Source organism: uncultured Psychroserpens sp. (genome assembly GCF_947500255.1).
GTDB lineage: Bacteria > Bacteroidota > Bacteroidia > Flavobacteriales > Flavobacteriaceae > Psychroserpens.
This window is the reverse complement of the sequence record NZ_CANMRL010000001.1, coordinates 1,384,116-1,499,458: the sequence shown is the minus strand read 5'-3', so window position 1 is coordinate 1,499,458 and position 115,343 is coordinate 1,384,116. Positions and strand designations below refer to the sequence as shown.

Below are 115,343 nucleotides of genomic sequence, written 5' to 3'. Positions count from 1 at the left end.
TTTAGGTGGAGCTATTATTCCTCCTGTACAAGGGAAACTGGCTGATGTATTTACAATTCAATCCTCTTATTGGATAGCTGTAGCCTGTTTTGCGTACCTTTTATTTTATGCATTTAGAACAAAAACTGTACTTGATAAACAAGGTGTAGAATATTAATAAACTAAATTATGAAACGAAGACACTTTATTAAAAATGCCTCATTAACAGGCGTTGGGTTGGCAGTTGGAAGTACACTTGTTGGTTGTGCTGAAAAAACTTCCGAAGAGAAAAAAGCTACTGCTGCGACTTCTTCAACTCATTCTAAAGCAACATTACCATTAGTTATTGCTACATGGCATGTCATTGATGCTACTGCAAAAGCTATGGAAGTATTACAAGCTGGAGGCAACGCTTTAGATGCCGTAGAACAGGGTTGTATGGTTGAAGAAGCAAATGAAAAAGGGCAATCTGTTGGTAAAGGTGGTTTACCCGATCGCGATGGCAATGTCACATTAGATGCTTGTATTATGGACAAACATGGTAATTGTGGTTCGGTAGTGTATCTTCAAAGCATCACGCATGCCGTTTCTGTTGCAAGAAAAGTTATGGAAGATACACCTCATGTCATGCTTGCTGGTGAAGGTGCTAAGCAATTTGCAGTATCAAAAGGTTTCGAACCGGAAGATTTACTTACTGAAGCGTCTAAAGACGCTTGGGAAAAATGGAAAGTAGAAGCCAAATACAAACCTATAATTAATATTGAAAATCATGATACCATTGGGATGTTAGCCATTGATAAAAATGGTGATATTTCTGGCGCTTGTACCACGAGTGGTTTAGCTTATAAAATGGGTGGTCGTGTTGGTGATTCACCTATTATTGGTTCGGGTTTATTTGTAGACAATGAAATTGGAGCTTGTGTAGCTACTGGTCTTGGTGAAGAAGTGGTAAAAACTGTTGGTAGTTTTTTGGTTGTAGAATTGATGCGGCAAGGGAAATCACCTCAAGAAGCCTGCGAAGAAGCCATTAGTAGAATTGTGAATAAACCCAACAGCAACTATAAAGATTTTCAAGTTGGATATATTGCTGTTAATAAAAAAGGTGAGACTGGAAGTTATTCAATACACCAGTGGTTTAGTATGACTAAATTTCAAAATGGTGTGAATGAACAGATTCAATCGGATTACTTTAATAAAGCTTAAAACCACTTTATAGCTGCGTTTGTAATTTTTTCTTTTAACTTATTATAAGGTGGAAATAACAAGTATAACGGCCCTATAGTATGCCTTTTCAAAACAGAACGCGCGTTAGTGAATTCTTGAAAACCAAAAAAGCCATGCGCCTTGCCAATACCACTATTGTTTGAGCCTCCAAATGGTAAATGATGATTTGAATATTGAAGTGCATTACTATTAATACATGTACTACCTGCTCGTGTAGAATGTATTATTCTATTAATGACTTTTTTACTCCTTGCGTAAATATAAAGTGCTAGCGGTTTTTCTTTTGAATTGATATAATCAATAACCTCATCAATTGTTTTATACGTTTTTATTGGCAGTATTGGGCCAAAAATTTCTTCGGTTAACAATGTCGCTTCTTCAGGTAAGTTTGATATTAATGTTGGCGCAATGTAATTTGAAGCCTCATCATAATCACCTCCTAACTCAATCGTAGCTTTGTGTTCTTTGGCATTTTCAATGCTAGCTACAAGTCGGTTAAAATGTTTCTCATTGACAACTCGACTATACGACTCTGAAGTTTTAGGGTTTTCAGAGTAATACTCTAGAGCTTTAGCTTTGAATGCTTCAATAAATTCATCTTTAATAGATTCATGTATAAATACATAATCTGGAGCGATACAGGTTTGCCCATTATTTAAATACTTACCCCAAACTATGTTCTTAATCGCAGCTTTTAGATTTACCGACTCATGAATAATCGTCGGTGACTTTCCTCCTAATTCTAAAGTTACAGAAGATAAATGCTTAGAAGCTGCAGACATGATAATCTTACCTACAGTAGGAGATCCAGTGAAAAATATATGATTAAAAGGTAATTTCAATAACTCTTGAGCAACTTCTACTTCACCTTCAACCAACGCCACTTCATTTTCATTAAATACATCTTTAACAATTTTAGCCATCACAGCAGATGTATTTGGTGTCATTTCAGATGGTTTTAAAATCACAGTGTTTCCAGCAGCTATTGCAGATACTAAAGGTCCAAATGTAAGATTCACAGGATAATTCCATGGTGAAATAATTAAACACACACCTTTAGGTTCATACCTAATATAAGATGACGTCCCTAATAAAGTTAAAGGTGTACTTACCCTTTGATCACTTAACCATGATCTTAAATTAGCAATGGTATATTTGATTTCCTTGACTACTAAATAAATTTCTGTAAGGCCAGTTTCTACTTTTGGTTTTTTGAAATCTTGATAAAGGGCCTCTTCAATAGTGCTTTTATAGGTACGTTCAAGTGCAAATTTTAAAGCCTTCAGTTTTTTAATACGAGCTTTATAAGTTGTATTTCCTATATGATATTGATTCGTTTTTTGTGTTTCAAACAGTTCAAAATACTTATTATCTGAATAATTTGCCATTTAATCCTTAACGTTTTTATTGGGCTGCGAGCCGTTTTTGTGCATTTCATCGATGTTTTTTGCGAACAAGTTCATCTCAACTAAAAATCATCCGTTTTATCTAAAATATTCATAATCACTCAAATTGTTGCGTTTCTTTGAACCGAGTTTAAAACAAAAAACCCTCGACGATTATGAAAAAAGTATTAACCATATTAGCCTTTGCAATGTTGCCTCTACTTTCAGTAGGACAGGATACTAATGTAGATATCAAAAATAATGATACTGTAGAAACTGTAGTCGAAAATAAGAGTAAAACTCAAAAAATAAAAAAAGAAACTACATCTTCTTCTGCTGCTAAAGCTCAAGTTTTGAAAATAAACAGAAAGAAGAGTTCAGATATTATTAGCATTAGAGCTTACAGAAAGAGTTTACAGATTAAAGTAAAAACGGTAAAGCTTTGCTAATTAGTTTTAAAAATAGATTCAAAAAATCCGAAACATATGTTTCGGATTTTTTTATACCTCAATTTAAAAGTAAACTCTAAGCAAAGTTTAATTCTCCTTTTGCCTCTTGCTCTTTAAATTGCTTTACTAATTCTAACGCATCAGGAATCACATCACTACACAATATAATCAGCGATCCTTTAACTGCATTTTTTACTGCATGTGTAATCGCTTCTTTTTCTGAAGGAATAATTGTTGTTTTCTTATTTGGATCTTTCATCTTGATACCATCATTAAGCATATTGATGAGTTCTTCTTCTGTTTTTCCTCTCAAACGCTTATCTTGACGAATAATAATTTCATCAAACATTTCAGCTGCAATGGCTCCCATTTCATTATTATCCTCAACACGTCTATCTCCAATTCCTGCAATGATTCCAACCTTTACGGTAGCCTCTAATTCATCGGTGAATTTTTGAAGCGCTCTCATACCTGCAGGATTATGTGCATAATCTAAAAGAATTGTAAAATCATTAAACTCAAATAGATTTAAACGCCCTGGTGTTTGCGAAGCCGAAGGAATAAATGTTTCTAATGCGGCTTTCATATCTTCAATACTAATCCCTTGAACATGAGCTGCAAGAACAGCTCCAAGTACATTTTGAATCATAAATTTTGCTTTGCCTCCATAAGTTAATGGAATATGCTCTGCTTTCATTAAGCGCATTTTCCATTCACCCCTACATATCGTCACAAAACCATTTTCGTATACTGCTGTAATCCCATTAAGGCGTTGTAATGCTTTTACTCTAGGATTATTCTCATCCATTGAGAATAGCGCTACATTACAGTCTACATTACGACGCATATCATATACCAAATCATCATCAGCATTTAATATAGCATAACCGTCTGGTAATACTGTTTCTGGAACTACAGCTTTTACTTTAGCTAATTGTTCTATAGTATGAATTCCTTTTAACCCCAAATGATCTGCAGCTACATTAGTTACTACAGCAACATCACATTTTTTAAATCCTAATCCTGCACGCAATAAACCGCCTCTTGCACATTCTAAAACAGCAAAGTTGACTGTAGGATCTTTGAGCACAAACTCAGCACTTGCAGGTCCTGTGCAATCTCCCGTCATTAATAATCTGTTCTGGATATACACACCATCACTAGTTGTATAACCGACTCTATAACCTTTCATTTTTGCAATATGAGCAATGAGTCTTGTAGTGGTAGTTTTGCCGTTGGTTCCTGATGTAGCAATAATAGGAATACGTCCTGTATCTCCTTTCTGAGGAAATAATTTATCAATTACTGGTGCAGCCACATTACGTGGTAATCCAGTTGTTGGTGCTAAGTGCATTCTAAATCCTGGCCCAGCATTTACTTCGAGAACAGCCCCTCCAGTTTCAGATAATGGTTTAGAAATATCTGTAGTCATAATATCAATTCCACAAATATCCAGATCAATAATTTTGGAAATACGTTCAGCCATAGATACGTTTGCAGGATGGACAATATCTGTCACATCCTCTGCTGTTCCTCCAGTACTTAAATTAGCGGTGTCTTTTAAAACAAGTTTTTCGCCATCAGCAATTACAGAATCTAAAGTATAACCTGCATCCTTAATAATTGTTTTAGTTAATTCATTAACTGAAATTTGTGTTAATACTTTTTCATGACCATATCCACGACGCGGATCTTTATTAACCTCATCAATCAATTCTTGAACTGTAGATTTTCCATCACCTACGACATGAGCAGGTGAGCGCAATGCTGCCGCAACTAGTTGATTATTTATAACTAACAATCTGTAATCTTCACCAACAATAAATTTCTCTACAATAATAGCACCACTTCGTGAACTGTCTTTTGCATGTCTAAACGCAACTAATGCGTCGTCATAATTTTGAATATCGACCGTTATCCCACGTCCGTGATTTCCATCAATTGGTTTAATCACTAAAGGGTAACCCACATAACGACAAGCTTCTTCTAAACTTCGTTCGCGACGAATAATATCACCACGAGGCACTTCAACTTCGGCTTGTTCTAATAAGTACTTTGTATCTTCTTTATCACAAGCGAGTTCAACACCAATACTACTAGTTTCACTAGTTACTGTAGCCTGTATTCGTTTTTGATTAGCGCCATATCCTAGTTGACATAATGAGTATTTATTTAATCTAATCCATGGAATACCTCGAGCCTCGGCTTCTTCAACTATAGATCCTGTACTAGGCCCTAAGCGATCTGCCTCTCGTAATTCTCGCATTTCTTGAATGTCTTCTGATAAGTCATAGGCTTCACCACTTATCAAAGCTTCGCATATTCTTACTGATGCTTTTGCTGCATAACGACCAACTGATTCTTCCATATAGGCAAATACAACATTGTAAACACCTTCTTCACCATAACCTCTTGTTCTTCCAAAACCAACATCCATACCTGCTAGCGTTTGTATTTCTAGGGCAATATGTTCTATAATATGTCCCATCCAGGTTCCTTCTTCTACACGTTGAAAAAATCCTCCAGGCTCACCTACAGAACAACGATGCTCATACATACCAGGAAACATAGCTTTAAGACGATCATAAAATCCATCAACTTTATTAGATGGTAACTCCTCCATTTCTTGAAGGTCTAAAACCATAACAATTAATTTGTGTCGTCTAATAGACCAATAATTTGGTCCTCGCATTGCATTTATACTACGTATATCCATTTGGTTGATTTTTTAAGTGAAAGATTATAAATATAACATTTTTCAATAAAAAAATTAGTTTATTTTTGCCCAATATTCAATCTACAGGAAGATTTTTATGCAGAAGATAAAAGGAACTCTTATTCCTATTGGAGGAAATGAAGACAAAGGTCTAGAAAACAACGAAATGTATACTCTAGAATTTATCGACGAAGGTATTTTATACCATGTCGTTAAAGAAGCTGGTGGTATTGATGCCAATATCGTAGTTATTCCTACGGCTTCAAGTATTCCTCAAGAAGTTGGTGACAATTATTTATCGGCGTTCAAAACTTTGGGTTGTAAGAACGTAAGTGTTCTGGATATTAGAAGTAAGGAGGATTCTGAAAAACAAGAATCTATAGATCTTATTACATCTGCTAAATGTATCATGTTCTCTGGCGGGAACCAATCTAAAATCACCGATAAAATTGGAGGTACAGCTATTCATGATATTCTCTTGGATCGTTACATCAACGAAACAGGTTTCGTAATAGCAGGAACTAGTGCAGGAGCAATGGTCATGGCTAAAGAAATGATTGCAGGTGGAAGCGCTTCTGAAGCGTTTATAAAAGGCGCAGTAAATATGTATAAAGGCTTGAGCTTGATTCCTAGTTTGATCATCGACACACATTTTATTAGACGCGGACGTTTTGGAAGACAAAGTGAAGCTATTGCTAAATTTCCAAGTTTAGTTGGTTTAGGGCTTGCAGAAGATACAGGTCTTATTATAAAAAATGGAAACGATTGCACTATTATTGGTTCAGGAATGGTTATCGTTTTTGACGGAAGTCAACTCACGCACAACAATGAAAAAGTACTACAAGAAGGCACTCCAATGACTATGGCCAACCTCACAGTTCACGTGCTTTCAAATGGTGATCAATACGATATTAAAAATAGAAAAGTAACTGTTCTTCCTATTGAAGCGCCTTTTATCTAATTTTTTAAAACGTAATATGAATCTCTATCTCAATAGAATCTCCAATTAGAGCATTCATTGATCCAAAATCCAAATTAAAGTCTTTCCTGCTAATTCTAGTCGTTATATCTATTTGATCATCCAAAATTTCATAGGGCATTTCAATACTTCTCTTTTCATTTTTAATCGTCAATTCGCCGGCAATCATTTTTGAAGCCTTATCAACATTACTGGATTGAAAGTGTAGTATTGGATAGGTCTTTTCATCAAGATACGGTTCACTCAACAAAATTTTATCTCTTGCTTTTTCATTGGTATTAATACTCTTAACATATACATTCCCTTTTAACATGAATACGTTTCCATTGTTACGAATTATCTCTCCATCAAATTCAGTAAAAACGCCATTTACCGTTAAAACGCCTAGATGAGACACCTTGAATTCGACCCTTGCTTTTTGGGAATCAATTTTATATGTTTTAGTCTGAGCAAAAGATAGTTGTCCAATTAATGTAGATACAATAATGGCTAGGCTAAATGCTTTCATACTACTCAGCAATAGCTAGAATCATAAGTGTAATTTTTATATCGTTACTAACAAGACTAGTACCATTAGGTAGCTTCCTGTCAAATGTAATTCCATAATCCTGTCTGTTGATGGTTATAGAAGCATTAAAGGCTATAGATTGTTTTCCTGTTGGTAGATCAACTAATGGTCCTTTAATTGTAAAAGGCAATTCAATTGAATTAGTCACCCCATGAATTGTGAGATCACCAACTAAATAATCACTATTGTTTTTTGATATTATTTTTGTTCCCTTAAAGGAAATTTCTGGGTAGGTTTCGGCATCGAGAAACGCTTTACTTTTTACGGCATTTTCTCCTCCAACATTATTAGCATCATAGCTATCTACAGCAATTGTTGCACGAGCAGTTGTTTTAGAACTATTCTCTTTGTCATAGGTAATTGTGCCTTCAACTTTTTTAAATCGGCCCGACACATCAACAACACCAAATCGTTCAACATTAACTTGCACAGTGCTATGACCTTCGTCAATACTATAAGTTTGGGCATTTAATTCATAAATACATAAAAGTGAAATTGTAAAAAAAGTAAATAGAGTTCTCATAAATTATAGGTTTTAGAATTAAAACTATAATAGTAGCATTATCGACTCATAATCACGACAACTTTTATAAAGGTTGCTTTATTTTAAGAAAAAATTAATACCGTAGAGTATCCCTGTATTTTGAAGGTGTCATACTTTCAAATTTTTTGAAGGCATTTACAAAAGATGTTTTATTGTTGAATCCAGATTCAAATGCAACTTTTAGCAACGTATATTCTGTGTGATTTAAAATTAGTGTTTTAGCTTCATTGATACGATGCTCATTGATAAAATCAAAAAACGACATGCCGTAATGCTGATTGATAATCTGAGATAAATGATGCTTACTAATAGATAACCGTTCTGCCAGGTGGTTTAATCTTAAGGCAGGATTTAAATACACCTTTTCTTTAGTGATTAACTGGTCTAACTTGACTGTATATTTTGGAATTTCATCTGCATTTAAGGAGCTTCCTGAGTACTTATCATTAGGTTCAACATGCTTCCATTCGGTACGCATAAATTTAAAACTGATGAAATAGAAAAGTACACCAATAGGTAACACATAAATATAATCAAGATGTCTTCTGTATATATCTGTAACCAATAAGATGTACAAGAAAACAGCTGAAAATGTAAGGATGATAAGCAAAACAAGATTGAAATATTTAAGCCATTTTGTTTTAGTATCAATACTAGAATATTCGGCCTTTAAACCTTTAGAATATGTCTTAACAATGTTCAGATTTCTAATTAAAAAGCTTCCTAAATGAACAAACTGTAGAATAAAAACAAACGAATACATCCATTGAAACGTCGTTAGTACTTTTTTACGATGATCAAATACCGACAGCATCCCATAATTTATTTGTCGGTCATTTAAACCTTTGTAAGCTATAAAGGGAATAATAATTACAAAAATTAGAAATGGTAAAAAGTGAAGCCAATGCCATTTTGAAAATTTCCATTGTGAATCGGTTATGGATTTAAAATAAAAATAAGTTAGTGGCCCAAGTAAAAACCATGATCCGTAACGCGTCCCATAAAATAGATTGAATCCAATATCGATTTTGTTTCTTATTGTAAAAAATTCAACCAAAAACCAAATAAGAACTAAGATGGTCAGCATCAAATAAATACTTCCACGCTTTTGGCGTTTATCTTTAGACGCCATTAAAATAGAAAATAGAAATAGTCCCTGAAATACAATTATAATGATTCCTATAGACCAAATATCAAGCTGCATTAATTCTAATTTAGTTCGTATTTTATTTAAAACTCACGAACTAAATTAAGCAATTCTAGATGACTTTAAGAGCCTATTATTTGTAAATAGCAATAACTTCCTTTCCTTCTGAAGTTTTACTAGCACGATACATTCCTTCTGTATTAAAAGGCATAGCAATATTACCCTTAGAATCAACAGCTATCAAACCACCATCACCTTTAATATCAAAAACACGCTTGTGTATGACTTCAGACGATGCGTCTTTTAAACTCATGTCTTTATGTTCCATTAAGCAAGACACATCATAGGCTACAACTCCACGAATAAAAAATTCACCACTTCCAGTACACGACACAGCGCATGTTTCGTTATTTGCATAATTGCCAGCACCAATCATAGGGCTATCACCAACCCGTCCCCATTTTTTATTAGTCATACCGCCAGTAGAGGTTGCAGCTGCAATATTTCCGTTTTGATCGCAAGCCACAGCGCCAACTGTTCCAAATTTCCCATCCTTTTTAACACTGTGATCTAACTGAAAGTTCTCACTATCCTTAATGCCTTGCCATTGCTGATAACGTACCTCATCATAAAAATAAGAAGGAGGTTCAATATCATAATTATTCTGCTTGGCAAATTGCATAGCGCCTTCACCTGCCAAAAACACGTGGTAACTTTTATCCATAACATCTCGTGCTAATGATACTGGGTTTTTAATTCCAGTAACTAAAGACACTGCTCCAGCATTTAATGTTTTTCCATCCATAATACTCGCATCCATTTCATGCGTCCCCTCTGCAGTAAACACAGACCCTTTTCCTGCATTAAACAATGGAGTGTCCTCTAGGGATTTAACAGCAACCTCAACAGCATCAACAGCAGTTCCTCCTTCATTTAAAACGTCATAACCCTTATTTAGAGCGATTTGTAAAGCCTTTTTATATTGTGCTTCCAGTTCTTGAGTCATGAGTCCTTTTACCAAAGTTCCAGCGCCTCCATGAATGGCTATTGAGAAATTTTTCATCGTATTATTTTTTACTGCGGAAAATTACAAATTGTAGTTCAATTTGTTCCATATAAACGCATAAGTTTTTGTAGCTTTATAAACTTCAAAATACAAACCAATGTCAGATCAAAAACGACTATTTCTAGTTGATGCTTATGCACTAATTTTCCGTGGATATTACGCGTTTATAAAAAACCCAAGAATCAATTCAAAAGGCGAAGACACTTCAGCCATCATGGGTTTTATGAATTCACTACTTGATGTCATAAAGCGAGAGCGACCAGACCATTTAGCCGTTTGTTTTGATAAAGGCGGAAGTGCAGACCGTGTGGAAATGTATGAAGCCTACAAGGCTAATCGTGATGAAACGCCTGAAGGGATTAAAACGGCTGTTCCATATATCTACGAGATTCTTAAAGCCATGCATATTCCAATTATGGTTAAAGAAGGTTATGAAGCCGATGATGTGATTGGAACCTTATCTCGTCAAGCTGAAAAAGAAGGTTATAAAACATATATGGTGACTCCTGACAAAGATTTTGCGCAATTGGTTACCGATAATATTTTTATGTACAGACCTGTTTTTGGAGGTGGTTATGAAACTTGGGGCATTCCTGAAGTTCAGAAAAAATTTGAAGTAGAGAGTCCGATGCAAGTCATCGATTTTCTAGGCATGATGGGTGACGCTTCCGATAATATTCCAGGACTTCCTGGTGTTGGTGAAAAAACGGCTAAGAAATTTATCAATCAGTTTGGTAGTATGGAAGGGCTGCTCGCTAATACAGATCAGCTCAAAGGCAAAATGAAGGAGAAAGTGGAAGCTAATGGTGAATTGGGTTTATTATCAAAGAAACTAGCCACTATTATGCTTGATGTCCCAGTAGAATTCAACGCTAAGGACTTTGAGCTCGATCATCCAGATATTGAAAAAGTAAAAGAGATATTTCAGAATCTAGAATTTAGAAGATTAACCGATAATTTCCTAAAAACATTTTCTGCGGAAGCCACTGCTCCTCCAACAGAAACAACAGCTCAAAAAGAAGCGCCTAAAGCAACTCCTAAAACAAAATCTTCTGCTGGTGCTGGACAGTTTTCATTGTTTGGTGGAGATGATGCTGATACCACTGAAACAGTTTCAGAATACACACGAAAGACTGCTGAAACCACGTCGCATTTTTATCAAAGTATCGCTCCAGGAATGGCCACCAAATTGTTTGTCAATAATTTATTAAATCAATCTTCTGTATGTTTCGATACCGAAACGACCGGACTTAATCCCTTAACGGCAGAACTGGTTGGCATCGCCTTTTCATGGGAAGCAGGTAAAGGATTTTATGTCCCATTTCCGGAGGAAAAAGAACAGGCTCAAGAACTCATAGAAGTGTTACGTCCATTTTTTGAAAATGAACATATCGAAAAAATCGGTCAGAATTTAAAATATGATATTAAAGTCTTGGCCAAATACAATATTGAGGTTAAAGGAAAACTCTTTGACACCATGTTAGCGCATTACCTCATCAATCCTGATATGCGACATAACATGGATGTGTTAGCCGAAACTTATCTTAACTACACGCCTATTTCCATTACCGAATTGATTGGTAAGAAAGGAAAAAATCAATTGTCGATGCGAGAAGTGCCGCTAGATAAGCAGACAGAATACGCTGTAGAAGATGCAGACATTACTTTACAACTTAAAGAGCATTTCGAAAAAGAATTAGGTGAAGCCAACACACAAAAACTATTTGATGAGATCGAAGTTCCACTACTACGTGTACTCGCAGCAATGGAATTGGAAGGCATTAATCTAGATAAAGCCTTTCTAAATTCATTATCAGAAGAATTGAATAACGATATTGCGACACTCGAAAAGAAAATATACGATGCCGCTGGAGAAGAGTTCAATATTGCGTCACCAAAGCAATTAGGTGTTATTTTATTTGAAAAGATGAAACTGGTTGATAAACCTAAAAAAACGAAGACTGGTCAATATTCTACAGCTGAAGATGTGTTAAGTTACCTCGCCAAAGACCATGAGATCATTCAAAATATTTTAGATTTTAGAGGTCTATCAAAACTCAAAAGCACTTATGTTGATGCCTTACCACTTCAAGTTGATGAAGCTACTGGTCATGTGCATACCGATTATATGCAAACCGTTGCTGCTACTGGACGTTTGAGTAGTAACAACCCGAACTTACAGAACATTCCTATTCGTACCGAACGTGGTCGTCAAGTGCGAAAAGCTTTTGTTCCAAGAGATGAAGACCACACCTTACTTGCTGCCGATTATTCGCAAATAGAACTGCGTATCATTGCAGCATTAAGTCAGGAGGCAACCATGATAGAAGCCTTTAAAAATGGTGAGGATATTCATGCATCTACGGCTTCCAAGGTATTTAATGTACCTATTTCGGAAGTGACACGCGAGCAACGTAGCAATGCAAAAACGGTGAACTTCGGAATTATTTATGGTGTGTCTGCTTTTGGATTGAGTAATCAAACCAATCTCTCACGAAGTGAATCTAAAGAGCTTATCGACACCTATTACGCGACCTATCCAAAATTGCGTGCTTATATGAGTGAGCAAGTGGGTTTTGCAAGAGACAATGGTTATGTACAAACCGTTTTAGGACGTCGACGTTATTTAAAAGATATCAACTCGCGCAATGCTGTGGTTCGTGGCGCAGCCGAACGTAATGCAGTAAATGCACCAATTCAAGGAAGTGCAGCCGATATCATTAAAATTGCCATGATCAAGATTCATGAGAAGCTACAAGCCAGTGATTACAAATCAAAGATGCTTTTACAAGTGCATGATGAATTGGTATTTGATGTTTACAAACCGGAACTCGACGCCATGAAATCACTTATCAAAACGGAAATGGAAAACGCCTATAAACTCGAAGTTCCACTTGATGTCGATTTAGATATTGGTGATAATTGGTTGGAGGCGCATTAAATTAGCAATTACCTCCTCCGCTTCTTCTTCCCCTTATACTTCACCTTATTTTTCCGCTGGTTAAAAGGCACCGCATCATTAAAGGTGTTTTTAGCTTCACCTTTAGGTTTATTTTTACGCCATTTCTCGTCCTTTTTTGGTAGTAGAACATCCAATAAATCTTGACGACCGAGTTTATTTAAGGTCTTTCTAATCCAGGCTTTGTTTTCATCTTTATACCAAAAGAAAAAACGATGTTGTTCATCTTTTTCTTTACGAGTTTTTGGCGTGTTGACCTTTTTTAAGGTATATGGATGATATCCACTATAGTAGATGACAGTTGCAACCGTCATAGGTGTAGGTGTAAAGCCTTGTACTTGCTCTAACTGGAAACCCATATCTTTAGTTTCGGCAGCGAGATTCGCCATATCTTCGGCTTCACATGCTGGATGATTGGAGATAAAATAAGGTATCAACTGTAGTTTTAAACCTTTCTTGATGTTGATTTTATCAAAACGTTCCTTAAACTTATGGAAGTACTTAAAAGACGGTTTCCGCATCAATTTCAACACCGGATCACTCGTATGTTCTGGCGCTACTTTTAGTCGGCCAGACACGTGCTTGGTCATCACTTCTTCGGTGTAATCGTCGAGCTCTTTCGGATCTGCATTCTTATTGAATTCTGGCACTAGCATATCGTGACGAATTCCAGAACCTATAAATGACTTTTTTACTTTTGGATGACTATCAACTGCTTGATATAAATCGGTTAACGGTTTGTGTGAGGTATCCAAATTACTGCAAATCACTGGCGAAATACAACTAGGTGCCACACATTTGTCGCATATAGACTGTATTTTACCTTTCATCTTGTACATATTGGCACTCGGACCACCAATGTCGCTCAAATAGCCTTTAAAATCTGGCATATTAGCAACCGTATCCACTTCTCTTAATACCGATTCCTGACTTCGAGAGGCAATAAACTTTCCTTGATGCGCCGAAATGGTACAAAAACTACAACCACCAAAACAACCACGATGGATGTTGATGGAAAACTTGATCATTTCATACGCAGGAATTGGTCCGCGCTTTTTATATTTTGGATGTGGTAATCGTGTATAAGGCAACTCAAAAGACGCATCAATTTCGTCTTCGGTCATGGTTGGATATGGCGGATTAATCATCAAAGTCCTATCACCAACCTTTTGAAAAATACGTCGCGCTGCTAACTTATTCGATTCTTGCTCTATGATTTTAAAATTGGATGCATATTGTTTCTTGTCATTTAAACAAATTTCATGCGATGCGATTTCAACATCCTCCCAATTACTATTCTTCGGGATCTTAGCATCTTTATTTAAAAGTACTGCCGTTTGCTTAACCGTTGTGATACTTGAAAACGGAACACCTTTCTGCATTAAGCGCACCACTTCTCGCAATGGTTGTTCGCCCATGCCATACACCAATAAATCGGCTTTAGAACTTTCTAAAATCGTTGGCATTAGTGTATCGCTCCAATAGTCGTAATGAGTAACACGACGTAGTGATGCTTCAATGCCTCCAATTAATACTGGTACATCTGGCCATTTCTCTTTTAGAATTTTAGAATAGACAGTGGTCGCATAATCAGGTCGAAATCCTATATCGCCATTTGGCGTGTATGCATCTTTATCACGACGTTTTTTATTGGCGTTATAATTACTAATCATGGGATCCATACAACCACCTGTAACACCGAAAAACAATTTTGGCGCTCCAAGTTTTGTAAAATCCTGAAGATTATCCGTCACACTAGGCTGTGGCACAATCGCCACACGCAATCCGAAACTTTCAAGTAAACGTCCAATAACAGCAGGACCAAAGGTTGGGTGGTCTACATAGGCATCTCCACTAAACAAAATAACATCTAGTTCATCCCAGCCTCGTATCTTAACCTCTTTGTTTGTGGTAGGCAACCAACTTGAAAGTCTTAATTCACTCATCCTTTTGCAAAAGTAATTAAAAATTACTGCGTCGATGTTAGAATTATAGATATAACGGTTTAAAATAGTATTCTAAACCACTACAATACAAATCGGTATGTAGCCTTAATCAAGAATGTGTTTTCGGGTTTTTGGTTAAAAATTTGGTTGTCAATAATAGCTCCAAAATCATTATTCACATCACCTAGACCAGTAATTCCTTGAGACCATACTAAGAATACTTCTGATCCTGGAATGTATTCCCAACGCACCACAAGGTTTGATCTAAACTGTACGAAAGCAAAGTCAGGGTTTCCAAAACTATAATCTGATGTTCCATTTACATCTTCATCCACAACGTATGAACCGTTTTCTTCTGAAATTTGATTAGCATCATACCACGTAACACGGTCGTTAATGTTTTCTGCAGTAGGATTGTTTACAAAATTAAAGTTAGAATACTTCGCCTTGAATATAAAAGGCTGTCCATAATATTGAATGGTCAAATTAGGATTGATATTATAGTTGACTCTCAAGGTAGCACTCAAACTTTCGTTATCAATTTCACCTAAGATATAACGAGGAGTTCCGTTAAAATTAGATTCGGTAACATATTGGGTTCTATTTGGATTTTCTTCGTACTCAAAATTTAAAGACATACTCAATGAATTTAAAGGTTGGTATCTAAATCTTAATTCATAACGATCTAATGAAAAATTGTTTTGCTTTGCTCTTGAGTTCACATAACCTATAGTTGTACTTAGTTTCTTGCGTTGATCGGTTCCTATGAACATATACCAAAAATTCTCTTCGTTCCATCTCCATCTCGGACCTCCTCGCAATACAGTATTACTATATATTCTAGGTTTGTGTGCGGCTCCAAAATCGGCAAACCAGTTATTTATGAAATTAATATTTCCACTCATTTCATACTGAATCCTATTATAATTCCCTTCAAAATCATATTGCGTAAATTGTTCTAAACCAATATTTGCTCTCCTAAACCAACTTGTAGGCTTATTAAATAAACGCCTCACATTAGCATATTGAGAAATAATATCTGCCTGTCTTAAAAATCCAATATCATTAAGTTCTAATTCTGGAGATTTCCAATTTCCGCCAATAGTATATCGCCATTTATCACTACCACGTTGACCAAATTCCAGTCGTCCACCCGAACCAGTTAATGAGGTTTTATTAGGATCGACATCTACATGACTGGCATCAGTTCGTTGAAATAAATGTGTTAATGAGGTTTGTGTGTTGGTAATGGCTTCCTTACTTCCATTAACAGTACTTAATGTGAGATTCCCTTGAATGTAATACCTACGGTTTTTCCAGTTATGTCTAAAATCGACACCACCAGTATAAGCGCTCTTTCTTAGGAAATCTAAATTCCCTTCCAATTTTCTATTGGTAGATGTTACAATGGCACCTATGTACGAGTTACGATCATTAAAATCTTTCTGTGCTCTTGCCACCAAATAATTAGTAAACGGCTCAACGAGTTCTTCTCGTCGTTCACCAACTTCAGGTAAGCTATTGATCACATCTTCACGCTCATCTAATTCAATCTCAGCATATTCTTTAGCTGTAATACTTTCTAAAAGTCCGATAGCCCAACCATTTTTTGTTTTACCACTAAATTTTGCTGCACCAAGTATAGTAGTGAAATTTGGTATGTCCTCATATTCACCCAAACTGCCATCGGCTGTTGTAAAGCCTTGAGGTGTTCTACCAATACGTCTTGAGAAGAACACATTATCTCTTCCGCCTCCCACTCTAAAGTCAAAGACATTTTTATTCTCTACAAAAAATGGTCGTCGTTCCTGAAAGAAAATCTCAAAACCATCCAATGCAATTGCTCCTGGATCGGCATCTACTTGTCCGAAATCTGGATTAATCGTCACATCAACTGTGAGGTCATTTGTAATTCCAATTTTGGCATCCAATCCTCCAGTAAGTTTGGTATCATTTCCATCTCTAAATGGGTTTCCTGCTTCGGCTTGATAGGTATCTAATTGTGCGACAGTATAGGGTTGAATTTCTAATTGTTTTTGAGGCTTTAATCCAACAAGTCCGCGTAACTCACCAAACTCACTTACCCATCCTGGTGGATTTGCAGGTAAAGGTTGCCATGTTGATCGCTCTTCATTATTAAAATAGCGTCGTGTTGATTGTAAACCCCAAACTTGATCTTCGAGGTCTCCAAAACGTAACTGACTTAACGGAATTCGCATTTCGGCAGTCCAACCATCATCATTAATTTTTGTATCAGCATACCAAATTGGATTCCAACTGCCATCAAAATTTCCGTTATCAGATATAAATTCATCGCCTTTTACTCCAGATGCTGAAATGGTAAACGAAAATCCCGTTCGGTCATCATTATAGCTTCCAAGATTGATTTCAACCCAATCTCCAGGAAAGTCATCTCGTCTTCCCATACGTTTTTCTATGGTCGAAGGATCTGCTTGATAACATTTGAAAGCGACATATAAGTTTTTGTCGTCATACACAATTTTCATTTTGGTTTGTTCGGAAGGAGGTGTACCTACATCTGGCTGGAATTCTACGTAATCAGATGTCCACTCCACAATATCCCAAGCGGCTTCGTCAAGAATACCATCAATAGTTGGAGCCTTTAGGTCTTTAATGGGTGAAGTTGTGTATACTCTTTTTGGAATTGATGATTCATTTTGTGCAAAAACAGTAAATGAACTGCATAGGAATACTGCAGTAATTAGTGAATAGATTTTCATTGATTTGATTGATTAGTCTTCGTTGTAAAGACTTCAATTTAAAGTCTTTGTTACATAAAATCATCATGTTTGAGAAAATTTTAACGAATGGCTTCGTTATCAATCTCATACAAAAGGAAAATTATTTTGGACACAACTTAAAATATTGGCTAAATAGGATTTGGTAATCAAATATTTAATCGTAAATTTGCAAACTCTTTTTTAAGAGAGGAATGTTTAATAACAAAATTAATAAGTGTGGACACATTAAGCTACAAAACGATTTCAGCAAACAAAGCTACTGTTAATAAAGAGTGGGTTTTAGTTGATGCTGAGAATCAAACGCTAGGTCGTTTAGCTTCTAAAGTAGCAATACTTTTAAGAGGTAAACACAAGCCTAACTTCACACCACATGTTGATTGTGGAGATAACGTTATTGTTATCAATGCAGAAAAAATCAACTTATCAGGAAACAAGTGGAATGACAAAACGTACATTCGTCACACAGGGTATCCAGGTGGTCAAAGAAGTTTAACTGCGAATGAATTGTTTGGAAAAGATCCTGCAAGAATCGTAGAAAAATCAGTAAAAGGAATGCTCCCTAAAAACAAATTAGGTGCAGATTTATTCCGTAATTTAAATGTTGTTGTAGGTTCTGAGCACAAACATGAAGCTCAAAAACCAAAAGCAATCGACTTAAACAAAGTTAACTAATGGAAGTAATTCACAAAATTGGCCGTAGAAAGACGGCTGTTGCTCGTGTGTACGTTGCCAAAGGAAAAGGTAACATCACGGTGAACAAAAAAGACATGGCGGTTTATTTTCCTACTGCAACATTGCAGTATAAGGTAAACCAACCTTTAGCTATGACTAACAATGATGGCAACTTTGATATTACAGTAAACGTTTACGGTGGAGGTATTACAGGCCAAGCCGAAGCGATCCGTTTGGCATTATCTCGCGCTATGTGCGAACTTGATGCAGAAAACAGACTAATATTAAAGCCAGAAGGATTATTAACTAGAGACCCTCGTATGGTTGAACGTAAAAAATTCGGTCAGAAGAAAGCAAGGAAAAAATTCCAATTCTCGAAACGTTAATCCTATCCTTTTTTATTATTCTGAATTTTCTTCGGAATATAAAAAAATCAAAGCTGTTCTGATTAACCATCAGAACAGCTTTAAATTAAAACCGCTGAATTTCCATTCGGCAACAATTAAAAAAATCCTGAAACGAGTTCAGGTACAGTTTAGCATCTAAATGGTCAAGGCGAGCGTAAGCAACCACTCGATCATTGCTAATTTAACAGAACGTAAACTATTACAAAATGGAAAAAGTAGAAGTAAAAGACTTACTTGAAGCAGGTGTACACTTTGGTCACTTGACAAGAAAATGGGATCCAAACATGGCTCCTTACATTTATATGGAACGTAACGGTATCCATATCATTAACCTTTACAAAACAGCAGCAAAAATTCAAGAAACTTCTGAAGCGCTTCACAAGATTGCAGCTTCTGGAAAGAAGATCTTATTTGTTGCTACAAAAAAACAAGCAAAAGACATCGTTGCTGAAAAAGCTGGCGCTGTAAACATGCCTTACATCACTGAAAGATGGCCAGGTGGAATGTTAACTAACTTTGTTACGATTAGAAAAGCTGTTAAGAAAATGGCTATGATTGATCGTATGAAGAAAGATGGAACATTTAACTCTTTATCTAAGAAAGAACGTTTACAAGTAGATCGTCAAAGAGCTAAATTAGAAAAGAACTTAGGATCTATTTCTGATATGACACGTTTACCTGGTGCACTTTTTGTAGTAGATATCAAACGTGAGCACATCGCCATTAAAGAAGCACAGAAATTAAACATTCCAATCTTCGCAATGGTAGATACAAACTCAGATCCTCGTGAAGTAGATTATTTAATTCCTGCTAACGACGATGCGTCTAAGTCAATTAACAAGATCTTATCAGTAGTAACATCGGCAGTTGCAGATGGATTAGCTGAAAGAAAATCAGAAAAAGCTGAAAGAGATGCTAAAAGTGAAAAATCACCAGCAGCAAAAAAAGAAGTGAAAACTGAAGCAAAAGCTGAGAAAAAAGCTGAAGTAGTTGCACCAGTTGCCACTAACGAAGAAGAATAAATAAACAATTACACAATATAATTAAGTCGTTTAATTGTTTTCATCACGAAATATAAATTAAACGACTTTTTTAAATTTTTATAAACAATGGAAAATACTGTAAAAATTACAGCCGCAGAAGTAAATAAATTAAGACAAGCCACAGGAGCTGGTATGATGGATTGTAAAAAAGCCTTAGTTGAAGCTGGAGGCGATTTCGACAAAGCCATTGAAGTACTTCGTAAAAAAGGACAAAAAGTTGCAGAAAAAAGAGCTGATAGAGATTCATCTGAAGGTGCTGCAATCGCAAAAATTAATGCAGATAACACGTCTGGTGTTGCTATTGTATTAGGATGTGAAACTGATTTCGTTGGGAAAAATGAAAACTTCGTAGCATTAGCTAATCAATTTGCAGAAATTGCATTAAACTATAACACTAAGGAAGAATTCTTAGCTGCCGATTTTGGTGGAATGACTGTTGCTGAAAAGTTAACAGAACAAACAGGAGTTATTGGTGAAAAATTAGACATCACTTCTTTTGAAAAATTAGATGCACCTTACGTTGGACAATATGTTCATATCAATAAAATTGCTGCATTAGTAGGATTATCTGCAAACGTGGATAACGCTGAAGTTTTAGTAAAAGACCTTGCTATGCAAGTCGCTTCTATGGGAGCTACAACATTATCTTATAGAGATTTTGATCCAGCATACGTTGCTTCTGAAACAGAAGCAAGAATTGCTGTAATCGAAAAAGATAATATCGAATTAGGACGTTTAGGTAAGACCTTAAAGAATGTACCACAGTACATCTCAATGGCACAATTAACTCCTGAAGTATTAGCTCAAGCTGAAGAAGCTGCTAAAGCCGAATTAAAAGCTGAAGGTAAGCCAGAACAAATCTGGGATAGAATTTTACCAGGTAAAATGGAGCGTTTCATTTCTGATAATACAACTTTAGATCAAGAACAATGTTTATTAGATCAAAAGTTCATTAAAGATGAAAAGAAAACTGTCGCTCAGTATGTTGAATCTTATGGTGACGTTACTGTTACTGGGTTTAAACGTGCTACAGTAGGATAATAATCTATTTTATTCTCAATATAAAACGAAGCCTCTCATTAATTTGAGAGGTTTTTTTATTTATAAGAAAGTGTCATATATCCAGAGTTTATAAGTTTAGTATCAGAATAAACACTGATTTTATACTTACCCGATTTGTAAAATGAATTGGAGAAATGTGTTATAGATGAACTGCTGTTAACTTCAGTGACATTAAAGGTTTTAACTTGTTTATAATTGCCATTTTCATCCATTAAATCTACATAGACTTTCATTCTGTCTGTTCCTAGTTTATAAGGCTTATTTTCAACATATATCCAAATTACTCCTCCCAAAGACTTGTCTATTGTAAAACTAGAGTATCGTTTAGAGGCATCTGGTATTAGGTTATTATTCTTTTTTGCAGAAACATTTGAGAAAAACACCTTAGAACTTAAATAAGACACATAATTAGAAGGTGGTTTCTTTAGGTCATTCTCCTTTTTAACTCGTAAAGCTATTGCCGCATTAATCTGTGCTTTGGTTTTTGTTAATTGTTTATCCCCTTTAATTGTATTTATTGATGATGAACGATTAGGTAATGTTAACCCATCTGCAATTAATTTTGTGTGAGCTTTATTATCAATAGCAGAAATATAGTACATTCCATTAATACCACCTACAAGTCCAATTCCTGTTTTATTTCCTTTAGCTGTCGCAATTCCAATAACTTTATTATTCTCATCAAAAACAGGCCCTCCGCTATTTCCAGGGTGAATTTCAGCATCAGTTTTAATATACCCATAATCAGAATTAAACACAAAATCATTACCACTCATAATACCAACACTTAGGGTGCTTAAATCTCTTAACATTAGATCTGCTGAGCCTTGAAATTGTGCTGGATATCCAAACACACATAATTTTTCTCCTTGTGATACCGTATCAGAATTTCCAACAGGAAGCTTGGTAAAATTCATGCTTACTGGATTATCATTTAAATCACTAACTATTTTTAATAGTGCGCCATCAAAAGCACCTGCTCCTATTGAAACAACCTTAGCTTTATATAATTTATAGTCGTTTTCACTCTTCCCATTAAACACCTGAATTACAGGAACTGTATGTCCAACTCGATAAACTTTAACTAAATTCTTATCATTTACAATGTCTTCAGAATATACATCAATTTTAGATTTTTTGGTTTTACCAACATTATAGTCGTAGTCTAAATAACCTTTAACAGCTGTTTCCACTACATGCTTATTAGTAAAAACATAACCGTCTTTGGTCACGATAAAACCAGAACCTCTACTTAAATAACCTTTACCAGGCTTTTCTTTTTCTAATTCTGGATCAAGCATAATTATTTTCACAACGCCTTTGTAATATTCGGCGGCAATAAGTTTAGTGTCCAATCCTTTAGGTGCAGGTTCTCTACATGAAAAAATTAAAACAAAGGAGAAAAGTAAAAGAAACACTCTATTTTTCATAATAGCTGGTATAGAATACTTTATAAAAAAACGAAAATTATTTATGTTACGAAAATTAAATTGCTCATAATCAATACAAAATTACTGTCTTTTCATAAGTTCATAAAAGTAATTGTCATTTTCACAGGTATTTTTTTATATCCCAATTCTACTTTTCTAAATTACAATAATGATTATATTTGCTAAACTTTCAATATAAGAAATGAAATACAAAAGAATCCTACTTAAATTATCTGGTGAAGCTCTAATGGGTTCTCGTCAATATGGAATTGATCCAGAACGTCTGGGAGAATATGCTAAAGATATTAAAGAAATTACCGATCTTGGCGTTGAAGTAGCCATTGTAATCGGTGGTGGAAATATTTTTAGGGGTGTAGCTGGTGCGATGAATGGAATGGATCGTGTTCAAGGTGACCATATGGGAATGCTCGCAACCGTAATTAACGGCTTAGCTTTGCAAAATGCTTTAGAAGATGCTGGTGTAAAAACCCGTTTACAAACTGCGATTAAAATTAATGAAGTAGCAGAACCCTTTATTAGAAGAAAAGCAATGAGTCATCTTAATAAAGGTCGTGTAGTTATTTTTGGTGGAGGAACTGGAAATCCTTATTTTACTACAGATTCTGCAGCGGTTTTAAGAGCTATTGAAATTGAAGCAGATGTTATTTTAAAAGGAACACGTGTTGATGGTATCTATAATGATGACCCAGAGAAAAATGCAGATGCTATCAAATTTGATCATATTACATTTGATGATGTGCTACGTCAAGGACTAAAAGTCATGGATACGACAGCATTCACATTGAGTCAGGAAAATAAACTTCCAATTATCGTTTTTGATATGAACAAAAAAGGGAATTTATTGAAAGTAGTATCCGGAGAAAATATAGGAACTAAAGTTAATTTATAATGTTTGGCTTATTTTTTGGTAAGCATTTTACGAATTAAAGTTTTTAAACTATGAACGAAGACATAAAATTTATATTAGATACAGCTCAAGAAGCTATGGATGCTGCAATAAAGCACCTTGAAAAGCAATTTGTAAATATTCGAGCTGGTAAAGCTAGTCCATCGATGTTGGGAAGTGTAATGGTAGACTATTACGGCACTCAAACACCTTTAAATCAAGTAGCCAACGTCAATACACCTGATGGTAGAACTATTACAGTTCAACCTTGGGAAAAAAGCATGCTTCAAGAGATTGAACGTGGCATCATGGTTGCAAATTTAGGGTTTAACCCGATGAGTAATGGTGAATCAATAATAATCAATGTTCCTCCTTTAACAGAAGAGCGTAGACGTGACTTGTCCAAGCAGGCAAAAGCGGAAGCTGAAGATGCAAAAGTTGGTGTTAGAAATGCACGTAAAGATGCAAACAATGAAATTAAGGATCTTGATGTCTCAGAAGATCAGCAAAAAAATGCTGAAATTGACATACAACAAATGACAGACAAGTACGTTAAGAAAATAGACGATACTTTTGATGTCAAAGATAATGAAATCATGACAGTATAACATTCAAAAAAGCGACTAACACAACGTCGCTTTTTTTATTAATCCTAAACATATTAACGATTACATGCATAAGACTTTTTGCCTAATTTTTGTTACGCTATTTACTTGTGCATTACATTCACAAAATCCGACATCTGATAACGATTCTACAAAAGTTAAAAACGACTCTATAAACAAAAGGGAATTTCTAAAACAATTAGGTAACGGCTTTTTTCCTACTAAATTTCTAAATATAGACTTAAAATACTTGATAAAATTTAATCAGTATGAAGGATTTAGAACGGGACTTGGCGGTGAGACTAATGACGGGTTTTCTGAAAAATATCGCATCAATAGTTATGTGGTTTATGGCTTTAGAGATCATCGATTTAAATATAAAATTGGTGGAGGCTTTAGGGCAAATAAAGATACAGACACATGGATAAATATATCCTATACTGATGATTTACAGGAAACAGGTAGCTCAACATTTTTAACAGACAAGCGCTTTTTTTCGTTTTTCGAGCCACGATTATTAAACATTGATCTTTTCCATAAACACATTACAAAAGCTGTTGGTATTGAACATCAATTTTCAAATCATTTGTTATCTGAAGCTGAATTTTCCATAAGTAAGATCAATCCAACATATAATTATTTTTATACCATTGATGACACCTCTTATGAAACCTTTGACCTAAGTACTGCAAAAGTATCTTTGCAATGGAGTCCTTTTAGTAATTTTGAACTCAACGATGGTCAAGTCAAAGAAACCAAAAGTGGTTATCCTAAATTCTCATTGCAATTGACACAAGGTTTTAGAAATGTTTTAAAAGGTGACTTTAATTTTTTCAAAACTGACTTTAGAACTGTACATCGATTTATATTTAATGACAAAGTTTTTACCGAAGCCATTTTAACTTCTGGTCTAGCCTTAGGAAATACGCCCTTAACACATCTATACCACGCCTATCCTAATAACATTACCAAAGAGACTGTTTTACAACGTTTTTCTGTAGCAGGAATCAACAGTTTTGAAACCATGTATTTTAACGAATTCTTTTCTGATCGTTTTACAACATTACAACTCAAACACTTTGTGAGACCTTTTAAAATTACAGAACGCTACAGACCGCAACTTGTCCTTATTTCCAGATTTGCTATTGGTGATATGAGTAATATTGAACGTCATGAAAGTATAGAATTTAACACCCTGTCTAAGGGGTATTCTGAAGCTGGCATTGAGCTAAACAAACTTCTTTTTGGTTTCGGACTAAGTTTTGCCTATCGTTATGGTGGTTATCACCTGCCGTCATGGGCCGATAATTTTGCGGCCAAGTTTACCTTTAACGTGAGTCTATAGCTCAATTAGTACGCTCTTCGACAGTATAACTAAGGACCTGATATCCTATTTCGCCTGTTTTAGAAATGGCTTCAATAATAATTTGAAAGGTTCCTATATTATCCGAATGATAATAACTGATATTTTGTACACCTTTATCATCTATTATTAACTGTGGTTCCCAGAAGATAGTAGACCGAAAATCAGGAACAGACAAATCATAAACATGATTAGAATCGTGTTTAGGTACATAAAATTCTTTTTCAATAGAAAACACAGGTATCATATTTAACTCTAATTTCTCTTCTGAAGCTCTAATAGCACCAAATATACCTTTGCCAGAACGTGTATAAATAGATATAATACTGCCCTCTAAACGACCGTGTGGTGGAGGCGCAGACATAACAATGCTGTATAGCTTTTTTAATTTTCTTGGGTTATCAATAACCTCTACACTCGTAATCTCATCTACCAACAAATATTGAAGCAATGGCATATTGACTTCGGTCACTGGCTCTCCATCTACAACAAATAAGGTTGTATGACCTCTTCCTCCTTTAGCTGTTTTCGCACTAAGACCTCCTGTAACACCTCTAGTGATAATAATCTTATCTCTGAAACTACTACTAAAAAGCACGCTGAAAAGCCCTGTTGATAGTTCGCTTTCTGCTGCTCTTAAATCTTTACCATCAATTACTGCATTTGGCTTTCCATAATTGTCAGCCATCTTTTTTCTAAGAGGTGTCATCTTATAACCATTAATGACAATTTCATCTAACTTGGTTGTACCAAACGTATTAAAGTAGTATTCCTCCTGTATGTTTTTAAATGCTCTATTTTTTTCTACAATTTTTTGCACTAAACTATCCTTAACTCCGCTTATCGTATTTAAAACAAAATCAATCGGAAGTTCTGTTTTCTTATTTAAAGTTACATTATAATCATTCTTATCTGTTTTTGTATTATCAAGAGCTTGAATTACAATTTCCTGTTCCTGTCCGTATATATCATTTAGTTGAAACTCAAAACTTCCAGGAGCTACAACATCTGTTGTATAAACCGAGCGCTGCGTATCGAAAGTCATTAACATCAATTCTATAGGATTGTTTTTATTTTTGGGGTTTTTGGGTGTTACAATTCCAGAAACATTCAAGTTTTTTTCGAGTTTATAATTCAATTTTCTTATAGGATCATGGTATTTGTATCTGCGCCAACCCTGAGTTAACATCAAAAAATCAATATCTTCAATGTGTCCATCCTGAAAATAGAACCTTGGATTTTCTATAGGGCCTTTCAAATCAGAACTCAACAAAAAATAAGATTGTATATTTTGATGATTACTATCAAGGTTTTCTTTATTTAATACTAACACCGAAGCATTAGCACTAACTGGAATTTTATCTGGCATTTGAGTTGAAATGCTTAAATCTATTTTATCTCTTTGGTATCTATTTTTTTGGTCAAATGTCGAATTAACCATTAACCGTTTACTTACATCATGATTGAAAAACAAACGTTCTGCCACAGGTACATTGGTGTTATCGAATAATGTAAAAGCAATAATTCCTTCAGGAAATAATTTCTTTGGAAACACATAAATAAAACTGCCATTAATTAAAGTAGCCTCTTGTTTCAAATATTCAAACCCACGAGACATTCCTTTCAAAACTATTGAATTATTACCCTTAATGTTAGTTTTAGCAGCCACATAGATTTTATCTTTTTTAGAAATAACATTTATCAAATAACCTGATTGTACTACTTGCGGTAAATAATATATGTTCTCTGAAGTATTATAATCGGACTTGAGTTGCACCTTATATCGTGCAGAGCTATATGCGTCTTCTAATATAAAACTTCCCATACCCAAAGTGTTACTCTTAAACGATGTTATAATTTCATTTGTTTCATTCAAAACATATCCTTCAACAAAAACACCTCGACCATCTGCTCCAACTGCTTTGAAACCCACTCTATTAGACAAACCACTTATAAGATTTCCACTTTCAGGAAAAAATTGTAAATCTATATAGTCTAATTGTGGCGAAAACGACGTTGAATATGAACGCTCATTATCGGTTAAAAAACTTAATTCAACACGTTTAGATTGATTAGAAATCTCATATTCTAAAACATAACTATCCTCTTTTCCTCTATTCGAAATAAGCGTATCTATTTGATCATCTTGTGTAACAAAAACCATTAAACTTTTTTTATGATCTGGGTCAATTAGTTTTGGATATAAATTGGCTTTAAACCGCTGAGCAATTGCATTACTATCTACTCGTCTAATATTTTGAATTGGCTTATGATACTTGTCGTTTTTGTTTTCAGAAAATATTTGAATTTCCTTTTCAAAGATAAAATCCGAATTGAAATTTTTATTCCATTCGGTATAAGCTCTAATCAAGTACATTCCTGGTTCATAGCTTCTATCTAATTCAAAATGACCATTTCCAATACCATCTTTGATTTTAATGAGTTTTGAATTAACAATATGTTGTTTTGAATCTATTAAGTCTACGTATAAAATACCACTAGAATAAGCCGTCTGATGAGTTCCAGCGTTAATAAGAATAGCTTTAAACCATATGGTTTTGTCAGTTGTGTAAACGGTATTATCAAACTGTAAGTACACCTTTTCAGCCAACGAATTATGCATGTATGATTTACTAGTTTGCGCCAACAAATTGGTTGTGAGCAACAGCAAAAACAACACTAAAACCCGCAATTTAAAAACGTAAATTCTATACAATTCAATTTTTATTTCAAGTTATATATATTTCCACTATTATTCAAATATCGAAATGTTAAATCAAGAATACTATTTATAGATGTTTTCAAAAAAAATAGACGTGTTAATAAATCTTATTTTTTACACACAATCACTTGCTTTTTCCTAACTTTGCGCTTCTTTTACAAGGCACATGTTTAAATTGTTTACTAAGAATTTTTGGGAAGTTGTTGCGCGACTTATTTTGCGCAATAAAATTGGTATTCTTATTGCCATTATTTTAGCAACCCTTTTCTTTAGCTCTCAGTGGAATAACATGCGTTTTACTTACACTGAGGCCAACTTACTTCCAGACGACGACGACATTAATGTTACCTACAACAAATTTCTTGAGATCTTTGGAGAAGAGGGCAACCTCATTGTGCTTGGTGTCAAAGACTCCACATTATTTACAGTTGACAAACTAAATGCTTGGAACCAACTCTCAGAAGATTTTAAAGCCTATGATGAAGTTGAAACAGTAGTTTCTATAAATGATTTACAAAAACTAGTCAAAAATGACAATGCCGAAAAATTTGATCTAGTTCCATTTATCAAAGATTCTGTTTCATCTCAAGAGCAAATCAAAACCCTGCAAGATGAACTATTTAAGAAATATCCTTTCTATGATAATTTCTTATTCAATACCGAAACTGGTACTATTAGAACCGCAATCTATCTTAAAAAAGAGATTGTAAATACGGCAGCTAGAAAAGATTTTATCATGCTAACGCTTGATAAAAAAATTAAAGCCTTTAAAGATGCCAATGATTTAGATGTCAGAATTTCTGGTATGCCATACATACGTACACTTAATTCTCAAAATATCGTCGATGAAATAGGTCTATTTATAGGTTTGGCTTTGGGTGTCACATCTCTAATTTTCTTTTTCTTCTTTAGATCATTTAGAGCAACCTTTATCTCATTAATCGTGGTTTGTGTTGGTGTGATGTGGACCTTCGGAATTTTAGGATTGCTAAATTATGAAATTACGGTTCTTACCGCTTTAATTCCACCACTAATTATTGTTATTGGAATACCTAATTGTATTTTCCTTATCAACAAATATCAGCACGAAGTAAAACTTCATGGTAATAAAGTTAAGTCATTACAACGTGTAATTACCAAAATTGGAAATGCGACCTTGATGACCAATGTGACTACAGCGTCTGGTTTTGCTACTTTTATTTTAACCGAAAGCAAACTTTTAAAAGAATTTGGTATTGTTGCGTCTCTAAGTATTCTTGCCATTTTCATTCTTTGTCTATTAGTTATTCCAATTATTTACACCTTTTTACCTTATCCTAAAGACCGACACTTAGAACATTTAAACAAACGTTGGATAGGTGGTTTTGTAAATTGGATCGAGCGTATGGTGAGAGAACAGAAGATTGCTATTTACGTAACCTCATTAGTGCTTATTATTGCAAGTATTATTGGAATTTATAAAATTGAAATCTCAGGAAGCCTTATAGAAGACATGCCAAAAGAGAAAGCCTTTTTTAAAGATATTCGATTCTTTGAAGAGGAATTTGATGGCATTATGCCTCTCGAGATTATGATTGACACCAAACGCAAAAAAGGTGTCATGAAATTGAGTACACTAAAAAAAATGGAGAAGTTAGAGGATCTTATCGATGAAATCCCCGAACTGTCTCGCCCGATTTCTGTGGTAAGTTTGGTAAAATATAGTAAGCAAGCGTATTACAATGGTAATCCTAAATATTACCAATTACCCACCAGCCAAGAAAATAGTTTTATCCTGTCTTATGCAAAAAACTCGTCTTCAGATGTTGATCTGTTAAAAAACTTTGTAGATAGTACTGGACAATATGCACGCATCACTACGTTTATGAAGGACATTGGTACGGATAAAATGGAACGTATTCAAGAAGACCTTCAGACTAAAATTGATAAAACATTTCAACCAAAAGATCGCTACGACGTCATCATGACAGGGAAAGCACTTGTCTTTCAGAAAGGCACAAAATACCTCGTAAAAAACTTAGCCATTTCATTATCGCTAGCAATTTTATTGATCTCTATATTCATGGCCTACATGTTTAGATCTGTTAGGATGATTATAGTTTCGCTAATCCCTAATGTATTACCACTCGTAATTACAGCAGGGCTTATGGGCTATTTAGGTGTTCCTATTAAACCATCAACAATTTTAGTATTTAGTATTGCATTCGGAATTTCGGTAGATGATACTATTCACTTTTTGGCAAAATATAGACAAGAGCTGCAAGCGAACCATTGGAAAATACGTAAATCTGTTTATAGAGCATTACGAGAAACTGGTGTGAGTATGTTCTACACGTCAATCGTTTTGTTTTTTGGATTCATTGTATTTACAACATCAAGTTTTGGAGGAACAGTTGCTTTAGGTGCATTAGTCTCAGCAACTTTACTATTTGCTATGTTGTCTAATTTACTCCTACTTCCATCGTTACTGTTGTCACTAGAACGAAGTATTGCTAATAAGGAAGTCATGCGTGAACCTTCTATAAATATTATTCCAGAGGAAGACGATACTTCTGAAGAAAATTAAACCGATAACATTTATATTTGCATAAAATTTCAAAATAATGAACTATACCGTTTCACAACTATTAACACAAGATATTACATTTCAGCCTATAGAAATAAAAGGTTGGGTAAGAGCCTTTAGAGCCAATCGTTTTATTGCTCTAAATGATGGGTCGACGATAAATAATATACAGTGTGTTGTTGATTTTGAAAATACAGATGAAGACTTATTAAAGCGTATCACAACTGGTGCCGCTGTGCATATTAAAGGAGATTTGGTAGAAAGTCAAGGAAAAGGGCAAAAAGTAGAAATACAAGTGTCGTCTATTGAAATTCTTGGTGATTCAGATCCTGAAGCCTATCCAATTCAGCCTAAAAAACACACCTTTGAGTTCTTACGTAAGAACGCACATTTACGTACAAGAACAAATACGTTTAGTGCTGTGATGCGTTTACGTTCTTCGTTGTCTTTTGCGATTCACAAGTATTTTACTGACAATGGGTTTTACCATGTACATACACCAATTATTACAGGAAGTGATGCTGAAGGTGCAGGTGAAATGTTTAGAGTAACAAATTTAGACGCAAAAAACCCACCTCTTAATGATGATAGCTCAATTAATTATAAAGAAGATTTCTTCGGAAAAGAGACGAACTTAACGGTTTCTGGGCAGTTAGAAGCTGAAACGTATGCGATGTCTCTTGGAAAAGTATATACATTTGGCCCAACATTTAGAGCTGAAAACTCAAATACTTCGCGTCATTTAGCCGAATTTTGGATGGTAGAACCTGAAGTTGCTTTTATGGATTTGGCTGGTAATATGGACTTAGCCGAAGACTTTATGAAATCTGTACTGGGCTACGCTTTAGAACACAATCGTGAAGATTTAGAATTTTTAGAACAACGCCTATTAACTGAAGAGAAATCTAAGCCACAAGCTGAACGTTCTGAAATGAGCTTGATTGAAAAAATCAAATTTGTGGTAGACAACAACTTTAAAAGAGTAAGTTATACTGAAGCCATTGACATTTTAAGAAACAGTAAACCAAATAAGAAAAAGAAATTCAAATATATTATTGAAGAATGGGGAGCAGACTTACAAAGTGAGCATGAGCGTTTCTTAGTAGAAAAGCATTTCAAATGTCCAGTAATTTTATTTGATTATCCAGCAAATATTAAAGCGTTTTATATGCGTTTAAATGAAGACGGAAAAACTGTTCGTGCTATGGATGTTTTATTCCCAGGTATTGGAGAAATGGCTGGAGGGTCACAACGTGAGGAACGCCTAGAGGTATTAAAAGAAAAGATGAAAGCACTTGATATCCCTGAAGAAGAATTGTGGTGGTACTTAGATCTTCGTAAATATGGAACTGCAGTGCATTCTGGGTTTGGTTTAGGGTTTGAACGTTTAGTAATGTTCGCTACTGGTATGGGTAACATACGTGATGTGATTCCTTATCCAAGAACACCACAAAATGCAGAATTTTAATTTAAGACATTTCATATAGACATATACAAAGGACCTATTCGATTTAAAATCTAGTAGGTCTTTTAAATTATTATAAAAGGGCATTGTTTTTGCAAGCAGTTATCAATAGTTTTTTTAACTTTACTTTGTACCAAATTTAGATTATGCTCAAACAATATTTACAGTTTAAATTATCTCAAAAGTTGTCACCGCAACAAATTCAACTCATGAAGTTGATACAGCTACCTACGCAAGCATTTGAGCAACGCATAAAACAAGAACTGGAAGAAAATCCTGCTTTAGATACAGGAAAAGACACCAAAGACGAGGATAAATTTGATGAGTTTGATAACTCAGCTGATGAATACGATGATAATGAGACTATTAATACTGAAGACATTAATATTGATGAATACTTGAGTGATGATGATATCCCTGAATATCGCACACAAGCCAACAATTATAGTGCTGATGACGAAGAAAAGAATGTACCGTATGCAGCTGGGACATCGTTTACACAGCATTTAAGAAATCAGTTAAACACCTTCAGGCTTAGTGATGAAGAGCGAGAAATTGCCGAGTTTTTAGTTGGTAGTGTTGATGAAAGTGGTTATATCCGTCGGTCGTTGAGTGATATTATGGATGACTTGGCCTTTACTCAAAATGTGTTTACTACTGAAGAGACGATTGAAAAAGTACTCCTTAAAGTACATCAATTAGATCCAGCTGGTGTTGGTGCAAGAAACCTTCAGGAGTGCTTAAGTATTCAATTGCATAGAAAGGAGAAACATCCAGATGTCGAATTAGCCATTGATGTTATTGATAAAGCCTTTGATCAATTTACAAAAAAGCACTATAAAAAGTTACTTCAAAAATTTGATATTACTGAGGTTCAACTCAGAGATGCTATTGAAGAAATAGAGCGTCTCAACCCAAAACCTGGAGGCTCTTATGCTGGAAACAATAAAATGGTGGAGCATGTGGTTCCAGATTTTGCCATAAAAATTGTAGACGGCGCATTAGAACTTACACTCAACGGAAGAAACGCTCCTGAACTTCATGTATCACGTGAATATAGTGATATGATGAAAGGTTACAAGGCTACCAAAGATAAGAGCAAATCTCAAAAAGACGCCGTCATGTTTATTAAGCAGAAGTTAGATGCTGCCAAATGGTTTATAGAAGCCATTAAACAGCGTCAACAGACACTTTTTGTGACCATGAGTGCCATTATGCATTATCAAAAGGAATACTTTCTTACAGGTGATGAACGTAAGTTAAAACCAATGATCTTAAAAGACATTGCAGATGAAATTGATATGGATGTGTCTACCGTGTCTCGTGTTGCTAATAGTAAATATGTAGACACGCCTTATGGTACAAAACTTATTAAAGAATTCTTTAGTGAATCGATGACTAATGATCAAGGTGAAGAGGTATCAACTCGTGAAATCAAAAAAATACTGGAAACGGTTATAGAAGAAGAGGATAAAAAGAAACCACTAACTGACGAAAAACTTGCAACAATACTCAAAGAAAAAGGCTATCCTATAGCACGTAGAACCGTTGCTAAATATCGTGAGCAACTGGATATTCCTGTAGCGCGATTACGAAAGAAGATCTAATTATTACAATTTTCACAATATGTAGATTTTAAAAAAGCATCATCCATAAGCTGAAATGTAACTCCATCTTTACCTACTGCATCAAATAATTTGCAAAATCTAGATTTATTTAAATTAACAGCGTTAAGCATTATCGTTCTATAGTTTTCAGTTTGGGTCAAATCTGAATTTGTGAGTGTTAAATTCAAGTAATAGAACAATAAATCTTCATCAACATCAATTTGATTAACTTTAGAACTTAACAAATTGGCTGCTTTATCAACATTAGCATAATAGGCAAGAAACTGAGCTAAACTAAAATAGTCAACATTTGATAATGGGACTTTTTTATAATTTTGATAAATATAGTTTACTGATATATCTTTGTTAGTATAATCTTGTTTTTTCATGAATTGCTCACTTTTGATAATGTGATAATTCACTAACATTTTATCGATTAATACTTGCTCAACACCATACCTTTTAAGTCCGTTAATTTCCTTTTTCAGTTGATCAGTATTCACAGGCTCAAAATTATAGCGCCAAATTTTAATTTTTATAGCGATAAGGTTATAATTAACTCTCGGGTTTTCAGGTTCTAGTTTTTTAAGTGCTTCCAGTTCATTTCTTACAATGATTATTTGTTGCTCATTTAGCTGATACTTTATAGCACTATTGTTGTTTAAGACATTCACAAATTTCATTTGTCGAGGAATATTCATGGTCTTCAAAATATCTGGAGAAACCTCTTTGTTTTTTAATTTTTCGAAAATTGAATTTTGAATTACCGTTGCTTCGTCTAAGTTATCATTTGTAATTGAAGCATTAAACAAATCAACTAAAGCCGTTTCAGACAAGGTCTTGTATTTATCTTTTTTCTCCAACTCTAATGTAACTACAGCTTTTCTATGGTTTTTTAGGTAAGGCTCCATTTCTTTAGAAAATGCACCAACTAACTTTGCTTTAAGTTGAGCCTTGCTCAAACTTTTTAGATTATCGTATTTGGTATTCGCAATATCATTTAAAAATTCCACCCAATTTTCAGAAGATGAAATTGTAGTTTCAATAGTAGGTTTTTGATATGATTGTAAGGCTTTGGCAATACTATTTGCTCTTTGCTCTTGCAATTCTATATTGCGTTCTAACCTTCCTTCAATAGATGAATAAGCATTAATATTTATAGTTTTAATATTAAAATCTGTAAGATTTAGAGAATCATACAAAGGCTTAATATCCTCTGGAGGGTATTCCGTTTTATTTTTTTCAAAAGGAATTTTAAAGCGTAAGGTTTTATACTTTATCTTAAATGCATCTTGTGCTTTAGATGAAACTCCTTGATTATTATAACTTATGTTATCTAGATACATTCCCATATCTAACAAATCCCAGTTATAAGCTTTAAGGTTATAAATAATGTAATACATGCATAGCCTCTTATTTCCAAGAAATAAGATGTTATATTCTAATTCTTTATCTAATAAATGGGCTGGTATATTACCAACTCTTACTCTAAATATATCTCCTTTTTGTTTGAGACCAGACTTCAATCGTTTGGCATAAACTGGTCGTAACAGCGCCCCTTTTATTTGTTGGTCTATTGTTTCTTCATCACAATTATAATAATCTTTGGCAACAACATCTATAGCAATCCCATCATTTACTCCTTTAAACAATTGATTAAACCAAGGCTTATTATTAGTTTCAAAAAACAAATAGTTTCTTTCTCGCTTAATTGAAAATTTCACTTCTTTGGGCTTTTGTCTAAACGCTGTATAGCACTGCTGACAAACCTCATCCATTTCAGTTTGTGTTTTAGGAAATACAACATCATAAGTTGTTTGGGCAGTGCACCAATACATACTTAAGGCAAAAAGAACATTTATATACATGTGTTTTTTCATGGTAAACTAGTTAAATATGCTTCTTCAATGAATTAAAGTGGCTCTACCATATTGAACTTTCCTATATTTATAGACTCTATATATTTTTTCTAAAAAAATTTTGACTAAAGAAATTTCATTCTCGTTTTGAAAGTCTTTTTAATTTTTAAAACAACATCTATAGGTAAAACACTCATTTTATTTATAACTTTAGAAATTCCAAACTAATCATTAGAAAGGTATATTTACAAAATGTAAGAATGGCTCTTCCTCAATTTTGTAAGTTCCATTAAAAGCATTATATCGTCTTGTAAAATCATTTAAAATTTCTTGAAAAAACTTTTTTTGAGAATCTTTAATTAACTCCTTTTCTAAAAAAAAACTTATCAATTCTTTTGGTTTATCAGAGATCTTTTCAAGAGAAACATAACTTTTTATAAACCAATCTTGTAATTCTCTAGGATGCTTTTCTTCAATAAATTGGGAAGTTAAATATATACTGTAAAAAATTAAACTAATATCCTTTTTCTGCATAGCCAATAAAACTAAGTCGTTAAAATCGATATTATTTTCGAAAGTATAATGCAAAAAATAATATCTTAAATAATTTACATATTTATATTTAGGATTTTCTGAAGAAAACCCTTTTGTCAAACAAGAGTTTAAGTCTACATTTAGATGTTTGCTTTCGAAACTCTTAAATGACTCATACTTTGTCAACCTTTCTTTATTTTTTTCTATAAGCTTTAATTTTAGATTTTCCATATCTATTCTAATTAAGGTAAATACCATTGTTTGGTTATAACATCATAGACGTAACCCGCATTTTCAAGGTGTTCAATCTCCTTGCCAAAGAAGCTTAAAACTCCTTGACTTGTTAATTCACTTTCTGGTATGACATCTCCAATAGAATTTACAAATTGACCATTTGTATTTACTTTAAATTTATTAATATTCTCTAATGGATTAGAAATTACTCTAATATCATCTCCTCTTACAATAGCATCATCTAACCATTGTTGATTAACCAACCACTGTTGAGCTTCTGTCATTCCACTTCCATCAAAACTTAATGCATTAATCCCTCCAACATTCTCTCCAGATTTTGATAATCCTGAGTTAATAACTTTACTCGTTCCTCCTCCATCAACATTATCAACCCACTTGCCTATAACAGTAGTTGTCTTATTAGGTTTAGTTACAATATCACCTCCAAAACCAGTATATTTAAATGTAAGGATATTATTGTAAATTCTTGCAATCAAATTATCTGCATCATCTAAAATTTTCACTGTATCTCCTTCTAAAACCGTTTTAAGTCCAGCGGTTAATCCTCTTCTAATCTCCGCCAAGTATTTATAGGCTAGCTTAAAAATTTTAAATGATTTATAAATAGCTTTCCCTGCTTTAGCAATGGTTTTTAAAATTACACCTCCAAAAGCATCAATTACTAAACCAGCTATTCCTGCTGTAACCAACCAATAATCTCCTTCATCAAGACCTCCAACAACATCAACAATACTACTACCTGGTATAAGTGCTAACCCAATTTCTACTAAAAATTGCCCCATAATCTCAGCCATTGCAGTCCATTCTTCTGCATTTTGAGGCCAACTAGATTGAGATAATGATTTAACCTCGGGCAAGATAGTTGTTTCTGTAATATTTATTTCAACCTGGTCTATAACATGTTGAGGCATTATGTATTGTAACTCATTAATATCACTTATTCCTTCTATAGCACTAGCATAATTAATTAGTTGATTATAAGCAGCCTTTGTTTTTTGACCCATAATATCTAAGTCTTCTGCCGATAAACTTTCATTATTTGCTGCAGTATCTAAAGCTTCATTAAACTCAACAAATGGAGAGTTCTCATCTCCGCCAGTAAGTGTTAGAAAATATAAACCAACTGCTTTAATTCGTGCTCGCTTAATGTCTATAGGTTCAATTTCAGCAACAGGACTTTGAACTATAGAGCCTAAAGCAATTAAAGCTGCTTCCGTTGGGTTCTGTAACGGTTTTATTTTTACAGGAAAGGTATTACCATCTAAATCACCTAAACCTGTTCCGCTACCATCACTCACATCACCTCCATTATTTCCAGTTCCCGTCCCTGTTCCATTTGAACCAGGCGTTACAGTTCCATGATTAACCGCTACATTTGGAGAAACAAAAATGCCTCCCGAAGTCGAGTCACCTGCTTCAAATCCTTCTGGACAATCTCCATAAGTTACATTAATGATTAATTGATTACCTCCAACTTCACATATCATTAATCCCGGTGTATCTGGATTTGGTGTTTGCGTGTCTGCAGGACTATGATTATTATTAGCACTACATTCCCATTGCCAAGTAATAGATGTGACACAAGTAAATACTAATGAATTTCTAGATAGTGCATTTGTCATATCTTCGAGAGAAAAAATATCATTATCCATCATATGCATTGTGCCTTTAAATGGTTGTGACATATCTAGAAGCCAATCTAAACTAGGTGTATACTTTATGATATTTGATTTTACAATACCATCACTGTTATTTACATGAAAAACCAAATTATAAAATTCATTATTTTCGGTTTCTGTATCAATTTTTAAAATATAGGATGTTATATAATCATATTCAATCATTGTAATATCATCAGTAATAATTTGAGCTTCACAATTATTACTAATTCTATTTAAAGCATTGTCATTGGTATCAAAAAATCTATTATAGGCTTTATAAGTATCTGTATATCCAATTTTATCATATAATTCGCCCAGTGAAATTGATTTAACCCTACTTTCTACTTTCGTTTCATTATAATGAACAATTTCTTCTTTTTCACAACTAGTAAAAAATACGATTGATGTAAAAGCAATTAATCTTGTCAATGTTTTTAGATGTCTCTTCATTTGTTTTGATTTGGTTTTTAAAATGTATAGCCCTATAGGTTTATAGTATAATAAAATTTGAAGATAAATGTATTATTTTAGGATTTTTCCCACAATAACTTAATGTTAAATTTTAGCCTTTTTAGATATATTTTCTAACTTTGATTCTGGTAGTTGGTCATCTAAAAAGTTTGTATTCTTAGTTGATTAAATACTTGGTGTTTTTAAAACATTATGACACACCAATATTGACATTAAAACAGAATCAATAATTATAGATTAACTAACTTGGACCAACTCCTCAAAAGCATATCATATATTTTTCACCCATTATTAATGCCATTGCTTGGTGTGGTCTTTTATTTTTCAAAAACACCCCGTTTTGTACCAATGCCATTAATGAAAGCCAAAGTGTTTTCAATAACAATTCTCACCATTATATTACCTATTCTATTGTTTTATCTTTTAAAAACACTCAATAAAGTAGAATCATTTCACCTAGAAAAAGTTTCAGAGCGACGACTACCTTTACTTATTAATAGCTTTATAGTCATACTTATTTTAGCTCGTGTATTACCTGTTAACGAGCTTCCTGAATTGTATTTCTTTTTCATTGGAATTCTTATTTCGACAATAACATGCTTTACGCTCGTACTCGCAAAGTTTAAAGCGAGTATACACATGATAGCATCAGCTGGGTTTTTTATGTTTGCTGTGGCTATTGCTATTCATTTCAAAATAAATATTAATGGTACTATTGCATTGATGTGTGTGATCTTAGGTGCCATTGCAACCTCGCGTTTACACTTGAAGGCACATACTCCTGTAGAATTAGCTGTAGGTTTTTTTGTAGGTCTATTGCCGCAATTGATCTTGTTAAACTACTGGATGTAATTGTTATAGAATATAAAAAATCAACCCTATTTTAACGACATTCATATCTATAGACTGATTAGTAGTGCTAAGCTTCGCATTAGAATCGAATATGGAATTAAGTGCATAATAGAAATGAAAACTCACATTTGAATATCCTGCACTTAAGGTCAATCCATATTGAAGCTTATTAAAATCATCGATATTAGATAATTTAATATCATTGGGACTCCCATCAAATTTTGATGAATTATACAGGACATAACCCAATTTGATTCCCGTATATATTCTCCAGAAATCATAGTCGGTAGACGTTGATGTTCGCCATCTAAATTCAATTGGCATTTCTAATAAGTAGGTAGTGAACTTATTCTTACTAAATGTTGTATCGTCATCTAAGATAGTGTAGTTAGTAACTCCATTGTCTTCGGAAATTAATAAGGTTTGATTATAGGAGTTCGTTGACAAACCCAATCCTACACCTATAGCAATATTTCGTTTTGTATTGATAGGCATATCTCTAATAAACCCAAAATGAAAACCACTTGAAAAACCACTTTGAGACACGCCGTCTAATTTTCTACCAAGAAGGTTATAGGTAACTGAGAGATAAAACTGATCTTCTCTATAGTTTTCATCAACAATAGAATCTGATTTTTTTTCTGTTTCAAGCGCATTTTGAGCTTCAAGAATTTGAATGCCCATTAGTGCAATTATTACATATAAAACATATTTCATAGTACAAATATAACTCAATAGTGATTAAAAAATTTTGAGTGTGTAGAATAAAAAAAGCACCCAAATTGGATGCTTTTATTTTATTGTTGATTCAAGATATTAATTATCTAATGCACTACCAGAACCTGTTGCATAATTAATCTTTAAAGCATTAACTTCTCTAAGTTCTTGTTTGATATCACTAACAATACCCATGTTAGCTTCACTATCAACTTTTAACGATACGGTTAAGAAATCTCTTAACTCTTCTCGTATAGATAGTCTTTCTGAATTAATAAAAGATTCTATTTCACTAATTTCTGCAAACTTATCATTAAGTTGAAGTCGTGCTTCTTTACCATATCGATCTTCAAATGCTTGTGTAGGCTTACCTGCATAGATGTAACTAATTGGGTATTTCTTCTCTAGCTTTTCTACTTGATCTGCCAATGGTAATTTGTTTTCAATAAGTAACGTATCTTCTCTCATAACCGTTACAACCATGAAGAAAAATAACAACATAAAAACAATATCTGGTAAAGATGCTGTATTTACAGCTGGTAAAGCATCGTCTTTTTTATTTTTAAATTTAGACATTTTCTTGTGTTTTATTTAGTGTAAACTTCAGAGAGCTTTTCAGGATACTCGTTTCTTATCTGGTCAATAACTTCTTTCAATTTATCCTTGTTTCCAATGAACTTAGCATCTTTAAAGTTCTTTTCCATCTTTACAAAGTCCATCTCTGGAAATCCTTTTCTTGCTCCAATTAATAGTGCTCTTCTGTTACGTAACTCATTATAAGCCGCTACCAATTCATTTTGAACTGAGATATACGTTTTATAAGAAGTTTCTCTCTCATTCTTTAATGAAATAATGGCCTTATCTGGATTATCCGATGACGCAGCATCTTTCTTTCCATTACAATAATCACAAGAACCATCACCTCCATTGTCTAAAAACTCAATAGCTGCTGCTCTTAAATCTTCAAGTTCCATTAGTTCATCTTCGACTAATAATTGATCTTTACCATTAATTAAAACAGTAAATATATTTTTTTGCTTGATAATAACATCTTCATCGTTTTCTTCAATTGGAGGAAGTTTACGATTAATTCCTGAATCTTTAGGAATTGTAGTCGTTACCAAGAAAAATATAAGAAGTAAGAATGCAATATCTGCCATAGATCCTGCATTAACTTCTGGTGCTGATCGTTTTGCCATAATTTAATTTATTTACTTAGCATCTTTTTAACTCCGAAAAACAACATTAAACCTGCTGCTAACAAAATTAAAATATAGAATGCCTTAATTCCTGCTTCAATCATTTGAGATCCAGATGCAGATAACATTTTACCATCATTCAATGGTGTTTCTACTCCTGAAGATGCAAACCATGCAACTGCTAAAACAGCTACAAAGACACCTACTGACATTAATGCCTTTTTAAGTTTATCAGGATTGCTTACTAAATTAGCTAAACTAAATACCACTGCGGATACTGTAGCAATACCTAAAACCACATAGGCTAAGTTTGCAAACCAACCTAAAACGGCTTGGTTCTCTTCCACTGTTTCAATAGCTTCATCTCCTAACATCATAATTCTTACTAAAAAGAATACTGCAATTAGACCGATTACCAAAGCAACAATTTTGATTATTTTTTGAATATTCATGTTATGTTTGATTTAATAATTGGTTTCTTATTTCTTATGTCTTACTAATAAATCCATTAGTGAGATAGATGCATCTTCCATATCGTTAACGATGCTGTCAATTTTTGATATAATGTAATTGTAAAAGATTTGTAATATAATAGCAACAATTAGACCAAATACTGTTGTTAATAAGGCTACTTTAATACCACCTGCTACTAACGAAGGGTTCATGTCACCTGCAGCTTCAATTTTATCAAAGGCATCAATCATACCAAGTACTGTACCCATGAAACCAAGCATTGGTGCTAATGCGATAAATAATGATATCCAAGATACATTCTTTTCTAATTGTCCCATTTGAACACCACCATAAGCTACTACTGCTTTTTCAGCGGCATCGAGATCTTCATCTGCTCTATCTAATCCTTGATAAAAGATAGATGCAACAGGTCCTTTTGTGTTTCTACAAACTTCTTTTGCTGCTTCTATTCCTCCTGAGTTAAGAGCGTCCTCAACATTAGCAGTTAATTTCTTTGAATTTGTTGTTGCAAGATTTAAATAGATAATTCTTTCAATAGCAATAGCCAATCCTAGAATTAAACATAGCAATACAATTCCCATAAAAAATGGACCACCTTCAATAAAACGTTCTTTTACTTGTTGCGTAAAAGATTTTTCTTCGTCAGCTGTTGCTGGTGTTTCGTCTTGTTGAAATGATGTGGTAACTGCAGTAGTTGCAGCTTCTACTGTATAAGCATTTGTACTTGCATTAACAGTACTGAAAGCCATGATACATGCTATGGCTAAGATAGAAAATAGTCTTTTCATCGTTCTTGTTCTTAATTTTATTAGTTAAAGTGTTAAAGATATAAAAAAATTGTAATTAAAAAATAAAAATCCCAATTGAGTAGTGAGGTTTAACGTTGTTTAACTCAATTTGAAATCTTTACGATGACGAATTTAAATAAAATGTTTTGTTTTTCTTGTTATGATCCTAAAAAAACTTGTAAAATTAACGCATTGAAGACGTTTTAAGTCTGAAAATTCGCTCATATCAAATTTAGAATTGGCGTATATCTTCCTTATTAGTATTGGACACTAAACTAGATTTAGCGACACTGATCCCTAAAGATCATATTGGCAATACACTATAATAGCAAACTTACGTTTGCTCATGAAAACACCTTAGAGAATTTACTGAAGCTAGCTTCGACAACACATCATGGATTAGCTGCGCTGATCCCAAAAAGCTATGCTGGCAATACACAATAATAGCAAACTTACGTTTGCTCATGAAAACACCTTAGAGAATTTACTGAAGCTAGCTTCGACAAATTCTCTAAGGTGTTTTCATGTATTCGCAGAGAGGAAGGGATTCGAACCCTCGATACCCTTTTGGAGTATACACACTTTCCAGGCGTGCGCCTTCGACCACTCGGCCACCTCTCTAATTGTTAACTCATTTCGCCGCGTAAAGAGGTTTCAAAAATAGTTTTAAATGTTTTAATAGACACATTTTCTCCTAACATAAACATCAATTTAGCTAAAGCCGCTTCGGTAGTAATATCCTTTCCTGAAATAACGCCTATAGATTTTAATTGTGTACTCGTTTCATATTGTCCCATTAAAACACTCCCTCCAGAACATTGAGTCACATTAATAATTGGGATATTTCTCTTAATAGTTTGCTTTAATAGATCTATAAACCAAACCTCTGTAGTTGTATTTCCAGCACCATAGGTTTCCAATACTATACCCTTAACAGCTGTGCTATCAAAAAGTGGTCTTAAAATAGTTTCTGAAATTCCCGGAAATAATTTTACTAATAAAATGTTAGTTTCGAATCGTTTGTGTACGACAAGTTTTTTTCGTGTATTGGGCTTAAATAAATCATCATACTCTACATTTAAATGTACGCCCGATTCTGCTAAATGCGGATAATTTAAAGATTCAAATGCTTCAAAATGTTCTGCATTGATTTTTGTAGTTCTATTTCCGCGATATAATTTATATTCGAAATATAAACCAACTTCTCTTATCACTGGTTTACCTGCTCTTTGCAGCGTAGCCATTTGTATAGAAGTAATTAAATTCTCCTTAGCATCTGTACGTAAATCTCCAATTGGTAATTGAGATCCTGTAAAAATGATTGGCTTTGCTAAATTTTCAAACATAAAACTCAATGCCGAAGCCGAGTAACTCATTGTATCACTTCCATGAAGGACAACAAATCCATCAAAATTATGATACTCTCCTTCAATGATTTCGGCAATTTGAACCCAATACTTTGGATTCATATTACTAGAATCAATAGGATCATCAAACGAAATTGTCTCAATATTACAATCTAAAAGCTTAAGTTCAGGAATACGCTCCAATAAATTCTTGAAGTCGAAAGATTTCAGCGCTCCGGTTTCAGGGTCTTTGATCATACCAATGGTACCTCCTGTATAGACTAGTAATATGTTAGGTTGATTTACTGCCATCATTTATATTCCAAATATATCTTTAGAGTTTGCTGTGGTAATTTCGGCAATTTTTTCTTCGGAAACCGAATATATCTCAGCTAATTTTTCTAATACCTTTGTGATATACGCACTTTCGTTTCGTTTCCCCCTATATGGTTTTGGAGCTAAGTATGGAGAATCGGTCTCTAATACAATATGCTTTAAGTCAATCGCTTTAAGAAATTGATCTATCTTTCCATTTTTAAAAGTAGCAACACCACCAATTCCTAATTTCATATTATAAGAAATCGCTCTATGTGCTTGTTCCAATGTTCCTGTAAAACAGTGAAAGATTCCAAATAGTTTATCATCTGCTACTTCATCAAGCACTTCAAAAATTTCATCAAAAGCATTTCTACAATGTATTACAATTGGTAAGTCATATTGTTTCGCCAATTCTATCTGGTATTTAAATGCCTCTTGTTGAATGTGCAATGTGGATGTGTCCCAATACAAATCAATTCCAATTTCACCTACAGCATAAAAATGACGCTTCGCTAATAAATCTTCAACATGTTTTAATTCCTCTTTATAATTGTCCTTAACAGAAGTAGGGTGTAATCCCATCATTAAAAAGACATGATTAGGAAAATCTGCTTCCAACGCCATCATGGCTTTGGTATAAGTAGAGTCTATAGCAGGAATAAAAAAGCGTGATACATTTTGAGAAATAGCACGTTCGATCATCGCTTTTCTATCAGTATCAAATGCTTCACTATATAAATGTGTATGTGTATCTGTAATTATCATTGTGCAAAAATAAATGAATTAATAATAAAGTCAATTGCTAATTTGTATACTATTATCTTTGCTTAAAATTGTTGTTATGGAAACTCTACAAGAGTACTTATTAGCTAAAGGATACACTAAGGTGAAATTAAAATTGACCAAGACAAATCACTTCGAAATTAAAGCTTCAATAAACGGAGTAAAAGGGCTTTTTATATTAGATACTGGTGCATCTAGTTCCTGTGTTGGTTTTGAGGCCATAGAGACCTTTAAGCTAATTGCTAAAGATTCAAAAATAAAAGCTGCAGGAGCAGGTGCAATAGATATGCAAACTCAGGTCTCTAAAAAAAACACACTTAAAATAGGGAAATGGAAAAAAGATAAAGTTGCTTTAATCTTATTCAATCTTACTCATGTTAATACAGCGCTTACAACCCATAATTCAAAACCAGTTGATGGGATTATTGGAGCAGACATTTTAAAAAAATCTAAAGCGGTCATAGACTATGATACAAAATATCTGTATTTAAAATTGTAAGAATTATTTCTTTACATTAACAAAACTCGTTATCTTTAGACTTCAATCCCTCAGATTAATAGCCCAATGTCTACGTCAATTATAATAGCAGACGATCATCCATTAATTCTTAAAGGTCTAAATGACTTCCTTTTAGAAAAGCAATTTAATGTCATCGCGAGTGCAAAAAACGGTAAAGAAGCGCTAACTCTTATTAATGCGCACAAACCAGATATTGCAATTTTAGATATTCAAATGCCTATGCTTACTGGTCTAGAGGTTGCCGAAAAATGCAAAACCTTTAACCTTAATACTAAAATCATAATTATCACTTTTGAGAAGAGTCAGGATATCTATAATAAAGCAAAGTCATTAGGTATTTACGGTTATATACTCAAAGAGTTTGCTATAGCAGAAATTGAAAATTGTATCGCATCTGTGCTTCAAGAAACCTCTTATTTTAGCCCTGAGTTGATCGAATACCTCGAAATAAAAGAAACACCTGATGAATTAAAAACATTAACCGACTCTGAAATGAAGGTTTTCAAACTCATTGCCGAAAATAAAACTGCTAAAGAAATTGCAAGTGTTTTATTTATCTCAGACCGAACAGTTGAAAAACATAAAAGTAATATCAGAACAAAGTTAAAACTTGAATCGAAAGCTAATAGCATTGTTTTGTATGCTAAAGAGCATGAAGAATTTTTATCAAAATATACGTAGAACTACGTATTGACTCCATGAGATTTAATGCTGATATTTGTTTCAGCTATTTATTCTTGTAGGGAGAATTTAATTAACTAAAACTCTAAATCTTTATTGATTTGGAGTTTTTTATTTTACAAAAAACAGGTAAATATACCTATTGTTTCTATTAAGAGAAATACAGACATTTGTGTTAGCTATTTATTCTTATAGGGAGAATTTAATTAACTAGAAAACTCTGAATCTTCATTGATTTAGAGTTTTTTGTTTTTTTTCAGAATACGTAGAACTACGTATTGACTTTATTCATTTTATTGTTGAAATTTGGTATCGCTATTATTCTTAATGGAAGAATCAAATCATCCATAACCCTGGATTGAATTTCAATTCAGGGTTTCATTTTTAAATCCAACAAAAACTAGATTAAACAAAATATACGTAGAACTACGTATTGTTTCGCATCATAATATTACCGAAGTTTGTCATGCTATTAATCAATTTCCTTTTGGAAAAAAGGAATAAAGGCTCTGGATTTTTATTAATTCAGAGCTTTTTTTATGAAAAGTCGTCAAAAAAGAAAACTTTAACATTTAAAACATGAAATATACGTAGAACTACGTATTGTTTGGTATGTGATTAATGGCGAATTTTACATCAGAGTTATTAAGATTAGAGGGATTTTTTTATAGTAACTCTATTAATTAATTAGGGTATATAAGGCTCTGAGTGTCTTCATAAGCTCAGAGCTTTATTGAAATCGAAAAGTATAATTTAAAATATATAAAAATGGAAACGATGAAAAACAAACAAAGCCTTACAAACAAGATCTTTATTGCGGGCTTGATATTTAGTGCCATTTTAATTATATCAATAAATATTCTTGTAAATTTTTTTTAGTTATTAGTTAGTTATTTTTATTAGGGAGAAAAAGCGCAATCCAAATTTTTGAATTGCGCTTTTTTGTATCATTTAATTATGTAATGAGATTACATTTCTAAGGCTTTCTTTATATCATTTTCCATTAATAACTCTACCGGATTTTCTAAAGCTTCTTTAACAGCCACTAAAAATCCAACACTTTCTTTTCCATCAATAATTCTATGATCATATGAAAGCGCAACGTACATAATAGGTCTAATCTCAACTTTACCATCAATAGCTACAGGACGTTCAACAATATTATGCATCCCTAGAATTCCGCTTTGCGGTGGATTGATAATTGGTGTAGATAACATACTACCAAAAACACCTCCATTAGAAATAGTGAATGTTCCTCCAGTCATTTCATCAACTGTAATTTGACCATCTCTTGCTCTAATAGCTAAGCGCTTAACCTCAGATTCAACACCTCTAAAACTTAAGTTTTCAGCATTTCTTATAACAGGCACCATCAATCCCTTAGGTCCAGATACGGCAATAGAGATGTCTACAAAATCATAACTTAACATTTCCTTTCCGTCTATCATAGAGTTTACAGCTGGATACAATTTTAATGCTCTAACAACTGCCAAACTAAAGAAACTCATAAATCCAAGACTCACACCATGCTTTGCCTTAAAGTCTTCTTTGTACTGCTTACGCAATTCAAAAATAGGAGACATGTCAACTTCATTAAAAGTCGTTAGCATCGCTGTTGTATTTTTGGCTTCAACCAAACGCTCTGCAACCTTACGTCTTAGCATAGACATTTTGCTACGAGATGTCCCTCGGCTTCCTCCAGTAGGAGTTCCCATAGAAGGCACAGCGTTAACCGCATCTTCTTTAGTAATACGACCATCTTTTCCAGTACCAGAAACAGATGATGTATCCATCCCTTTCTCATCTAATATTTTCTTAGCGGCAGGACTTGCTGTACCTGTAGCATATGTTTTCGTTTCGGCAGCAGCAACTTTTGGAGCTTCCTTTTTAGGTGCTTCTTCTTTTTTCTCTTCTTTAGCTGGTGTAGCATCTCCTCCTTCAGGTTTTGCAGCGCTTGTATCTATTAAACAGACAACAGCTCCAACCTCAACCGCATCTCCTTCTTCTGCTTTGAGTGTAATTGTTCCACTAGCCTCTGCAGGCAATTCTAATGTAGCTTTGTCACTATCAACTTCTGCAATGGCCTGATCTTTTTCAACATAGTCTCCATCTGCAACTAACCATTCTGCAATTTCTACCTCTGTGATTGATTCTCCTGGCGAAGGAACTTTCATTTCTAAAATCATCGTTCTGTAATTTTATTTTTTAGCGTTTGTAACAATTTATATTTTTATAAAAATCTTTATTTTCTAGCGTTGGTTGTTTTTCGTTTTGTCAAATACAAAGTCAATGACCTCTTGATGACGTTTTTTAGATCTCACACCACTTCCTGCTGCAGGAGCTCCATAAGGTCTTCGTGTTGCCGCTCTAAATGATTTTGCTTCATCTAAATGCATTAACATGTGACTATATGCTCCCATATTTCTTGGTTCTTCCTGAGCCCAAACAAGATCATCAGCATTTTTGTACTTACTTATGATATCTTTAATCTGTTTTTCTGGAAGCGGGAATAATTGTTCAATTCTCACCAAAGCAACATCCTCACGTTTAAGCTCTTCTTTTTGTTCTAACAGATCATAATAGAATTTCCCTGTTACAAAAACCAATGTTTTTATTTTATCTACATTAGCAGAAGCATCATCTATGATCATTTGAAAACTTCCATTTGCAAATTCATCTACAGAAGACACTACTAATGGGTGACGTAACAAACTCTTAGGTGTAAATACGATTAATGGCTTTCTAAACTCCGCTTTCATTTGTTTACGAAGTAAATGATACATATTTGCTGGTGTTGTACAATCCATAACAAACATATTATCTTTTGCACACAACTGTAAATAACGTTCCATTCTACCAGATGAATGTTCTGCACCTTGCCCTTCATAACCATGTGGCAACAACATAACCAAACCATTTTGTAGTTTCCATTTATCTTCAGCTGCCGAGATGTATTGATCTAACATAATCTGAGCACCATTACTAAAATCTCCAAATTGAGCTTCCCAAATCGTCAAGGTCTTAGGGCTTGCCATAGCATATCCATAATCAAAACCTACTACACCATATTCTGAAAGCAAAGAGTTGTAGATATAGAAATTACCTTGGGTTTCGCTTATTTGATTGAGTAATAAAATTTCCTCTTCGCTATCTTCTACTTTAACTACTGCATGACGATGAGAGAATGTTCCACGTTCTACATCCTGACCAGAAATACGTACATCATACCCTTCTTCTAATAAAGTTCCATAGGCCAAATGTTCTGCCATTGCCCAATCTAATTTATCATCATCAAACATCTTTTGTCGTGATTGAACTAAACGCTCAATTTTGCGAATAAATTTTTTGTCTTCTGGTAAGTTAGATATAACTTTAGTAATATGCTTTAGATTTTTCTTAGGATATGAAGTGTCAACTGGCTGAAGCATTTTATCTTCAACTACAGTATTAAAATCCACCCACTCATTTTCCATAAATGGCGTAATGACAGTTTTATCTATTTTTCGAGAGTCCTCAAGTTTTACTTCGAGTTTATCTTTATAATCTTTTTCTAATTGCGCTACATACCCTTTATCAATAACACCTTCATTCATCAATTTTTCGGCATAAATATCTCTTGGGTTCTTATGTTTAGAAATAGCCTTATATAATTTTGGCTGTGTAAAGCGTGGTTCATCACCTTCATTATGACCATATTTTCTATAACCCAATAAATCGATAAAAACATCGCGTTTAAATTTCATTCTAAAATGAAGTGCAAATAACATGGCATGAACAACAGCTTCGGCATCATCGGCATTAACATGTAATACAGGTGACAAAGTCACTTTACCAACATCTGTACAATACGTACTAGAACGCCCATCTAGGTAATTGGTGGTAAATCCAATTTGATTGTTCACTACAATGTGAATCGTTCCATTGGTCTTATAACCATCCAGTTGTGCCATTTGAACAACTTCGTAAACTAAACCTTGACCAGATATAGCGGCATCACCATGAACAACAATTGGTAACACTTGTGAAGGATTATCACTATACTTATCATCTTGTTTTGCTCTTACAATACCTTCAACAACTGCACCTACGGTTTCAAGGTGTGAAGGATTTGGAGCAATATTTAAATTAATCTGCTTTCCATTATCCGTTACACGATTACTTGTCCAACCCAAATGGTATTTTACATCGCCATCAAAAACCTCTTGTTCGTAATCTTTTCCGTCAAATTCACTAAAGATATCTTTAGCAGATTTTCCAAAGATATTAGTTAAGGTACTCAAACGACCACGATGTGCCATTCCCATAACAAATTCTTTAACCCCATGCTCTGATGCATTTTCAATAAGTGCGTCTAATGCAGGAATTAAGGATTCATTTCCTTCAAGCGAAAAACGCTTCTGACCAACATATTTTGTATGTAAAAAGCTTTCAAAAGAAACGGCTTCGTTTAATTTTTTTAAGATGTGCTTTTTTTGCTCAGCTGAAAACTGAGGCTGATTATCATTGACATTAAGTTTATTTTGAATCCATTGAATTTCTTCAGGTTTTCTAATATACATGTACTCGACACCAATAGAGTCACAATAAATTCTTTCTAAATGATCAACTATCTGTCTTAATGTTCTTTTACCAATACCAATTATTTCTCCAGCCGAAAACTCCGTGTCCATATCATTTTGTGATAGACCAAAGTTTTCAATTTCAAGAGTAGGTGCATACTTTCGTCGTGCACGAACAGGATTAGTTCTTGTAAACAAGTGACCTCTACTTCTATAACCATCTATCAGTTTTACCACCTGAAACTCCTTTTGAACTTGTTCCGGAATTTGGGTCGAAACACCTTCAATTAGGTCACCATCCATCCCATAACTTTCACTACCAAAATCGTAACCTTGAAAAAAGGCTCTCCAACTTGGCTCAACTGAATCAGGATTTTTTTGGTATTGTTCGTATAAATCAGCAAAGTATGCTGTGTGTGCTGCGTTTAAAAAGGAATATTTATCCATTATTTGGTATAAGTCGTTTTCGCTTCAACAAAATTTAGTCAAAAATACAACATTTACTAAAAATAGATACCTTTTTGGTATATTTATAAGCCATATTTAACTCAAATTTTGCTTTATGAAATTTCCTTACCTTTTTAATTTGAAATCCGTAGTTACTCTATCGCTCATTATGTGTTTTTCATTTAGTTCATATTCTCAAGATAGTACTAACGATTTTTGGAATCACGTTCGTTTTGGTGGTGGTTTAGGGTTAAGTTTTGGTGATGGCTTTTTTAGCGGGACACTTGCACCTAGTGCCATTTACCAATTTAATTCAGATTTTGCCTTAGGTTTAGGGCTAAACGGCACTTACAATAGCTTAAAAAACACTTATAATTCTACAATTTTTGGAGCTAGCGTTATTAGTTTATACAATCCAATTCCTGAAATTCAATTATCTGGAGAGTTTGAAGAGCTTAATGTAAATCGGAAATTTGAAAACAACCAATTTGAAGATCAAAACTATTGGTATCCAGCATTATTCTTAGGTGTTGGTTATAGGTCCAATAATGTAACACTCGGTATCAGGTATGACGTACTTTACGATAGAGACAAAAGTATTTATGCCGATCCTTGGGCGCCTTTTGTTCGCGTGTTTTTCTAAGAAAACTTGTGGCGATACCATACTTTCTGCCATTCGCGCTGTAACACTAAAAAAGTGACTTGCTCTGAAAGTTTTAAGGTGTCACTACCATCTAATTGCTTAATTTTTTCTTCGGAAACATCAACGATATATAGTAAGTTCAAATAATCGGCAAACTTCTCTTGAATAAGTTTATAAATCGTCTCATGCATAACATACTTCAAACGTGATGGTAAAATATCGTCTTGAAAATCAAGATCAATATTAGCCAATAAAAAATCTTTATTGACTTGTTTTATAAGTTTAACATAGAGATTAAGGTCTTCAGCTTCTGAGATTAAATGTTCAAATGTGGTAGGTAATTGCATTATACATTACGATTCATTAAATTTTCACCAAACGACATAAGTGCATTTTTGTTGGCTTCGGAAATTTTAATGGATTCTAAAACCGAGAACGCTTTCTTTGTATAGTTTTCAATTTCTTTCTTAGTCGCTTCTGCAGAACCTGTTGCTACGAATAATTGTTTTATTGTCTCAATCTTTTCACTTGGGTCTGATGGACTTACGCCATATAAATGTTCCAGTTGCAATTGATCTTCTTTATTTGAAAATTCGAGAGCCTTCAAATACAAATAGGTTTTCTTATTTTCTATAATATCACCACCAACTTGTTTACCAAATGTTTTTGGATCTCCAAAAGCATCTAAGTAATCATCCTGTAGTTGAAATGCAATACCTAGGTTTCTTCCAAAGTCGTAAATAGAATTCTGACACTCTTGAGAAGCCTCGGCAACAATAGCTCCCATTTTCATAGCAGCTCCAACTAAAACTGCTGTTTTATATTCAATCATCTTAAGGTACTCAGCAATCGTCACATCATCTCGAGTTTCAAAATCAACGTCATATTGCTGACCCTCACAAACTTCAATTGCTGTTTTGCTAAATAGTTTTGCTAAATCTTGAAATACATGAGGCTCATAATTTTCAAACAATTGATAGGCCATAATAAGCATGGCATCTCCAGATAGAATCCCCGTATTTATATCCCACTTTTCATGAACAGTTTCTTTTCCTCTTCGTAAAGGTGCATCATCCATAATGTCATCATGAACTAAAGAAAAATTGTGAAATACCTCAACACTTAATGCCGCATCCAACGCTTTCTTATAATCGCTTTCGAAAATCTCGGCAGTCATCAATGTTAAAATTGGACGTAAACGTTTACCGCCTAGTTGTAAAATATAGTTAATAGGATTGTAAAGTGTTTCTGGTTGCTTTGATGTTATGAAAGCCTCAAGATGCTTTACAAATGCGTCGTGGTAGGATTGAATATTTTGCATTGTGCAAAAATAATGCAAATGAATAAATCAAGCACAACACTTTAACGCAATGTTAAAAAAACATTAAAACTTAGGAAACTTTTTTTGTTTTTAAAGTTTCCTAGCTTACCTTTGCACCTGATTATGAGACAAAAAATAATACATAAGTCCACCGAACTCTTTCTTACACTTGGTTTTAAAAGTGTAACAATGGATGATATAGCTAATGAAATGGGGATCTCAAAAAAAACGATCTATGTTCATTTTAGTAATAAAACCAAACTTGTAGAAACCGTAACATTTTATCTATTTGAAACCATTTGCGAGGGTATAGATGATATTTGTGAGGCTTCAAAAAATCCGATTGAAGAACTATACGACATAAAAATGTTTGTAATGCATCATTTAAAAAATGAGAAATCGTCACCGCAATACCAGCTAAGAAAATATTATCCACAGATTTATAGCATGCTAAAAATCAAGCAATTTGAGAAAATGCATGAATCCGTTCAAGAAAGTTTACAAGATGGTGTTGACACAGGTCTTTTTAGAGATAGTATTGATGTTGACTTTATTTCTAGAATGTACTTTAATGGGATGACTGGAATAAAGGATGGTGCCATTTTTCCAAATCAAAAATTCCCCATGGAATACCTTATGGAAAGTTATCTCGAATACCACTTAAGAGCCATTGTTACTGAAAAAGGATTCAAAATATTAAATCAATTTATAACAAAAAATCAATCATAAACTATGAGACAAACACTCATATTATTTTTAAGCATACATCTGTTTTATAACGGATTTTCTCAAGAAACTCCTCAAAGTTTCTCTTTACAGGAAGCCATAGATTATGCTTTAGAGAACAACAGAACTGCGAAAAATGCGGCCTATGACGTCGACGCAGCTATAAAGCAAAAATGGGAGACAATTGCAACTGGTTTACCGCAATTAAGTGGTCAAGTCGATTATCAAAATGCCATAAAAAGAAACGTTTTCGTTTTCGGAGACCAAATCATTGAAGCTGGACCAAAACATTCTTTGGTTGCCACAGCCACATTAAATCAAAAACTTTTTGATGGCTCTTACTTAGTTGGTTTACAATCGGCAAAAGTATTTTTAGAAATTTCTAAAAATGCTAAGGAAAAAACCGATTTGGAGATTAGAAAAGCCGTGATCAATGCTTATGGTAATGTTTTATTGGCTGAAGAAAGCATTAATATCTTTGACAGAAACATTGCCGTTTTAGAAAAAAACTTAGATGAAACCACTAAGATTTATGAAAATGGTCTTGAGGAAGAAGAAAGTGTAGAGCAATTACAGATTACATTATCAGGTGTTAGAAGTAATTTAAACAATACAACAAGATTGAAAGATTTAGCTTATCAAATGCTAAATATTACGCTTGGTATTGATGTTCACTCTAAAACGACATTAACAGACAACCTCGAAAGTTTAACAGACCAAAACACCCTTTTAGATCTTTTAACTGTTGAGGACAATGTTCAAAACACCATTGATTATAAGATTTCTGAAAATGATAAACGTTCAAAAGAGCTTTTGTTAAAGTTAGAAAAAAGTAAAGCCTTACCTACCTTAGATGCTTTTATAAATGGAGCATATACTGCAAACAGAGAAGCGTTCAACTTCACAAGTAGTAGTGAACAATGGTTCGGATCGTCAATATTTGGCGTATCGATGAAAATTCCAATTTTTAGTTCAGGTATGCGAAGTGCTTCAACGCAAAGAGCCGCTATTAATCTCGAAAAAGCACAAAATGATTTAACCGAAACAGCACAAAAAATTCAACTTGAGATCGCGTCATCAAAAAGCAATTATCAGTTTGCAATTGAAGATTACGAAAATAAAAAAGAAAATTTAGCACTTGCCGAGCGAATCGAACAAAAAAATCAAACCAAATTTTTTGAAGGTATTGGTTCAAGTTTTGAGCTTCGTCAAGCGCAAACTCAATTATACTCCGCTCAACAAGAATTACTTCAAGCCATGCTTGATGTTATCAATTCAAAAGCCGAATTAGAAACTGTACTTAATTCACCAATCAACAATTAAACACTATTCAAATGAAACATATTATAACTTTATCACTAGTCGCTCTTGTATTGTTTTCCTGCGGAAATGAGAAAACACAAAGTGTAGAAGACATCATTGCTTCTAATGACCTAGAACAAATTCGTCAAAAGAAAACCGAACTCGATGCTCAACAACAAGCACTCGCCGAACAATTGAAGCAACTAAGTTCTAAAATCAAAGAATTAGATCCTCAAGAGAAAATTCCATTGATTACCACTTTTCCTGCAAAAGAAAGTGTATTTACACATTATGTAGAATTACAAGGAAATGTGGATACAAAGAAAAACTTAGTGATTTACCCAGAATACTCTGGTGTAATGACAAGTGTATTTGTTAAAGAAGGGCAAAAAGTTTCAAAAGGTCAAACCTTAGCTAAAATTGATGATGGCGGATTAAGTCAGCAAGTGGCCCAATTACAAATCCAAGCCGATTTAGCAAAAACCACGTTCGAGCGACAAAAACGCTTATGGGACCAAAATATAGGAAGTGAAATTCAATTTTTACAAGCCAAGTCTAATTATGAAGCACAACAAAAAGCGGTTAATCAATTACAGCAACAAGTGGCTAGAACAGTTGTTAAAGCTCCTTTTTCTGGTACTATTGATGATGTAATTACAGAACAAGGAAGTGTTGTTGCTCCTGGACAATCGCAATTGTTTAGAATAGTGAATTTGGATGAGATGTACATTGAAACTGATGTTCCTGAAAGCTACATTACCAACGTGACCGAAGGTAAAATGGTAGAAGTAGAATTTCCTGTTCTAGATACTACTATGGAAGCAAAGGTACGTCAAGCGGGAAGCTTTATCAATCCAGCTAACCGAACGTTTAAAGTTGAAGTTACGATTCCGAATACTAATAAAAATATCAAGCCAAACCTTACTGCAAAACTGAAAATTAACGATTACACAAATGAAAAAGCCATACTTATTCCTTTGAGTATTATTTCAGAAAACGCCGAAGGCCAACAGTATGTATATACAATTACTAATAAGTCTGATAATAAAGCAACAGCTAAACGTGCTTTTATTGAAACTGGAAAAACACAAGGCGATTACATTGAAGTTCTTTCTGGATTAACCAATAATGACGAAATCATACAAGAAGGTGCAAGAAGTGTAAAAGACGGTCAAGAAGTTAAGATTCTTATCCTCGAAACAAACGATTCTACTAACGACTAAACCTGAGATTGCAATGAGCAAAAAAGACAAAAAAAAGAAAAAAGTAGATAAGGAATTTATACTATCGTCGTGGGCTATTAATAATAAAACCACGATGTATGTATTAATTACGCTTATCCTAATCTTAGGCGCAAGTGCTTACTTTAGTATGCCTCGTGAAAACTTCCCAGAGATTAAAGAAACTAAAATCTACATCAGTTCTGTATATCCTGGAAATACTGCCGAGGACATTGAAAAGTTAATCACAGATCCAATCGAAGATCAACTAAAAACTGTGAGTAATGTGGTTGAGATTACTTCAACATCACAAGAAGACTACTCAATTGTTATTGTTGAATTTGATGAGAATATTTCGGTAGAAGCAGCTAAACAAAAAGTAAAGGATGAGGTAGATTCTGAAACAGCTAGTGAAGATTGGCCAACCTTTAATGGTGCTAAAGTTGAACCAAATGTATTTGATTTGAGTATGTCTGAGGAAATTCCAATCCTCAACATTAATATCTCTGGTGACTATCCTGTAGATGTGCTTAAATCATTTGGAGAATATCTTGAAGATGAAATAGAAGGCTTACAAGAAATTAAACAAGTTGATATTAGAGGTGCTCAAGATAAAGAAGTAGAAGTAGCTGTAGATATTTACAAAATGATGGCTGCACAAGTGAGCTTTAACGATATTATTCAAACGATTAGTAATGAAAACATGACTATGTCTGCTGGTAATTTAATTTCAAGCGGACAACGTCGTACAATCAGAATTCTAGGTGAAATTGATAATCCAGAAGAATTGGAGAACTTTGTAGTTAAGAGTGAACGCAATAATCCTATTTACTTAAAAGATATCGCAAAGGTTACATTTAAAGATGAAGATAAAACAACCTATGCAAGAGAGTTTGGTGATCCAGTTGTGATGCTCGACGTAAAAAAACGAGCAGGAAAAAACATGGTGGATGCTGCTGATAAAATTCAGGTTATGGTTGATGATGCTGTTGCCAATGTGTTTCCTCCAGATCTAAAAGTGAGCATTGCAAACGATCAATCTGAAAAAACAATCGGACAAGTAGATGACCTTGTAAACAACATCATTTTCGGTATTATTCTAGTAGTAACCGTTTTAATGTTTTTCTTAGGATTTAAAAACGCCTTGTTTGTTGGATTTGCAATTCCAATGTCGATGTTCATGTCGTTAATGATTCTAAACCTTTTAGGATATACTATGAATACCATGATTCTGTTCGGATTAATTATGGGACTTGGTATGTTAGTTGACAATGGTATTGTGGTTGTTGAGAATGTTTATCGCTTGATGGAAAAAGAAGGCATGAGTCGTATTGAAGCCGCAAAAAAAGGTATTGGTGAAATTGCGTTTCCAATTATTATATCAACCTTAACAACGGTTGCTGCATTTGTGCCATTAGGGCTTTGGCCTGGTGTAATGGGGCAATTTATGATTTATTTCCCTGTGACACTTTCTGTAGTTTTAGGATCATCATTGTTTGTTGCTATTTTCTTCAATTCGGTATTAGTATCTCGATACATGACCATTGAAGACAAAGAAATGCCGTTAAAGCAAATTATAAAGGTTTCAGCTATTTTAGGAATCATAGGTTTGACAATAATATTCTTTGGTGGTGCATATCGAGGATTAGGTACTGTTATGGTATTTACAGCAATCTTACTCTGGGCATACCGCTTATTTCTTAGAAAATGGGCTAATAATTTTCAGTCTAAAACATTGCCTAAATGGGAACGTTTTTATGAAAAAATACTTCGTGGTGCATTAGGAAAGAAACGTCCAATTTTTATTACTGTAGGTACTGTAGTGTTATTATTTATAGCTTTTGCAAGTTTTGGTGGCTCAGTTGCTAGTCAACGTACAAAGGTTGAATTCTTTCCTGATAACACGCCAAACCAAATTATAGTTTACATCGAATACCCTGAAGGTACAGACATTAAAAAAACTAATGCCATTACTAAAGACATTGAACAGCGTGTATACAACATTATTAATGAAAATACCTATGTCAATGATGGTTACAATTTCTTAACCGAAAGTGCTGTATCCCAAGTAGGTGAAGGTGCAGGAAATCCTCAAACCGATGGTGGTTCTGCTGCCGAAATGCCGCATCGTGGAAAGATCACAGCGACTATGCGCGAATATAAATTTAGAAAAGGTGCTGATAGTAATGAACTCTTAAAAAAAGTGCAAGATGCCTTGGATGGTATTTATCCTGGTGTTGCAATTTCTGTTGAAAAAGATGCTGTTGGACCTCCAGCAGGTTATCCAATCAATATAGAGTTAGAAGGTAAAAATTATGAAGAACTCATTGCTACTGCCGAAAAAATGCGTGACTTCATTAATACCAAAAATATCCAAGGTATTGAAGAGTTAAAAATTGATGTGAACCGCTCAAAACCTTCTATGCAAGTTAATGTAGATCGTAAAAAAGCTGGTGAGTTAGGGATTACCTCAGGTCAAGTAGGACAACAATTACGTAATGCTATTTTTGGAGCTAAAGCCGGAATTTATAAAGAAGATGGAGATGATTATGATATCTATGTACGATTTAATGAAGAGAATCGATATAATAAAAGTGCTATTTTCAATCAGAAGATTACGTTTAGAGATATGGCTTCTGGTCAAATAAAGGAGATTCCTGTGTCTGCCGTAGCGAGTCAAAGTAATTCTTCAGGGTTTAGTGCCATTAAGCATAAAGACGTGAAACGTGTTGTAACTGTTTACTCTGCATTAGCTGCAGGCTATACAGATGCTGGTGCTATCGTTACCGAAATTCAGAACGAAATGAAGTCTTTTAATGACAAACCCAATGATGTTAAAATTGATTACACAGGTCAAATAGAAGAGCAAAACAAGCAAATGGCATTTTTGATGTCTGCGTTTTTTATTGGTCTTGGTTTAATTTTCTTTCTACTCATATTTCAGTTTAACTCTGTATCAAAACCAGGAATCATTATGCTAGCCATTTTCTTGAGTCTTATTGGTGTATTTGGAGGTTTGATCATAACAGGAAAAGCCTTTGTTATTATGATGACCATGATGGGAATCATCTCACTTGCAGGTATTGTAGTAAATAATGGTGTAGTACTTCTGGATTATACCCAGCTACTGGTAGACAGAAAGAAGCTAAAAAGAGATTTAGATGACGATGAGTATTTAGAAAAAGATGATTTATTAGACGCTATTGTTAAAGGAGGTAAAGCACGTTTACGTCCAGTATTACTTACAGCCATCACTACTATTTTAGGATTGATACCATTAGCTACTGGCTTAAATATTAATTTCTTTACACTGTTTAGCGAGTTTAACCCTAACATTTATGTAGGTGGTGACAACGTTATATTTTGGGGACCATTAGCTTGGACTGTAATTTACGGGTTGTTCATTGCAACGTTCTTAACTTTAATTGTTGTTCCTATCTTATTTTATTTAGTAACACGTTTAAAAATGTGGATGAAAGGTGCAAATACGAATACAGAAACAGAGCTTTTGGAAACAGAAACGTTTAATATGGATAAAAGACTTGAAGGTCAAGTCTAACGATACACATTTGATTTTATATCAATGTGCGATAAACCTTTTAGGGAATTAGAAAAGGTTTTGATTAATAGCGAAAAAGCCTCAACATTTAGTTGAGGCTTTTGATTTAAACTACTCTATAATTACCTATTCATTTTCAGTAAATGGTGTAGGAAATGCGTCAATTATATTGTCTCCTGCTCTATCAAGAGGAATATATGTTTCATTTAATCTATTCAATCTTCTAAGATCAATCCATCTATGGCCTTCAGCTAAAAGAGAATATCGTCGTTGTCTTAATACTTCTTCTAACAATTCTGTAGCATCAGTTGGGTTGCCTGCATAATCTCCCAATCCTGCAGCATTTCTCACTCTATTTATTGCAGCTACGGTTTCTGGATTATCGGTTCCAATATTAGCTTCAGCGTACATCAAAATAAGCTCTTCATTTCTGATAAGATATACTGGATCTACATTGGTATCGTAAACGGCTATTTGATAATCTGCTGAAAGACCATCAAACATAGTTCCGCCTGGAAGTTGAAAAGATTTTTCGGTAACTCTAGTATCACCAGCTTCGGCATCTGCAACCCATGAGTCATGTATCATGAACTCTTGTCCAGATTGCCCTTGAACATGAAATTGAGCGTTAACGATATCATTACCTGTAAGTCCGAAAATATGTGCTGGACCATTAAATAAATCACCATTAATATCAAAAAAGGAATTTCCTAATAAAGATAACACCATAGTATTATTTCCTTGGTATAATGCAACCCTAGCGGCAACCGCTCTATTAAACTGTCTATACGTTGTTGCTGTATTAAATCCAGCAAAACCAGAACTAATACTAAAATCGAAATTTCCAGACGCACTAGATAGATCGTCATTTGCTTCATTTAATAAAGCCATGATTCCTGTAAGTGCTTCAGTGTAGCCTACAAAAGGGCCAAGGTTATCTGGATCTTCTACATCAAGTCGAATACCATTAGTATACTGCCTATTTGCTACCATTAAAAGTGCATATGCTTTTAATGTTTTTGCGTAACCATAATAACTATTCTTGACCTCATCGGTGAATCCAGCCGAGGAATTCTCAACTGCCTCAATTAGTATATTAGCAGATTTAACAACTTTATACCAAGCAGCAAATGCTCTGGTTGTTAAAAAACCATTATTATCTAAAGGTCCTTTTAAAAGCTCACCTGTATAACGAGGGTCAACACCTGTTAAATCATAATACTCTCTTCCGAGAATACTTACAGTATCATAATGAAAAGCTAAATCATTTCTCATTACTGCCTCAAGACCTGAAGCTAATAATTGAATATCTGCTTGACTAGCACCATTTGCAAAACTTCCTACGGAAGGTGCATTTGGATTTTGTATTTCATCTAATTGACATCCAGCAAAAGAAAAGGCCAGTGTAAAAAAGATCATTTTTATAATTCTATTTTTCATAATATTATTTTTTTAGAACGTGACATTTAAGTGAAAGTTTACAAACTTCGATGTTGGATAAGGTGTAACCTCAACGTTATTTCCTAAGACATTGTTTCCAAAATTTGAAACCTCTGGATCATAACTGTTATAATCAAAAATGTTGATTAAGTTTCTACCTGAAACTCCTACTCGAATTTGATTAGCATACTTTATTAAATCGCTAGGTAAAGTGTAAAACACACCAACTTCTCTTAGTTTTAAATATCCTGCATCTTCAATAACTGGGTCTGGATTAACAAAGGCCTGACTTGCACGATAATCTCCATTAGATAACTGACCACTCGGATCTAAACCTGTGTCGTTATAATCCCAAGTTGTTCCAGCTAAATCATATAATAGAGTTGTTAGGTTGATATTATCACCACCTTTTTTCCAGTGCCATAGGAATGTGAAATCAAACCTTTTATAATTGATTTCATTAAACCATGACATTTGGAAATCTGGTTCAGCATTTCCATAGACAAAGAAACCATCTCCTTCTGGATCTCTAGCTGCAATTTCTTCAGGTGTAAATGCCGTGGCATCAAACGTACCAACAATTTGAGTCGCACTTTTTCCTTCTTGAATTAAAAATGTACCAAGAGAAGCAGCAAAACCACCAGTTGTAAATGAAGGTACATCTAAACGCGTCACTTCAGATTTATTTTTCCACCATTTTATTCCTGCTTTCCATGAGAAATCATCTTTTTCCATGATATTGGCATTTAAGCCAAGTTCAATACCTTTATTTTCCAACTCACCTCCATTGACTACCTGATTTGTAAATCCTGTTGTGGTTGGCACTTGAGACTGAATTAAAAGATCATCAATCTTTTTATTGTAAAATGAAATCTCAAAATTTAATCGGCTATCTAATAACCCGAAATCAAGACCGTATTCTAATTCAGACTGTCGCTCTGGTCCTACATTAGGGTTTCCTCGTAAGTTTCCTGGACTTAAACCAGATTGTCCTCCAATAAACTGAGGATTCATTGGCGTAAATCTGTCGTTGAAATTTGAAAATCGTCCAGCTTCTCCATAAGCTATTCTTGGTTTTAGATAACTAACTTCATCCAAACTCCAAAAATCAAACTTATGTATGTTTACTGCTAAATTAGCTTTAGGGTAATAATACATTTTATTGGCGTCTCCATTGTTTGTCGACTTATCACCTCTAAGACCTATAGTACCAATGATTTGATCATTATAGTTGATTTCTTCTTGAACAAAGAACCCTGTATCCTGTTGCGGTCTAATAATTTGTTGTGTTGACACGTTGGTTGACTGACCTAAATTGGTTTGCGAGCCATTTAAACCTGTTGCAATAGTGATTACTGTATTACGATCAAAGTCTTGATAGAAACTACCTAATTGCGTCGTAAAACTCAATCCGTTATCCAAATCAAAATTGTGAACTAAGAATGCAGATAAGTTATAATTTGTATTAATCGTTGTACCAGAAATCGACACACCTCCTAAAGATGTAGGCGAAGCGAAGTATGATAAGGATTTAGGGAAAATACTCGTAGTTCTTAAGGTATATTGATCGAAACCACCTTCAAGAACAAGTTTTAATCTGTGCTGATCTGTAGTCAATAATTTAATGTTTGATTTCGCACTTCCAATAAATCTATTCACTTCCTCTCTATTGGTTGTTAAGGCAACTGTCTCTAACACATTAGATCCTGCTCCACCTTGAGGATAAACACCATTAACTGGTGATAAATCTTCCCAAGGATATGTAAATGCTAATGCATAACCAACTGTTCTATTAGCGTTACCATTATTGAAAAATCCTCTATCGGCTTTCGAATTGATATAATTTGACGTTACATAAATATCTAACCAATCATTAAATCGCTGTCCAACATTAAGACGAACAGAACTTTTAGTATAACCTGTATTATCAACTAAACCAGGTTCATCTCTATGTGTTGCACCTAAAAAATAATCGGTATCATCTTTTGCTCCAGATGTAGAAAATCTTGTTGTAGTAGATACTCTGGTATGATCAAATAATTCTGCTTCATAATCCCTAAGTGCTGGGTTACTTGGTCCTCCAAGTGCCGTTATTTGTGCTTGAGTATAATCTCTTAAACCTAGAAGCTGTGTTGGGCTTCTCAAACCTACAACTTGAGAGAATTGAACGGTAGGCTTACCTTGCTTTCCTCGTTTTGTTTTAATAATAACAACTCCACCTGCAGCTCGAGATCCATAAATCGCAGCAGCCGAAGCTCCTTTTAAAATCTCAACACTTTCAATATCTTCTGGATCAATATCTGCAATCCTGTTGGATGCATCATCTTGATTTGTTGATGGGTTACCACCTCCTGCAGCTTGACTTACAACATTGTTTCCTAAACCAATTGAAGAGTTATCTACATAAACCCCATCTACAACAAATAACGGTTGTTGATCACCAAAAATTGATGTCACACCTCTTAGTCTCATTGAAATACCACCTCCTGGAGCTCCAGAATTGGCTTTAATCTCTGCGCCATTAAACTTACCGTATAATGCACCATCTAAACCAGACTGAACAGTTACACCAGTAAGATCTGATGCAGAAATGGAAGCAACAGCATTGGCAGAGTTAGATCGCTTTGTGGAAGATGCTAAACCTGTAACAACAATTTCATTAAGTGCTGTAGCAGATTCTTTGAGTGTTATGTTTACCACTCCTGGCTCATTTACAACTTGTTCAACAGTTTCAAAACCTAATGAAGAAACCGTAAGTGTTACTGGAAAACTATCAACGTTGAGCGAAAAATTTCCATCGAAATCTGTCTGTGCTCCAGTATTAGTTCCCTTTATAATGACGTTAGCGCCAGCTAAAGGTAAATTTGTACTTCCATCCATTATCTTACCCGTAACGTTTTGACTGAAAGTCAGTAGCGGAATAAAAAGAAATGAAAAAAGAAGTAACTTTAATGATAAAGTGTAGTTCATAATGTTAATTTTTTGAATTAGTCATGTTAAATATCTTAATAAAAACTTAATAATCTTACAGATATTGTTAAAAAAATGCAAAAAATATTTTGTTTAAAACGATTAAAAATTAATTTCTTTAAGCATAAATTGTAGAGAAACATGGAAATAAACATATTAACTTGTTAAATTTGCACTTCAATTTTTTACTATGTACAGAAGTCATAATTGTGGTGAATTAAGAGCATCACATATCAATACAGAAGTTACACTTGCAGGTTGGGTTCAAAAATCTCGTGACAAAGGATTTATCGTATGGATAGACCTACGTGATCGCTATGGAATAACACAACTCGTGTTTGATGAGGAACGCACTTCTAAAGCTATGATGAAACAAGCGCAGGAGCTTGGTCGTGAATTTGTTATTCAAGTCAAAGGCACTGTCATTGAACGTGCTTCTAAAAACCCCAATATACCAACTGGAGATATTGAGATCTTAGTTACAGAATTGAACATTTTAAATGAAGCTCAACTACCACCTTTCACTATTGAAGATGACACTGATGGTGGTGAAGAACTACGAATGAAATACCGCTATTTAGATATTCGTCGTAATCCAGTAAAAGACAGCCTCATCTTTAGACATAAAGTCACTCAAGAAGTAAGAAACTATTTATCTCAAGAAGGGTTTATCGAAGTAGAAACACCATATTTGATTAAATCAACTCCTGAAGGTGCTCGTGATTTTGTAGTACCTTCTCGAATGAATGAAGGGCAATTCTACGCTTTACCACAATCGCCTCAAACATTCAAGCAGCTCTTAATGGTTGGCGGCATGGATAAATATTTTCAAATTGTAAAATGCTTTAGAGATGAAGACTTACGTGCCGATAGACAGCCAGAATTCACGCAAATTGATTGTGAAATGGCATTTATCGAGCAAGAAGATATTTTAAATGCATTTGAAGGATTAACACGTCACCTCCTTAAAGAAGTTAATGGTGTAGACATCGAAAAATTTCCGCGATTACTTTATGATGACGCTATGCGTCTTTATGGAAATGACAAGCCAGATATTCGATTTGGAATGGAATTTGGCGAGCTCAATGCTGTAGCACAACATAAAGATTTTAATGTGTTTAATTCTGCCGAATTAGTTGTTGGAATTGCTGTTCCTGGCGGAAATAGTTACACTAGAAAAGAGATAGACAAATTAATTGATTGGGTGAAACGTCCTCAAGTTGGCGCCTTAGGAATGGTTTACTGCAGATGTAATGATGACGGAAGTTACAAATCGTCTGTGGATAAATTTTACGATCAAGACGATTTAGCAAAATGGGCTGAAGTTACAGGCGCTAAACCTGGAGATCTTATTTGTGTGCTTTCTGGAAACACCAATAAAGTGAGAGCTCAATTAAGTGCATTGCGTATGGAATTAGCAGAACGTCTAGGCTTGCGTAAGCCAGATGAGTTTGCTCCACTTTGGATTATGGATTTCCCGCTTCTGGAATGGGATGAAGACACTGAACGTTACCATGCAATGCATCATCCATTTACATCACCTAAGACTGGTCAAATAGAATTACTAAAAACCGATCCAGGTGCTGTTAAGGCTAATGCCTATGATTTAGTTTTAAATGGAAACGAAATTGGTGGTGGATCTATTCGTATTCATGATAAAGAAACACAAGCCTTAATGTTTGATTACTTAGGATTTACACCCGAAGAAGCTAAAGCGCAATTTGGATTCTTAATGGATGCTTTTCAATATGGAGCGCCTCCTCATGGCGGACTCGCATTTGGTTTAGATCGACTGGTAGCCATCCTTGGCGGACAAGAAACCATTAGAGATTTTATAGCATTCCCAAAAAACAACAATGGTCGAGACGTTATGATTGATGCACCAGCGCCAATTGATGATGAACAATTAACAGAGCTGAGTTTAAAACTCAACTTAAAATCATAAATTAAAAATCCTGCTTCATGCAGGATTTTTTAGTAGATTTAATCTATGCCAATCCAAAACGTTATAAAACGCTTGCTCATTTTGCGATACAAATACATTTCGCAAAAAAACTTTGTGTTTTTATTAGCTATTCTTATTGGTTTATTATCTGGATTAGTCTCTGTAACCATAAAAAATATAACGTATAGTATTGAATGGCTGCTTGAAAAAAGTATCATTGTTTCTCAAAATAGTATCTATTTCATCTTACCTGTTATAGGTCTTTGGTTGGTTTATTTATTTGCAAAATATGTTTCCAAGCGACCTGTCGAACACGCCATTCCAAGTATCCTTTTTTCACTATCTAAAAAGAATGGCTTGCTCAAACGAAGCAAAATATATTTACCACTAATTACTGCACCACTAACTGCTGGTTTTGGTGGTTCTGTTGGATTATTAGGACCTGCAATTGCATCGGCTTCGGCAGTAAGTTCAAATATTGGACAATTATTTCATGTCGATAGAAAAACCAGAACATTGCTTATAGGTTGTGCCGCAGCAGGTGCTATCGCATCTATTTTTCAATCGCCTATCGCTGCTATAATTTTTGCTGTAGAAGTCTTTAGTCTCGACTTGACTTTTGCTTCATTATTACCATTATTGATTGCTTCGGTATCGTCTGTACTCACCTCTTATTTTTTCCTCGGAAATGGTGTCTTATTTAATTATAATGTATCTACTACATTTGCATTAAGAGACACTTTATTCTTTATTATTTTAGGTATAGGAACTGGTATTGCATCCATCTATTTCTCTAAAATTTATTTTGCCGTTTATAAATTTTTTGAACGGTTTAAAACTAATGGACAAAAACTGATAGTCGGTGGTTTAGCTATTGGTGTCATGCTCTATTTTATTCCTCCACTATATGGTGAAGGTTTCGGATTTATTAATGATTTACTCGATGGAAATCACTTACATGCCTTAGGGAAGACTCCTTTTGATGAGTATTTAGATAATATTTGGGTGGTTATCGCATTACTTATTGGCATTACTATTTTTAAAGCTGTTGCCATGACCACGACTTTTGCAGCAGGAGGAGCTGGCGGAATTATTATCCCAACTATGGTTATGGGAAGTGCATTAGGTAATGTTGTTGCCAAAATTATTAATAATATCGGTTTCGGATTTCAAGTTTCAGAATCAAATTTTACGCTAATCGGTATGGCAGGATTAATTGCTGGTGTGCTCCATGCACCTTTAACCGCTATTTTTTTAATTGCAGAAATCACAGGTGGTTATCAATTGTTTGTTCCCTTAATGATTACTGTTTCTATGTCATTTATTATTACTAAAAATGCGGTCGACCATACCATCTACACAAAAGAGCTTGCCGAAAAAGGAGCATTGCTTACACATAATAAAGATCAGTCGGTATTAACTCTAATGAAACTCGATAGTGTTATCGAACAGGACTTTACTGTTTTAAATCCAGAAATGTCCCTTGGTGAAATGCTACATCAAGGTGTGGCCAAATCGAGTCGGAATCTATTTCCTGTAGTTGATGACAATCAATATTTGGTTGGCGTTATTTTACTTGATGACATTAGAACGGTTATGTTTGATCAATCACTTTATGAGACGACTTCGGTAGAAACTTTTATGCATAATCCGCCAGATTATATTTATTATGAAAGCGACTCCATGAAAGATGTGATGCGTAAATTTCAAGATAGTAGTGCATGGAATCTTCCTGTAATTAAAGGTGGAAGTTATTACGGGTTTGTATCAAAATCTAAATTATTAACAGCTTACCGACGGGAATTAATTAATTTTACATCGTAAATCAGGTATTGATATTTAACAAAAAACAGCCTTATGAAATATCTCATTCTTATTGCGTTTTTAGCTTCAATTGGCAGTATATGTTGTGGTTACTTCTTAGACCTCCCTTATTCACAAAAGCTTATAGGGTTTGGTGTGATAGGCCTTTTTGTTGTGGTGTTTCCTCTTTTTGGATATTATCGCTGGAAAGATAAAGACATAAAAGATTATATGTTAACACAAGAGAACTTAGACAAAATGCGCGAAAACCAAAAAAATAAAACCTATTGAAAATCAATATTTTAAAAAATTACAATTAATTAATACATCGCATTATATTATAGCGTACATTTGCAACTTAATTAATATATTTTTTTACAATGACTGGAACAGTTAAATTTTTTAATGATTCAAAAGGATTTGGATTCATTACCAACGAAGAAACAGGAAAAGACATTTTCGTACACGTATCAAACCTTAACGGTGTTGAGATCCGTGAAGGCGATAATGTAGAGTACACAGAAGAAGAAGGAAGAAAAGGAATGGTTGCGGCTAACGTACAAGTTCTTTAAGAAGATATACTTTATATTACAGTTTCAACGTCTAACGAAAGTTAGGCGTTTTTTTTGTTTGGGCGTTACCTACTTACGCTAAAGCTTCAGTTGGTCGCACTTTCACTACTCGCTTTCTTCGAAGAGCTCAAACAGATCGTTCTATTGCTAACGCAAATTTCTGTTTAATTCAAATTTCGCTTCTGAATAAAAAATCGCTTTAATAAATTTGAAGCTTCATTGGCCAGAACACCACCAACTATTTTCGTTTTTGGATGAAGTTTAGTTTTCAAATTAATACAACCGCGCTCTTCATCTCTAGCACCATACACAATCTTAGAAATCTGACTCCAATACAAAGCACCTGCACACATTTGGCAAGGTTCTAAAGTCACATATAAGGTACAATTCGTGAGATACTTTCCACCTAAAAAATTAGCAGCTGCAGTAATGGCTTGCATTTCGGCGTGAGCAGTCACATCATTTAAAAGTTCTGTCAGATTATGAGCTCTGGCTATAATGCGATCATTAATTACCACCACAGCACCTACGGGAATTTCGCCTTTCTCGAAAGCATCCTCAGCCTCTTGCAAGGCTTTTTTCATAAAATAGGTATCGTCAAACGGGTTTTCCATGCTTGTAAAAATACAATTCTAATCGAATTCATCATAAACATGGCAAGACATTTGATGCTATTCTAGAAATCATGACACTATGAAACCACGCTACGCTATCTCAATTCCCAAACCTTGTCACGAAAATTGGTCCGAAATGACACCAAACGAAAAAGGACGCTTTTGCCAGTCTTGTTCTAAAACGGTTGTCGACTTTACCAAAATGAATACGAATGAAGTTCAAACCTTTATTCATCATAATAAAGATCAACGTATTTGCGGACATATAAAACAAAACCAATTGGATGCTATTAATTTACAGGTTTCGGAAACGGTGTTTGAACAGCATTTGAGTTTTCAGAAACTGTTTTTATTGGCTTTACTTTTAGCCATGGGAACATCACTTTTCAGTTGTTCTGATGACAATGGTCGTATTAAAAAAATTGAAAGTGTTGAGATTATAGAACCTAAAATAGATTCTGCTCAAATTCTAGCCAAGCGTTTATCTGATACTACAACTACAAGCTGTTTTAGAAAAATGGAAAAAGCAGACAGTATTGTTAAAAAGAATCCTGTTCCTCCTCCAATACCGATCATAAACGGACTCGTTATTACTGGTGAGGTTATAGATAATACAAGAGATCCTATTCCCGTAGATTCGATTATTGAACCTGACTATCCTGAAATTGAAGGCGAGATGAGGATTCATGATGACGTTACTATAGGGTTGCTGAGTATCGATGTACCTCCTCAGTTTCCTAATACACCTAACAACTTATCTCAAAAAGAACAGCAAGACTATTTCAATTCAAAGATGAATGCATTTGTTCAAAAACATTTTAATATTGAAACTGCAGTGAATCTTGGACTTACAGGAAGACAACGTATTTATATTCAGTTTGAAATAGATAAGGATGGTCAAATTCAAGATATAAAAACCAGATCACCTCATCCTTTATTTGATAAAGAAGCCATTCGTGTAATCAAATTACTGCCTAAGTTTAATCCTGGAAAACAAAGAGGTCAATTCACTCCTGTTATTTATAATTTGCCTATTGTTTTTAATATGGAAGACTGATTAATTCTCGTATTTTTGTGTTGTGCAAAAGCGACTATTAGACCATATCAATCTTCCTAAAGATTTAAGACAATTAAATCCTAATGACTTACCTCAACTCGCCAAAGAGTTACGTGCGTTTATTATCAATATTGTCGCGACTAAAGAAGGACATTTAGGCGCAAGTCTTGGTGTTGTAGAACTAACCTTAGCGTTACATTATGTGTTTAATACACCTGAAGATCTCCTTATTTGGGATGTTGGGCATCAAGCTTACGGACATAAAATACTAACTGGCAGAAAAGATATTTTCCATACCAACAGACAAGAAGGCGGAATTAGCGGTTTTCCAAAACGTGCCGAAAGCGAATACGACACCTTTGGGGTTGGACACTCGTCTACCTCAATTTCGGCTGCTTTAGGTATGGCCATTGGTTCGCAACTTAAAGGCGAAGACAAACATCACATTGCTGTGATTGGTGATGCTTCCATCGCTAGCGGAATGGCTTTTGAAGGCTTAAATCATGCTGGTGTTACTGATGCCAATTTATTGGTTATTTTAAATGATAACGCCATTGGTATCGACCCAAGTGTTGGTGCTTTAAAACAGTATTTAACCAATGTCAAAAAAGGAAAGGAAAAGCAAGACAATGTTTTTGAAGCGTTAAACTTTGATTATTCAGGCCCTATAGATGGTCACGACCTTACGACTTTGATTTCAGAATTAGAACGTTTAAAATCGGTTAAAGGCCCAAAGTTTCTTCATGTGATCACTACCAAAGGTAAAGGCCTCAAACAAGCCGAAGACAATCAGGTAAAATATCATGCACCTGGAAAATTTAATGCTCAAACTGGCGATCTAATTCCAAAGAATACCATGGAGCAGGCTCCAAAATTTCAAGATGTCTTTGGTCATACCATTGTCGAGTTGGCTAAAAACAACAAAAAGATTGTTGGTATTACTCCTGCTATGCCTACAGGTAGTTCTTTAAAGTTTATGATGGAGCAAATTCCAGATCGTGCATTCGATGTTGGAATTGCCGAGCAACATGCAGTGACCTTGGCAGCTGGAATGGCCACTCAAAATCTGATTCCGTTTTGCAATATCTATTCTACATTTTTACAACGTGCTTATGACCAAGTGATTCATGACGTTGCATTACAAAATCTTCCCGTTATTTTCTGCTTAGATCGATCAGGATTGGTAGGTGAAGATGGTGCGACACATCATGGTGTTTTTGATTTGGCATATTTAAGATGTATTCCGAATATGATCATTTTTGCACCTCGAAATGAAATCGAATTGCGCAATATTATGTACACAGTTCAGTTAGGATTGGATCATCCTATCGCAATAAGATATCCAAGAGGACGTGGACATATCATGGATTGGAAACAGCCATTTTCAGAACTAAACATTGGAGAAGGCGTTCAACTTAAAAAAGGACATCATTTAGCTGTTTTAACCATTGGGTCTATTTCATCCAATGTTGAAAACGCTATTATTAATTGTGAAAGCAATGACTATATTTCTCATTATGATATGCGATTTGTAAAGCCGCTTGATGAAACACTGTTACATGAGATTTTCAATACGTATCAAGAAATCATAACTGTCGAGGATGGTACTGTTGTGGGCGGATTTGGAAGTGCTATTTTAGAATTTGCCTCTAAAAACAACTATAATATACCTGTAAGAACATTAGGCATCCCAGATCGTTTCATTGAACATGCCTCTATAAAACAACAACATCAATCTGTAGAGATTGATGTCGAAAGTTTAAGTCTTTTGTTTAAATCTATTGCTCCTCTTCGTCAGTAGTAGCAATATCTGGCTGCTCATTTACATCGTAAACCTGAACATTGGTCTGTTGCTGTGGCTGATGATTACCGTTACTAGTAATATCATCAATCATTAACAAGAACGCTAGTGTTACGAAAAAAATCACTGCAGCTCCAAGAATATTCTTTTTCATCTGTGTAGGTTTAAAAGATTAGGTTAAACAAATATAGCTAATTATCGTTAAAATACAAATTTAATCGATGAAATGCATAAAATAAAAAAGGAGTTCTTGAGCTTCCCTTCTTTAAGAAGCCAAATATCACATATAAATGTCAGTATTTATTTACGCTAAAGAATAATTATCAACACTTCTATCAACACCATCACAAAAATTAAAACAACACTTTGAATTACAAATGATTACCTTTTAATTTTTGATATGTTAAAATTGCGTTAGAGTCTGACATTTTTGAAACATAAAAGCAAACTGATAATAAACAATCGTAAAGATTGTCCTTTTCGAGATCGACATAATCTTTTATTGACTTTAATATCAATTTATCAAAGTTAGATACATTATTTTGTAGATTATTAACTACCGCTTTACTGAAAACAGCCAGAAGTTCATTTATGACTTTATATCCTACGATTTCTTTATCAACCACCTCGGTAGCTTGATACACATTACTAATACTTAATGTGATAATATCTTTTATTTGGGCCTCATAATCACTATAATCTATGAGTGCTTTAGAAAACTCTCCTGATAGAATTGTTTCTTCATGCTCCATAAAAATATCAACAGCTTCACTTATAAGCGTATTAATAGCCAATGATCGTAAATAACTTAATCTGTCTTGTGTACTTTGCAGTGCATTATAGGTTTTAGTTTGAATAGAGTCACGAACCAAATTGATTAAATATTCTAGAGCGTACTCTTCTTGAATAAGCCCTAAATTGATCCCATCCTCAAAATCTATGATTGTATAACAAATATCATCGGCTGCTTCAACCAAATATACCAATGGGTGTCTACAATAACTCACATCATTGTCATTTCCTCTTTTTACTAAACCTAATTCTTCAGCAATATCTTGAAAGAGATCTTTTTCATTTTGAAAAAAGCCATACTTCTTATCGGCTATATGTTTTGTTGGTTTTTTGGGAAGCGATTCTTTAGGGTATTTCGTAAAAGCACCAAGTGTTGCATAACTTAAACGCAAACCACCTACACGTCCTTTTCTACTTTCGGTTAAAATTTTGAATCCGTTAGCATTGCCTTCAAAACTACATAGGTCTTCATATTGTTTTGCCGTTAATTGATCTTCAAAATAACGACCTTCTCCCGTTTTAAAGAATTCTCCGATAGCTTTTTCGCCTGAATGCCCAAAAGGCGGATTTCCAATATCGTGTGCCAATGCAGCCGCCGCAACTATAGCTCCAAAATCATTGATCTGATAGCCATGAACGTCTCTTAAATGCGGATGTTTTTCTAATAATTTCTGTCCTACTTTACGACCTAAGGATCGTCCAACAACACTCACTTCCAAACTATGGGTTAATCGCGTATGAACAAAATCGGTTTTAGATAAAGGTACTACTTGTGTCTTATCTTGTAAGCTTCTGAATTCTGAAGAAAATATAATACGATCATAATCAACCTCAAAGCCTAATCGTGTTTCATCTTGTTCTTTTCGTAAGCGTTTATGAGTATCTCCAAATCGTTTTAAGGAGAGTAATTGTTCCCAATTCATAGTATCGTTTTAGCAGCAGCAAGATAAACTATTTCAATGTTAAATTAATGTTTCGAATTAACAAAAAATAGCAATTTCTCATAACACTTAATTAACGGTTTTATGATTTAGGTTTAATATCAACTTAACCTTGACTTTACATTATGCAATCATCTTTGCACCATTACTAAAAGAACATAAAAACTATTTAAAAAAATAATCATGAAAAAATTAGTATTATCTGCATTAATCGCTTCTTCTCTTGTATTTACGGGATGTTTTAAAGATGACGACACTCCTATTATCATTGAAGAAATCACTATTATTCAAAATGGAAATGGAAATGGTGATGATTGTCCAGTAGTATCAGTAACTGGAGCTATTACGCAAAATACAACATGGACAAACGATAACATCTATCAATTAAACCAAAAAGTGGTGGTTGACAATGGTGCTATCTTAACTATAGAAGCCGGAACCATTATAAAAGGAACAGCTGGAACAGGGTCTTTAGCTTCTGCATTAATTGTTGCTAGAGGCTCACAAATAAATGCTGTAGGTACAGCATCAGAACCAATTATATTCACATCTACAAGTGATAACATTACTTGTGGTGAAACTGCTGGTACAAACTTAGATGAAAACGATAGAGGTCTTTGGGGAGGTTTAATCATATTAGGTAATGCGCCTTGTTCTTTCTCAGGAGATATTTCTGAAGCTCAAATAGAAGGAATTCCTGCTGACGACACTTTCGGACTTTATGGAGGTACTGATGCTGCCGATAACTCAGGTGTTATTTCTTATATTTCTATTCGTCATGGTGGTGCTTTAATTGGTGAAGGAAACGAAATTAACGGGTTGACTTTAGGTGGTGTTGGTAATGGAACAATAATTAATAATATTGAAGTCGTTGCTAATGTTGATGATGGTATTGAATTTTTTGGAGGAACAGTAAACGCTTCTAACTTATTAGTATGGGCTCAAGGTGATGATGCTTTAGATATTGATCAAGCGTATTCTGGTACAATCGATAATGCGGTTGTTGTTTTAGGAGATTTCTCTGATCATGCTTTCGAAATCGATGGACCTGAAGGTTCGGCAACAGGATCATTTACATTACAAAATGCAACTATTATTGGTAATACTGTTACTGAAAATGGTGAATATGCCGATTACAGATCTGGTGCTACAGGATTCACAAATAATGTATATGCTTTCGGATTTAAAGCTTCTTCAGATGTTGAGTTAGATAATGATGGTGTTGCGACAAACTACAATACAGGAGACCTAACCTTTGGAGCTTGGGAAATTGTATTACCTACAGGTGTTACAGATGTGACTAGCATTTTCGTAAATAAAGCTGAAACAGTTATGGTTACTGGATTTGGTTCTACCGCTACAGCTGTAACTGAAGGTGCTAATACTGTTGGCGCTACGACATCTAGCTTAAGCTGGACATATGCTAACGATGCAGGAAACTTAGGATTCTAAAAAAAAATAATCAAACAACATAGTTTGAAAACAAAGCTATTGCTCACCTTAAATTGGTGAGCAATAGTTTCAATAATAAAACAATCATGCATAAAAACATTTACTCCCTTCTTTTCTTTTTATTTATTAGTGTTAGTCTTGTAAATGCTCAAAAAGGAACAGTCGCTGGAAACGTAATTGATGGTGAGTTTGTAGAGCCAATGGCCTTTGCTAATATCTTAGTAAAAGGAACTACTACTGGAACCACTTCTGATTTTGATGGAAAATACGAATTAGAATTAGATCCAGGAACTTATACTTTAGTCTTTTCATTTGTTGGATATAACACTCAAGAAATAACAGACGTTGTCATTAAGGCTGGAGAAGTTACTAATCTTGATGTGACTTTGGAAACAAATTCATTAGATACGGTAATTATTCAAACCTCTGTAAAGCGTAATACTGAAAACTCAGTTTTAAATTTACAAAAGAAATCTGTTGTGGTTTTAGATGGATTATCAGCACAGTCTATAAAAAGTTCTGGCGCAGGCAACCTTGCAAGTGCCGTAAAAAGCGTTCCTGGTGTTTCAATTGAAGGTGGAAAATACGTTTATGTTCGTGGTTTGGGTGACCGCTACACAAAATCTATATTAAACGGTATTGATATCCCAGGTTTGGATCCAGATAGAAATACGATTCAAATGGATTTATTCCCAACGAATATATTAGATAATGTTATTGTACTGAAATCGGCATCTGCAGAATATCCAGCAGATTTTACTGGTGGTATTGTAGACATTGTCACTAAAGATTTCCCTACAAAACCTGAGTATACACTTTCAGTTGGTACTTCTTATAATCCTGATATGCACTTTAATGATAAGTATCTTACTTATACTGGAAGTGATACTGATTTTTTTGGTTTTGATGATGGCACTAGAGATCTTCCAATACATAGATACCAACCTATTCCTGGTACATTTGAAAACAGATTATTGTTAACATCTTTAACTAATAGATTTCAAAAGGAATTACAAGCAAAACAAGAAACTAGCGGAATGAACTTTGATATTGGTTTCACCTTAGGGAACCAATATGATGTTGGAGATGACAAAATAGGGTATCAAGCTTCATTCTCATACAAGAATGAAACCACGTTTTATGAAAACAGAAATGATGGTGCCTTTGTCAAGAACTTTAATGATTCTTCAGTTAACGACTTAAGTTCTGTTTTAGATTCAAGAGGATCAGAAGGAATCAATAATGTCATCCTTAATGGAATGCTTGGCTTAACTTATAAAACCGATAAATCGAAATACAAAGCCAATTTCTTACATATTCAAAATGGAGAATCAACGGCTGGTTTTTTTGAACAAGATATATCACAAGATGGTGTTGGAGGCGGAATTGAGCCTTTAGTGAAAAACTCATTAACCTATACGGAGCGTTCGATCACAAACTTATTACTTAACGGAAAGCACAGATTAAGTGATGATGAGAATGCGTTTAATTTAGAATGGAAACTATCGCCAACATTTTCAAAAGTTATGGACAAAGCTCACAGAATTACACCATTCCAACAGTCTGGAGAAGGTCAATTCTTTGTTAGTCCGTCGGCTTCTACATTTCCAATTCAATTGTGGAGAAATCTTATTGAAGAGAACTGGGCTGGTAAAGTTGATTTAGACAAAACGATTGACATCTTTGGTAGACCTGGAAAACTAAAATTTGGAGGCGCTTACACTTATAAGTTTAGAGATTTCAGCATTGACGATTACACATTCAATATACAAGGTGACGACTCCTTTGTTGCAGATGGAAATGCCGACAACTTATTGGCATCAGAAAACGTATGGAATCCAACTACAGATTCGGGAACATTCTTAGTTTTTGGTGATCAATTTAACCCAATCGATGCTTATGAAGGCGAACAGAATATTGGTGCGACATACATTTCTGCCGAGTTTAATGTTACTGAAAAACTTAAAACAGTTGTAGGTATTAGAACCGAACTTTTTAAATCGTTTTACACTGGACAAAACAATGAAACACAATTTAATAGAGCATCAATATTAGATGAGTTTGATTTTTTTCCTTCGGCTAACTTAATCTATTCGGTTAATGATAATTCTAATGTGAGAACATCATATTCTCGCACAACTGCGCGTCCTTCTTTTAAAGAATCGTCGGTTGCTAGAATCTTTGACCCTATTACAAACCGTTTATTTATTGGTAATATTAACTTAGTACCAACGTATGTGAATAATTTCGACTTAAGATATGAGCGTTTCGGAGATAATGGTCAAATGTTTGCCGTAAGTGGTTTTTACAAAGATTTTAAAGATCCTATTGAGCAGTCATTCTTTTTACAAGCACCAACTCAATTAACAGTAGCCAACTTAGGTAATGCTAAAGTTTATGGTGTTGAATTTGAAGTGAGACAACGTCTAGGATTTATCACTGATGGTTTAAATAAATTAAAGTTTAATGCAAATGTGTCTTTTATTAAATCTGAACTAACCATGTCCGATGCAGAATTTCAAAGCAGACAATTAGCGGCAAGAGATGGTGAAAGTGTTGATAGAGAAAGAGACTTACAAGGTCAAGCACCATTTCTTATTAATTTCGGTTTAGACTATAACGACCAAGATTCTGGTTTTCAAACTGGATTATTCTATAATGTACAAGGAGAAACACTTGAGGTTGTTGGTATTGGATTAGTTCCTGATGTATACACTAAACCTTTTAACAGTTTAAACTTCACATTAAACAAAGCTTTTGGAGAAGACAGAAGGTCATCTATAGATTTTAAAGTTTCCAACATTTTAAATAGCAAAAGACAAAGTGACTATGTGTCTTTTGGAACCAGAGATCAGTTATTCTCAGTTAGAGAGCCAGGCACAGAAATTTCTCTCGGATACAGCTATAAGTTTTAAAACTTAATTTTTTGAATTGGTCTTCAAACAAAAAGTTCCCAACAATTATGTTGGGAACTTTTTTATAATATATCTATAAATAGTATCAGTTTCTAAGGGCTAGTTCAACTTTGTCTGTCCATTCACTTACACTAGTAATTTTAGAGTCTTCATAATTAACTTCTCTAAGTTTATTACCAGACCAAAATAACCATTTTCCAACTTTCTTTCCATTTTCATAACTAGCTACAGTAACTTTGTTACCGTTTAGGTCATAGCTTGTCCAAATACCATGAAGTTCTCCTTCTTTATTAAAAGTCCCAACCTGTTCAATGGCTCCATTTTCATAAAAATAGGTAGCATTAGTTACATCACCATCCTTTTTGAGATCAACTTTTTGTTTTTCTTGAGCAAATGTAAATGTTACACTTAGCATTAATATTATGGCTAATATTTTCTTCATTTTGAATTTGGGTTTTAATTAAACATAGCTAATCAAATTTAACTAAAAATTTACAATATTCAAACGTTTACATAACATTAAATTAACATTGAAATTTTAATTAATTGATAATCAGATATTTAAAATTTAATCTAAATATTAATAATTAGATAATATTAGCATTACAATTATATTACGTTCCGTGACCATATTTGTAATTGTGTTTAAATGCACAATTAGTATTTCATATAAATTTATTAGTTTTTGTCGGCTAAGTAATTATGATTACTAATGAGGCTGCTTTTTAAAAAAGCAGCCTTTTTTATTTTAATAATACACATTAAAATTAATCATTAGGAAACATTCAGTTAACATTAGAGTTGGTTATTTGCAGCGACAAAAACTAATACTTATAATGAAATCTAAACTTACAACCCTAGCACTACTATTGTGTATTGTATCCTATGTAAACGCTCAAGAAATTAGTGATACCTCATTTGGTAAAGGATTAATAAACTTTACCGCAAAAGACAGCTCATTTAGCATAAAATTTGCACCTCGTTTTCAGGTACGTTCTGTCTCATCGTGGGATCACGATGGTGATCAATATGGAAGTCCGGATCATAATTTCATAGTTAGACGTGCACGTCTAAAGTTTGACGGATATGCATACAGCCCTAAACTTAGATATAAAATAGAGTTAGGTTTATCTAACAGAGATATTTCAGGAGCAAACCAATTTAACAGAAATACGCCACGCTACATACTAGATGCTGTTATTATGTGGAATTTTGCAGCTAATTGGGAACTATGGGCAGGACAGACAAAACTTCCTGGTAACGTTGAGCGTGTTGTATCTTCGGGTAACTTGCAATTAATTGATCGATCATTACTTAACAGTCGTTTTAACATTGACCGTGACTTAGGAATTCAAATACGACATAAAAGTAACTTAGGTGGTGATTTTTTAATGCGCGAAAAACTCTCAATCTCTCAAGGTGAAGGACGTAACGTTACCGAAGGCAATGAGGGTGGTTTACAATACACAGCACGTGTTGAATTTTTACCTTTTGGGAAATTTAAATCTAAAGGAGATTATAGTCAAGCAGACCTTAAGCGTGAGGAAGAGCCTAAATTAATGGTTGGTTTCACTTATAACCTTAACCAAAATGCTGTAAGAGAACGAGGTTTTGCTGGAGATTACATGTTTAAATCTGATGGTTCTTTATACGAAACAGATCAAACTACTATTTTTGCAGATGCAATGTTTAAATACAAAGGCATCTCATTTATGGGAGAATATGCAAAAAGAACTGCAGATGATCCGGTAGCAGTTGATATTGACGGAACGACACCTACTGGTGATGTCGTATTAACTGGGAACGCTTTAAACCTTCAAGCGGGTTACTTATTTAAAAGCAATTACGAAGTTGTTGGTCGTTTTACTACTGTTGACTTTGAATCTGTGACTGGAACACTACCTAGAGAACAGTATACGTTAGGAGCATCTAAATATGTTTTAGGTCACAAATTAAAGGTGCAATCTGATGTTAGCTATACGACTCTAGATGGGAATGATGACAATATTACATTTAGAATAGGTTTCGACCTTCACTTTTAAACAATAAAAACATAACAATAAGGTAACATTCTAAAGAGATACTCTAAAGATATTTGCACACCTTTTTAAACTATAAAGATTATGGATAATATTTATTTATTTATGTTAATTGCAATTACGGTATTAGCTGTTGCTGATATTATAGTTGGAGTTAGTAATGATGCGATTAATTTCTTAAACTCTGCTATTGGTTCTAAAGCAATTTCAATGAGAACTATTATGATTGTAGCTAGTTTAGGTATATTCATTGGAGCCGTATATTCTAGTGGACTAATGGAAGTAGCTCGTAAAGGAATTTTTGTTCCAGGTATGTTTAGTTTTCATGAGATCATGCTCATATTCATGACGGTAATGATAACCGACATTCTTTTATTAGATTTCTTTAATACACTTGGTTTACCAACATCAACAACCGTTTCTATTGTATTTAATTTATTAGGTGCAGCCGTTGTAATGGCTTTAATTAAAATTGGCAATTCAGATACGCAAACTTTTGCTGATCTTGGTAGTTATATCAATACTAAAAAAGCCATGGAAATTATAAGTGGTATTTTATTGTCTGTCGTCATAGCCTTTAGTGTTGGTGCGTTCGTACAATGGATATCTCGACTTATTTTCACATTCCAATACGAAAAGAAAATGAAGAGCTTTGGTGCTTTATTTGGTGGGTTAGCCTTAACAGCCATCCTTTATTTTATTTTCATGAAAGGATTAAAAGGAACACCTTACTATAAAGATCTAAAAGGATATGTTGAAGGAAATGAGATTTATATCATCGCTATCGGCTTTGCTTTATTTACATTATTCTCATATGCTTTTCAGCAAATCACAAAAAAGAGTATTCTTCTAGTCGTTATTGCCGTAGGTACATTTGGATTAGCATTAGCCTTTTCTGGAAATGATTTAGTTAACTTTATTGGTGTGCCGATGGCTGCCTATCACTCGTACGAAGCATGGACTTTAGATGGTGGTGCTGCCTCAGGATTTATGATGGATGTCTTAGACAAGAAAATGCCAGCCGAGCCTTTCTTATTATTTATTGCTGGTGGTATAATGGTGGTAACATTGTGGTTTTCTAAAAAAGCTAAAACGGTTGCCGAAACCGAAATTAGTTTATCACGTCAAGGTGAAACTCATGAGAAATTTGAACCAAACGCAATATCTAGAGCTGTAGTAAAAGGAACAACTTGGTTATCTAACGCTTTAGGTTCTATAGTACCAAAAGCAACTCAAGAACGTATAGCGCATAGTTTCCATAAGCCAGATGAAAATCTAACTAAGGCACAAAGTGTTGAGGCTCCTGCATTCGATATGATTAGAGCTTCTGTTAACCTTATGGTAGCTGGTGTGTTAATTGCTATTGCTACATCTATGAAATTACCATTATCTACTACCTACGTTACGTTCATGGTTGCTATGGGTACATCTTTAGCCGATCGTGCTTGGGGAGCAGAAAGTGCTGTTTATAGAGTAGCGGGTGTTTTAAATGTTATTGGAGGATGGTTTGGTACTGCTTTTGGAGCCTTTACAGCTGCAGGTATTATCGTATTCCTAATTAACTGGAACCCAAGTGTAATGACGCCTATTTTATTACTGATTACTGCGTTTTTATTGTACAGAAATTACAAGTCTCATCAAAAGAAATCTAATAAAACTTTAGATGAAGATTCACTTACTGAAACAGGAAGTCGTTCTGTTCAAGGTGTTATTCATGAGAGTGCTTCTAATATTTCTAATGTTATAAAACGTGGAAATAGAATTTACACCAATGCTGTAAAAGGTTTAGCTAAACAAGATTTAGCATTACTAAAAAAGAATCAGAAACAAATTGATAAGCTTTCTACTGAAGTTGACAGTTTACGTGATAATATTTTCTATTTCATTAAAAACTTAGAAGAAACAAGTTTAAGAGCTAGTAGTTTTTATATCAATATTCTTGGGTACTTACAAGATATGACTCAATCTTTAGAATACATTTCTAAAGTTAGTCATAAGCATATTAACAACAATCATAAGAAACTTAAGTTTAGTCAGATTAGAGAGCTTAAAGAGGTCGATGATACTTTAGAAGTACTGTTTAATGAAACGAAAGAAGCTTTTGATTCGCGTTCATTTGAAAAGATTGGATCAATAATAAACCGTAAAAAAGAGTTGTTTGACTTAGTTACTGATAAAATTGTAAAACAAGTCGCAAGAACTAGAACGGAAGAATCTAGTCCGAAGAACACAACCTTATACTTTGGATTATTATTAGAAACTAAAGATTTACTTACAGCAACAATGAATCTTTTAGAAGAGTATTACAACTCTCACGATAGCTCTATAGAACCAAAAACAATTTCTGTTGAGACTACTCCTAATGATTCTGAAGAATAAGTTTCTTATCATATATAGTATTAAAAAACCGTTTCTTTCTGAGACGGTTTTTTATTTATTCACCTATTCTTCCTATTTCCTCTAAACCGTCAATAGTCTCTTTTTTAGCTTGAAACTTATCTACACTAACTACATATGTTTTTGAAATAGAATCATGCCATCCCTTTCCATTTTCACCTAAAAATGAAAGTGCTTCAAATGGAATAATTCGAGATAATGAGCGTATCAAGATTTCATTAATGGTTGGCTTAGAACCATCATAAAGCACAACTTTAGTTTTAGTGATATACTTTGCCAAAGAACGTCCTGTTAATGTTTCAAAAGTTGTATAATAAACTATAACAATAAGAAACCCAAGAACATATTCAAATATCCAGCCTGTATCTTCATCTAACAGTATATCCAAAAATGTATAGTTGCCTGTTAATTCAGAAAACAAACCTATTAAAATACCTACACCAAAGCTCAATGCATATTTTACAATAAAATCTATAATATAATTTGCAAAACGTATTTCCTTACTTGCTAGAACATCTTTAGTAACAGCATATTTAATATGGTTCATAATTAAAAGTTGATTAGTGCATTTCAAATATAGCATACTATAATTAAAATCAAATAGCTTAATTTAGTATCTCAAAATTTTAGATTATGAAATATCTTTCTTTACTAGTCATCTATTTGTTGAGTTTCCAATCGATAATTGCACAAGACCTTTCGGGAAAAGAACTACTCGAAAAAGCAATCAGATATCATGATCCAAATCAAAATTGGAATACCTTTAATGGTGAACTTCACATCTCCATGGAAACGCCTAATAATTCAAATCGTGATAGTAAAATTGTCATCAACTTACCTAAAACTTATTTTTATGTAAGCGCAACACGCGATTCCATAACTACAGAATACACTGTTAAAAAGGATACCTGTTCCATTACATTAAATGGAGAAAGTAATCTTTCCGAAGCACAAAAAAAAGAAAACAACCTCTCTTGTGATAGGGCAAACCTTTATAAAAATTATTATACCTATCTCTACGGTTTACCAATGAAGTTAAAAGATAAAGGAACGATTATCCATGACAAAGTGGAGCGTAAAACCTTCAAAGGAAAAGACTATCTTGTTTTAAAAGCCTCTTATGATAAAAGTGTAGGTAGCGACGTTTGGTATTTTTATTTTGATCCAAAAACCTATGCGATGGAAATTTACCAGTTTTATAAAACTGATGATAACGGAAAACTAAAACCCGATAGCGGCGAATATATTGTATTGACTGACACAGCAATTATTAATGGTATTAAAATGCCAAAAAATAGAGCTTGGTATTATAACAAGGACGACAACTATTTAGGCACAGATAAACTATCTAATTAGGAAGTAAAGTCACCAAAATATATCCTAAGATTGCTCCAATAACGATAACCCAAATAGGGCTAACCTTTTTAGCTTTAAACGTTAAAACTACTGCAATCAAAGCGATGACTATCGCTTTCCAATCTATTAAGGTTTCTTTGGTCATAATTACTAAAACTGCTAACATTACGGCTACTGCAGCAACATTAACAGCATTTAAAAAATGTCTTAATAGTTTAGACTTTTGCATTTTAGGAATAAAAGGGTTCAATATCAAAACGAATAAAAAGGAAGGCAGAAAAATACCTGCCGTTGCTGCCAATGCTCCATAAAATCCAGATAATTGATACCCAATGAAAGTTGATGTTGATAGTATTGGTCCAGGTGTGAATTGACCAACTGCAATAGCATCGATTAATTCTGCTCTAGTTAACCAACCTCTAGTTACTAGTTCGGCATCTAAATATGCAAAAAGAACGTAGCCACTTCCATAGAGAATAGCACCTACTTTTAAAAAGACCCAAAAGACATTAAGTGTAGATACTTTTAATACCGAGGTTCCCAATCCGGATAATAGAAATAAAGGTGAAACACTATTAGCACTTTTAATGGTCTTATCTTTCACTGAGAAATACAACATGCCAAAAACACCAGCAGATAATAATGCTATAATTTCATTAACTCCTAATAAGCTGACTATCAATACCAAACCTCCTAAAACAGCAAGTTCAAAACCTTTAACAGCTTTCTTTCCTAGTTTGATTACTGCAGAAGCAATGATTGCTAAAACTACAGGTTTAATCCCAAAAATAAACGGTTCAACTTCTGGCAGTGTTCCATAAGAGACATATAAGTAAGCCAACAGAGCCGTAATTACAGTCGCTGGAAATATAAATGATATACCTGCCACGAATAGTCCCATTTTTCCAGCTCTTTCATAACCACAATGCATAGTCATTTCAGTAGAATTAGGACCTGGAATTAAGTTTGTCGTTCCTATTAAATCTAGAAAATAGTCTCTCGTCATCCATTGCCGCTTGGTGACAACCTCATCTTCCATCATGGCGATATGTGCCGCTGGGCCACCAAAAGCAAAACAGCCTAATTTAAAAAAGACGCTCGCCACTTCTTTGAGTTTACTTCTCTTATTTGCTTCCATGCTTCAGAATAGGTTTAAATATAAAAAAAGCACCTCTTTCGAGATGCTTTTTTAGTTAACACTTAATTACTAAGAACCACACATTAAGCAGTCATCGCCTTCGCCTTCTTTAGCTTGAGCAATTAACGCTTTCATTTCTTCTGCACTCATAGGTTCTACCTCTACTTTCTCTGCTGTTTGCTTCGCAAATTTAGCAGCAGTTTCAGCAGCTTTTTGTTGCTTTTGGGCAACATTATCAACGGCTACTTGTTGCGGTTGAGCAACAGGTTGCGCTTTTTCTGTTCTGGCAATGGTCACTTTCTTTGCATCTACTGCACTCTTCGTACGTAGGTAGTACATTCCTGTTTTCAAGCCGCTCTTCCAAGCATAGAAATGCATCGATGTTAATTTTGCCATTGTAGCGCCTTCCATAAACAGATTAAGTGACTGAGACTGATCGATAAAATAACCTCTATGACGAGACATATCTATGATATCTTTCATACTCAATTCCCAAACTGTTTTGTAAAGCTCTTTTATATCTTGAGGAATATTATCTACGCCTTGTATAGATCCATTCGCTCTCATGATTTCATTTTTTAATCCTTCATCCCAAAGCCCTAATTCTACTAGATCTTCTAATAAATGTTTATTCACTACAATAAACTCTCCAGACAATACACGACGTGTATAAATATTAGATGTATATGGTTCAAAACACTCATTATTACCAAGAATTTGAGATGTAGACGCTGTTGGCATTGGCGCTACTAATAATGAATTACGAACGCCGTTTTTGAGTACTTGCTTACGCAATTTCGCCCAATCCCAAAGTCCGCTTAATTCTTCATCTTTAATTCCCCAAAGGTTATATTGGAATTCTCCTTTACTAATTGGAGACCCTTCATAACTTTCATAAGGACCATCGGCTTTTGCTTCTTCCATACTTGCTGTAACTGCTGCAAAGTATAGTGTTTCGAAAATATCTTGGTTTAATTTTTTAGCTTCATCACTTGTAAAAGGTAATCTCAATTTAATGAATGTATCTGCCAATCCTTGAACGCCTAAACCAACTGGTCTATGACGGAAGTTTGAATTTTCAGCTTCTTTTACAGGATAGTAATTTCTATCTATAACTCTATTCAAGTTTTTAGTCACACGTTTAGTGATTCTAAATAACTCTTTATGATCAAACGCTCCGTTTTTCACAAACATAGGTAAAGCGATCGATGCTAAATTACATACAGCAACTTCATCTTTAGACGTGTACTCCATGATTTCTGTACATAAGTTTGATGAACGAATCGTACCTAAGTTTTTCTGATTAGACTTACGGTTTGCTGCATCTTTGTACAACATGTAAGGTGTACCTGTTTCAATTTGAGATTCTAATATTTTCTCCCAAAGTTCACGTGCTTTTATAGCTTTACGTCCTTTACCTTCAGCTTCATATTTTGTGTAGAGCGTTTCAAACTCTTCACTATGAACATCACATAATCCTGGGCATTCGTTAGGGCACATTAGTGTCCATTCACCATCTTCTTGAACACGTTTCATAAATAGGTCTGGCATCCACATCGCATAGAATAAATCACGTGCACGTAATTCTTCAGCACCATGATTTTTCTTTAAATCTAAGAAACTCATGATATCGGCATGCCATGGCTCGATGTACATCGCAAAACTTCCTTTACGCTTTCCTCCTCCTTGATCAACATAACGTGCTGTATCATTAAATACTTTTAGCATTGGTACAATACCATTACTTGTTCCGTTGGTTCCAGCAATGTAACTTCCAGTTGCGCGAATATTGTGAATAGACAAACCTATTCCTCCGGCAGACTGTGAGATTTTAGCTGTTTGTTTTAGTGTATCGTAAATACCATCAATACTATCATCTTTCATCGTTAATAAGAAACAAGATGACATTTGCGGTTTTGGTGTTCCAGAGTTAAATAATGTAGGTGTAGCGTGTGTAAAGTATTTTTTAGACATTAACTCATAGGTCTCAATTGCTGCATCTAGATCATCCAAATGAATTCCAATAGACACACGCATTAACATGTGTTGTGGACGTTCAGCAATTTTACCATTTAATTTTAAAAGGTAAGAACGCTCGAGTGTTTTAAACCCAAAATAATCATAACCAAAATCACGGTTATAGATAATAGAGGAGTCTAATTTATCTTTATTATCCGTGATAACTTTATACACCTCATCACTTAACAAAGGTGCTTTTTTACCAGTTCGTGGGTTGACATACGTGTATAAATCTGTCATCACCTCGCTAAAGGTCTTTTTTGTGTTTTTATGTAAGTTAGACACAGAAATACGTGCAGCTAATCGTGCATAATCTGGATGAGCTGTTGTCATTGTTGCGGCTTGCTCAGCTGCTAAATTATCCAGTTCACTTGTGGTTACACCGTCATATAATCCATCAATGACACGCATGGCCACTTTAATAGGATCAACAAGTTCGTTAAGTCCGTAACATAATTTACGAACTCTTGCCGTAATTTTGTCGAACATGATTGGCTCTTTTCTTCCGTCTCTTTTTACTACATACATACTTTACACGTTTTTTTAGTTCTTTTCTGAAGCTACGATTCAGAAAAAGGGTTAGTTGGAACTACAAATCGACAGGGAGTTGATTTATAGCATGTTAATTAATTAGGTTTTTATATTGAAATTTAAAACTGGCAGTAACCATGTGTTCTGAAGTTGATTAGCTTCGGAAGCGATATGCCAATTAAAACAATTCTGTCTTTGATTAACTTTTAGTTCTAGAAATCGAAATTATCTGAACCAAAGTCATATTTATTCTCTTCTTCTTCTTTATTCAAAACACCAGCTTTTTGGTATTCGGATACACGTTTTTCGAAGAAGTTAGTTTTTCCTTGTAACGAAATCATATCCATGAAATCGAAAGGATTTGCTGTATTGTACACTTTTTCACAACCTAAATCGGCAAGTAAACCATCGGTTACAAACTCTAGGTATTGTGACATAAGTTTAGCGTTCATTCCTATTAAACTTACTGGAAGAGACTCTGTGATAAACTCTCTTTCAATATTTAAAGCATCAACAATAATGTCTTTGATACGCTCTTTTGGTACTTTATTTACAAGGTGATGTTCGTGTAAGTGAACTGCAAAGTCGCAGTGCATACCTTCATCACGAGAAATCAACTCATTTGAAAACGTTAAACCTGGCATTAAACCACGTTTTTTCAACCAAAAAATTGAGCAAAACGATCCAGAAAAGAAAATACCTTCTACAGCAGCAAATGCGATTAATCGCTCTGCAAAACTTGGCGATTCAATCCACTTTAATGCCCAATCTGCTTTCTTTTTGATTGCAGGAAATGTTTCAATAGCATTAAAAAGCATTGCTTTTTCTTTTTCGTCTTTTACATAGGTATCAATTAACAATGAGTAGGTTTCACTGTGAATGTTTTCCATCATAATTTGAAACCCATAGAAAAATTTGGCTTCACTATATTGAACTTCATTCACGAAATTTTCAGCTAAATTTTCGTTAACGATACCATCGCTTGCAGCAAAAAATGCTAATACATGCTTAATAAAGTAACGCTCATCGTCTGTTAATTTATCTGTCCAATCTGTAATGTCTTGGTGTAAATCGATTTCTTCAGCGGTCCACATACTTGCTTCAGATTTTTTATACCATTCCCACAAATCATGGTGCTGAATTGGAAAAATCACGAATCGATCTTTATTTTCTTGTAAAATTGGTTCTACAACTTGAGACATACTAATTGGTTTTTTAAATTAAAAAAAATGCTGAAAATTTTAGTGTGATTTGGGACTAACAAAGATTCAAAAATGTATGAGATATTTTAGGGTTTTTTCAGAAACCTTTTCAACAAGTTTTTAACAATTAGAGAATTAGCAAAAAAATCAAAGAATTGTTAAAAATATTTTTAACTATTTAATAATCAATATTTTATGAAAATTTTGTTGAACCAAAAAACGTAAGTATTATCCTATTAAATTATCAGTCGCAAGTGATGTTTACTGCAAATTTCTATTCTGCAAAACCGAATAAAAAGTGAACAAAAAAAGAGAGCAACGAACTGCTCTCTTTTATCCCTAATAATTAACTAAACTAACTAAAACTATTTACTAATATGAAGTCGTGTTAATTGAAATTAAGATTAAAAAAAGTCAGGTGTGAGCCTGACTTTTTTAATGATTAATAGCATTTAATCAAAAAGTGAATCCCCACGATCACTCTATATTTTTCGATTAAGTTGATTGACCATCTTAATTTCACTTCAAATATGATAAATATTTTTAGACCCAAAGTTCCCATATGTATGGTTGGTTACAAAAAGTGTATAATTGGTAACGCATGTGGCAAACACAATCTTTAAAACACATTACACAGGAAATAGTGCTAACTATACATAATACGAACATAGTATTGGATTATAGTTTATCTTTGATACTATGATTAAAGCAGTTATCGTCGACGACGAACCAAAAGCAATTCAAGGATTGTCATGGGAACTCACAAATTTTAGCGACGACATAGAGATTATAGAAACGTTTTCTAACCCTGATGAAGCGATACGATATCTAAATAACAATACTCCCGATTGTTTGTTTTTAGATATCCAAATGCCAACAATGGATGGTTTTCAATTTCTTGAAAAGCTATCCAACAAGGACTTTGCAGTCGTTATTACAACGGCTTACGATGAGTATGCTATTAAAGCCTTGAAGCATGAAGCCATTGACTATTTATTAAAACCCATAGATTCTGACGACTTACAGGATACCATTCAAAAAATAAAGAAATTTAACTCTAGATTAGTGAACTCTTCAAAAATTGAAGAGGTCTTAGTGAGTTTTAATGAACGGTTTGACAAGAAGAAAATCACTATCAATACTGACGGAAAGTTAATATTTTTAGATATAGACGACATTTTATTTGTAGAGTCTGATGGAAATTACAGCACCATCGTCACAACAAAACAGCAAAATATTGTCATTACAAAAAAGTTAAAAGAAGTGAATGCTATTTTACCAGAGCATTACTTCTTCAGAATTCATAACTCTTTTATTATTAACTTGAATAAAATTAAAGAGTTCATCAAAAACGAAGGTTATGTTGTTATGGAGTCTAACCATAAAATCCCGGTCGCAAGGCAGCGTAAATCAGACTTTTTAGAAAAACTATAATTTATAATCCCTAAATGAAATCCCTAAAATCAAATAAAAGACATAGACTATTCCATTTACTGTTGCCTATGGTACTATGCTTTTATTTTAATTCTAGTGTATCTTTTGGCCAAGACCAGCAATCAAAATTCGATCAGGACATTATCAACCTATTGGCTTCAAAAACCACGCGTTACACTAGTATTGATTCTATATTCAAGAGGTATTCCAATGACAGTATAAAAACAAAAATTCTTATTGAAAAGGCCAATAGCATCAATTATCCAGAAGCAGAGAGTTACGCCTTAAATGCTTTAGGTGTTATTTATAGAAATGTCTCGTATTATGAACAATCTATAGAAGCGCATAAAAAAGCAAAAACGTTAGCAGATGCAGCTAAAAATACAGAATTAAAAGTTATAAGCCTTAACAATATAGGTGTGGCTTATCGAAGAATGGATTTGGTAAAACCTGCTTTAGACTTTCACACTAAAGCCTTAGATATTTCAAGATCAATAGAAAACCCTTCTCCAACATTGTCTTACAATATTGCGGTATCACAAAATAGTATAGGTAATATCTATCTAATTCTAGAACAGTATGATTTGGCTCTTAAGCAGTTTGAAAAGTCTCTAGAAATAGAAAAAAAGGCAGGCAATCGATTAGGGCTAGCAATCAACTATCAAAATATTGGATATGCCTATGAAGCCGAAGGTGAACTTGAAAATGCGCTTCGTAATTATAAATTGTCTTTAGAGTTCAATGAACAGATCAATTCTAATTTAGGACGTGTTATTTGTTATAATAGCATTGGACAAGTCTATATAAAACAACGTAAATATTTAGATGCTAAAGTGATTATTGAAAGAGCACTTGAAAAAGCAATAACTATTAATGATCAATTCTATATTGCAGCATCTTATATTAATTTGGGATGGGTTCAAAAAGAATTGGGTGATCTTTCTGCTTCGGAAGGCAATCTCAAAGAAGGACTCCAAGTTGCCAAAACATACAATCTTAACCTCTCCATTGTTGAAGCAGATAAACATCTTTCAGAATTATATAATATGACGAAAGAGTACCAATTAGCTTTAGATCATTATAAGGAATCTGTTGAAGTCGAGAAAACCATAAATAACGATCGTAACTTACGTTATGTTAATGATGTCATTATTCAATATGAGAACGAAGCAAAAAACAAAGAGATAAAAGCGCTCGCAGATGAGAATCTAATTGTAAGATCTAAGTTAGAACGCAATAAAAAGATTTTTTGGTATTCTATGCTCGCATTAGCAGTAATCGTTGGGCTTTTAGTTTCACTTTACAGACACCGACAGTTACAGCAAGAAAAGCAAATCTTAACGCTTGAGCAAGACATGCTTCGTAGTCAGATGAATCCACATTTTATTTTTAACTCTCTTAATTCGATTAAGCTTTACATTATCAATAATGAAAAAGAGAATGCTGTCTATTATTTAAATAAATTCTCTAAGCTCATTAGAAAAATTCTCGTCGCCTCTTCGGAAAAAGAGATTTCCTTAGAAGACGAATTAGACACGATGCAGCTCTATATGAATATTGAAAATATTAGATTTTCTAACGAGATCGATTTTCAAATTAAGATTGATGATAATATTAATACGGCCAATGTAAAAGTGCCATCACTTGTACTACAACCGTTTTTAGAGAATGCTCTGTGGCATGGTCTATCATCAAAAGCCGATGACAAAAAGATAACTTTACATGTCTATCGCATCGAAGAAGATTATGTAAGTATTTCTATAACCGATAACGGTATTGGTAGAATAGAAGCCGAAAAAATTAATCGAGACAAGCTTCTCAAACGAAAATCTGTTGGTATCGCAATCACAAAAGCGCGTCTTGCTAATTTCTCTAAAGGCTATACTAACGATTATAGAATTGCGATAGAAGATTTATACGATTCAAATCGAAACCCAATCGGGACAAAAGTTATTGTAGATATTCCAACACGCTCTAGCGTTTTACGTACTGCTTAACGATAATTCTCTGCGACCTTCTCCAATTCTGAATACCAATCTTCTCCAAATTTTCTAATTAATGCTTCTTTCACAAATTTATAGATTGGAACTTGTAATTCTTTTCCTAAAGTACAGGCATCATCACAAATTTCCCATTTATCATAGTTTACTGCGGAAAATTCAGAATATGCTTTAACGCGAATAGGGTATAAATGACAAGACACTGGTTTTTTCCATGAGATGACCCCTTGATTGTAAGCTTCTTCAATACCGCAAAGTGCTGTCTTTTTATCATCAAAAATAACATACGCACAATCGGCTCCATTTATTAATGGTGTTTCCAAATCACCAAAATCGGTTGTGATATATTCACCTTGCTTCTCAATGACTTCAATACCTTCCTTGCGTAAAAAAGGCTTCACTTTAGGGTAAATGTCTTTCAAAATTTTTGATTCTTCTTCATCTAAAGGCGCGCCAGCATCACCATCAATACAGCAAGCGCCTTTACAAGCAGATAAATTACACACAAAATCTTTTTCGATAATGTCTTCTGAAACTATTGTTTTTCCTAACTGAAACATGCTGTTATAATAAAAATACTGCTGACAAAAATAGTCAAACTTTACGATTATTTAATGTTATATATCTCTGTTAAAGAACTACTTTTGCGGAAAATATACGAATCATGGATATTCAATTAAGTTTCAAGGAGATCTTTACAGCATTTATGATTTTATTTGCTGTAATTGACATTATTGGAAATATTCCAATCATTATAGATTTAAGAAAAAAAGCTGGGCATATTGAAAGTGAAAAAGCATCAATCATTGCTGGTATCATTATGGTGTTCTTTTTGTTTCTAGGAAAAACAATTCTTTCATTTTTAGGTGTTGGTGTCAACTCTTTTGCGGTTGCTGGCGCTTTCATTCTATTTTTTATCGCTTTAGAAATGATTTTGGGTATTACCTTATATAAACAAGAAGAAGGCACCGAAATGACAGCCTCTGTCTTTCCGTTGGCATTTCCATTAATTGCTGGACCAGGAAGCTTAACAACATTATTATCATTAAGAGCTGAATACAGAATTGAAAATATCATTATTGCCGTAATACTAAATGTTATCATTATCTTTATCGTACTAAAAACCTCTGCTAGAATTGAGCGTTTAATTGGACAAAACGGAATTAACATTATCCGCAAAATTTTTGGTGTTATTCTTTTAGCTATCGCAGTAAAGTTATTTGCTCACAACATTAAAGCGCTTTTTGAACTAGCATAATTTATAGTTTTAACAGATGAAATATTTTACCATTTTAGCGACCATAATTGCCTTTGGTCTTATTATTTACAACGCAACAAGACTTGACTTTGATAATTTATTTGAAGGGCAAAGTATTGTAGCTCTCATAACAATTCTTGCCTCACTTTGTGCTGTTGCACTCTTACAAATCTTGCGATTATCTAAACGTGTAGATCAAAAATTAAAAGGACGCAACTAATGTTTGATGCTTTTATAATTGGTGGTGGAGCAGCAGGTATGTCTTGCGCTTTGGTTTTAGGTTCTGCCAAACTCAAACCTTTTGCTGAACATAAACGTATTGGTATTGTCATGCATCAACGCACATCACATCTTCAAAATGCGCTGTTTAATAACGTTTTAGGATTAACTCCTGGAACTTTAGGAGCCGATATTTTACAACATGGAAAAGCACAATTGCAAAACCTATATCCTCATGTTGAACAGATAGATACAGAAAAAGTAAAATCGGTCGCAAAGTCTTCAGAAGGATTTATAATTGCGACCAATAAAAACACCTACACCTCCAAAACTGTTGTGATTGCAGTAGGTTATACCAATCTCATTACTATTAAAGGCTTGGAAGATTATATAGAACCTCATCCAAAAGCCAATTTGGAAAAAAGTCGTATTTGGTTAAAGAATGACAATCATTTGATTGACGACGGTTTGTATGTAGCCGGAACTTTGGCAGGCTGGAGAAGTCAGTTTGCTATTGCCTCAGGAAGTGGTGCTCAAGTAGCCACAGACATTTTAACGCTTTGGAATCATGGGAAACATACTAAAATACATGATAAAGTATAATGGGGAACAAAAAGAAGAAGAAAAAGAAAAAAACAGGTAAGAAAGAAATACTTATCCTAATCGTATTAAGTGCATTATTGTCTTCGGCAGGTCTATATTCTTATTTTTCTGAAGATCTCGAAGAAACAGCGAACGTAAGCGGTACTTTTATTAAATACGAGGAAAAAAAACGGAGAGTCAATAAAACCAGAAGGACGTATTACGCTGTTTATTTGGATGATAATAAGTATACGATTCCAAGAATTTATAGTAGTGCTTTAAATAAACAGAAATTCTTATCTGAAGTTAGCAAAGGTGACCGTATTACGCTGGCTATAAATGATAGTAAAGCCATATATCAAATTACAAAAGCAGATACTAATTATATCGACTCCAATAAGCTAAAAGAAGAAGTTGAATCTAATGATTTTATTGGTTTAATTATGGGATGCTTTTTTTTAGCGGGTATGGGCTACCTTGTATACATTTACACAAAACTATAGCCAATTGATTGATCTTAGTGATCTTCTAAAGCTTCATCTCTTTGACTTAGCAAGATCACCTCTTCGATCACATCATCATTTTCATTCAAGATTTTTTCGGCAACATTACTTCCAAATAACTGATCGGCCAATTCAGATTTTATAAGTCGTCGCATTTGATCATGATAAGCCACAAATGTAATATTGGTGCGTTCTTTCAGATTAACAAAATCCTGAAATTTAACTACTATATCATCACTAACTTCAAAGTTATTTATGAAATCATTAGCTTCAACACCTTCATAAACACTTCGGTCTTTGTCCAATTCGGTAAACACAAAATTGCTTATGTATTCGCGACGCTTTAAATAGTTTAATGTTTCATTTTGAACGGTCGTATTAAGCGGTACGAAAATATCTGGAATAATTCCGCCACCACCATAAACGATTTTGCCCTCTGGTGTCTTGAACTTTAGGGAGTCTGCAATTTTAATACTTTCGGCATCTTCAAATTCACCGCTACTTAGTCGTTTGTAATAATCATTATAGTAATCACTGTTCTTTCCGTTATCATAAGGGCGCTGAATTGAGCGTCCTGTTGGCGTATAATATCGTGATACTGTTAATCGCACAGCACTACCATCACCTAGTGACATTTCGCGTTGCACCAGTCCTTTTCCATAGCTTCGACGACCTACAATAGTACCTTTATCATTATCTTGTAAAGCACCAGCCACAATCTCACTTGCAGAAGCCGAGCTTTCGTTGATTAGAATAAAAATTTCACCTTCTTCAAAATCACCACGACGAGTAGCATAGCTATATTCCTTTTTTCCTTTTTTGTTTTTCGTAAATAGAATAAGCTTATCGTCTTCCAAAAATTCGTCAACAATTTGTTCTGCTATAGCCAAAAAACCTCCTGGATTATCCCTTAAATCTAAAGCCAGCTGAGTAGCGCCTTGATCCTGTAATTTATCAAGAGCTCTTTTAAATTCTTTATATGTAGATTCGGCAAAACGGTTAATTTTTATATAGCCCAATTTATCCGTTAGCATATAAGCTGCATCAACACTTTTGATAGGTACTACATCTCGTTTTACTTTAAACTCTAGTAGCTTGTCTTCACCTTTTCTATAGATCGAAAGTTTCACTTTAGACCCTTTTTCGCCTTTTAACTTTTGAATGATATCAGCATTACTCCATTCTTTTCCAAAGATAGAATCACCATCAGCCATTAAAATTCGGTCACCAGCTTTAATACCAGCTTTCTCACTTGGCCCTCCATCTACAGTTCTAATTACGGTAATGGTATCATTATAAGTGTAAAAATTAACACCTAAACCAACAAAATCACCTTTCATATTATTAGTGACACGTTCTAATTCGCTTTTTGGAATGTAGGTAGAATGTGGATCTAGGTTATCTAAAATACCATTCACAGTGACATCAACAATGCTGTCTGTATTGATATCATCAACATATTCGTAGTCGATGTAATCTATGAGTCGGTTCAGTTTGTCTTTTTTACTGTTTGATGTGAATAAACGATCGGATGTATCGGTGAAATTTAATTTCCCACCAATAAATACACCAGCTGCAATTGCAACTCCTACAACAAACGGTATGTATTTTTTATCGAATGCCATTTATACTTTGACGTCTTCTATTAATTTTAATTCTATTCCTGCCTTTTCTAAAAATGCTATTCCAGAGCAATCTTTATAGGCTTCATGATATACAACTCTTACAATTCCTGCCTGATGTATAAGTTTGCTACATTCTTTACAAGGTGACAACGTAATATATAGCGTAGCACCTTTACAAGACTGCGTGGACGCTGCCACTTTTAAAATGGCATTAGCTTCGGCATGCAATACATACCATTTTGTGTAACCCTCATCATCTTCGCAATAATTTTCAAAACCTGTAGGAGTCCCATTATATCCATCAGATATTATCATTCTATCTTTAACGATCAGTGCACCTACTTGCTTTCGGTTACAATGCGATAATTTCCCCCATTCTTTGGCAATTCTAAGGTAAGCTTTATCGTAACGTAATTGTTTCTCTTTCGGCATTTATTTTGAATGCTTTTATTAATTATAGATTTCTTTAAAATAGTCCTCTACGTAATTTTCGTCGAACTCTTTTAGTTCTCCAACATAAATATAGGATGAATTTTTTGCAACTAAAAGCTTAGCTCTTTCATTTGTTTTTAAAATTGCATCTATAAAAAGTGTGTCAGATCTTGATTTTACAAGATAAGCCATATAGCTAATACTTGGTTTTACGTTTACACCAACAAAAGCATTTGTTTTATTATTTTTTATACTAACATTTATAGACAAATCATCAAAATTAGTATTGTACTGTTTTAATAATCTACTAAAAATATTTAATACAACTACACTATCATTTAATCTAGATGCTAACATTTTAGCTCTATAACTGGATATTCCTGACAAATCACATCCTATTGACGACAACAAGTTATATCTTTCAAAGTTTATATTTTTTAGCTTTCTTAAAAGTTTGTATTTTTCTGACAGTCTGGTTAATGGTTGTAAATCTAACTCTTCATTTAACATGCTGAATTCTTTCAAATTGAGTGTAGATATATTTTCTTTGAAGAATTTTAATTTTACATTAATAGCATCAACCGTTTCTGATTTCAGAATAAAACTTTCAAATTCAGAAACAAGAACATTAATGTTCTTAGCTTCTTCATACATTAATTCAAACTCTTCTGGTCTTTCTTCTGCCAAACTTTCCAGAGATGACACTTCATATTCCTTTCTATTTTTATTGTGTCTAATATCTTCATCTACATACTCTTCAAGCACCATTTTGTATTCATTTTCCTGAAAACAGGACACTAAAAAAAGAGGTAATAATAAGAATAATCTCCTCGGATTATTGAATTTATGCAATAAAAAAAATTTCATTTATGTTTAACGAATATAAAAGGATAGAATTGCATAAACTGTTTACTTTTCGTTAAAGTTTTATCAAAACCGTTATCAACAATAATTTTTAGGACAACATTTCACTTGAAATAATCATTGGTAAGACAAATCCAACCACTATTGCTGAGATAACCATCACCCAATCTCGTTTTGAAAATCTAAAGATTGTTTGGCATAAAAAACTCAAAAAGACGACAATAAATGCAACGATAAGTTGACCAACTTCAATCCCTAAACCTATTTCTAAGAGGGCAAGTAATTTGCTTTCAGAACTTGAAATAAGACGTTCAAAAGTGCCTACAAATCCTAAACCGTGAATTAATCCAAGAAACAACGTTGCAAAAAACAGTAAACCTATGGTCTTACCATGAGATTTCTTTCCTGAAGTAAATACATTGAAAAGGGCTACAATCAAAATTGTAATGGGGATTAAAAACTCAACTAACTTCACGTTGACTGTTATAATATCGTAGGTCGTTAAGGCCAAGGACACACAATGTCCAAGTGTAAACATGGTAATTAATAGTAGTACACGCTTCCAATCTTTAAATAGATATGGAACTGCGAGCACGATCAAAAATAAAATGTGGTCGTAGGCTTTTAAATGGAGTACGTGAAAAACACCATCTTGAAAATTTGACACAAAATTGTCAATCATAATGTATTTTTATTTGGGTTGAACCAAATTTACGGTTTATAATTGATATTGAAAAAGGCTTTAACGATATCGTCAAAGCCTTTTAATTTTAAATATGTTAATACTATTAGTTCTTCACATCGAATAAGCTAAAAGAAATCCCAAAGTAATACCCAAAATCATAAATATCTCGAGTAAGTTGATTAGAGTCACCGTCAAAGGTATCACCCACTTGTGCTCCATTTCTCAATTCCTCTGTCGGACCATAGGCTATTCCTCCAGAAAAGGCCAATCTATTTTCTGATCCAAAAAAGAACGTTGGTCCTAAAAGGAAATTCACACCTGTAACATCACTTGTAATTGGTATAGATAGCCCAAAACTACCTCCTACATTAAATTTTTCTCCCATAAACGGATAAAAATTAACCATAGTAGCAATACTAGGCACGAAGTAATCATTATCATCTGCACCAATAGCGTTTGTTTCAGAATTTAAAAAATACTCCTTAGAATTACTTCCAAAGTTATTAAGCGTTAAAGCAATACTGGTGTTTATTTTTAATCCTCCTTTAGCATATACTTTAATGTCACGCTCTCTCAAGGTTTCGTTAGAACGTTCTAAACCTACTGAATCATAAAAATCGCTCTCCATAAACTGAAGATTAATATTCATTCGATCGCGCTGTACTTCTTTATCAATAGTGCGTTCAAAGCTAGCCGATTCTAAAGCCGAATACAGGTCTTGTATCACATTTAAGGTTTCTAAGGATAATACCTTCGTTGCATTGGCTTCAGCAATTAAGCGGTCTAAGGCTACAATTGAATTGCTTATAGAACTCACATTTTCCCTTTTTGCTATGACTTCATCTTTCTCTGCTTCATCTTCATAGCTTCGTTTCAAACTAGTTGCTTGATCTACTACTGCCTTATTTGCAGCTGATACTTTTTGTCTAACCGCAATTAAAAATGGTATTACGTTATCTTCGGGAGACTCATCTATATTAGCATCGACCTGCAACACATCTGCTAAGAAGTTCGTTATTTTTTCTTGGATTTCATCCTTTTTTAATTTAGGGTTAACCAAAGTACTCACTATAAATTTTTTGGTCATATTAATATCAGTTGCGAGCGTATTGGTAACCACAATATTGTTACTCATAATATCTGCATCTCCACGAATTTTGTTTTGTGTGGTTGCATCTGTCGCAACAGTGCCAAGGGCTGGTGGATTAATATTTAGATTCAAATCTGAAGGTCTTGTTGCAATACTGTTAATACTGGTAAACAAATTACCAATATTAAAGTTATTTCCTTCTCTAAATGCATCGGTTTGAGTGATGTTGGGATTAACTTTTAATGCGAATGGATTGACATTCATTAATTTGATCTCAACCAAACTATTTCTTTTAAACTTTGGCTTATTTATAGCTTCATAAGTTTTTGTCTCTTCCTTTAATTGCAAATAACTAATGGTATCCTTTTCAAAATCATAAACGACTTTATAACGCTCTTGAGCAAATAGGTTTGGCGAGACCATAAGTAATAAGCCTAACAGTAAAAATTTAGTTCTCATTCTTTTGTTTAGTATTTAATTGATTAATAAGCTCTTGTACGAATTTACGCAATTTTTCGTTATAATCTTTGCTAGGTAATTCTATGCAGTATGCTGGAGACTTAGAGTTGTTTGTTCTTATATCTCTTTAGTGACTAATCCCAACTGAAAGTCGATATCTTTATTCAATTCTATGGAAGGACGTTCCACCTTAGAATCATTAATTTGATTTTCGACAATGTTCTATATAATTAATAGAGGTATAATAATCTGCATCACCTAACTCATCATAATACAATCGTAAACTTTCATCATTATTCTCAAAATCATCTTGAGCAAACGCAGTATTTAAACATAATAACGCAACTACTACCAAGGCATAATATTTCCTGATTTTAAAGCTTAGCACAACCGACATTATCTTGTAAGAATTTTATTGTTATTTTTAAAGTTATAAATATTAACCTAAATGAAAAAGTTATTGCTCATCTTTTCGATTTGCTTGATTTGCAATGCCATACATTCGCAATCTAAAAAAGCGTTCATTGTTGGTGTGAGTAATTATGAAGACGCTAATTTGGGATGGGATAATATTTCGGGCGAAGAGGATGCACATTATATAGAATCCTTTTTAATCAATACATTACAATTTAAAAGTTCAGACATTCACTCGCTTATCAATGAAGAAGCTAAAAAAGCCGATGTCCTTAATCAATTAAATAGTTTCTCAGAATCCCTAGATGACAGCACCGAATTTGTATTTCTATATTTCGCAACGCATGGACAACAGATTAGTGATTCTAATAATGATGAAACGTTAGATGCCTTAGACGAAGCGCTTGTATTGTATAACACGCCTAAAACACAAGAGTATGCTCCAAATAATTATAAAGGCCAGCTTCATTTAATTGATGACGAATTACAACCCATTATTTTAAAAATAAGACAAAACATATCTAAAACTGGTCATGTATTTATGGGTGTCGATGCCTGTTTCTCGGCAACATCAGACAAAGGAGATGATGTCACACCAGTGAGAGGCACACATGAGAATTTTATTTTTAAAGAAGCGACGAAAAGCCCTAAAGACGATACCGAAGAACTAAAAGAACTCCTAAGCTCTGATACAGATTTGGCGCCTTTTGTTATTATATCTGGATCTCAAGCCAATCAAGTCAATATGCAGTATAGCGATAGCATGGGTTCACTTACTTATGCATTGACTGCTGCCTATAAAAAAGTTCGCCCTGAAGACAATTGGTCTTATGAGTATTTCTTTAAATATATTAAAGAGGAATACAAGACAGTACAAGAGAAAAATCTCAGTCAAAAACCTGTTATGACTGGACATACCGAGCATAGTATCTTTACAAGTTCAAGTATTAGTCATCCCTATTTTCTGACGTCTTTTTTTAACAAACGCTATAAAACCACATCAAAACAATTACTCACACTTCCCTTCGGAAGAATTCATGGCTATGCTCCTGGGATGCTATTTAAAATCATAAATAGAGCAAACGACGAGGTGTTAGCCTATGGAAAAGTGACGAATGCTAATGAAGTAAAAAGCTATTCGGTTTGTTCTAATGACCTGACTAAACCTGAGTTGAATAATGCCATTTTTATTCCAATTCAACTCAACTATCTCACTGACAACTTTAAAATTTCAATTCAAAAAAAAGATGAGAATCACATACAAAGTTTGTTAAAAATAAAGTCTATTGAAGAGCTTAAAGACCCAGCATCAGATTTTAAATTGACTGTAAAAAATGGGCTGTTTAGCATTCAACTATTAGATCGTATGGTTATAGAAAATAGGGCTTTAGAAGATTTAGAATACGGATTGATATATGCTTCCTATATACAATATCTATATCTCATGGATAAGGAAACTCGAACTGTAGATTTAAAGAATAAAGCACTAAGTAAAGATTTTGGTTTTGATACTAGTAACCCTAACACTCTAATCATATTTAGCAATAGTAGTTCCTATTTCTATAATGTGGCAGATATGTTTCCAAGTTTTTCGGTTGACTATCCAAATGCTGTCTATCGTAATGATGAGCTTTTCGTGAGCAATAGACCTAAACAAAAACCAAGTTTAAATATTGCGTTTGGTAATAATTTACAGAAACTAATTGTTTTAGAAAAACAATCTAAAGATGTATCAAGTGGTGCCGTATTTCCGAATTTAAATTTAGATAAATCGGTATTCAATTATGATTTTTTTAAGCTAAAAGATGATATTCCAGAGAATGTGGTATTCTCTAAAAACACAAAGTCTTTAAAACCTCAGCGCAATTTCCTTCTTCTTATATTGAATGAAGGTTCGTTGAATTAAAAAAGGCTTCAACATTACTGCTAAAGCCTTTTGTACTCAAGGTGGGAATCGAACCCACACGACCGAAGTCACTGGATTTTGAATCCAGCGCGTCTACCAATTCCGCCACTTGAGCAATTTTGGACTGCAAAACTATAAAATATTTTATTACAATCAATTAAAAATAGTAGGTTTTATGCTTTTTCAGTCCAAATAAATTCCTAAATTTGCACCTCGTTAAAATAAAGCGTAGTAAGTAATACAAATAATTCATTACCAATGCCAAACGTAACAACAGAAGCAAAAATTTTTGCATGTGGACAAAGTAGAGAACTCGCAGAGAAGATCGCGGTGACTTTTGGTGTGCCTTTGGGTAATGTAATTACGTCAACGTATAGTGATGGTGAATTTCAACCATCATACGAAGAATCTATCAGAGGAACACGAATTTTTATTATTGGCTCTACGCATCCTGGTCCAGAAAATTTAATGGAAATGCTATTAATGATCGATGCTGCAAAGCGCGCATCGGCCAGACATATTACAGCAGTACTTCCTTATTTTGGATGGGCAAGACAAGATCGTAAAGACAAACCTAGAGTTCCTATTGCTGCTAAGTTAGTAGCAAAAATGTTAGAGGCTGCAGGTGCAACACGTATCATTACTATGGATTTGCATGCCGATCAAATTCAAGGGTTCTTTGAAAAACCAGTTGACCATTTATTTGCCTCAACCATATTTTTACCTTACTTAAAATCATTGGCTTTAGACAATTTAACTATTGCCTCTCCTGATATGGGAGGATCTAAAAGAGCTTATGCATATTCTAAGGCTTTAGAAAGCGATGTGGTTATTTGTTACAAACAACGTGCAAAAGCAAATGTGATTTCGCATATGGAACTCATTGGTGATGTTACAGGTAAAAATGTAGTCTTGGTAGATGATATGGTAGATACCGCTGGAACATTAACGAAAGCTGCAGATTTAATGATGGAAAAAGGAGCACTTAGTGTAAGAGCTATTTGTACACATCCTATTTTATCTGGAGATGCTTATAACAGAATTGAAAACTCTAAATTACAGGAATTGATTATCACAGATTCAATTCCTCTGAAGCAAACAAGTGACAAAATTAGAGTATTAAGCTGTGCTGATTTATTTGCTGAAGTAATGCAAAATGTACATTACAACAAATCGATTAGCTCTAAATTTTTAATGTAATTTAATATTAATATAAACACAGAAAATGAAATCAATTACAATCAATGGATCTCAAAGAGAAAGCGTGGGCAAGAAGGCAACGAAAGCCCTACGTAATGCTGGTCAGGTTCCTTGCGTATTATACGGAGGAGACCAAAACGTGCATTTCTCTGCACCAGAACTGGCTTTCTCTAAACTTGTATACACGCCAAATGCGCATACAGTTGTGATTGCCTTAGACAATGGCGAAACTTATGATGCTGTTTTACAGGACATCCAGTTTCACCCAGTAACAGATAGAATCTTACACGTAGATTTCTATCGTTTATTCGAAGACAAAGAAATTGCTATGGATATTCCAGTACACGTTATCGGAACATCTAAAGGTGTTTTAAATGGAGGTGTTCTTCGTAGAAACAGACGTAAATTAAGAGTGAAAGCTCTACCTAAAAATTTACCTGATTTCTTAGAAGCAGATATCACACCACTTAAAATTGGTAACAAGCTATATGTTACAGCATTAGCAGGTGAAGGTTATTCTTTATTACACTCTGACAATACAGTTGTTGTTCAAATTAAGACAGCTAGAACTGCTATTGTTGAAGATGAAGATGAAGATGAAGAATTAGAAGAAGGAGCAGAAGGAACTGCAGCAGCAACTGAAGGAGGAGACGCTCCAGCAGTTGAAGCACCAGCTCAAGAATAGAACATCTATTTTTCTATAATTATATAAAGCATTCTATTTATTTAGAATGCTTTTTTATTTTTACAAAAAAACACACGTCAATTATCTGGAAGTTTATACGTAATTTATTTAAATGGAATTCGACAACCAAAGATGTTGAAGACACAGATCCTATGAAAAAATTTCTCATCGCTGGACTAGGCAATATTGGAGATAAATATGCCAACACTCGACATAATATAGGTTTTAAAATTTTAGATGCTCTTGCTGAAAAAGAAGGACTTAAGTTTGAAACCCAAAAATTAGGAGATTTAACTACCTATAAGTTTAAAGGTAGAACCTTCATTTTGCTTAAACCTAGTACTTATATGAATCTAAGTGGCAAAGCTGTTAAGTACTGGTTGACCAAAGAAAAAGTACCATTAGAAAACTTATTAGTTGTAACCGATGATCTTAATCTTCCCTTCGGAAATCTGAGGTTAAAAACAAAAGGAAGTGATGGTGGTCATAATGGCTTAAAAGATATACAAAATGTGTTACAAACCAGTAAGTATAATAGATTCAGATTTGGTATTAGTGACGAATTTAGTAAAGGCAGGCAAGTCGATTATGTTTTAGGCGAATGGACTGATGAAGAATCTGAAAAACTTCCTGAACGTCTTGAAAAGTCAATTGAACTTATAAAGTCATTTGGTACTGCAGGTGTTAGTAATACGATGAACACCTTTAATGGTAAATAAAAAAAGCGAGGTGAATACCTCGCTTTTTTTATTTATAGTCTTTGTTTATTATTCAATAACTATCTTTTTTGTTGCTTTTCTATCGCCATCATTTACAGTAACAAGATAGATTCCAGACTGTATGTTATTAAGTGTTACCACTTGATTAAAGTCTGAGTTGTTTTCATATGCATTGTTAAAAATTTGTCTTCCTCTAATATCTACTATATTCACATTGATATCTTTATTAGATGACGAATTTAATTTGATCGTAAACTCTCCATTATTCGGATTAGGATAGATGACAAAGTCATTAACACCAAACTCGTCAACACTTAAAGGAGTCTCTGTAGTAGAGCAAATTTCAATATACCAATCATTTAGTGTACCTGTATCAGCATTGAAAAAGTCTTGAATTTCAATAGTCCAATCACCTGCACTATCCAATCCAGAGAAAACACTTAATGGTGATGAAGGACTATACGTTCCTGTCGTTGGTGATGCACAAGCTACGGCTGGTGCTCCATCTTCAAAAATCACATCAAAATCTGTTTGCCTTGACCCATTACATGTTCTGTTCCAAACCGTATTTACAGCAGTTCCATTAGGATGGATGACATCAACAACTAAATCACCAATCCAAGTATGAGAAGCGTCTACATTTACTCTAACTTCTCCAATAGAACCTGCATCAGGAATATTTATAGTATTAGTTATTGCAGCTCCAGGTTGGTTAGCTCCTGTACCATCAGGAATTGCTAAAGCAATATTACCCGACGCGTATTGTGTACAGGTTGTAGTCACCTGATAATCTAATGGGAACTCAGCACTATTAACGGCATAATAAATATTTCCTACCGCTTCAATCATAATTCTACAATAAGGTGCTGGCACATTAGGCACTGTAATCATTTCAGATCCATCATTAGGTGTATTAGATGCTAGAACAGTATCAAAATTTTGTCCCCCATCTGTCGATAATAGAATATTTACATTTGACGTATTAATTCCGTTAGCAGTTGTCCCAGCTACATTCCAAGTAATCATTTCAGCCGTACCACTAGTCCAAAGCGCTCCACTATCTTGAGATGTTACAGCAAATGGTCCTGCAGTACCACTAACAGTTACATTCATCGTATCAAAGTCACTTTGTGGCATTTGATTTACACCTCCAGCTTCGGAGCGATCTCTTACCGTTAAAGCAAAAGTTAAACCTCTTCCAACAGTCGAGACTGTTTCCCAAGTCGTATTATTTGAAGATAATAAAGGATTTGATTCAGTTAATTGTCCGTTTAAAACACGTTCAAATACAGGCATGTATCTATCTGGAGATGTACTAGGTGGTCTAGATCTCCATAGTGGTCCAGTTGTTAGCGTTGGCGCAAAATCGTTTCTGGTTGTATACCCATCATTTATTTGTTCCCAAGTGTAAGTTAATGCATCTGTTCCATCTGGATCGGTCGCAGCACCTTTTAAAATAAATGCCGTACCATTAGGAATTGTATAATTTGGTCCAGCGTCTGCAACTGGTGGATTATTAGTAATACCTGTTGTAACAGCACAATTATTAGGAGCTGTAGCCACATTATTTAAAATTTGATTGATACTTCCATAATGGAAATACGGGTCACTATGATTTTGTACATTATTGTCTCCAGTAATTCCAGCATAACCCATAATGGTTGTTCCACTTCCCGGTTCAAAATTCACAGAATTATTATCTGCCTGAGAATGTGTATGAAGTGCACCCATTTGGTGTCCAATTTCATGAGGCACATAATCTATGTCAAAGAAATCGGCCATATACGGTCCGCCGTCATTATCTAAAAAGCTATGAGAAGAAAAACCACTTCCCTTTCCTTCGCTTACTGGAGGGTTTACCGTATTATCACAAACACAGCCTATACATCCTGCGTTACCATTGTTTCCTCCAAAAGCAAATAGGTGTCCAATATCATAATCTGCTGGTCCTACAACTGCTGTTAAATTAGTTTGTAAATCCCCATTTAAGTCTCCTCCATAAGGATCAGGAAATGTTGGAGCGTAGATGAGATCAATCGCTGGATCATCAGCAGTATCGACAAGCACAAAAGTAATGGCCATATCTACTTCAAAAACTTCATTTGTTCTGTTAAGTGTAGATACTACTTGTGCTAGAGCATCTGCTCTATTATTTCCGTTAGCATTATTTCCATCATCCCAAAAATTGGTATACTCTTGAGTAACTGAAATCGCTATTCTAAATGTTCTCAATAGTTGATCGTTAGCATCTCTGTTAATCGTATTATTTTCCGATCTATTTGAAGCCTCCATTTCTACTGTTAAACATTCAAAGGTTTCAGAAGAATTAATTCTGGCGTTTTTACTATATAAAAGGTATTGTCCGTTTGACACTTTTGTCGCAGGTTGAATAAAAAACGTGTCTTCACCTGGCTGAGAAATCATAGCATTTAGTCCTAATTGGGTAACACTAAATCTCACTCTTGTAGATGGGTCATCAACTCTCGAACCTAAGTAAGTTTTAATATTTGGATGTTGGTCTGCATTGTCTTGCGAAGAGAATATTTGAGTTTCAACAACGCGATAGTTTTGTAATTCTCCTTTAACATCAGGAAATTGAACAAAGGCATTTGACTGTCCGTTTGAAACTTGCCTTAAAGGTGCATTAATCAATTTTGATTTAAAGGATTCAATATCTAATTGAAATAGGTTATAGTGTGCTTCATCTAAGGTTTCCAGTTCGCTTTTATTAATTGCCCTATCAGATGATATGGATTGCCAATCTCTAGTTTGTCCAAATGAGGAGGTAACAATTAATAAGAAGAAAAACATAAAAATTTGGGTTGTAGTCTTTTTCATGGTAAAGTGGTTTAAGGTTGATTCTACTTTAATTAAATGACGATTAATATGTCTATACTATTATAAACATTTGATATTGAATTTACCCTAAAAAAAAACCTTGTCATTTAAACATATTATTAATGAAAATGTCAACTATATCAAATTTTGATGGTTTTTTATTAAAATAAATACGTTTGTTGTTTAAATCTTAACAATAGCTATTACATAATTAGAATAAAAAAAGAGAGACAATAAGGTCTCTCTTTTTTTAAATTAATGTGGCTATATGTATTATTCCACAATTATTTTTTTAGTTGTTTTCTTATCACCATCACTTATAGACACTAGATAAACTCCAGAGTGTACATCATTTAGTTTAACAACTTGATTAAAGTTCGAATTACTTGAGTACGTATTATCAAAAATTCTGCGTCCTCTAATATCAAATATATCAACTGATATATCATTTCCAGAGTAAGAACTTAACTTAATCGTAAATTCTCCTTTATTAGGGTTAGGGAAAATTGCAAAATTTTCGAATTCATTTTCTCCTACAGATAACGAAGCCATTACATTAAGTGTATAATCTTCAGTTTCTCCATCATAATTTGTTAAACAAGATTCTGGAAGCCCTGGATCATCTGTATTCACATACTTAGTTGCAACACGCATTGTTGTAGATCCAGTCGCAGCAGTATTAGGAATTGTAATAGATAACGGAGATCCTCCAGATGGTCCATTTGCTACATTAGCTGTAAAACCTAAATCATATTCTTCTCCTGGATCATCAAAACTACAGTTTTGATTCCAGTCAATCCATACTCTAGTCTCTACAGGGAAGTTTCCATCTGTATTTACATTAACGGTAAGGTCATATGATTCTTCTTTATTAACATCAGTAGCATAAGTAGCTGTATAGTCGTCATAACCAGTATTTTTTCCTGTATTTAAATTACTAATCGTTCCAAAAACAACACCTTCATTACTTGTGTTATATGTTGTATTTCCTGAAGAAGGACATAAATCGTCAATAATAGATAATGTAACATCTGCAGTTTTTGTCTGAGTTGCTGATGTTCCAGTAACAGTCATTGTATAATCACCTAAAGCAGCTCCACCTAAATTCTCAACAGTCATTGTAAAAACTCCATCTGTAGACATAGAAGTCGGATTGAATACTACGTTAGAACCTGCTGGGTTTCCAGAAACTGAAAAAGTTGCAGTTTCAGAGAAATCTTGAACCGTACTATAGTTCATCATAAATACAACATCTTCACCAGAACAATCACTTATAGGACTATTAGCTCCCACTATACTAAATCCAGGTGCTGCAGGTGTACAAACACCTGGTTTAAGTTGACTTAATAAGACACTATTTACATATGTACTTACTGTAGTTGTTTGACCAGCACTAAACATATACATACAAGCATCATCTACATAATCCATATAATTCATAGTAAGTGATGGCGTTGCCGTACAACCAGCTTCACTTCCGTTAGCCGGACAACCATAAGTTGGACCTGTTATATTTGGTGTATCTGCTATACCATCATCATTAGCACAACCACCAGCACCTCCCCAAGTGTGATCTAAATTATAAAAGTGACCTAATTCATGCGTTACAGTTCTCCCAAGACCAAAAGTGGTATCAGGAACAACTCCAGAACCAGGGCAACCCGCTCCAGATCCAAAAGCAAATGTATTCATAGTTACGGCTTGACCAGCTGCAATACTTCCTGGATATGGAGAAAACCCTAAAGTTCCTCCTCCAATTGGTCGAACTACAAAATTCATATATCCTGCCCAGTTAGTATCGGCATTATTTCCTCCTCCAAAATTGTAACCAATAGTTACAGCTGGATTTCCTTCAAGTAATTCTGGGTCTAAACCAATAGGATGATTGGATACCGCAATACAAAAAGAAATATTAGCATTACCTGTACTTATACCTGGATAAAATGCACTGGCTGCAGTCCAATTTGAAATATCTGCATTAGTACCAGCGTAGTCGGCATTTAATATATCTATTTGATTTTGTGCCAGTGCTTCTAAACAAGCTCTGTCTGCTTCATTACCGTTAGGAAAGTGAACGGCAACTGGAATAACAACACTGGCTCCACGTTGACTAAACTCTCCTTGTGCCATAACCTCTGCTAATCTAGCTTTAAATATGGCTTGGTTCTTTTCATACTCCTTGACAAACTTGGGATCCTTCATTTGCTCTTCCATGTACTCAACCATACCACAAGTACGTTCTTGGGCATAACTACTAATAGTACATAAAAGCATGAGTATTGCAAAAATTGATTTTAAAGTAAAATTCTTTTTCATTTAGATGATTTTTTTAGTTAAAAGTAAATTTTTGAATAATGACACCAAATCTAGTGAAAATCAACCATAAAACTACTCTGTTTCTTAACAAAATTTTAGGATTTTAACAAAAAAAGTAGGGCTATTTAATAAATATTCAGAAAAATCATATAAAAAAAATGAATATCTTATTCCTTCTTTTTTTATTCATTTTAGGTTTATGGTTATTTTTATCAAAAAATTGATATTGAAATCTCTAGATAAAAATAGTCTGAAAACTAATACTCCTTCTGTCATAACAATCGGCACTTTTGACGGCGTCCACGTTGGTCATCAAAAAATAATCGAACGATTAGTAAAAACTGGACACGATAAACATTTAAAATCTGTTGTGCTTACTTTTTTTCCTCATCCTCGTATGGTATTACAACCTGATTTTAAAATTCAACTATTACACACTATTGATGAACGGCAAAAGACACTTAAAGATTTAGGGTTAGACCATTTGATTATTAAAGAGTTTACTCATGATTTCGCTAATCTTTCTGCCCGTGATTACGTAAAAAAAATCCTCGTAGATGAGCTAAACGCTAAACATATTATTATTGGATATGACCATCATTTTGGAAAAAACAGAACGGCTAATATTAATGACCTTAAAGCTTTTGGTAAAGAATTTGATTTTATTGTAGAAGAAATTTCGGCTCAAGATATAAAAGACGTTGCCGTAAGCTCAACTAAAATAAGACAGGCTTTAGTAGAAGGTGATATTAAGACTGCAAATGCCTATTTAGGATATCCATACTTTATAACTGGAAATGTCATTAAAGGAAAAGGAATTGGCAAAACCTTAAAATTTCCTACTGCAAACATTGATGTTGAGAAAGACTACAAACTCATTCCTAAAAACGGCGTCTATGTTGTAAGTTCTCGAATTGGAAAACAAACTGTTTATGGAATGATGAATATTGGAACAAACCCTACATTTAATGAAAAGAAACAATCTATAGAGGTTCACTTTTTTAATATTGAAGAAGACCTTTACAATACCTCTTTGAAAATAAACATTTTACATCGTCTTAGAAATGAGCAAAAGTTTGAATCTGTAAAAGAGCTTACTAATCAACTTAACTTAGATAAAAAACACGCTCAAGAATTTATCCAAATACATGAATAAGTTTCTGTTTAAACATATAGACAACACTTCACTTATTGTCTTTAGGATGATGTTTGGTGTTTTGATTTTTCTTGAAAGTATTGGTGCTATCTTCACAGGTTGGCTTAAAAGAACACTCATTGAACCAGATTTTACATTTAATTTTATAGGTTTTGATTGGTTACAACCACTTCCTGGACAATGGATGTATGTCTACTATATTATCATGGGACTCTGTGGCATAGGTGTAATGATAGGATACAAATACAGGATAAGTATGTTAGGGTTTGCAGCACTTTGGACTGGAACCTATTTAATGCAAAAATCATCCTATAATAATCACTATTATTTCTTAATGCTTTTGAGTGCTATCATGGTATTTTTACCTGCACATAAGTATGCATCAATCGATGCAAAACAAAATCCTAGTATCAAAAGTATTTCGATGCCTAATTGGTGTCGATGGATTTTTATCATTCAGCTATTTATTTTATACACTTATGCTTCAATAGCAAAGATGTATCCCGATTGGCTTGATTTAAGTGTTCCAAAATTATTAATGGAAAGCAAAAAACATTATGTACTTGTAGGTGAGCTTCTGCAATATAAATTTGTACACTATGGTATTGCATATGGCGGTATTTTATTTGACGGACTCATCATTCCTTTACTCTTGTGGAAACGAACACGTAAAATAGCATTCTTTGCTTCAATCTTTTTTCACCTATTCAATTCATTTATTTTCCAAGTTGGTATTTTCCCGTACTTATCTTTGGCTTTTGCGGTATTCTTTTTCGAACCAGAGCGCATTCAAAAGTTATTTTTAAAGCGTAAAGCTATTTTTAAGGGTAAAAAAATAGACGTTCCAAACTACGCACTTCTCTTTAAAACTATTTTTGTGCTCTATTTTATTGTTCAAATCGCATTGCCTCTAAGACATCATTTTATAAAGGACGATGTGCTTTGGACAGAGGAAGGTCATAGATTATCATGGCGAATGATGTTAAGATCAAAAAGAGCAAACACGAGCTTTAGAGTGGTTGATAAAGCTACAAATGCTGTTATTCCAATTAAACTCAAAGATTATCTTTCTCTAAAACAGATTAGATCGGTAAGTTCAAAGCCAGATGTCATGTGGCAATTTGCACAACGTTTAAAACGTCTTTATGCCGAAAAGGGTATCGATATAGAAGTCTACGTAAGAGCATTTGTTAGTGTTAATGGGAAACCTACAAAGCAACTTATTGATCCAGAAATTGACTTAGCAAACGTGAAATGGAATCATTTTAAGCACCACGATTGGATTTTACCATCAAATCAAGACGAGAATAACTGACAATTCATTAAATTTGGCGTTTCAAAAAACAGAATAATACCATGTTGCAAGTAGCATTTATTAGAGAAAACAGAGCCGATGTCATCAAACGTTTGGAAAAACGAAACTTAGATGCGTCTCAAATGATTGATGATGTAATTACATTAGACGAAGAACGTAGAGAATTACAAACTAAACTAGATAATACACTTGCAGAATCTAATAGTATTTCAAAAGAAATAGGTAACCTCTTTAAATCTGGTAAAGCTGCCGAGGCTAATGTGCTAAAAGAAAAAACTACGCAACTTAAAGAAGATTCTAAAGCTTTAGGAGAACAACTTAACGCAAAAGCTGAAGCTTTAAATAATTTACTTTATAAAATTCCTAATGTACCTCATGAGAGCGTTCCTAATGGAAATTCTGATGAAGACAACGAAGAGATATTTATTGAAGGAGATATTCCTAAACTTCATGATGGTGCTCTACCGCATTGGGAACTTGCAAAAAAGTATGATATTATCGACTTTGAATTAGGGAATAAGATCACTGGTGCAGGTTTCCCTGTTTACAAAGGAAAAGGTGCTAGATTACAACGTGCTTTAATCGCTTATTTTTTAGATAAAAATACAGCCGCTGGTTACACCGAATATCAATTACCTCATTTGGTAAACGAAGCTTCAGGTTTTGGGACAGGACAATTACCAGATAAGGAAGGTCAAATGTATCATGTTGGCGAAGACAATCTGTACTTAATCCCAACTGCTGAAGTACCTGGAACTAATATTTTTAGAGATGAACTTCTTTCTGAAAATGATCTACCTATTGGAATTACGGGCTATACACCTTGCTTCCGCAGGGAAGCAGGAAGCTATGGTGCTCATGTAAGAGGGCTCAATAGGTTGCATCAATTTGATAAAGTTGAAATTATACGTGTCGAACATCCAGACAATTCATATAAGGCCTTTGAAGGAATGATAGATCACGTCAAAAATATTTTAAAAGAACTAAAATTACCTTACCGAATTTTAAGACTTTGTGGTGGAGACGTAACATTCGCTTCTGCTCTAACTTACGATTTTGAGGTCTTTTCTACAGCACAAGACCGATGGCTAGAAATTTCTAGTGTCTCAAATTTTGAAACATTTCAAGCCAATCGTTTAAAATTACGTTTTAAAAATAAAGACGGAAAAACGCAATTATGCCATACACTAAATGGAAGCTCTTTAGCTTTACCAAGAGTTTTAGCTGGTATTTTAGAAAACTATCAAACCAAAGACGGTATCAAAATTCCTGAAGTTCTAATCCCTTATACAGGATTCGATAAAATCTAATTTGTAGGAATTTTACTGTTATTTATCGTTTAAATGCTAAAAAAAGACGTTGTTCAACGATTTTTTGACATTTTTCTTTGTTTTTCAATTAATAATTATGATGTTAGTAATCCAAATAAGAACTAACCTACTTATTATGAAAAACATTAAACGCATCGTACTGCTAGTGACACTTATAGTCATGGCTAGCAAAGTCTTTTTCTAAAATAAAGACCACCAACTTGACCTACAAAAGCCATAGCAGAATATCTGAATCATTTTGTAAAGAATAGATTAATAGCACATTTATTTTGTTGTGAATGCCTGAACTTGCGTTTGGGCATTTTTTTTGCACTTTAACGAATTAATTATAAAAACATTCACAATATCTCGTAATTGCATTTGTTATATTTACATAAATTAATACATATGCGTCGTTTCTTAATCATTCTAACTCTTTGTAGTTGCGGACTCCTATTCGCTCAAAGCGAGCAATTAGCCGACGACTATTTTAAACGTGGTGAGTTTGAAAAAGCGCTCTTATCCTACGAAAAGCTAAACGCCAAGAAGAAGAGCTCTAAGTACATTTACAAAATTGTGGCTACACTTCAACAGCTCGAACGTTATGAAGAAGCAAGAGACATGATCTTACAACGCATGAAAGAGATTAATTATCCTGCACTTCTTGTAGAACTGGGTTATAATTATCAACTCATGGATAGTACAGGTCTTGCCGACAAATATTACAAAGAAGCCATTCTTAAGGTCGAAGAGAAGCCAAGTTACACCTATGGAATTGCCAAAAAATTTGAAGACCATTCGCTGTTAGAACAAGCGCTTCAAGCCTATAAAAAAGGGATGGAAACCAATCCAGACTTTAACTTTAATATGCAAATGGCTCGTATCTATGGAGAGCAAGGTAATATTGAATTGCTCTTTTCAAATTATATCGACTATATCGAAGTTAAACCTAACTTCTTAAGTAATGCTAAACGTGCGTTTAGTGATTTTGTTTCAGAGAACAAAGACAATGAGAATAATCTCATTTTAAGAAAATTACTACTCAAAAAATTACAGTCCAATCCAGAACCATACTGGTATGACATGCTAAGCTGGTTATATATTCAACAAAAGGAATACAATAAAGCCTTTACGCAAGAAAAAGCGCTTTACCGTCGTAGCCAAGAAAGCCTAAGTCGTATTCTCGATCTGGCTTTAGCAACAGTCAAGGAAAAAGAAAATGAAGTCGCCAATTCTATATTTCAGTTTATACTAGATAATTCTCAAGATATAGAGACTAGACTTACAGCTCACCAATATATGTTGGATATAGAAATTGAAAATGCCAATAAAGAGCAACTCGATGCAATCGATGACAAGTTTAACCAACTGTTTGATCAATATGGTAAATACGAACAAACCATCGCCTTACAGATTGCCTACGGAAATTTTATCGCCTTCCATAAACATCAACCAAAGGATGCTAGTGATTTCTTGAAAAAAAGTTTAGAGTTGCAACTATCTGTATTTCAAGAAGCAAAAGTTAAACTGAAATTAGGTGA

General features: G+C 34.0%; 91 protein-coding genes and 2 tRNA genes (2 of these 93 cut by a window edge). 48 read left to right on the top strand and 45 right to left on the bottom strand.

Annotated elements, in window-relative coordinates; all coding sequences use genetic code 11:
- Both Q0783_RS06500 and Q0783_RS06495 read left to right on the top strand, forming a co-directional pair.
- Window positions 1-157, top strand: partial view of an MFS transporter gene (locus tag Q0783_RS06500; protein ID WP_298894115.1) — the end only. It extends 1,514 nt beyond the left edge of the window; 157 of the gene's 1,671 nt are visible here — the last part of the coding sequence; its start codon lies off the left edge, out of view; its stop codon occupies window positions 155-157.
- Window positions 158-168: 11 nt separating this feature from the next.
- The gene (locus Q0783_RS06495) at window positions 169-1,182 is read left to right on the top strand and encodes a N(4)-(beta-N-acetylglucosaminyl)-L-asparaginase (RefSeq protein WP_298894114.1); all 1,014 of its coding nucleotides are present in this window, start codon (window positions 169-171) and stop codon (window positions 1,180-1,182) included.
- Here the strand turns inward: Q0783_RS06495 and Q0783_RS06490 are convergent.
- Complete coding sequence (locus tag Q0783_RS06490; RefSeq protein ID WP_298894113.1) at window positions 1,179-2,591, bottom strand: aldehyde dehydrogenase family protein; 1,413 nt, start codon at window positions 2,589-2,591, stop codon at window positions 1,179-1,181. The genes Q0783_RS06495 and Q0783_RS06490 overlap by 4 nt on opposite strands.
- 173 nt (window positions 2,592-2,764) lie before the next feature.
- Here Q0783_RS06490 and Q0783_RS06485 point away from each other — a divergent pair, with 173 nt between their 5' ends.
- A complete protein-coding gene (locus Q0783_RS06485; protein WP_298894112.1) occupies window positions 2,765-3,037 on the top strand; it encodes a hypothetical protein in 273 nt (90 codons plus the stop codon).
- Window positions 3,038-3,113: 76 nt separating this feature from the next.
- Here Q0783_RS06485 and cphA read toward each other — a convergent pair whose 3' ends face one another.
- Window positions 3,114-5,753, bottom strand: a complete 2,640-nt coding sequence (gene cphA, locus Q0783_RS06480; protein WP_298894111.1) for a cyanophycin synthetase — start codon at window positions 5,751-5,753, stop codon at window positions 3,114-3,116.
- A 97-nt stretch (window positions 5,754-5,850) separates the two neighbouring features.
- Between cphA and Q0783_RS06475 the strand changes: the two genes are divergently transcribed.
- On the top strand, window positions 5,851-6,714 hold the full coding sequence (locus Q0783_RS06475) for a cyanophycinase (protein ID WP_298894110.1): 864 nt from the start codon (window positions 5,851-5,853) through the stop codon (window positions 6,712-6,714).
- Window positions 6,715-6,718: 4 nt separating this feature from the next.
- Here Q0783_RS06475 and Q0783_RS06470 read toward each other — a convergent pair whose 3' ends face one another.
- From Q0783_RS06470 to Q0783_RS06455, 4 genes are all read right to left on the bottom strand, one after another.
- Window positions 6,719-7,240, bottom strand: a complete 522-nt coding sequence (locus Q0783_RS06470) for a YceI family protein (protein WP_298894109.1) — start codon at window positions 7,238-7,240, stop codon at window positions 6,719-6,721.
- 1 nt (window position 7,241) lies between these two features.
- Window positions 7,242-7,823: a YceI family protein gene (locus tag Q0783_RS06465; protein WP_298894108.1), complete on the bottom strand. Its 582-nt coding sequence runs from the start codon at window positions 7,821-7,823 to the stop codon at window positions 7,242-7,244.
- Between the two features lie 94 nt (window positions 7,824-7,917).
- Window positions 7,918-9,048: a helix-turn-helix domain-containing protein gene (locus tag Q0783_RS06460; RefSeq protein WP_298894107.1), complete on the bottom strand. Its 1,131-nt coding sequence runs from the start codon at window positions 9,046-9,048 to the stop codon at window positions 7,918-7,920.
- Window positions 9,049-9,124: 76 nt separating this feature from the next.
- The gene (locus Q0783_RS06455) at window positions 9,125-10,054 is read right to left on the bottom strand and encodes an isoaspartyl peptidase/L-asparaginase family protein (RefSeq protein ID WP_298894106.1); all 930 of its coding nucleotides are present in this window, start codon (window positions 10,052-10,054) and stop codon (window positions 9,125-9,127) included.
- 100 nt (window positions 10,055-10,154) lie between these two features.
- Here Q0783_RS06455 and polA point away from each other — a divergent pair, with 100 nt between their 5' ends.
- On the top strand, window positions 10,155-12,998 hold the full coding sequence (gene polA / locus Q0783_RS06450; protein WP_298894105.1) for a DNA polymerase I: 2,844 nt from the start codon (window positions 10,155-10,157) through the stop codon (window positions 12,996-12,998).
- Window positions 12,999-13,006: 8 nt separating this feature from the next.
- Here polA and Q0783_RS06445 read toward each other — a convergent pair whose 3' ends face one another.
- The gene (locus Q0783_RS06445) at window positions 13,007-14,962 is read right to left on the bottom strand and encodes a YgiQ family radical SAM protein (RefSeq protein ID WP_298894104.1); all 1,956 of its coding nucleotides are present in this window, start codon (window positions 14,960-14,962) and stop codon (window positions 13,007-13,009) included.
- Window positions 14,963-15,042: 80 nt separating this feature from the next.
- Window positions 15,043-17,703 (bottom strand): DUF5916 domain-containing protein, encoded by a 2,661-nt coding sequence (locus Q0783_RS06440; RefSeq protein ID WP_298894103.1) that lies wholly within the window; start codon window positions 17,701-17,703, stop codon window positions 15,043-15,045.
- A 237-nt stretch (window positions 17,704-17,940) separates the two neighbouring features.
- On the opposite strand from Q0783_RS06440, the gene rplM reads away from it, so the two are divergent.
- The 4 genes from rplM to tsf all read left to right on the top strand — a co-directional run bounded on the left by rplM (window position 17,941) and on the right by tsf (window position 20,887).
- A complete protein-coding gene (rplM, locus tag Q0783_RS06435) occupies window positions 17,941-18,396 on the top strand; it encodes a 50S ribosomal protein L13 (protein WP_230934935.1) in 456 nt (151 codons plus the stop codon).
- Window positions 18,396-18,782 (top strand): 30S ribosomal protein S9, encoded by a 387-nt coding sequence (gene rpsI / locus Q0783_RS06430; RefSeq protein ID WP_230934934.1) that lies wholly within the window; start codon window positions 18,396-18,398, stop codon window positions 18,780-18,782. The genes rplM and rpsI overlap by 1 nt, the downstream gene beginning before the upstream one ends.
- 227 nt (window positions 18,783-19,009) lie before the next feature.
- The gene (gene rpsB / locus Q0783_RS06425; protein WP_230934933.1) at window positions 19,010-19,825 is read left to right on the top strand and encodes a 30S ribosomal protein S2; all 816 of its coding nucleotides are present in this window, start codon (window positions 19,010-19,012) and stop codon (window positions 19,823-19,825) included.
- Between the two features lie 87 nt (window positions 19,826-19,912).
- Window positions 19,913-20,887 carry a translation elongation factor Ts gene (gene tsf / locus Q0783_RS06420; protein WP_298894102.1) on the top strand — a complete coding sequence of 325 codons (975 nt, stop codon included), beginning with the start codon at window positions 19,913-19,915 and terminating at the stop codon, window positions 20,885-20,887.
- A gap of 56 nt (window positions 20,888-20,943) precedes the next feature.
- Here tsf and Q0783_RS06415 read toward each other — a convergent pair whose 3' ends face one another.
- Window positions 20,944-22,338 (bottom strand): serine protease, encoded by a 1,395-nt coding sequence (locus Q0783_RS06415; protein ID WP_298894101.1) that lies wholly within the window; start codon window positions 22,336-22,338, stop codon window positions 20,944-20,946.
- A gap of 202 nt (window positions 22,339-22,540) precedes the next feature.
- On the opposite strand from Q0783_RS06415, the gene pyrH reads away from it, so the two are divergent.
- The 3 genes from pyrH (at window position 22,541) to Q0783_RS06400 (ending at window position 25,195) form a co-directional block, all read left to right on the top strand.
- On the top strand, window positions 22,541-23,248 hold the full coding sequence (pyrH, locus tag Q0783_RS06410; protein WP_230934930.1) for a UMP kinase: 708 nt from the start codon (window positions 22,541-22,543) through the stop codon (window positions 23,246-23,248).
- Between the two features lie 50 nt (window positions 23,249-23,298).
- Window positions 23,299-23,853 (top strand): ribosome recycling factor, encoded by a 555-nt coding sequence (gene frr / locus Q0783_RS06405; protein WP_298894099.1) that lies wholly within the window; start codon window positions 23,299-23,301, stop codon window positions 23,851-23,853.
- Window positions 23,854-23,917: 64 nt separating this feature from the next.
- Window positions 23,918-25,195: a DUF5686 family protein gene (locus Q0783_RS06400; protein ID WP_298894097.1), complete on the top strand. Its 1,278-nt coding sequence runs from the start codon at window positions 23,918-23,920 to the stop codon at window positions 25,193-25,195.
- A 1-nt stretch (window position 25,196) separates the two neighbouring features.
- On the opposite strand, the gene Q0783_RS06395 is transcribed toward Q0783_RS06400, so the two are convergent.
- Entirely contained in the window at window positions 25,197-27,836 is a 2,640-nt protein-coding gene (locus Q0783_RS06395) for a hypothetical protein (RefSeq protein WP_298894095.1), read from the bottom strand.
- A 265-nt stretch (window positions 27,837-28,101) separates the two neighbouring features.
- Between Q0783_RS06395 and Q0783_RS06390 the strand changes: the two genes are divergently transcribed.
- From Q0783_RS06390 to rpoN, 3 genes are all read left to right on the top strand, one after another.
- On the top strand, window positions 28,102-30,501 hold the full coding sequence (locus tag Q0783_RS06390; protein WP_298761391.1) for an efflux RND transporter permease subunit: 2,400 nt from the start codon (window positions 28,102-28,104) through the stop codon (window positions 30,499-30,501).
- Between the two features lie 34 nt (window positions 30,502-30,535).
- A complete protein-coding gene (gene asnS / locus Q0783_RS06385; RefSeq protein WP_298894169.1) occupies window positions 30,536-31,969 on the top strand; it encodes an asparagine--tRNA ligase in 1,434 nt (477 codons plus the stop codon).
- Between the two features lie 143 nt (window positions 31,970-32,112).
- Window positions 32,113-33,573, top strand: a complete 1,461-nt coding sequence (gene rpoN / locus Q0783_RS06380) for an RNA polymerase factor sigma-54 (protein WP_298894093.1) — start codon at window positions 32,113-32,115, stop codon at window positions 33,571-33,573.
- On the opposite strand, the gene Q0783_RS06375 is transcribed toward rpoN, so the two are convergent.
- From Q0783_RS06375 to Q0783_RS06365, 3 genes are all read right to left on the bottom strand, one after another.
- On the bottom strand, window positions 33,570-35,453 hold the full coding sequence (locus Q0783_RS06375; RefSeq protein ID WP_298894091.1) for a hypothetical protein: 1,884 nt from the start codon (window positions 35,451-35,453) through the stop codon (window positions 33,570-33,572). The two genes, rpoN and Q0783_RS06375, sit on opposite strands and share 4 nt — an antisense overlap.
- Window positions 35,454-35,663: 210 nt before the next feature.
- Window positions 35,664-36,197, bottom strand: coding sequence for a hypothetical protein (locus tag Q0783_RS06370; protein ID WP_298894089.1), 534 nt, complete (start codon window positions 36,195-36,197; stop codon window positions 35,664-35,666).
- 11 nt (window positions 36,198-36,208) lie between these two features.
- Complete coding sequence (locus Q0783_RS06365; RefSeq protein WP_298894086.1) at window positions 36,209-38,332, bottom strand: hypothetical protein; 2,124 nt, start codon at window positions 38,330-38,332, stop codon at window positions 36,209-36,211.
- A 267-nt stretch (window positions 38,333-38,599) separates the two neighbouring features.
- Here Q0783_RS06365 and Q0783_RS06360 point away from each other — a divergent pair, with 267 nt between their 5' ends.
- Entirely contained in the window at window positions 38,600-39,205 is a 606-nt protein-coding gene (locus Q0783_RS06360) for a hypothetical protein (RefSeq protein WP_298761389.1), read from the top strand.
- A 3-nt stretch (window positions 39,206-39,208) separates the two neighbouring features.
- Here Q0783_RS06360 and Q0783_RS06355 read toward each other — a convergent pair whose 3' ends face one another.
- The 8 genes from Q0783_RS06355 to Q0783_RS06320 all read right to left on the bottom strand — a co-directional run bounded on the left by Q0783_RS06355 (window position 39,209) and on the right by Q0783_RS06320 (window position 44,812).
- Window positions 39,209-39,922, bottom strand: coding sequence for a porin family protein (locus Q0783_RS06355; protein WP_298894084.1), 714 nt, complete (start codon window positions 39,920-39,922; stop codon window positions 39,209-39,211).
- 99 nt (window positions 39,923-40,021) lie between these two features.
- Window positions 40,022-40,498, bottom strand: a complete 477-nt coding sequence (locus Q0783_RS06350; protein ID WP_298894083.1) for a biopolymer transporter ExbD — start codon at window positions 40,496-40,498, stop codon at window positions 40,022-40,024.
- Window positions 40,499-40,509: 11 nt separating this feature from the next.
- A complete protein-coding gene (locus Q0783_RS06345; protein WP_298894082.1) occupies window positions 40,510-41,121 on the bottom strand; it encodes a biopolymer transporter ExbD in 612 nt (203 codons plus the stop codon).
- Window positions 41,122-41,129: 8 nt separating this feature from the next.
- Window positions 41,130-41,573 (bottom strand): hypothetical protein, encoded by a 444-nt coding sequence (locus Q0783_RS06340; RefSeq protein WP_298894081.1) that lies wholly within the window; start codon window positions 41,571-41,573, stop codon window positions 41,130-41,132.
- A 27-nt stretch (window positions 41,574-41,600) separates the two neighbouring features.
- Window positions 41,601-42,383: a MotA/TolQ/ExbB proton channel family protein gene (locus Q0783_RS06335; protein ID WP_298894080.1), complete on the bottom strand. Its 783-nt coding sequence runs from the start codon at window positions 42,381-42,383 to the stop codon at window positions 41,601-41,603.
- 533 nt (window positions 42,384-42,916) lie between these two features.
- A tRNA-Ser gene (locus Q0783_RS06330) sits at window positions 42,917-43,004 on the bottom strand.
- Between the two features lie 5 nt (window positions 43,005-43,009).
- Window positions 43,010-44,041 (bottom strand): asparaginase, encoded by a 1,032-nt coding sequence (locus Q0783_RS06325; protein ID WP_298894079.1) that lies wholly within the window; start codon window positions 44,039-44,041, stop codon window positions 43,010-43,012.
- Between the two features lie 3 nt (window positions 44,042-44,044).
- On the bottom strand, window positions 44,045-44,812 hold the full coding sequence (locus Q0783_RS06320) for a TatD family hydrolase (protein ID WP_298894077.1): 768 nt from the start codon (window positions 44,810-44,812) through the stop codon (window positions 44,045-44,047).
- Between the two features lie 76 nt (window positions 44,813-44,888).
- Here Q0783_RS06320 and Q0783_RS06315 point away from each other — a divergent pair, with 76 nt between their 5' ends.
- Both Q0783_RS06315 and Q0783_RS06310 read left to right on the top strand, forming a co-directional pair.
- Window positions 44,889-45,329, top strand: a complete 441-nt coding sequence (locus tag Q0783_RS06315; RefSeq protein ID WP_230934915.1) for a retropepsin-like aspartic protease — start codon at window positions 44,889-44,891, stop codon at window positions 45,327-45,329.
- Between the two features lie 66 nt (window positions 45,330-45,395).
- Window positions 45,396-46,031, top strand: a complete 636-nt coding sequence (locus tag Q0783_RS06310; protein ID WP_230934914.1) for a response regulator transcription factor — start codon at window positions 45,396-45,398, stop codon at window positions 46,029-46,031.
- A gap of 968 nt (window positions 46,032-46,999) precedes the next feature.
- Here the strand turns inward: Q0783_RS06310 and odhB are convergent.
- Both odhB and Q0783_RS06300 read right to left on the bottom strand, forming a co-directional pair.
- On the bottom strand, window positions 47,000-48,217 hold the full coding sequence (gene odhB / locus Q0783_RS06305; RefSeq protein WP_298894076.1) for a 2-oxoglutarate dehydrogenase complex dihydrolipoyllysine-residue succinyltransferase: 1,218 nt from the start codon (window positions 48,215-48,217) through the stop codon (window positions 47,000-47,002).
- Window positions 48,218-48,280: 63 nt separating this feature from the next.
- Entirely contained in the window at window positions 48,281-51,037 is a 2,757-nt protein-coding gene (locus tag Q0783_RS06300) for a 2-oxoglutarate dehydrogenase E1 component (protein ID WP_298894075.1), read from the bottom strand.
- Between the two features lie 115 nt (window positions 51,038-51,152).
- On the opposite strand from Q0783_RS06300, the gene Q0783_RS06295 reads away from it, so the two are divergent.
- Window positions 51,153-51,680, top strand: coding sequence for an alpha-ketoglutarate decarboxylase (locus tag Q0783_RS06295; RefSeq protein ID WP_298894074.1), 528 nt, complete (start codon window positions 51,153-51,155; stop codon window positions 51,678-51,680).
- Here Q0783_RS06295 and Q0783_RS06290 read toward each other — a convergent pair.
- Together Q0783_RS06290 and Q0783_RS06285 are read right to left on the bottom strand one after the other, a co-directional pair.
- Window positions 51,677-52,027, bottom strand: a complete 351-nt coding sequence (locus Q0783_RS06290) for a hypothetical protein (protein WP_298894073.1) — start codon at window positions 52,025-52,027, stop codon at window positions 51,677-51,679. The genes Q0783_RS06295 and Q0783_RS06290 overlap by 4 nt on opposite strands.
- The gene (locus Q0783_RS06285; RefSeq protein ID WP_298894072.1) at window positions 52,027-53,001 is read right to left on the bottom strand and encodes a polyprenyl synthetase family protein; all 975 of its coding nucleotides are present in this window, start codon (window positions 52,999-53,001) and stop codon (window positions 52,027-52,029) included. The genes Q0783_RS06290 and Q0783_RS06285 overlap by 1 nt, the downstream gene beginning before the upstream one ends.
- A 123-nt stretch (window positions 53,002-53,124) precedes the next feature.
- Between Q0783_RS06285 and Q0783_RS06280 the strand changes: the two genes are divergently transcribed.
- From Q0783_RS06280 to Q0783_RS06265, 4 genes are read left to right on the top strand one after another with little or no spacing between them, the layout of a single operon-like run.
- Window positions 53,125-53,730 (top strand): TetR/AcrR family transcriptional regulator, encoded by a 606-nt coding sequence (locus Q0783_RS06280; RefSeq protein WP_298894071.1) that lies wholly within the window; start codon window positions 53,125-53,127, stop codon window positions 53,728-53,730.
- Window positions 53,731-53,733: 3 nt separating this feature from the next.
- A complete protein-coding gene (locus tag Q0783_RS06275; RefSeq protein WP_298894070.1) occupies window positions 53,734-55,050 on the top strand; it encodes a TolC family protein in 1,317 nt (438 codons plus the stop codon).
- 11 nt (window positions 55,051-55,061) lie between these two features.
- On the top strand, window positions 55,062-56,252 hold the full coding sequence (locus tag Q0783_RS06270) for an efflux RND transporter periplasmic adaptor subunit (RefSeq protein ID WP_298894069.1): 1,191 nt from the start codon (window positions 55,062-55,064) through the stop codon (window positions 56,250-56,252).
- 13 nt (window positions 56,253-56,265) lie between these two features.
- A complete protein-coding gene (locus tag Q0783_RS06265; RefSeq protein ID WP_298894067.1) occupies window positions 56,266-59,808 on the top strand; it encodes an efflux RND transporter permease subunit in 3,543 nt (1,180 codons plus the stop codon).
- Between the two features lie 126 nt (window positions 59,809-59,934).
- On the opposite strand, the gene Q0783_RS06260 is transcribed toward Q0783_RS06265, so the two are convergent.
- Both Q0783_RS06260 and Q0783_RS06255 read right to left on the bottom strand, forming a co-directional pair.
- Complete coding sequence (locus Q0783_RS06260) at window positions 59,935-61,248, bottom strand: RagB/SusD family nutrient uptake outer membrane protein (RefSeq protein WP_298894065.1); 1,314 nt, start codon at window positions 61,246-61,248, stop codon at window positions 59,935-59,937.
- Between the two features lie 12 nt (window positions 61,249-61,260).
- Window positions 61,261-64,218, bottom strand: coding sequence for a SusC/RagA family TonB-linked outer membrane protein (locus Q0783_RS06255; protein ID WP_298894063.1), 2,958 nt, complete (start codon window positions 64,216-64,218; stop codon window positions 61,261-61,263).
- A gap of 190 nt (window positions 64,219-64,408) precedes the next feature.
- On the opposite strand from Q0783_RS06255, the gene aspS reads away from it, so the two are divergent.
- The 4 genes from aspS (at window position 64,409) to Q0783_RS06235 (ending at window position 68,538) form a co-directional block, all read left to right on the top strand.
- On the top strand, window positions 64,409-66,163 hold the full coding sequence (gene aspS, locus Q0783_RS06250; protein WP_298894062.1) for an aspartate--tRNA ligase: 1,755 nt from the start codon (window positions 64,409-64,411) through the stop codon (window positions 66,161-66,163).
- 45 nt (window positions 66,164-66,208) lie between these two features.
- Window positions 66,209-67,987, top strand: a complete 1,779-nt coding sequence (locus Q0783_RS06245; RefSeq protein ID WP_298894061.1) for a chloride channel protein — start codon at window positions 66,209-66,211, stop codon at window positions 67,985-67,987.
- Between the two features lie 33 nt (window positions 67,988-68,020).
- Window positions 68,021-68,257, top strand: coding sequence for a hypothetical protein (locus Q0783_RS06240; protein WP_298756374.1), 237 nt, complete (start codon window positions 68,021-68,023; stop codon window positions 68,255-68,257).
- An 89-nt stretch (window positions 68,258-68,346) separates the two neighbouring features.
- Window positions 68,347-68,538 carry a cold-shock protein gene (locus tag Q0783_RS06235; RefSeq protein WP_230934899.1) on the top strand — a complete coding sequence of 64 codons (192 nt, stop codon included), beginning with the start codon at window positions 68,347-68,349 and terminating at the stop codon, window positions 68,536-68,538.
- Between the two features lie 164 nt (window positions 68,539-68,702).
- Here Q0783_RS06235 and Q0783_RS06230 read toward each other — a convergent pair whose 3' ends face one another.
- Complete coding sequence (locus Q0783_RS06230) at window positions 68,703-69,152, bottom strand: nucleoside deaminase (protein ID WP_298894060.1); 450 nt, start codon at window positions 69,150-69,152, stop codon at window positions 68,703-68,705.
- 79 nt (window positions 69,153-69,231) lie between these two features.
- On the opposite strand from Q0783_RS06230, the gene Q0783_RS06225 reads away from it, so the two are divergent.
- Entirely contained in the window at window positions 69,232-70,209 is a 978-nt protein-coding gene (locus Q0783_RS06225; RefSeq protein WP_298894059.1) for an energy transducer TonB, read from the top strand.
- Between the two features lie 22 nt (window positions 70,210-70,231).
- Window positions 70,232-72,010, top strand: coding sequence for a 1-deoxy-D-xylulose-5-phosphate synthase (locus tag Q0783_RS06220; RefSeq protein WP_298894057.1), 1,779 nt, complete (start codon window positions 70,232-70,234; stop codon window positions 72,008-72,010).
- Here Q0783_RS06220 and Q0783_RS06215 read toward each other — a convergent pair.
- Both Q0783_RS06215 and Q0783_RS06210 read right to left on the bottom strand, forming a co-directional pair.
- A complete protein-coding gene (locus tag Q0783_RS06215; protein ID WP_230934894.1) occupies window positions 71,988-72,164 on the bottom strand; it encodes a hypothetical protein in 177 nt (58 codons plus the stop codon). The genes Q0783_RS06220 and Q0783_RS06215 overlap by 23 nt on opposite strands.
- 217 nt (window positions 72,165-72,381) lie before the next feature.
- Window positions 72,382-73,725, bottom strand: coding sequence for a deoxyguanosinetriphosphate triphosphohydrolase (locus Q0783_RS06210; protein WP_298894055.1), 1,344 nt, complete (start codon window positions 73,723-73,725; stop codon window positions 72,382-72,384).
- A 201-nt stretch (window positions 73,726-73,926) separates the two neighbouring features.
- Here Q0783_RS06210 and Q0783_RS06205 point away from each other — a divergent pair, with 201 nt between their 5' ends.
- Both Q0783_RS06205 and Q0783_RS06200 read left to right on the top strand, forming a co-directional pair.
- Window positions 73,927-75,195, top strand: a complete 1,269-nt coding sequence (locus Q0783_RS06205) for a hypothetical protein (RefSeq protein WP_298894052.1) — start codon at window positions 73,927-73,929, stop codon at window positions 75,193-75,195.
- Window positions 75,196-75,281: 86 nt separating this feature from the next.
- The gene (locus Q0783_RS06200) at window positions 75,282-78,110 is read left to right on the top strand and encodes a TonB-dependent receptor (protein ID WP_298894050.1); all 2,829 of its coding nucleotides are present in this window, start codon (window positions 75,282-75,284) and stop codon (window positions 78,108-78,110) included.
- A gap of 85 nt (window positions 78,111-78,195) precedes the next feature.
- Here Q0783_RS06200 and Q0783_RS06195 read toward each other — a convergent pair whose 3' ends face one another.
- Window positions 78,196-78,552: a nicotinic acid mononucleotide adenyltransferase gene (locus Q0783_RS06195; RefSeq protein ID WP_298894048.1), complete on the bottom strand. Its 357-nt coding sequence runs from the start codon at window positions 78,550-78,552 to the stop codon at window positions 78,196-78,198.
- Window positions 78,553-78,946: 394 nt separating this feature from the next.
- Between Q0783_RS06195 and Q0783_RS06190 the strand changes: the two genes are divergently transcribed.
- Both Q0783_RS06190 and Q0783_RS06185 read left to right on the top strand, forming a co-directional pair.
- A complete protein-coding gene (locus Q0783_RS06190) occupies window positions 78,947-80,152 on the top strand; it encodes a porin (protein WP_298894046.1) in 1,206 nt (401 codons plus the stop codon).
- Window positions 80,153-80,233: 81 nt separating this feature from the next.
- Window positions 80,234-82,528, top strand: coding sequence for an inorganic phosphate transporter (locus tag Q0783_RS06185; RefSeq protein WP_298894045.1), 2,295 nt, complete (start codon window positions 80,234-80,236; stop codon window positions 82,526-82,528).
- Window positions 82,529-82,583: 55 nt separating this feature from the next.
- Here the strand turns inward: Q0783_RS06185 and Q0783_RS06180 are convergent, their stop codons facing one another.
- Window positions 82,584-83,093 (bottom strand): RDD family protein, encoded by a 510-nt coding sequence (locus Q0783_RS06180; RefSeq protein ID WP_298894043.1) that lies wholly within the window; start codon window positions 83,091-83,093, stop codon window positions 82,584-82,586.
- 86 nt (window positions 83,094-83,179) lie between these two features.
- Here Q0783_RS06180 and Q0783_RS06175 point away from each other — a divergent pair, with 86 nt between their 5' ends.
- Window positions 83,180-83,902, top strand: coding sequence for a DUF6503 family protein (locus Q0783_RS06175; protein ID WP_298894041.1), 723 nt, complete (start codon window positions 83,180-83,182; stop codon window positions 83,900-83,902).
- Here the strand turns inward: Q0783_RS06175 and chrA are convergent.
- The 3 genes from chrA to Q0783_RS06160 form a co-directional block, all read right to left on the bottom strand.
- The gene (gene chrA, locus Q0783_RS06170) at window positions 83,895-85,040 is read right to left on the bottom strand and encodes a chromate efflux transporter (RefSeq protein WP_298894038.1); all 1,146 of its coding nucleotides are present in this window, start codon (window positions 85,038-85,040) and stop codon (window positions 83,895-83,897) included. The two genes, Q0783_RS06175 and chrA, sit on opposite strands and share 8 nt — an antisense overlap.
- Before the next feature lie 69 nt (window positions 85,041-85,109).
- A complete protein-coding gene (locus tag Q0783_RS06165; protein ID WP_298894036.1) occupies window positions 85,110-87,587 on the bottom strand; it encodes a ribonucleoside-diphosphate reductase subunit alpha in 2,478 nt (825 codons plus the stop codon).
- A gap of 215 nt (window positions 87,588-87,802) precedes the next feature.
- Window positions 87,803-88,792: a ribonucleotide-diphosphate reductase subunit beta gene (locus Q0783_RS06160; protein ID WP_298894033.1), complete on the bottom strand. Its 990-nt coding sequence runs from the start codon at window positions 88,790-88,792 to the stop codon at window positions 87,803-87,805.
- Between the two features lie 699 nt (window positions 88,793-89,491).
- Here Q0783_RS06160 and Q0783_RS06155 point away from each other — a divergent pair.
- Window positions 89,492-90,226, top strand: a complete 735-nt coding sequence (locus tag Q0783_RS06155) for a LytTR family DNA-binding domain-containing protein (protein WP_298756331.1) — start codon at window positions 89,492-89,494, stop codon at window positions 90,224-90,226.
- Window positions 90,227-90,240: 14 nt separating this feature from the next.
- On the top strand, window positions 90,241-92,223 hold the full coding sequence (locus tag Q0783_RS06150; RefSeq protein ID WP_298894031.1) for a tetratricopeptide repeat protein: 1,983 nt from the start codon (window positions 90,241-90,243) through the stop codon (window positions 92,221-92,223).
- On the opposite strand, the gene Q0783_RS06145 is transcribed toward Q0783_RS06150, so the two are convergent.
- Complete coding sequence (locus tag Q0783_RS06145; protein WP_298894029.1) at window positions 92,220-92,786, bottom strand: DUF3109 family protein; 567 nt, start codon at window positions 92,784-92,786, stop codon at window positions 92,220-92,222. The two genes, Q0783_RS06150 and Q0783_RS06145, sit on opposite strands and share 4 nt — an antisense overlap.
- A 110-nt stretch (window positions 92,787-92,896) precedes the next feature.
- Between Q0783_RS06145 and Q0783_RS06140 the strand changes: the two genes are divergently transcribed.
- Genes Q0783_RS06140 through Q0783_RS06125 form a run of 4 tightly spaced genes read left to right on the top strand, consistent with a single transcriptional unit; the run spans window position 92,897 to window position 94,788 of the window.
- Window positions 92,897-93,484: a MarC family protein gene (locus Q0783_RS06140; protein ID WP_230935020.1), complete on the top strand. Its 588-nt coding sequence runs from the start codon at window positions 92,897-92,899 to the stop codon at window positions 93,482-93,484.
- A 16-nt stretch (window positions 93,485-93,500) separates the two neighbouring features.
- The gene (locus Q0783_RS06135; protein WP_298894027.1) at window positions 93,501-93,704 is read left to right on the top strand and encodes a hypothetical protein; all 204 of its coding nucleotides are present in this window, start codon (window positions 93,501-93,503) and stop codon (window positions 93,702-93,704) included.
- Complete coding sequence (locus Q0783_RS06130; protein ID WP_298894025.1) at window positions 93,704-94,306, top strand: NAD(P)/FAD-dependent oxidoreductase; 603 nt, start codon at window positions 93,704-93,706, stop codon at window positions 94,304-94,306. The genes Q0783_RS06135 and Q0783_RS06130 overlap by 1 nt, the downstream gene beginning before the upstream one ends.
- Entirely contained in the window at window positions 94,306-94,788 is a 483-nt protein-coding gene (locus Q0783_RS06125) for a hypothetical protein (protein WP_298894023.1), read from the top strand. The genes Q0783_RS06130 and Q0783_RS06125 overlap by 1 nt, the downstream gene beginning before the upstream one ends.
- Before the next feature lie 14 nt (window positions 94,789-94,802).
- On the opposite strand, the gene Q0783_RS06120 is transcribed toward Q0783_RS06125, so the two are convergent.
- The 6 genes from Q0783_RS06120 to Q0783_RS06095 form a co-directional block, all read right to left on the bottom strand.
- On the bottom strand, window positions 94,803-96,413 hold the full coding sequence (locus tag Q0783_RS06120) for a S41 family peptidase (RefSeq protein WP_298894021.1): 1,611 nt from the start codon (window positions 96,411-96,413) through the stop codon (window positions 94,803-94,805).
- Window positions 96,414-96,845, bottom strand: a complete 432-nt coding sequence (locus Q0783_RS06115; protein ID WP_298894019.1) for a dCMP deaminase family protein — start codon at window positions 96,843-96,845, stop codon at window positions 96,414-96,416.
- Window positions 96,846-96,863: 18 nt separating this feature from the next.
- Window positions 96,864-97,712: a hypothetical protein gene (locus Q0783_RS06110; protein ID WP_298894017.1), complete on the bottom strand. Its 849-nt coding sequence runs from the start codon at window positions 97,710-97,712 to the stop codon at window positions 96,864-96,866.
- 88 nt (window positions 97,713-97,800) lie between these two features.
- Window positions 97,801-98,391, bottom strand: a complete 591-nt coding sequence (locus tag Q0783_RS06105) for a HupE/UreJ family protein (RefSeq protein ID WP_298894015.1) — start codon at window positions 98,389-98,391, stop codon at window positions 97,801-97,803.
- Window positions 98,392-98,497: 106 nt separating this feature from the next.
- On the bottom strand, window positions 98,498-99,943 hold the full coding sequence (locus Q0783_RS06100) for a hypothetical protein (protein WP_298894013.1): 1,446 nt from the start codon (window positions 99,941-99,943) through the stop codon (window positions 98,498-98,500).
- 199 nt (window positions 99,944-100,142) lie between these two features.
- Window positions 100,143-100,340, bottom strand: a complete 198-nt coding sequence (locus Q0783_RS06095) for a hypothetical protein (protein WP_298894011.1) — start codon at window positions 100,338-100,340, stop codon at window positions 100,143-100,145.
- 51 nt (window positions 100,341-100,391) lie between these two features.
- Here Q0783_RS06095 and Q0783_RS06090 point away from each other — a divergent pair, with 51 nt between their 5' ends.
- On the top strand, window positions 100,392-102,263 hold the full coding sequence (locus Q0783_RS06090; protein WP_298894009.1) for a caspase family protein: 1,872 nt from the start codon (window positions 100,392-100,394) through the stop codon (window positions 102,261-102,263).
- Between the two features lie 33 nt (window positions 102,264-102,296).
- On the opposite strand, the gene Q0783_RS06085 is transcribed toward Q0783_RS06090, so the two are convergent.
- Window positions 102,297-102,378 (bottom strand) — tRNA-Leu (locus tag Q0783_RS06085).
- Between the two features lie 143 nt (window positions 102,379-102,521).
- Here Q0783_RS06085 and Q0783_RS06080 point away from each other — a divergent pair.
- From Q0783_RS06080 to pth, 3 genes are all read left to right on the top strand, one after another.
- The gene (locus Q0783_RS06080; RefSeq protein ID WP_298894007.1) at window positions 102,522-103,463 is read left to right on the top strand and encodes a ribose-phosphate pyrophosphokinase; all 942 of its coding nucleotides are present in this window, start codon (window positions 102,522-102,524) and stop codon (window positions 103,461-103,463) included.
- 25 nt (window positions 103,464-103,488) lie between these two features.
- The gene (locus tag Q0783_RS06075) at window positions 103,489-104,148 is read left to right on the top strand and encodes a 50S ribosomal protein L25/general stress protein Ctc (protein WP_298894005.1); all 660 of its coding nucleotides are present in this window, start codon (window positions 103,489-103,491) and stop codon (window positions 104,146-104,148) included.
- A 152-nt stretch (window positions 104,149-104,300) separates the two neighbouring features.
- On the top strand, window positions 104,301-104,867 hold the full coding sequence (gene pth, locus Q0783_RS06070; RefSeq protein ID WP_298894003.1) for an aminoacyl-tRNA hydrolase: 567 nt from the start codon (window positions 104,301-104,303) through the stop codon (window positions 104,865-104,867).
- Between the two features lie 48 nt (window positions 104,868-104,915).
- On the opposite strand, the gene Q0783_RS06065 is transcribed toward pth, so the two are convergent.
- Entirely contained in the window at window positions 104,916-107,705 is a 2,790-nt protein-coding gene (locus Q0783_RS06065; RefSeq protein ID WP_298894001.1) for a reprolysin-like metallopeptidase, read from the bottom strand.
- A 273-nt stretch (window positions 107,706-107,978) separates the two neighbouring features.
- On the bottom strand, window positions 107,979-110,021 hold the full coding sequence (locus Q0783_RS06060; RefSeq protein WP_298893999.1) for a GEVED domain-containing protein: 2,043 nt from the start codon (window positions 110,019-110,021) through the stop codon (window positions 107,979-107,981).
- A 226-nt stretch (window positions 110,022-110,247) separates the two neighbouring features.
- Here Q0783_RS06060 and Q0783_RS06055 point away from each other — a divergent pair, with 226 nt between their 5' ends.
- The 4 genes from Q0783_RS06055 to Q0783_RS06040 form a co-directional block, all read left to right on the top strand.
- Window positions 110,248-111,177, top strand: a complete 930-nt coding sequence (locus tag Q0783_RS06055) for a bifunctional riboflavin kinase/FAD synthetase (protein ID WP_298893997.1) — start codon at window positions 110,248-110,250, stop codon at window positions 111,175-111,177.
- Window positions 111,170-112,492 carry an HTTM domain-containing protein gene (locus tag Q0783_RS06050; RefSeq protein ID WP_298893995.1) on the top strand — a complete coding sequence of 441 codons (1,323 nt, stop codon included), beginning with the start codon at window positions 111,170-111,172 and terminating at the stop codon, window positions 112,490-112,492. Before Q0783_RS06055 ends, Q0783_RS06050 begins: the two co-directional genes overlap by 8 nt.
- Window positions 112,493-112,533: 41 nt before the next feature.
- Window positions 112,534-113,802 carry a serine--tRNA ligase gene (serS, locus tag Q0783_RS06045; RefSeq protein ID WP_298893993.1) on the top strand — a complete coding sequence of 423 codons (1,269 nt, stop codon included), beginning with the start codon at window positions 112,534-112,536 and terminating at the stop codon, window positions 113,800-113,802.
- A 408-nt stretch (window positions 113,803-114,210) separates the two neighbouring features.
- Window positions 114,211-115,343 carry the 5' portion of a tetratricopeptide repeat protein gene (locus Q0783_RS06040; RefSeq protein WP_298893991.1) on the top strand. The gene runs 643 nt beyond the window's last position, so only the first 1,133 of its 1,776 coding nucleotides appear in the window; it begins with the start codon at window positions 114,211-114,213; the stop codon falls past the right edge of the window.

Bases quoted from the DNA above. Each gene is read 5' to 3' on its own strand.
- Q0783_RS06205 (WP_298894052.1), top strand. From the start codon at position 73,927: ATGAAAAAATTAGTATTATCTGCATTAATCGCTTCTTCTCTTGTATTT.
- Q0783_RS06495 (WP_298894114.1), top strand. From the start codon at position 169: ATGAAACGAAGACACTTTATTAAAAATGCCTCATTAACAGGCGTTGGG.
- Q0783_RS06160 (WP_298894033.1), bottom strand. From the start codon at position 88,792: ATGTCTCAAGTTGTAGAACCAATTTTACAAGAAAATAAAGATCGATTC.
- Q0783_RS06125 (WP_298894023.1), top strand. From the start codon at position 94,306: ATGGGGAACAAAAAGAAGAAGAAAAAGAAAAAAACAGGTAAGAAAGAA.
- Q0783_RS06230 (WP_298894060.1), bottom strand. From the start codon at position 69,152: ATGGAAAACCCGTTTGACGATACCTATTTTATGAAAAAAGCCTTGCAA.
- rpoN (WP_298894093.1), top strand. From the start codon at position 32,113: ATGCTCAAACAATATTTACAGTTTAAATTATCTCAAAAGTTGTCACCG.
- Q0783_RS06490 (WP_298894113.1), bottom strand. From the start codon at position 2,591: ATGGCAAATTATTCAGATAATAAGTATTTTGAACTGTTTGAAACACAA.
- Q0783_RS06400 (WP_298894097.1), top strand. From the start codon at position 23,918: ATGCATAAGACTTTTTGCCTAATTTTTGTTACGCTATTTACTTGTGCA.
- Q0783_RS06290 (WP_298894073.1), bottom strand. From the start codon at position 52,027: ATGCAATTACCTACCACATTTGAACATTTAATCTCAGAAGCTGAAGAC.
- Q0783_RS06255 (WP_298894063.1), bottom strand. From the start codon at position 64,218: ATGAACTACACTTTATCATTAAAGTTACTTCTTTTTTCATTTCTTTTT.
- Q0783_RS06130 (WP_298894025.1), top strand. From the start codon at position 93,704: ATGTTTGATGCTTTTATAATTGGTGGTGGAGCAGCAGGTATGTCTTGC.
- Q0783_RS06105 (WP_298894015.1), bottom strand. From the start codon at position 98,391: ATGATTGACAATTTTGTGTCAAATTTTCAAGATGGTGTTTTTCACGTA.
- Q0783_RS06460 (WP_298894107.1), bottom strand. From the start codon at position 9,048: ATGCAGCTTGATATTTGGTCTATAGGAATCATTATAATTGTATTTCAG.
- Q0783_RS06395 (WP_298894095.1), bottom strand. From the start codon at position 27,836: ATGCATAATTCGTTGGCTGAAAAGGTGTACTTACAGTTTGATAATACC.
- cphA (WP_298894111.1), bottom strand. From the start codon at position 5,753: ATGGATATACGTAGTATAAATGCAATGCGAGGACCAAATTATTGGTCT.
- Q0783_RS06155 (WP_298756331.1), top strand. From the start codon at position 89,492: ATGATTAAAGCAGTTATCGTCGACGACGAACCAAAAGCAATTCAAGGA.
- Q0783_RS06295 (WP_298894074.1), top strand. From the start codon at position 51,153: ATGAAATTTCCTTACCTTTTTAATTTGAAATCCGTAGTTACTCTATCG.
- Q0783_RS06465 (WP_298894108.1), bottom strand. From the start codon at position 7,823: ATGAGAACTCTATTTACTTTTTTTACAATTTCACTTTTATGTATTTAT.
- Q0783_RS06260 (WP_298894065.1), bottom strand. From the start codon at position 61,248: ATGAAAAATAGAATTATAAAAATGATCTTTTTTACACTGGCCTTTTCT.
- Q0783_RS06350 (WP_298894083.1), bottom strand. From the start codon at position 40,498: ATGTCTAAATTTAAAAATAAAAAAGACGATGCTTTACCAGCTGTAAAT.
- Q0783_RS06355 (WP_298894084.1), bottom strand. From the start codon at position 39,922: ATGAAATATGTTTTATATGTAATAATTGCACTAATGGGCATTCAAATT.
- Q0783_RS06115 (WP_298894019.1), bottom strand. From the start codon at position 96,845: ATGCCGAAAGAGAAACAATTACGTTACGATAAAGCTTACCTTAGAATT.
- frr (WP_298894099.1), top strand. From the start codon at position 23,299: ATGAACGAAGACATAAAATTTATATTAGATACAGCTCAAGAAGCTATG.
- Q0783_RS06060 (WP_298893999.1), bottom strand. From the start codon at position 110,021: ATGAAAAAGAATTTTACTTTAAAATCAATTTTTGCAATACTCATGCTT.
- Q0783_RS06120 (WP_298894021.1), bottom strand. From the start codon at position 96,413: ATGGCATTCGATAAAAAATACATACCGTTTGTTGTAGGAGTTGCAATT.
- Q0783_RS06200 (WP_298894050.1), top strand. From the start codon at position 75,282: ATGCATAAAAACATTTACTCCCTTCTTTTCTTTTTATTTATTAGTGTT.
- Q0783_RS06090 (WP_298894009.1), top strand. From the start codon at position 100,392: ATGAAAAAGTTATTGCTCATCTTTTCGATTTGCTTGATTTGCAATGCC.
- Q0783_RS06280 (WP_298894071.1), top strand. From the start codon at position 53,125: ATGAGACAAAAAATAATACATAAGTCCACCGAACTCTTTCTTACACTT.
- Q0783_RS06335 (WP_298894080.1), bottom strand. From the start codon at position 42,383: ATGAAAAGACTATTTTCTATCTTAGCCATAGCATGTATCATGGCTTTC.
- Q0783_RS06310 (WP_230934914.1), top strand. From the start codon at position 45,396: ATGTCTACGTCAATTATAATAGCAGACGATCATCCATTAATTCTTAAA.
- Q0783_RS06165 (WP_298894036.1), bottom strand. From the start codon at position 87,587: ATGTATGTAGTAAAAAGAGACGGAAGAAAAGAGCCAATCATGTTCGAC.
- Q0783_RS06340 (WP_298894081.1), bottom strand. From the start codon at position 41,573: ATGAATATTCAAAAAATAATCAAAATTGTTGCTTTGGTAATCGGTCTA.
- Q0783_RS06240 (WP_298756374.1), top strand. From the start codon at position 68,021: ATGAAATATCTCATTCTTATTGCGTTTTTAGCTTCAATTGGCAGTATA.
- Q0783_RS06370 (WP_298894089.1), bottom strand. From the start codon at position 36,197: ATGGAAAATCTAAAATTAAAGCTTATAGAAAAAAATAAAGAAAGGTTG.
- Q0783_RS06135 (WP_298894027.1), top strand. From the start codon at position 93,501: ATGAAATATTTTACCATTTTAGCGACCATAATTGCCTTTGGTCTTATT.
- Q0783_RS06095 (WP_298894011.1), bottom strand. From the start codon at position 100,340: ATGTCGGTTGTGCTAAGCTTTAAAATCAGGAAATATTATGCCTTGGTA.
- Q0783_RS06365 (WP_298894086.1), bottom strand. From the start codon at position 38,332: ATGAAGAGACATCTAAAAACATTGACAAGATTAATTGCTTTTACATCA.
- Q0783_RS06215 (WP_230934894.1), bottom strand. From the start codon at position 72,164: ATGAAAAAGAATATTCTTGGAGCTGCAGTGATTTTTTTCGTAACACTA.
- Q0783_RS06190 (WP_298894046.1), top strand. From the start codon at position 78,947: ATGAAATCTAAACTTACAACCCTAGCACTACTATTGTGTATTGTATCC.
- Q0783_RS06175 (WP_298894041.1), top strand. From the start codon at position 83,180: ATGAAATATCTTTCTTTACTAGTCATCTATTTGTTGAGTTTCCAATCG.
- Q0783_RS06315 (WP_230934915.1), top strand. From the start codon at position 44,889: ATGGAAACTCTACAAGAGTACTTATTAGCTAAAGGATACACTAAGGTG.
- Q0783_RS06210 (WP_298894055.1), bottom strand. From the start codon at position 73,725: ATGAATTGGGAACAATTACTCTCCTTAAAACGATTTGGAGATACTCAT.
- Q0783_RS06050 (WP_298893995.1), top strand. From the start codon at position 111,170: ATGAATAAGTTTCTGTTTAAACATATAGACAACACTTCACTTATTGTC.
- Q0783_RS06150 (WP_298894031.1), top strand. From the start codon at position 90,241: ATGAAATCCCTAAAATCAAATAAAAGACATAGACTATTCCATTTACTG.
- Q0783_RS06195 (WP_298894048.1), bottom strand. From the start codon at position 78,552: ATGAAGAAAATATTAGCCATAATATTAATGCTAAGTGTAACATTTACA.
- Q0783_RS06180 (WP_298894043.1), bottom strand. From the start codon at position 83,093: ATGAACCATATTAAATATGCTGTTACTAAAGATGTTCTAGCAAGTAAG.
- rpsI (WP_230934934.1), top strand. From the start codon at position 18,396: ATGGAAGTAATTCACAAAATTGGCCGTAGAAAGACGGCTGTTGCTCGT.
- pyrH (WP_230934930.1), top strand. From the start codon at position 22,541: ATGAAATACAAAAGAATCCTACTTAAATTATCTGGTGAAGCTCTAATG.
- Q0783_RS06235 (WP_230934899.1), top strand. From the start codon at position 68,347: ATGACTGGAACAGTTAAATTTTTTAATGATTCAAAAGGATTTGGATTC.
- Q0783_RS06185 (WP_298894045.1), top strand. From the start codon at position 80,234: ATGGATAATATTTATTTATTTATGTTAATTGCAATTACGGTATTAGCT.
- Q0783_RS06475 (WP_298894110.1), top strand. From the start codon at position 5,851: ATGCAGAAGATAAAAGGAACTCTTATTCCTATTGGAGGAAATGAAGAC.
- Q0783_RS06145 (WP_298894029.1), bottom strand. From the start codon at position 92,786: ATGTTTCAGTTAGGAAAAACAATAGTTTCAGAAGACATTATCGAAAAA.
- Q0783_RS06285 (WP_298894072.1), bottom strand. From the start codon at position 53,001: ATGCAAAATATTCAATCCTACCACGACGCATTTGTAAAGCATCTTGAG.
- Q0783_RS06270 (WP_298894069.1), top strand. From the start codon at position 55,062: ATGAAACATATTATAACTTTATCACTAGTCGCTCTTGTATTGTTTTCC.
- pth (WP_298894003.1), top strand. From the start codon at position 104,301: ATGAAAAAATTTCTCATCGCTGGACTAGGCAATATTGGAGATAAATAT.
- Q0783_RS06080 (WP_298894007.1), top strand. From the start codon at position 102,522: ATGCCAAACGTAACAACAGAAGCAAAAATTTTTGCATGTGGACAAAGT.
- Q0783_RS06065 (WP_298894001.1), bottom strand. From the start codon at position 107,705: ATGAAAAAGACTACAACCCAAATTTTTATGTTTTTCTTCTTATTAATT.
- Q0783_RS06440 (WP_298894103.1), bottom strand. From the start codon at position 17,703: ATGAAAATCTATTCACTAATTACTGCAGTATTCCTATGCAGTTCATTT.
- Q0783_RS06110 (WP_298894017.1), bottom strand. From the start codon at position 97,712: ATGAAATTTTTTTTATTGCATAAATTCAATAATCCGAGGAGATTATTC.
- Q0783_RS06300 (WP_298894075.1), bottom strand. From the start codon at position 51,037: ATGGATAAATATTCCTTTTTAAACGCAGCACACACAGCATACTTTGCT.
- polA (WP_298894105.1), top strand. From the start codon at position 10,155: ATGTCAGATCAAAAACGACTATTTCTAGTTGATGCTTATGCACTAATT.
- Q0783_RS06470 (WP_298894109.1), bottom strand. From the start codon at position 7,240: ATGAAAGCATTTAGCCTAGCCATTATTGTATCTACATTAATTGGACAA.
- Q0783_RS06265 (WP_298894067.1), top strand. From the start codon at position 56,266: ATGAGCAAAAAAGACAAAAAAAAGAAAAAAGTAGATAAGGAATTTATA.
- odhB (WP_298894076.1), bottom strand. From the start codon at position 48,217: ATGATTTTAGAAATGAAAGTTCCTTCGCCAGGAGAATCAATCACAGAG.
- aspS (WP_298894062.1), top strand. From the start codon at position 64,409: ATGTACAGAAGTCATAATTGTGGTGAATTAAGAGCATCACATATCAAT.
- rpsB (WP_230934933.1), top strand. From the start codon at position 19,010: ATGGAAAAAGTAGAAGTAAAAGACTTACTTGAAGCAGGTGTACACTTT.
- chrA (WP_298894038.1), bottom strand. From the start codon at position 85,040: ATGGAAGCAAATAAGAGAAGTAAACTCAAAGAAGTGGCGAGCGTCTTT.
- Q0783_RS06445 (WP_298894104.1), bottom strand. From the start codon at position 14,962: ATGAGTGAATTAAGACTTTCAAGTTGGTTGCCTACCACAAACAAAGAG.
- Q0783_RS06075 (WP_298894005.1), top strand. From the start codon at position 103,489: ATGAAATCAATTACAATCAATGGATCTCAAAGAGAAAGCGTGGGCAAG.
- Q0783_RS06415 (WP_298894101.1), bottom strand. From the start codon at position 22,338: ATGAAAAATAGAGTGTTTCTTTTACTTTTCTCCTTTGTTTTAATTTTT.
- Q0783_RS06325 (WP_298894079.1), bottom strand. From the start codon at position 44,041: ATGGCAGTAAATCAACCTAACATATTACTAGTCTATACAGGAGGTACC.
- serS (WP_298893993.1), top strand. From the start codon at position 112,534: ATGTTGCAAGTAGCATTTATTAGAGAAAACAGAGCCGATGTCATCAAA.
- Q0783_RS06345 (WP_298894082.1), bottom strand. From the start codon at position 41,121: ATGGCAAAACGATCAGCACCAGAAGTTAATGCAGGATCTATGGCAGAT.
- tsf (WP_298894102.1), top strand. From the start codon at position 19,913: ATGGAAAATACTGTAAAAATTACAGCCGCAGAAGTAAATAAATTAAGA.
- Q0783_RS06245 (WP_298894061.1), top strand. From the start codon at position 66,209: ATGCCAATCCAAAACGTTATAAAACGCTTGCTCATTTTGCGATACAAA.
- Q0783_RS06390 (WP_298761391.1), top strand. From the start codon at position 28,102: ATGTTTAAATTGTTTACTAAGAATTTTTGGGAAGTTGTTGCGCGACTT.
- Q0783_RS06275 (WP_298894070.1), top strand. From the start codon at position 53,734: ATGAGACAAACACTCATATTATTTTTAAGCATACATCTGTTTTATAAC.
- Q0783_RS06455 (WP_298894106.1), bottom strand. From the start codon at position 10,054: ATGAAAAATTTCTCAATAGCCATTCATGGAGGCGCTGGAACTTTGGTA.
- Q0783_RS06225 (WP_298894059.1), top strand. From the start codon at position 69,232: ATGAAACCACGCTACGCTATCTCAATTCCCAAACCTTGTCACGAAAAT.
- Q0783_RS06485 (WP_298894112.1), top strand. From the start codon at position 2,765: ATGAAAAAAGTATTAACCATATTAGCCTTTGCAATGTTGCCTCTACTT.
- Q0783_RS06320 (WP_298894077.1), bottom strand. From the start codon at position 44,812: ATGATAATTACAGATACACATACACATTTATATAGTGAAGCATTTGAT.
- Q0783_RS06100 (WP_298894013.1), bottom strand. From the start codon at position 99,943: ATGAGAACTAAATTTTTACTGTTAGGCTTATTACTTATGGTCTCGCCA.
- Q0783_RS06375 (WP_298894091.1), bottom strand. From the start codon at position 35,453: ATGAAAAAACACATGTATATAAATGTTCTTTTTGCCTTAAGTATGTAT.